The organism is Clostridium thermarum, assembly GCF_006351925.1.
GTDB lineage: Bacteria > Bacillota > Clostridia > Clostridiales > Clostridiaceae > Clostridium_AU > Clostridium_AU thermarum.
This window is the reverse complement of record NZ_CP040924.1, coordinates 1,107,573-1,195,000: the sequence shown is the minus strand read 5'-3', so window position 1 is coordinate 1,195,000 and position 87,428 is coordinate 1,107,573. Positions and strand designations below refer to the sequence as shown.

The following is an 87,428-nucleotide window of genomic DNA, read 5'->3' as shown; positions in this document are numbered from 1 at the left end:
ATTCCCACGGCAAATATTGCTCCACCGACCACAAGTCTTATGATTTCTTTTTTGTTGACACCTTCTTCTTCCTCTTCGTTATTTTCGTTTATTTTGGTCTTGGAGTTATTCTCCTCAAAAATGACCTTTACATCTGGCTCTATTTTCTTTACTATGCCTTCAATCTTCTCATTTAACTCAGAGCGGTTGACTTTCGGACTTATTTCCAGTGTTAGTTTCTTCGAAACAAAATCTACTGCAGCAAATTCAACTCCTTCTAGACCGCTTATTTCTTTTTCCATTTTAGCTGCACAATTCGCGCAGCCAAGTCCTTCAAGTATTAATACTTTTTTATTGCTCTTGTTAACGGATTTTTCTTTCACTACCACATCCGGTTCGTGCTTGTGCACTATGGTTTTAACTTGCTGTAATATATTCTTATACTCTTGCTCTGATTCAATTTCTAAAGTCAATGTCTTGTTCATGAAGTTCATATAGGCTTTGACTCCATTTAATTTATTAACCTCATCTTCAATTTTAGCTGCACAATTTGCGCAATCTAAACCTTCTAAAATTACTTCCTTCTTTAACATTACTGACCCTCCTTTACTTACTTTCTTCTGAAATATGAATTAATCCCTGGTCAAATATTTGCTTTACATGTTCATCTTCAAGAGAGTAGAATACAATCTTTCCTTCTCTTCTGCTCTTTACTAGTTCAGCCTGCTTTAAGACTCTTAGCTGATGTGAAATTGCTGATTGGGTCATATTTAATAAGAATGCAATATCGCAAACGCACATCTCTGATTCATCTAATGCCCAGAGTATCTTAATTCTTGTTGAATCTCCAAAAACTTTAAATAGTTCTGCTAGATCATATAGAGTTTCTTCTTGAGGCATTTTTTCTCGCACTTTATTTACAATTTCCTCATGTATTACATCACAGTCGCATCTTTCAATTGGTTGAATTTTTTTTGCCATATTTATATCACCTCTTTATCATTCAATTGAACACTTGAATAAGCTTTCATATATATTATAAACCTCAATTCTCCGTTTGTCAATAAAAACATATGAGTAATTGTTCAAGTGTGTTTATCTTTTAGCTTTACGGTCAAGACCGCCACCTCTAAGCGCAGCGTAGGTGGGTTTTAATCAGGTGGAGTAGACTCTCCATCTGATTCCCCGATGTTTCAGCTTGCTGAAACGAGTTCACTTATTAGATTATCCCCAAGTATAAATAGAAAAGAACCGCCCATCAAGAAGTATTTCTCCTCAATCGGCGGTCAAGTTCATTTTAAATTAATACATCAATCTCTACTCCAGACTTAAACTCAACGGTCAGCTTATTATCAAATACCGTAACTTTTTCAATAAGCCGCCTTACCAGTTGCTCATCATATTCCTCCAGCTCATAGGACTGTTCATTCAAGAAGTCTGTCATTTCAGCTATTCGCTGCTTCTTCCTTCACGCTCTGCATTTTTAACCAGCGCATTTTGCTTCTGCTCCCGCAATCGGTAATCCAATTATGTCTCCTGTAGTTATTTATAATAGTATAAGTACTCTTCCCCTACTGGCGGCTATCTTAATACGAGCTTATAGGTTTACTTCTATTTCTAACCCTGACTTAAACTCTACCACTAGCCTGTCATTATATACAGTTGCCTTTTCAATTAGTTTTCTAACCAGTTTATCATCAAATTCCGTAATACCACCGGTTTGCATATTAAGGAAGTCCGTCATCTCAGCGATCCGATCCCGCTTATCTTGACGGAGAGCGTTTCTTGAAAGGGTTTCTTGCCTTAAGTCCCGTAAGCGGTAAATCTCATTGACAATATTATCATATGCTTCCTTTGAATTTGCCAATTGGATCAACTCGGCTTGAAGCTCTTCCAGCCTTTTATCAATATCTGCCGTACTCTCGTCCAAATCCTCGTTTAATACGGTTTCAATATTCTTTTTCAGTATGGCCAGGAAAGAGTTTTTCCCGCTGACGGCTATATTGATAGCTTCTACAATCTTCTCTTTGAGAGTATCTTCAAGTATAGTGGAAGCGGTACAAAACAAACCGGTGTTTTCCAATCTGCTGACGCATCTCCAAACGATGGATTTTTTCCCTCGGTTATTCCAATGAACCCTGCGGAATACTTCATGACACTTGCCGCAGAACACCATTTGGGATAAGGGATGATTATTGCTGTAGTTTCTCTTCTTTCCGTTCTTACTTATATGCACACATCTTCTGCGGACAAGCTCTTCCTGAACCTGCATATAAATTTCACGCGGGATTATGGGCTCATGGCTGTTTTCTACATAGTATTGAGGAACTATGCCGTTATTGGCCACCCTTTTCTTCGATAAAAAATCTACTGTATAGGTTTTCTGCAACAGCGCATCACCGATATATTTTTCATTCCTCAAAATCTTATTGATGGTGCTGGTATGCCATCTGTGATTGCCTGCACCTGTCAGAATTCCGTCAGCTTCCAGACCTCTTGCTATCTGTAGCATACTGGAACCTTCAAGGTATTCTCTGTAAATGCGTTTAACGATCTCTGCTTCTTCAGGTACGATAACTAAATTGCCATCCTTATCCTTTGTATAGCCAAGAAACCGGTTGTGATTAATATGGATTTTTCCTTGCTGATATCGGTACTGAATACCCAGTTTTACATTCTGGCTTAACGATTGGCTTTCTTGCTGCGCCAAAGAAGCCATAATGGTCAGCAGGATTTCCCCTTTGGAATCCAATGTGTTTATATTTTCCTTTTCAAAGTAAACTGGAATATTTTTTTCTTTAAGCTGCCTTATGTACTTTAGGCAGTCCAGCGTATTTCTTGCAAAACGGCTGATAGATTTCGTAATTATCATATCGATTTTGCCCTGCATACATTCTTCTATCATCCGGTTAAACTCTTCACGCTTTTTCGTGTTGGTTCCAGTAATCCCTTCATCCGCAAATATGCCAGCTAACTCCCATTCCGGATTGCTTTTAATGTAGTTTGTGTAGTGCTCAATTTGCGCTTCATAACTGGTTGCCTGCTCCTCGCTGTCCGTAGATACGCGGCAATAGGCTGCTACCCGAAGCTTAGGCAATTCTTCAGCCTTTGCACTATTTCCAATCCGTTTACGAGCAGGGATTACCGTAACATTCCTGATTGCCATCTGAAATCACCTCGCTCTTAATAAGACTATAAGCATACTCTGCCTGCTGAAATGGATCATCATATAGATTATCTGGCATTGAAGCATGAAACCTAAAATTTAGGCATTTCTTTTCATTTCCTTTATGTTCATAAATCCTGCCAAGTGCCTCAGCTCGCCTGCGTCTTTCCAGTTGTACTTCTTCGAATGTATCCCTGCTGATAATGGGCGGATAGAATTTATCCTCTACATACCGTTTATCTGTCAGCATTCTTGCAATAGATGTATGGCAGCGCTTAATACCCGCGTTTTTGGCCGCTTCAGTTAAAGAAAGCCCGGAAAGATAAGCCCCAAACAGCTCCTTTATCTTAACCGCTTCCTTTTCGTTAACAACAGCCTTGCCGTTTTTAATGGCATACCCAAAAGGTATATGGCTCATCATCTCACCATCCTTTCCCTCAGGTTCAATCCGCATTTCATTTTGAAGCCTATTTCCTCCTGCGAAAACACAATGATTTCTTCAATAAAATTCTCAAATATTTCACTATCAAATCTATCAATCTGCTTTTCAGCTTTCATTGCAAATTTAAGAAGTTTCTCAACTTCAACAAGAGCAGTCATGCCCCCATTGATTGCGCGGTTTATGGCTTCTTTTTGTTCTTTTAACAAGGCTGCTTCTTTGCTCAGCTCATTTTTCTGTGTATTAAAAAGAGCGGGTTCCAGGTATCCTTTGGCCATAAGTCCCATAATCACCTGTACCCGCTCTGTATTTTCTTTTATTTTAGTTTCCAGCTCCTGAATCTTAGTTATGTTATCTGAGTAATTTGTTTTCTTTAAGCTTTGCAGCAATGGCCTTAGAATGAACTTATGTCCGAAAATAAGCTTATTCATCATAACAACAAAAGCCTGATGGATCCCATCCTCTCTGACAAATTTCATTGAACAAGCCGAAGCGTCTTTTATATGCTTTGTGCAGCACCAGGCAATGTATTTATGATTACCACTGCCATGAATTCGACGCTTAAAACTGCTGCCACATTCTGCGCATTTGATTTTCCCCGAGAAAGGGTAGCGGTTTTGATATTTACTGCTTCCCTTGATTACGCCTTTTTCTTTACCTCTTTGCTTCAATATTTCTTTGACGGCTTCAAATTCCTCATGGGATATAATGGCTTCATGATGATCCTTTATCATGTATTGATCCTTTTCACCACGATTATAATGCCGCTTAAAATTCTCATCTGTATATGTTTTTTGCAGAAGGACATCCCCGGTATATTTTTCATTGCTAAGGATACCGCGGATAGTGGTCGCTGTCCAATGTGAACCTCTCTTTGTTGGGATTTTATCCAAATTTAACCCATCTGCAATTTTCTGTGTGCCTTTACCAGCCAAAGCCTCGGAAAAAATCCGCTTTATGATTTCAGCCTGTTCTTTATTGATAAATAGCTTTCCATCCACATAATCGTAACCATAGGGAGGATACGAAATTTTGTATGTTCCGTTTTGGAACCTACGTCTGATAGACCACTTACTATTTTCTGCAATGGATAATGACTCGTTTTCTGCAAGACTGCTCAAAATTGTCAGCACCAATTCGCCTTCCATGCGCTGTGTGTTTATATTCTCTTTCTCGAAATAGATGAAAACACCGAGATCGGTAAGTTTTCTCACCATCTCAATACAGTCGGTTGTGTTTCTGGCAAATCTGCTGACCGACTTGGTTATAATAAAGTCAATTTTCATGTTTTCACAATCTGCAAGCAGCCTTAAAAGTTCAGTTCGGTTTTCCTTTTTTGTGCCTGATATGCCTTCGTCATAGTAAATCCCTGCAAATTCCCAATCCGGGTTTGCTTTTATATAGGATTCATAATGGTCTTTTTGTGCTTCCAGGCTTGCCATTTGCTCATCGCTGTCGGTTGAAACCCTGCAATAAGCCGCTACCCTCACCTTTGGCTTGAAAGCTTGGAGAGCATTGTTTCCATCAATCCTCGTTACCTTTCTCACTGTTTTCACCTCCTTTGGGCATGTGACATGTTACCTCTGTGTGCCGCTAATAGCAAGCTAATTAGGCCATAAGCTGTGCGTACATCGGCGAGAAAGTTTTAAGATTTAACTTGTCGATTTTGTCGAATTCTTCCTCTGAAATCAGTCCCGCTTTAAGCATCTTTTGCAGGATTTTATATGCCCGCCAGTAATCAACCTCTCTTTGAATTTCCTCCTGTGTTATCTTTGTATTGTTCGTTTCCTGCGGGTTATATGGTAAATGATTAGCCCCCTCTATCATTCAAGCACCTCCTATAAAAACTTGGGACAGCCGCGATTGGCTGTCCTTTATCGTTATTTAGGCAATTTCAGAACTTGTCCGGGGTAAATAGTATCCGTAGTCAGGCTATTCAGTTTCTTGATCTCCGGATATCTTGTTCCTCTACCGAGTTCTTTTTCTGCTATTCTCCATAAGGTGTCGCCTTTTTGCACTGTATAGGTTCTATTGCTCTTGTTATCTGTAATACTGTTTACTATTACAAGGTTTTCTTTTGCTACCCAAGTGTTTATACCTGCAACCTCTAAACCGCCGGATTTCTTAACCTTTTTGCCAAGTAAAACACACTCTTTGCCGCCTTTTATGACCGGCTTGCCTTTATATAAAGTCTGTGTGACCCTGTGGTAATAGTCATTTTTGACCCACGTTGGAACTTCCACACTGCCGGGGTAGTAATTCTTTACACTGACCTTAAACTCCACCATATCTCCAATTCCAATATCAGTATTGATATCTGTACTGTTCTCCAGCGCTTTTTTTACTGCTTTACGGAAAGTGTCCATATTCTCCCCATGCTTGGGAAACCAGTGCATCACATCAGCATGGTTGCTGGCAATACCGAGCTTATATCCTTCGGAGTGGCAGATGATGTCATTCTCATTAAGACCGTACTTCTTGCAGAGCATAACGCAGAGTTCAACAGCATTCTGCCACGCTTTACGGAAATAATCTTCCTGCTTTGCTGCATCATAACCCACCATTACCGACCCGGATTTATACGAAAACCCAGCAGGCTCACAGATTTCAAAGCCAATATGGGTATTGTTGGCTGCTCCTCCCGCATGCCACCCGCGATGATCCCAAGGCAGGTATTGCCAAACCTCTTTATCGTCTACAAAAGCGTGAACACATACCTGCCTATTTATTTCGCCGGCCTTGTAAGATTTGTTCCAACGGGAAAACCACTCAGCCGCCATTACACCCGGCACAGCCGTCGAATGTGCCATGATTCCTTTAGGCGTGATTTTTCGGCCTGCTGTATAGCAATCGTTTCGCGTCATGTACTTCGTGTACAGCTTCATTTCTTTTCATCCTCCTCATTTGAGTGGCCATGCAGTTGTTCCAATGCGTTCTTCAGCTTTTCAGGAATGGGCAGTCCTATATGTGCTGCATTCTCAAGAATTGAAATTCCCTCGTTACTCAGGTAAAAGAAAATCACCGCTGTCCGGATTGCCCCGCCATTGCCGAGCACCTGGCTGTCGATGATGTGTCCTACTCCTACAAGTACAAAAATAAGCACTTTCTTAAAGATGCCCTTGGCCCCGACTTCACTCGAAAGCTTTCTGTCTACAACGGCACACATCACTCCGGTCACATAGTCAATGGCTACAAAAGCGATGAGTGCGTATAAAAATCCATCCAGCCCTCCAAGAAACCATCCAAGAAATCCGCCAATAGCAGTAAAAACCGCCTGCGCCCAGTTCCATACTGTTTTCATTGTCTTAAACCTCCGTTCAACTTGAGTTTTGCATATAAAAAAGCGCCCTGCCTTAAAGCAAAGCGCTGAAAATTAAAACTTCTAATCTATATTTGCTTCGGAAGCGCCTCCCACAACCGCATATCCTCCTGCCCAAGAGACCAGATGGCTATACCTCGCAGTTTCCATCGATAAGCCGCTTCGTTTGCCCAGTAAACAAGGCTGTCCACATCCTGATAATACAGAATAGAAAAACCATCTGCATCTCCGAGGAAGAGACGGGATATCCAAATATTGATGTCTTTCGGTATAATCTTTACTTCATAGTCATTACCGCAAGAAAGAGCCAAAAGTTGTGAGTGGAAGAAGTCATAATCCATCGAAATGTCCTCACTGCGAGTTATCGATTCCTCCACATCGCTATTTACTGAAAACACCTGAAATTCATCATCCCACGTGACACCAGTGCGAGCAAGCCTGCCAAAGCTGGTTATAGTTCCATCCGGGAGTTCCACATCAAAACGCTCGTATGGTTCATATACCCACGCATCGCCCAGCCGCAGCAGCTCGCATACCGTCCGGTTGTCCGAGCAGTACCCTGCATAACCACTACCACCGATTACATTCACTGTGAAACGCAGGGTTGAAGCTGCACCAGAATATACTCTTACTTTATTGCCGCGTTTTCGCATCTCTATAGTATACATATTCGGATTAGCACGAAGATCGGCATCTACAGTTTTTGAGAAACTGGTGGAATAGCTACCAAGCAAGGAATTACCTTGATAAAGCTCGACTCTTTGCGTGTCATAGTTTAAGCAGCAGAAAATATCCCCAAGGAACACCCCAGCCCGTCCACTGCTATTTTGAGGGAAAGCCAGCCTTGCCCGGATATGGATGTCGGAAAACCCGTCGTATTTCCATGCAAGTTTGCCATATCCCTCGAGCTGGGAATATGGGCGACTTTCTGTGCTGTCTGGCTCTTGCCAAACATCCCATTCGCCGTCCAACACAGTCCAGTAATTTTCAGGCAGGATGTTCCTGTCCCGAAAATCTTCATACCAAATAAGCGTCGAGTCGGGTTTTCTTCGCAACATTTCAAAGGTCAGTTTAAAACCTCGATCCGGCTCAACCATCACACCATTTACATCCTTGAACCGACGAGGAGAGAGCATAAAGCTGGCTTCACCGGCAAAGGGATACTCCGAAAATCCACTGCAAACCCTAAAACCGTAAAACTGGACTCCCGGCACACCACCGCTTATGCTGACAGCATGCGTTCCCTCTTGGAGAAATACACCTTTTGCAAGTGTCAACCAGCAAACTCTTCTCCAGTATGGCCACCATAAACGGTTCTCGCTGAAAGTCTTTGATTCACCATCAAGGGAAACGATAATCGCATTTTTGTCCCAGTAAGGAAAGCAAAGCTGTACTGCAATATCGTAATATCCCGCTTCTCTTATCTCAAAACGGTACTCTGCTGACGCCTGGTCATCTCCAAGTGAGGCCATCTCATCAGTAATAATGACATTTCCTTCGTATTCATCCGGAACTCCGTTCCTGTCAATATAAATGGTTCCGAACTCCGCTTTCGGCTCCTTGCCATAGCTTGTCAAATATCTTCGCCTGTTATAAACCCCTTTTAGCAGCGGATATTCCCAGGATATAGCATCCCACCCTTCCATATAGTCATATACATGAGGAAGAGCCCAAGGTACTTTGTTATAGTCATCCCAGTAAGCCACAATTGGAATAAACGGCTGGGGCGGTGCATCGCCTGTGAAATTGTAAACCCCAGTCATCCAGTATTTTGCCGCATAGTAGGTATTAGACACCCCTCGATAGGTTATTCCAAGGTTTTCAGGTGTATCATGAATCCTCCAGTTCCAGCCATAAGCAGGCAACCCCATGAATATCTTATCGGGTGACATAACGGAAACAGCATAATCATATATGCCCTCAAGCCAGTCACGAGGAGATACTGGGCCGGGAGCAGAGCCCGCCCATGCCATGCCATAGCTCATGATGGCGGCGGTATCGCAATAGTCGTTAAGATCGGCATAAACACACCAGTTTTCACCGCCCACCGAGCCTTGAACGCCGGTCATACCAGGCAGGCAGATGTTGACAAGCTTTGTTGCATCATAAGACTTAACTGTATTGTATATATCCCTAAATAGTGCATTCGCCGCATCCTTGTTTTCATAACCGCCGCCGCGCTCCAGGTCAATATCTACCCCAGCGCACCATGGATACTTGTTCATGATTCGGATGATTTCAGTAAGAAACTTATCCTTTGCACCGTTTTCGTTGTTGCGAAGTGCAGTAAAAATATTGGCTATTCCATGATTCATAATAGTGAGCAGCCACTTAATGTGCGGCCATTTCTGAATATACGGTAGCATGCTGCTGATGCTGGTACCGGTTTCAGTGATTGTGCCTGTTGCGTCAACCTCAAAAGTAAAAATGCCTACCGTATCAAATCGGTCGCCGTAGTCTCTAAGTGCTTCATACATTCGGGCATTTCCCATAAAACTCCACACCATGCAACGTTTGCCTTTTAAGAAATCCCTCACAACCGGTCACCGCCTTCTTGCATCTCCTGAAATTCAAAGAGCACCCGCGCCGATTTTCTCTCTTCCAGCTTCACCATATGTTTGCTATCCCATGCCGCAGAGTATTGATAAAATCCATCCTTACGAGTAGGGCTTCCGTTTTTAAGGCATTGGCGGGTGGAAGCCTTGAGCGCCAGCTCATCGCCTGCATTAACCGGGTCAAGAAACCTTACCTTATGCGCACCTACACCTTGGGATAGTTCAATACTCCCTGCGGCCATATCCTGTATAGGATAAATATAGCAGTCAAGGCCAGCAGAAGTTTTACCCAGGTTGAATAAAATTACAGTCTCCGCTGTTCGCACCACACCGTTATAATGCCGGGGCGGAACTGGCTGCCCGTTTTCCTGCATTTTCGTTAGCATTTTGCTCGTGTGGACGGTATAGCCTGTCAACTGATCTCCATCCTGAAGCTGCAGGTCGGTGAAATAGATTATTCCGGTACAGTCGGAAATCTTGAGTATCACAGTAACGCCCACCACATGTTTATTGCTTTTTAGTTGTATGGTTTCTGCAAATCTTGAAAACTGCATCCATTTCACCTACCCGTCTAATGTCCACTGTATTTCGCATACATGCCCGATCCATCCGGTGGAAACCGAGCCGCCCTGAAGCAATAAGTCTGTAAAGTACACTGTGCCGGTGCAGTCAGTGACGCACAGCCTGATGGTGATAGACTTGACTCTGCTGATACTTTTGGGAGAAATACTGTGTGCGATTTGATTGAAATATGCCATATCACCACCCTCAAATCAGGTCTATAAATCTTGTTTCCGTTGTACCGTCCTCGTATTCAATGACTATCTCAACACCAACTTGGCCGTTTTCGCCCTTTTCAAGGTTTTCGGAAGCAATCTGCGCTGAAAATGTATAGCTTTTACGTGTCGCTGGGTATACCGTCTGTGACAGACTCTTTGTCATACCAGGTACACCAACAGCCTTGAAGGAAGCAGTTCCCGAAACACCATTCTCAGTGTCTACTTCAAAACCGGAATTGACCCAGTAGGCAAAACCATCATCCGCCCTGGAATTGCGCAGATGGTTGAATGGTACCATATCTTTAATTTCCTGACGGTTTACCAACTCTGCTGAGGACAGCGCATCCGCTGCCTTGTCCCACTGTGCTGAAGAATCGCCAAGTTCCCGCAGTTTAGTTGAAAGCTCAATCACTGTTTTCCATGGCTCCTGTAAGTTATACTGCCTTCTCACAACACGTGTCTTTACCAAAAGGCCTAGTTCTTTATCGTCTACTGTAACAATATCACCCAGTTTCCATGCTTCGTGCTCATAACCGGTTAGCGCAGATAAATCCATTGCAGACAGTACATAAGAGACGCGAGGCTTCGAATATTCTGCAAGCCGCATTTTTGCATATTCCAGCATCTGATACGGATTTGTAAACGACGAACAATCAAGCGTCGACACCCTCACTTCACTGGAAAAAGTGTAATCTTCCACGTATTCCTTACCTCCATTAATTGAAGCGAAGGTCAATCCGTCCTTTCCATAAGCATAGAGCCTTGTCACTAATTCACGTGTATCGACTACCCGCTGAATACTTTTCAAATTCTTTCTATATGAAAAAAGCGCTCCGCTATCAGTACCACTAAAAGTCAAAAGGTGTACCTGGCGGTTGGCGCTGTCAAACACCAGATCGCCGCCATAAATATTCTGTACAGTGCGAAGGATGGATAAGGCATTTTTTTCTGTACACTGCCATGTCCGTTTCGTAGTGACAGTAACATTTCCTACTGTCCAGCCTGTACCCAAAAGTGCATATTGCATCGGAACATCTGCAGTATCTGCATTGAATTCTCTAGGTTCTTTTTCCGCACTGAAAGACAGATCGTAAAATACCGCTTCAGCATATACTTGCGTAATAACACGCCCATCTTCGCTTTTATTGTCCGTTAAGGTTCGGATCCGGTAAATGTCATTTACGATTTGCACTTGTTTTTCATTTTCCAGTGTGCTTCTTTTTGGATCATGGAACGGAAGCTTGAATTCCAGCGTATCCGCGCCGTTCACCTCACCAGTGACAATGATATCAAAGGCATTTTCAAGAACAGCTTCCCATGCTCCGTTTTTGTCCAAAATCACAGGACGGGCAAAGCCTAGTTTCTCATAGGGCGCTTTCGGTATATCATGAAGCTGTATTTCCAGAAGTTTTGGTGTCTTCAACGGATCGCTGCTGGTAAGGGTAACACGGAACCTTATATATTGCCGATTTGGCGATTGAAGTTCACCGCTGGTTCCCACAGCCTGCCATGCAGACCATTCTTCAAGATCATCGCTTGTGCTGGTCTCTACTATAGACACTGAAGTAACACCTGCAGTATATTCGCTTGTCACAGCTACACGACCGCTGCCCGATAATGCACATGGAACCGCCCTTGTATAAAGTACGCCACTTGCAGGATACTCGCCATCTGTTGCTTTAAGGGTGACTGCGCCAGGCTCTGCCAAAGCATCTACATCCGAAGCCGCATCCCCACCGTTTGCATGTAAAGACGACTTAAAATATAACAGCAAATCATCAGCTGTAAGCTGTGAGTCCGTTTCCAGAAACCAGTCGTCGAAGCCTCCGGCATAGTAGTAGGTATTTGCATGCATCCCCATAATAATGTTTGCTATACACTCCCGATTCAGCTCTCCCGAAAAGGAACGCACAGGCGACACCCAGGTTGCCCCGTCGCTGCGATCGCATATGATGTTCTGTACCTTTTTGTTGCTTACTTCAATGATGGAGGCGATAAAATACCAGCCGCCGTTTTTCAAGGTAATGGTAGACGTTTCACTCTGGTCGTAGATTAGTGCGCCGGAGGAGTTATACAACATCAGCCTAAGTCTCCCTTGATAAAGTGAAACATAAAAAATTGGCTGACCGGGTCCTTGGCGGGTATTGAATATGGGTATATATGTCTGGCCGACCGAATAGGTGGTAGGATTAATCCAACCTCCTACAACAATCTTTTCGCCCAGATTGCTAAAGAAACTCCCATCATTTTCTGCTATAAGATGGGTCTTTTCAGAAGTCGGATTAACAATATTTTGCCTAAAGTATCTTCCGAATCTTCCAGCAATAAGGTTTGCTGATGTACCTGACCAGCCGGAGATGGTAAAATGTCTGCCATGTCCCGATGAATCCATAAGCTGAAGATTTTCGTCTGGTGTTTTTTCATTAAATCGCCATAAAGCAGACGTCCTTGATGTTACAGGAAACTCACCGGTAAAATCCTCTTGGCTCGTTAGAATTGATTTTATCGCCATATTATCACCTCCATCTGCTTTTTGCCTGTATTTTTAACTCAGTAAAGGTCGCGTTTTCTGCGGCAATCTCAATATGATTAACACCTTTCCTGAGAATTGGAAAATTCAGATCCTGCAGGCTGGGAAGACCATTTCTCAAGGTTCGGCCTGTTTCATCAATAACCTTAGCTGTTACCATGCCGGAGTCGACAATCAGAGTTTCACCTTCAGATAATGAGCCAACAATTAGCAATTCCTCGCCGTTTGTAATAAGCGAAATATAGCTTGATGAGGACGTTGATATCAAACCCTTCAAGAGATAAACCGGATTGGAATCCGCATTTCCTTTAACCCTCTCCAATTCATGCAGACCTGTTTCAGAAAGAACAAATATCTCATCTTCCAACGCGTAAACATACGGGTCGGGACAAACAAACCGAAGTTCAAAGCTGCCCGCTGTCCGCAATATCCGCTCACAGTCAACCGCTTCTGATAAGCGAGCCATGAAATATCGGTCGGGCAAATCATCTAGAACAAGTTGTCTAAGACCGTTTTCCGGATTTAACCATTCAGCAACATTATCAAGAACCGATACAAGATCGGCAAAACTGCGCTGGGGAAGCACACTACAGCTAATTATTATGTTTCGTTCTGATATGTCGCAGCCAAAATCTGCAATACCTGCTTTGCCCGGCACAGTTTCAAATGAATTGCGCAGGGCAGGGGAGACCTGCCATTTGGTAAGTCTTGCTCGTATTTTCATACTTTGCGACGATATTCCATTGTAGATAAATCCCATATGCTTCCCTCCATTACGCTGTTATAAAACGTCCCTGCGCCCTTGAACCTGTCTGCATCAGGTTATATAACTCCTGTGAAATCCTACGTATGTCTTCTTCACCACGAACAATCATCTGCTGCACCACAACAAGCGGCCCAGAAGCTAAACCGCTAAATCCACCTCTTCCACTTACATTAATATCAGGAGATATATTAAAATCTGTCGGCACTGCATTTTGCATATTGTCTGCCACTCTGGCCATAGCCTTGTCAAATCCCTCACCAATACCCAGTGCCATATTGCCGCCAATACCTTCAAAAACAGTGGACGGAGATCTGATTCCAAGAAAATTCTTTACTCCATCAACAATACCGGAAAAGAAACCGGAAACCTTATCCTTAATCCAGCTACCAAGGCTTTTAATACCTTCCCAGATGCCTTTTACAATGTTCTTACCAATCTCAACCACTGAAACAACCGCCTTGCCCAAGCCTTCTATAATAGCCGCAACAATCTGAGGTAAAGACTTTACTAGTTCTGGAATGGCTTTCACAAGCCCGGCAGCAAGCTGTACGATAAGCGTAATTCCCAATTCTATGATTTTCGGCATATTGTTCGTCACAAAGTCAATGATTGTTGTAATTATCCTCGGCAGTGCTTCAATTAGTTCTGGCAATGCATTTAAAAGTCCCTGCGCCAGTCCCTGAATCAATGTAAAAGCAGCTTCAAGGATTTTGTCCATATTATCCAGCAGCCCTTGCACAATGGTGATCACTGCTTGAACCGCTGCTGGAATTAGCTCCGGTAATGCTTCTCCAAGCCCCATTACCAACGCTGTGATTAGCTGTACCGCTGCATCAATGAGTAAAGGCAGGTTATCAATGAGTGCTCCGACAATGGTCATGACCGCATCTACTGCTGCTGGAATCAGCTCCGGCAGCAGGCTCAAGAGAGTTTGAAGCACCTGAGAGAACAATTCAGTTACAGTTTGCAACAGCACGGGAAGCAGATCTTTGACTGCTGAGATAATCGCACCGGTTGCCTCCGGCAGAGCAGCCACTATATTTTCCAAAACCGGTACAATATTTTTAACTACAGCCTGAAAGGCATCCACAAGATTTTGTGTTAGGTTCGTCATATCAGCGTTCGCATTGCCAAGTCCTGCTATAAACGAACTTAGAGAGGCTTGTAAAAGACCAATGGAACCGCTGATGGTCTGGGTAGACTCTCTTGCGAAGTTTCCAGCATACTGTTCGGTTTTTTCAAAAAACATCTGCATGGCGATCTCGGCCTTTTCGGCATTGGTTGCGCTATTCCAGGCAAAATCCAGCCCTTTTGCAAGAGCATAAGCTTCGATGGTAGTGGCGTTCATGGCGACACCCAGATTATCCATCATGGTGAAGTTACCCTTGGCTGCGCCAGCGATGGATTCCATGGCAGTCTGCATGTCAATGCCCATAACCGAAGCCATATCTGCCGCCCGTTGCATGGCCTTCTCGGTAAGTTCCAGACTTTTTTGCTGATCGACACCAGCACCCTGAAACAGTGCGCCCATTTTGTTGGCGGTGGCAAGGTACTCGGATTGGGACAAGCCCAGATTCTTGTAGGCTTCTTCTCCCGTTTTTTGGATACGTGCAGCATATTCGCCAAACACAGCTTCAGAACCGCCAAGGTTCTGCTCAAGCTCACCAAACTGCTCCACGACCTCTTTTCCCAGCTTGATGGCAGCCGCGCCCGCTGCGGTCGCTGCAGCACCCATAGCCGCGCCAACACCTTTAAGAACGCTGCCCAGCTTCTCAAATTTCGAGCTGGATTTTTCGGCATTGTCTCCACTTTCCTTCAATTCGTCCCCAAGCTCGTCTGCACTTTCAGCAGACTGTTCGAGCTCGCGCTCCATTTTGTTCAGTTCGGCTTTTGCATTATTAAGCTGTATTTGCCACGACTGAGTACGTCTGTCGGTTTCTCCGAAAGATGAGGCGGCATTGGCAAGGGCTTTCTCCAAAGTAGCTATTTTTTCTTTCTGCAATTCGATCTCTTTGTTAAGCACCTTGTTTCTTGCAGTAACAGCTTCAACTGACTTATCCTGCTTGTCGAACTGAGATACGACCAGGTTCATTTCGCTACCCAGTACCTTAAAACTTTGATTGATCTCACGAATGGCGTTTTTAAATTCCTTTTCGCCTTCAATCCCGATCTTCAGGCCAAAATTGTCTGCCACATAACCGCCTCCTTTCCTGCAAAATTTTTAAATTCCGTAAGGTATCACATCATCAATGGTAAGCATACGCTTTGGTTTCGCCAGCCCTAAAAACTGCTTATGGCACTCCCATAAATCAAGCAGGTACCCAATAGGCATTAGCCATACTTCATCCTCTGAACGGTTGAGCTGGACAGTGCCGTAATATAAAAGCCGAGTGAACAATTCCTCATCGCTCACTCGGCCGGTGTGTTTTTTAAGTCATCCTCACTTTCAACATTTCTTTTGGTACCCTTGAACATTGCTTCCATGATAGCGTCTTTATATGCTGCCAGTTCCAAAGGAGATGTGAGAAGTTCCACTGTCTCTTCAGTCAGGAGTTCACGCTTATCCTGATTTTTAAGGTTGTGTATCAAAATGCTCTGGTTAGCCAGCAGTGTAATCAGCCATACCACTTCGTCAAGAGCCATCTCGAAGTTCTCGGTTTTCATCAGTTTCGTGCCGAGGTTTTCAAGACCGCCGTACCTTTTTGCAATCTCCTTTGTCGCTTTAGTGGTTAGAATAAGCTGATATTCTTCATCGCCGATTTTGATAATTGCGCTTCTGTCATTATCCTGCATTATTCGCTGCCTCCTCCCACAGCAAATACCGGCTCATAAACTTCCGTATACCAGCCGGTAATAGTTTCAGGCGATACACCGGGATCGTCTTCGCTGACCTCTGCCTTCCAAGGGTGCTTTCCCTGGCCATCTGGTTTGTTACGTCTCATGACTGTCCCTTCAATGGTGGGTGTCGAAAAGGTAATGCTATCACCTTTCGTTTGGAGATTTGTAGCCGGGATTCCGAATTTAACCCTGTAAAGCCAAAAATACCTGTACTTGCCGTTAGCTTTCTTGGCTCTAAAGCCGATTGCCACAGGTGCGCCTCCATCCTCACTGGCAGAAATCAGCACCTTATTGTCATCAAGAGTGGCTCCCGTCAAAACCTCAGCAGCGTCTACTCCGATATCTGCAACACCAAGAGTCAGTGTGCCGCTTTGAAATTCCTTGACCACTTCTGCCGCCCCGTCATCGGCATAAAGTGTCGCCTCTGCCAGCTCCACAGAAAGCTCTGCCGTAATAGCCTTAGCCAGCGGAACAGGCGTGTCGTATGTCTCTTCTCCGTTTTCATTCTCAGTTATTTTGGCATAATATAACCTGTCCAGTCCGATTGTGGCCATGTTTTTCATTCCTCCTTTACTTCATACTCTTTTGCCACATCAATGGCATAGTGGTGATAGCCGGTATCGTCCTCATGGCCTATATACCGCCTGTCGGTAATGGTAAAGCCTGCTTGGAGCAATGTGTTCACTATTTCGTTTTTACGGGCAGTGTAGTTTCCCTTTATAAATAAAGACAACCTTACCTCCTGGGTTTCTACCTGAGGCCGGTTGTCTGCAAAAACCTCAAATGTATCTGTCATCGGAGTAATGACAAGGTACTCATCCGGCGGTACACCGCTAAATACCCCGGTTTCAATGGGGATACCCAAACCATCCAATAACGAGTTTAATTCTGACAATATGCTCATATACGACCCAGCTCCTGTTCCAGTCTTGATTTCATTGCTTCGATGCAGGACTTCCTTGTAGCTGATTTTGCCGGTTTCAAAAAGGGCCTTGGAGGCTGCCCGGACTTGCCATACTCAATAATATTAGCAATCTTCGCATTGCTTACCCCATCCTTCCTTGGTTCAGTAAAGCCGATTTTTATGTTGTGGTTTCCATCCCTGTCCTGTTTGGCAGGAGAGAGTCCCAAAGCATTTACCAATTCACCGGTTGCTCTGGACGGATATTTAGTGCCGCTCCCGATAACTGACTGAAGATTGGACTTCACTTTTGAAAGAACCACTTCCCCGCCTGCTTCCAGCACCTTAGGTATGATTTCGTCTGTTCTTTCTCCAAGTCTGGATAACTTGAGCAAGAACTCTTCCGGCATTTTAACTTCCACCTTAGCCACGTTGCAGCCCCTCCTTTTATGCTTTGCTTGATTTCACCTTTTCCGCAAGCACCTCAATATACATTCCACGTCCTTTTACGTCCTCAACACTGATAATGTTGTACCTGCCATCGCTGCAAACGAGTACAAGATCTGTGGTAACTTCCAGGTTAGGTATCCTACGGAAGCGGAACAGGGCAGACGCCTGCGAAAACGCCGCCCTGTTTGCCCATTTTTCACTGCCATGCCTATCTTCCTTGTATGCCCTTACCGAAGCAAGAATGACATCACCTTTTTCAGTAAAACCCTCACTATCCTTAACCGGCTTGACTGAGATAATGTCCACGAAAGTTTTCATTTTCCCAAGGCCCATATTTACACCTTCCAATCCCGGTCGAGCCGCAGCAATAGATTAACTGTATTCCATACCTGCTGTCCAGCCTGCACACTATCCCCAAAAAAGCCAGCCGTCGAACCATCCCTGCTTTCATAAAAATGACTCGACAGCATAATGACAGCCTGCTCAGTAGTAGGCGGCATGGGGTTTTCAGCATAATATCCTTCCGGCTTTTTCTGGTAACTTTCCGCATAGGCCACTGCGGCTTTGATATACTCTTGTAAAAGTGCGTCATCTTCGCTGTGCTGCAATATGAGGTTTGCTTTAACCTTCTCCAAAAGTTCCATGCCGCAGCACCTCCGTTTTCATTAAGTTGATTTCTGCTGCAGTATCTTGACTGCTTCAGCCAGTACCAGCTTTCCATCTACACGCTGGGTTGCCATGAATCCAACTTGTCCGGTCGCAGCATACAACTCATTAAGCCGCTTAAAAACCCTGCCTTGACGGTCTGCCACCCAGTAATAAGAAAAATCGCCGAATACAATCGTTTTTGCTCCAGCGGCAATGGCAGGCATAAATGCAGAAGTTTTAACTGGACGATTGAGGATAGTATCCGGTGTTCCAGCAGTTACAGAAGGCTGCCAGAGATACTGACCGTTGTTGTCTTTGAGCTTCCTTATAGCTTTAATTGTCGAATCATTCATAATGAATACAGCGTTCCTGCGGTACGGAGACTTTAGGCTGTAGAACAAGTCCATGATCTCGTCAAGGGTAATGGCTGTTGCACTCGCCGCAGTTACTCCTATCTCGCCACCGCCGTTATCTGCCAAGATACCGGTTGGCTTGCCAGATCCGTCACCGATAAAAAATGCTTCCTCCTCTTTTGCTCCGATTCGGCGGGCGAATTCTTTGGCTATATACTGTTCAAGGTTAAATACACTATCGTTTAACAATTCCTCTGACACCTTGATCATAGTAGCCAGCTTATATGCGCCGATGGATACCTGTGCAAAGGAGTCATCGCTTTCGGGAATCTGGCCTTCCTCATCCACCCAGGATGCAGTACCCTTGCTTGCCACCACAGGAATTTTCTTGTCACCGCTGGACGTGGTAATAACATTGGCAATCTGCCTAAAGATATTCTCCTCCTCCAGTGCTTCCACAAGAGTACGCTCAAAGTCGTCGGGAACAAGATATCCACCTTCGGTGTCCTCTCCAATCTGCAGCGCGTTGTGTACGTCATATTTGCGCCTGCCGCGCATCATGTTCCAGAAAGACTGCCTGTACTCATCGCTGGCACGTCCGGTTTTTTCATTGTTGCCAGATATGGAAGTGGGTTTGTCTGTAATAGGAATATTCAACGGTTTTGACAGTTCCAAATCTATGGCAGCCTGACGCTCAAGACGCTCTATTTCTTTGCCCAGCGCAATAACGTCGGCTTCCATTTTTTCATAAGTCGCGGTATCCTCCGGTGAAAGCAGTCCGTCGTTCCCGCGTTTGCTGTCGAGGAAAGCTTTAGCAGCTTCCCATACTTTAGCGCGTTTTTCACGCAGTTCCAGTATTTTGCTCATAATCAAATCCTCCTTAAGGTTTTAATAAAAAAAGCCGCTTTTCAAGCGACTCAATTGGTGTTCCTTTTGGTTTCTCTTTTGGTTTAAGCTTTTGCAGGATGGAATTTGTTACTGCCTGCCTGCTGAAGATCATTCCTCCTGATACTTCAAATTCGGATGGGAATGATTCATCCTCCATAAACAAGATTCCATCGGCAAAGCCAAGTTCCACCGCTTTTCTTGCGTTAAACCAGCTTTCTGCATCCATTAGGTGCGATATTTTTGCCCTGGAAAGCCCGGTTTTCAGCTCATAAGCGTTGATGATGGATTCCTTTATTTCTTCCAGCATTGCGATAGCTTTCTCCATTTCTTCTGTATCACCGATGGCTATTGTCATAGGGTTGTGAATCATCATCATGCTGACTGGTGACATAAAGACGTCACCTCCGGCCATAGCTATGACCGAAGCGGCGCTGGCTGCAATACCGTCAATCTTTACCGTCACTTTGCCTTTGTAATCCATAAGCATGTTGTAAATTTGATTAGCTGCAAATATATCTCCGCCAGGGCTGTTGATCCAGATCGTTATATCACCCTCTCCGGACAACAGCTCTGATTTGAACTGCTTGGGAGTTACTTCGTCTCCCAGCCAGCTTTCTTCAGCTATTGGGCCGTCAATATATAATGTCCGGCTGCCATCATCGTTTTGTATCCAGTTCCAGAAGCGGCGAACCGGTTTTTGTTTTTGTGATTTGTTCAACTTTTGATCCCTCCGTTTCAGCATTGTTTTTACCTGCAAAGGCACCTGCATCGGCAAGCCTGGTCATGTTACCGTTAACAAGATACAGATCTCCGCCCAACTCCGCCGGAATCCGGTTCATGTCCTCAAGCTCGCGGATATCGTTAGCAGACATCCAGCCGTTCTGGCGAGCTACAGCATAACCATTCATGCGGCTTGCATAATCACCGCGCAGAAGGCCATCTACATTGAATTTGACAAAGTATGCCCGCTTCTCTGATGGTAAAAGCAGCGCTTTTTGGAGAGCCTGTTCCCAACGCACCACCCACGGGTCAAGCGTGTATTTAACAAATTCCAGAGATTGCTGTTCGATGTTTGAAAAGCTTGACTTTTCAAGATCTCCAACCATATGGGGAGGTACTCGGAATATCCGAGCGATTTCATTTATCTGAAACTTTCTTGTCTCTAAAAACTGTGCCTGTTCGGGTGGAATGCCGATTGGTTGAAACTTCATTCCCTCTTCCAGAACTGCAATGCGATGAGCATTGGCACTTCCTTGATAAACAGCGTTCCAGCTTTCTCGCACCTTTGCCGGATCCTTTAATACGCCGGGATGTTCCAGAACGCCACCCGGATTTGCTCCGTTGGCAAAAAAGGATGCACCATACTCCTCACAGGCAATAGCCATGCCTATGGCGTTCTTGGCCATAGCAATAGGGGAGTATCCAATCAGCCCGTCAAAACCGAGTCCCGGGATGTGAAGAACCTCCTCACTTCGTAGGTATATAAGGCCTGCTTTTGGATTAACCCTGCTCTCATCGCTGTCGCGCCGATAAGTGTAAAACAGTTCTCCATTTGGAGCCCTGTCTACCGTCATTTTGTTTGGCAAAAGTGGATAAAGCGCCAGCACTCGTCCGGAACCGTCCCTAATAATTTGAGCGTAAGCATTTCCCCATAAAAGAAGATGACTCATCAGTGTTTCTCGAAACACGAATGAAGTCATCTCAGGGTTTGGTTCGTCATGGAGTAAATAATAGAGCGGGTGGGTCAACGCTTTTTCTTTGCCACCGTCTTCTTTATAGCGGTACACATGAAGCGGAAGCCCGGCGATGGCTTCTGCAAGTATCCTTACACAGGCATACACTGCAGTTGTCTGCATAGCAGTCCGCTCATTTACAGTCTTTCCGCTGGATGTGCCGCCGAAGAAAAAGCTATATGCATTACCGAACAGGCTGTTTTTCGGCTTATCCCTTGCTTTGAACAAACGGGAAAATACACTCATATAATCAACAGCCCCCTTTCATCATAAATTGATCCGTTGTGTTCATCCCCGTCATGCCTTAACGCGCGGTCAAGCGCCATAATTAACGCTACCGCACCATCTATTCTCTCGGTGGATTTTTCTTTATCCGGCTTAATGTTTCCGGCGGGATCGGTTTTGACATAGATATTGTCCATCATCCACCGCAGTATTGGATTACCACCATGGGCGATGCGTTCTTCCAATGTCAGCTTCATCAACTCTTTTGTAGGCGGCGACATATCCTTGAAACCCTGACCGAATGGAACAACCGTAAACCCCAAAGCCTCGAGGTTTTGCGTCATCTGAATTGCGCCCCAGCGGTCAAAGGCTATTTCCTTAATGTTATATTTCATTCCGAGTTCCTCAATAAAGGTCTCGATAAAACCGTAATGTACCACGTTACCCTCGGTGGTAAATAAAAAGCCCTGCCTCTCCCAGACATCATAAGGCACATGATCTCTCCGCACACGCTGATCAATATTCTCCTCCGGTATCCAGAAAAAAGGTAGAATCTGATATTTGTCAGATTCATCAAGCGGTGGAAACACTAGCACAAAGGCGGTAATATCGGTAGTAGATGACAGGTCAAGCCCTCCGTAACAGGTTCTGCCGCGCAATTTTTCTGCATCAACAGAAAACGCACACTTATCCCATTTATCCATTGGCATCCAGCGCACCGATTGTTTCACCCACTGATTTAAGCGGAGCTGACGGAATAAATTTTCCTCTGCAGGATTTTGCTTGGCATTTTCACAAGCCACCCTCAATTTTTCGATGTCGACTGTAATGCCCAGTGACGGGTTAACCTTTCTCCATACCTTTTCACTTGTCCAGTCATCGGTATCGGCTGCGCTGTAGATAACAGGGTAGAAAGTCGGATCTATCTTACGCCCTTGAAGAATATCCTCAGCCTTTTGGTGCACTTCCCAGCAGATGGAATTGCGGTCTGTGCCAGCAGTTGTGATCAGGAAAAACAGCGGTTGTTTTCTTGCATCGCCAGATCCGTGAAGCATTACATCATAAAGATCCCTGTTCGGCTGAGCATGAAGTTCATCAAATACCACACCATGGACGTTTAGGCCATGTTTCGTATATGCCTCCGCTGAAAGCACCTGATAAAAACTGCCTAACGGTTTATATACCAGCCGCTTCTGTGACAACATTGGTTTAATTCGAGATTTTAATGCCGGACACTGTTCCACCATATCTACTGCAACGTCGAAAACAATGGATGCCTGCTGACGATCAGACGCACATCCGTAAACCTCGCCGCCATGCTCGAAATCACCGCAGGTAAGATATAAAGCAATTGCCGCTGCAAGTTCGCTCTTACCCTGCTTTTTTGGAATTTCTATATAGGCAGTGTTAAACTGCCTGTATCCATTAGGTTTCAAGATTCCGAATATGTCCCGGACAATCTGTTCCTGCCAGTCAATTAATTCAAAAGGCATTCCATACCATTCACCCTTGGTATGCTTCAGGCAGTTTATAAAAGTAACAGCGGCATCCGCCGCTTCCTTGTCATATCGAGAACCTTCCGCCATAAACTTGGTTGGTTTATATCGTTTTAACTTCCGCAGCTTTGCCGCCTCCTTTCCTAAAATTGAGCAAGAAAAAAGGAACCTCATGGATGAAGTTCCTCTCTAAAGTGGATTTCTATGAAACTTGTTACGTTATAACCGTTATCGTTTGCCTGTTAGGATAAACTCGGCATATTCTTTCTTGTGTCCATTAAGAAATACTACTAATTCATAAAACCCCATTTTATATGCCTCTTCCTGTACTCTTGGCAAGTCAAACATATTACAGGCACCGCTGTCCCGTATGGCCATAATCTGTACCCATGTCCTACACCTCTGACTTCTCTGCCGCTGAAATTGAATCTCTTACCGCTTTATTGAGAAATGAAATATCAAAACCCGCATCTAAATAGCCCTGCCGAATCACCTCGTAATAGTAACGACCCGGTGCTCCCAAAGGTCTACCTTCATTCATGATATACACCATTGCGGGTACCCACTGCCCTTTGAAACGTACCTTAACCGTTTCTTTCCGGTATAGATGCGGATAACCTTCATATCTGTCCAGCGCTTTCTCATCATTAGGCATGATTCTCCAAAGCATTACTGGTACACTTTCACCTTTTTGTTTTTCTATTGTCGCTACTGCGCCGCCATTCCCTCCTCTGAATAACAGCCGGTATCCTGTGAGTTTTGCACTCCCCAGCACTTTTGCCGTTGGGCAGCGGTATGCCATCTGCCTTAAGTTCAGATTGCTTCCGTATGCTAAATATATGGTTCCTTTTTCTTTGCTCATCGTATCATCCTCCTTGTATTTACCAAGGCAGAGGCGGAGAGCCACCCCTGCGCTTGTCTATCTATGCTGCCCGAAACCGCCATGCAGCGTTACCATCAAGGTGTTTGCAAAGATGCTCCCGGCAGTTTTTGAACTCATCACCAATAAGTCCTATGCGGTTGAGATATGTCCGCATGGCAAACTTCTCATTTTCAACCTGTGGTTTCTTGCTGGAAGCGCATTTTTGCGTTAACGCCTGATGGTTTAACGCAAGGGCAAGCACTATGTAGCTTCTAATTTTTCCCGCATGAAGTTCGCTGTTAAAGCCTCGAAGCTCAATTGTCCCATTGCCATTAAAAAAGCTGTGCAGGTTCAAAAAGTGGTATCTGCTATTATGGTAATGGGTGCTTCGGCTTTCGCTGTAACCTTCGTACCAGATGCTCTCAATCGCCGCCATGGTTTTGGGCTTACGCCGATTCATCTTCTCAACCAGTGCCGCATCCATCTTTTTACAAAACCGCATCCTGTCCGGCTCAATCTGCAATGCTTTATAGAAAAGGTCATTCTTGCTGGCGATAATGTTGATAAAATTACGGATGCTTCGCGGTGTGTGGTCTGCACCGTCTATATGGATATGAATTCCACAGCTTGTGTTTGCAAAACCTCCAGCCTTGCGAAGCCTCCTTATCAATTCCTGCAGGGTTTCAATGTCTTCGCGGTATGTCAGTATCGGGCTTACCAACTCGACGCTATATTCCCGGCCAGCCGCCACAATCCTGCCGTTTTCCTTTTTCTGAGTCCGGATGCTCCCGTCGCTCATGAATTTCCATATCCGTCCATCCGGTGCAATAACCTTTTGGGTATCGTAATAATCTCCGCTGGATTCAACCCTCCCTCCAAGAAAAGCTGCTGCAGTTTTTGCCGCTTGTTTTCTTGTAATCCCCGTCAGTTCTACCTCGATTCCAAATCTCGTTGTAAGCATTGCGCTTTCTCCTCGCTTTCTCTGTGTTTTTTGCCCTTTGGCAGTGTACATTAGGCCACTGAAAACACAGGATAGCAAGGCAATTCTGCGTGAGTTTCCACTGGATTTTGAACAATTTTACACATCTTGAATTGTGTACATTTACAGCTTTCTGATCACATCTATACCATAGGCTACACCCAAAGAAGAACCGCAGTCCCAGTTGATATGAACAGTTCCGATATCATCCACGAAAGATACTGTTCCTTGGTCTCCCGGTTTCAGCTTAGAATACGGATCATCCATGCAGATAAGCTCAACACGTGTTCCCGGCGGATACTGCTCTTTAATGCGAAGGACTGTTTCTTTTGAAGGGAAGCCTCTTGCACTCATAGTTCGTCCTCCTCTCCAGGATAATATGCGGCATACTTTGGGTAATCTCTACCATCCGGCATTACCAACACTCCATCAGACCGTCCCCGCTGCTTAACCAGCAGGCAACGCCACACTCCATTCTCATTAACATGACAAAGCCCTTTATTTTCCTCAATGAAAATGCGATCAACACATAGGTCGGCAACGAAGTTATCATAATCAATCTTTGATAGCTCGATAGTTTTTACAACTACAAATCGTTTCCTCGTCTCATACCGATGCGGCACTTTTAAATCCTCTATTCTAAACGGATGCTTGACAAAGAAGGCGGTGCTATGAAAATTATTCATTTTCGTCCACCGCCTTTGCTCTGCCTTTCCGATACGCCCCGTTACCGGACAGCCTTGAAAGTAACACCTTGCGTTCAGTTTTGAAGTTATCACCTATAAACCCCAACCTAAGCAGGAAACAGCGAAAAGCATATTTTTCATTATCTGTTGGTTTTTCTTTTCGTAGTACTCGCTTCTGTAATTTTGCCTGTTCTGCCATCTGCTTTGCCAGCGTTATATAGGTCTGCACTTCATCAGCATTTAAAGTCGCGTTCCAGAAAGGGAAGGAAATCTCATCATTTTCAGCTAAGACTACAAGTTCCCCCTCAATCAACATCGCCTTCTTTATCAATGTCTCTTTGCTGGCCAGCATATTATTTAGGTTTTCAAGGCTAATCGCGCTAAAGCCCTCCAACGAAAGAGTAATTGTCATGGTCCCCTCTGCTGAAAAGCCCTCCACATTCAACGTGTCAATAACTGAACGGATGGTTTTTATTTCATTGAGACTGATTTTCGGTGAGTGAACCACACTGTCCCTGTCAATCGTCCAACTGCCAGCAGATTTTTCGTCTTTAATCTCATACAAAAACTCCGGTGCTCCGGCATAGCGCACCTGGCCTTCCAGGGCTTCAGCTATGACCGAGGCAATGGCTTTTCTCTCCTGACCGACAATCTTCTGTGAAAAGCGAAAGCTGTTATTGCTCATGCCATACACCTCCCCTCAAATAAGCTAAAACATTTTTGATTCCCATAAAAAATCCCACCTTTCCTTTTTGGTGGGGTACATTAACGCTCTGTTTTGAGGGGAAAGCAAGGACATTTTTAATCAATCTGTGTTTCCGCGTAAGGTATTTTTTCACTACCTGTTACCAAGAATACTGAATCTGTGCCAAATTGTGAAACATAGCGCTTTACAATCACATCGCAGTATTTCGAGTCAAGCTCCATCATAAAACAAACCCGCCCGGTCTGCTGTGCCGCAATCATTGTCGTACCAGAACCACCGAACAGGTCAAGAGTTAAATCTCCAATATGGGAACTATTGAGCATTGCCTTTGCTACAAGCGATACCGGCTTCATGGTAGGGTGCTCCTCCGATACTTTAGGACGGGGTATCTCCCAAACATCTGACTGTTTACGGTCTTTAAGCGGGCAAAGGCGTGTTCCATCAAGCCAACCATACCAGATCGGCTCGTACTGGGTATGATAGTCCTTTCTTGATAGTACCAAGCTGTCTTTTTTCCATATAATTGTGCTCGACCAGTGATACCCTGCCTCCCGCATGACGTTCATCAAACTGCCCCATTCCTGAGCACTCATTACCACATAGGTCATGCATCCGGCTTCAGAAACCTCTTTCATGCATTTAAAAGCGCGCAATAAAAAAGCACCGAATTCTTCGGTGCTCATATTGTCATTTAGAATTTGTCTTGGCTTCCAGCTTGGATGCCTGGTATCTGAACCGTAATCAACATTCCAGGGTGGGTCGGTGAAAACAAATCTCGCCTTTTGTCCGTTCATCAGCTTTTGCACATCTGAAAGCATGGTGCTATCACCGCACATCAGACGGTGGCTGCCAAGTACCCATATGTCGCCCTTTTTGGTAACCGGAGTTTTAATCTCTGCAATTGCCTTTTCTGTATCGAAATTATCCTCTTTGACATTAGCGGCTGTTTTATCACGGAACAGCTCATCAATTTCCGCAGCATCAAACCCGGTAAGAGAAACGTCAAAACCATCTTCATTTAAATCCATAAGCAGATCGGTCAAAAGCGGAATATCAAACTCACCACTGATTTTATTCAGCGTGACATTGAGTGCCTTTTCCCGCTGTTCATCCAAATCAAGTACAACACAGTCGATCTCCTTATACCCCAAAGCTGTAAGTACTTTATAACGCTGATGTCCGCCGACAATATTCCCGGTGCGTTTATTCCATATAACCGGCTCTACATATCCAAACTCTTCAATAGACCGACGTAATTTTTCATATTCAGGGTCACCAGGCTTTAAATCTTTCCGCGGATTATATTTAGATGGTTTTAGTTTTTCTGTTGGTATTTTCAGTATATCCATAAATCTTAACCCTCCAGTTTGATGGCTTTTTCACCGGTGAATTCCTCCCAGCGCTTAACAGCTAAATCACAGTAAACAGGGGATAACTCCATTGCGTAGCATTTACGCTCGGTCTGTTCAGCCGCAATTATAGTAGTTCCGCTACCAGAGAACGGCTCAAGCACAATACCGCCTTTGTCGCTGTGCATTTTGATGCACCGCCATGGAAGCTCCACAGGGAACATTGCAGGATGCTCCTTGTTTGCCCGTACAGTGGTCATCTCCCATATCCCAGCATAACCCCATTTCTTGCGTTCTTCCTTTGTAAGCCGTTTCACAAATTTATAACTGTGTCCCGCAAAGGCTGAAAGCCATACATATTCCTGATCGTTATATTCCTCAACTTCTCCTTTATTGCTGAAGGCTGAAATATACTCATACTGCTGAACCGGCTTGTTTGAAACAAGATGATAGGGTCCTACGCCGAAATTTTGCCCTTGCTTCTTCCAAATGCGGATCCAGATAGGGCGGTAACCGTTTTCCAAAAACATGTTCACACTGTAAACACTGGTGGGTTCAATAAACTGAGAGCCGGTGGCATAGAGATCACCTAAGTTCCAGCAGACAATATCTGCATACCTGCACAGGTTTCTAATCACTGGGCGTACTGTCTCGAACCATGGTTCAATCCCGGCCTTTTCATATTCTTTGCCTACCCCATATGGAGGGGAAGTCACTGCCATCTGTGCGTGACACCCTTCCATCAACTTCTCAAAATCCTCATCCTTAGTAGAGTCGCCGCACATCAAGCGATGATTCCCGAGAAGCCAGATATCGCCCCGCTTCGTTACAGGCTCGCGCTGCACAATTTCCTCATGCGCTTTATCTATGTCAAAGCTGTCTTGTATCGCCTCTTTGGAGTACCATCGGTTAAGCAGTTCGTCTATTTCAGAAGCGTCAAACCCTGTAAGCGAAACATCAAATGCACCTGCGTCCAACTCAGCCATCAGTTCAGCCAGTTTATTCTCGTCCCACTCTCCCTGAATCTTATTAAGAGCAAGATTAAGCGCTTTTTCTCTCTGCGGGTCAAGATCCACTACAACGCAGTCTATCTCAGTCTGTCCCAAGTCCAGCAAAACCTTTAAGCGTTGATGCCCGCCTACCACATTACCTGTTTTTTGGTTCCAGATAACAGGCTCCACATAGCCAAATTCCTCTATTGACCGTTTTAGCTTTTCATATTCCTTATCGCCAGGTTTTAAATCCTTGCGCGGGTTGTATGCTGCTGGATTAAGTTTTTCAACAGATATTTTTTGTATGTTCATACTGCATTCTCCTGTTCAATATTTTCTTAAGACCCTTTTTTGCGCCCTCACAATCTCCGTTTATTACTTGTCCCCGCAGAGTCTTAAACTGCTGCTTCGTTAAATGGTCTTTATATTTTCTTAGTTCCCTAAGAAAGATTGAATTTGTTTTATGCATCAGCCACCCCTCCTGGCTGTCAGTAGTTTTTCCATAACATCATCGTGAGGAGTAGCCCCCTTGTATTCGGTAGCACAGTTTTCCCGCACGACTTGATAAATTTGATACCACAGGTTATTGGCCTGTTTCATAAAGCTTTGACTCATAGCCACATAAGGTGACGGGATGGCATTGCCAGTTGTCGGATGCTTAGCAAGAAAGCCAAATTCAGTGATACATTCCTCGCACTGGATCCACCGCGCCACACTCTGGGCATATTGCTCTATAAGCTGCGCAGGGATAAGGTGAACACACCTGCGTTCCTTAAGCCACTGCCATGTTTTTTCGTATATTTCCACCGCCAGTGTTGTTTTTCCATTCTTCTGCTTTGCAGCAAGATAATCCCTCGGTGGCGGCATGCTCTCTCCTTCCAGTTCCGCAGCATCCGTAAACTCCATTACCATGAGCTTTCGTCTGCCGGGGTTTCCTTCCAAAATCTTATCCGCCAGAGGCTTTTTCTTCTGTCCTGCACCGATACGTGCCCCGCCGCGGTTGGTACCGTCCTTTGCCATACACATCACCTCGATTCATGTAAAAATAAACAGGGGATATACCCCGTTTGAAACTGCGATTTTTCGCGCGTGACCCCCCGCCCGTTGCACAAAACCACTTTGCCAGAGATTTTGACCCCCCTACCGTCTTGCCCACCGCTCTCCTTCGCAAGCAGTGATCGACGAGTGACATCTTTTACACAGGCTCATAAGGTTACTGTCTGCATTGGTTCCGCCTTTGGATAAAGGGATGATATGATGTACCTCTTTGGCTGGCGTAAGCCTTCCGTACTTTTGGCACTCCTCGCAAAGCGGATGCTCTGAAATATATCTGTCCCTGATGCGTCCCCATCTCCGGTCATAGCGTTTTCTTGTTTGGGGATCTCGTTCGTATTTGTTGTAATAAGCATCAACTTGTTTTTGATGCATGTCACAGTACCTTCCGTCCGTCAGTTCAGGACAGCGGGGAAAGGAGCAAGGCCTTTTTGGTTTTCTTAGCATCTGGCCACCTCCTTTATTGGTATAAAAAAGCCCTCACAGGTTCATCCCATGAAGGCTTATCCATAACTTTTCACAATACCATTATATTTGGATTTTTATTGGATTTCATCTCATAAAAATCTCATCTGGAATACTAAACAGCACATTTACTTTTCGCCCATGGCATCCTGCCGTTATAATACTTGTCGGAGATATACCGCTGCATATCGGGTGGTAAAGCTGCAAGTAAAATATAAGCTTTTTTTCTGTCTTCCTCTAAATCTTGGGCGCTTTTATAGAAAGAACATTTATCTTGTTGACACTTGTGTACAGTCAGGATATTGCAGCCAATCCTTCCGTTACTACCAAAACAATTATCGTACATCTTTCCTCACTCCCGTTTTATGTCATAAGAAAAAGCCCCGAAGGGCTTATGTGTTTTAATAGCATTTTTTCACGATATCATTATATATGGTATACCTGTGTTTACATCTCATAAAAATCTCACCTTAAATGAAGCTAAAAATATCAGTTTATTTGTTCAAAGATAGCTTTCGAATATACTTCTATATCTCCAGGAGTAAGCATGTTGAATTTTTCTTTCACAGCTACAAAATATTTCCCGATCAATTCTTTGGGTATTACACGATTAGAATGCGCATCCACTGGCAAACCGTCTCTGGTATGCCGCCATGGTTTCTCCAGATGCGTAAACTTCTCTAGCGTTTTTCCGCTATAACAGCAGAAGTTCTTAATAACGCTATCCAATATCGCTTTTTCAGAAGTTGTAAAAACTGATTCATCGAAAGCTTCAACACTCTCAATGGGGTCAAACCGATAAGATGAATACCTGTTATATATATCTCTGTAAACCGGTCCATGAACCCATGCCTCACAATCTTCTTCAAAAAGAAATCGTCCTTCAAAAGCATAATAAAAACCCTGGACATAATATAGTGCCTTTTGTAAAGCTAAAGGAGTTATGTCCTCGCATTTATAAAGCAGATATTGGATAATTGAGTCCAGCTTTGAACCCGTTTTGCTTTCTTCCCCAAGCAGTTCCTGTACCTTCCGCTTACTTTTTTCATATGCCTGCAGAGATTTTAAATTGTCCTTATTTTTCTCCAGCAATTCTTTATAATATGCTGGATCATCATAAATCTTTTGAAGAATATCCGAATACTGTTTTGTAGGCATATCACCTTCACAATATCTCGAAAAAGTCATTTCTCCCCAACCTAAAAGCAATGATAGCGGACGTTTGCCAATATTGTATTTCTGAGGTATTTCTAATATCTTCTCCAGCGAAATAATGCCATTTTTTTGACGGTACGTGGTATACAAAGCCTTTAGATTTTCGTCCTCTATATCCGCTACATAGACTTCGCTCCCACATTCTTTACATACAGCCTTCTTTCCGGTATACTCATATTCTTCGCCTTTAAGTTTACCCTTAATTGTTGCTGTTTCTACCATGTATTCGACATCTCTTCTGCATTCCTCGCAAAATGTCTTATTCCTATTCATAAGGCGGCCTCCTTTCAAACTTTCTGATTGATCATCGGAAAAGATAATCAATCGGCTTGTTTCGCTTATGAAACGATATGACAACCACTCGTTTTCCACTCTCACTATCAATTAGATTAAATTTCGTATATATATCAACTAACTCCTCGATACCATCAAAGTTAAATAACGTAAACTGGGGACAAAAGACATATAAAACCTCATGTTCAAATCCTATTTTTGTATTTTGCAATGAATGGCAAAAATCTTCTGTTTTTATTTTCAGTAAAATCTCCTTTTGCCTTCTGCTGTTTAGGTTATATTCATTTATAAAATCTATGTTTTCTTGTCTATTCTCATTTTTTGATATAATGAATCTGCCCTCTCTAATACAGTCATGTATCATTGCCAAAATCTCATCAATCTGTTCCCAGGTATAATTCTGATTATAGTGCTGATTCATTGCATCACCTCTTTTGTGATACAATGATACTATATTATATGCGTATTGTCAAGATTTATGCATCAATTAGTACATTTTTAATCCGATTGATTTTCTTATTCAAAAGCGTATACTAAAGATAACAGATCCTACGAGCTTATATTAAGCGCAATACAGTAGGCCATAAAAAATACCCACTTAGGTAGATTGCTCTATCTAAGTGGGTTTCCTATTTTAAACTACTTCCCGTATAAAAGCAGTGCCAGATGATTAAGCGCCTTGTCTTTCCTGCGGTACACCTGTGCTCTTTCAAGAAACAGCTTCTCTCCGATGTTTGCTACAGCTTCCGTCTTGCTCACATCATTAACAAAAAATTCTGTCAGTATAAACTGTTCTTCCTCCGACAAGGCTTCCCAAGCAGGCTTGAACCACTCCATATATTCCAATGCCCGCCTGTAACGTTCTTTCAACACATCAATCTCGTCAAGGCAAGCAGCAAGGCGTTCTTCGCCACTTTTGGGATTGTGTTTGCCCGGAACTCCAGTAATCTTTGCACTATGCGGGCTTGTCATACGGGTTTCAACATCATATATATCCTCATCACTGTGCTCAATAATATACTGCATGCTGCTGTAATCTTTCAAAGCTTCAACAGCAGCCGCTTTTTTATCTAAATACTGCCATGCAATCAGCATATCGCACCTCCAAAAAATCAAGATAAAAACCTTGATCTTTGAAGCATTGTGCTTTTCTGCATTGCTTCGCAGTGCTTGTTTCTTTGTTCGTTATTACTTCGTTCCTTGCAGAAGGTTATGCTTTTCCAGAATAACCTTCACCTCATCTACCGAATGGACAATCGCTGCCACGCCTCCGGCATTGAGGATTTTCCTAATAGTAGCTTCCTGCAGTTTTGTTGCCTTTCCTGATGGGGTTTTTACTTCAAAAGCTATAAACCGTCCATTTACACAGGCAATAATGTCCGGTATTCCTGCTGTCCCGTACATACCGCCATGTTCCTTCCAGCAGAAACACCCCGGTACTGTCTTTAAGTACCGCAGGACTTTAGTCACAATACTTTTTTCGGACATACCTGCTCATTCCCCAAAAAATGTTACCTTTTTTCCTCTTGTTACCTCGGAATTTCAAAATTGGTCACCTCTTAAACCCGCTATACAAGCGCATTTTAGGATTTTGTTACCTTGTTACCTCATTTTTGAGTAGGTGTATACACAAATATTTTTATTTTTTTATTCTTTTATTTTCAAAAAAACATGTTTCTCTCGCGCGTATATATAAAGTTGAGGTAACAAAGGTAACATCGGTAACAAGTGGCTATTCATCAGCGTTTCGGGCGTTACCTTTTTGTTACCTTGTTACCTTTTTCGATACTAAAGAGGCTCAATATCTGTGATCTCAAAGCCGCTCACATCGCATCGCTCTTTCAATATCGAAAAATCAAGAGTCCAAGCTTTTTTTATTTCATTCCCGAAACGCATAGTTTTATTGCTCTCCAGAAAAAAGTCACTTTGCCTCAACTGCTTCAGAAACTGGTTATACGGAAGACATTCCCCTGTGATTGCATAGTCGCGCCTGTACTTGGTATAGCGGTCATATACATCGCAGAAACGTATCCCGATAACCTTGCCGCCTTTATCAAAAGTGTAATCTTGGTTTGGAGCTAGTTTCATCCGGGCCATGATTTCCAGCGTCTGTTCTACAATGGTCTTGTTATTGCTGCCGCCATCCAGCAAGTACTCCTGCACACCATTCCGGAGATAACGTGTACATGCCCCTTTGTTAATAGGAAACACTTCAGACCATGTAACATTAAGGAATTCACACAATTTGTTAACTAGGCTCAATCCGGCATAACAGCAGGCAAGGTTATTGACGATACGGGATGGAAACTCATCAGATATCTCCGACTTTGCTTCCTCATACCATTTCTCTACCTCAGCAACCGATACTCTGAGTGCTATATCCAGCAGGCTCCGACCGAAGCTGCCAAGCAGATCAGCTTTTGCACACAACTTATAAAATGCTTGTCTATGGCTGGCCGGTTTTAAGTCCTTCTTACTGAAAAGCAATTCTATGCTCCGTTCTCTGATAGCCGCTTCTTCCGGCGATTCCTCACCAGCTACAATGATGGGTGCCAACAGTTCATAAGTAACAGCACTTTGATCCGCCCGGCCGCGGACACCTTCATGCCCGTCATATGCATCACGAAGATGGTTGTATAAGGCATTTAGCCTTAGCTTGTCTATCTTTGAAGGTTTGAACTCATCCATCAGCTGTGGTATCAGATTCGATGATGCAGATTCTTTCATCAATGTAAATGCGGTAACCTGTGTAGCCGCGCGGATTTTACTACATGAAAATACCGGCAGAATAACCCGCTCCAATGTATTACTCTTTCCGCTGCCCTGTTCTCCGACAAGCAATAAATGCGGAAACTTAATGCCTGATTTTTTAAGATGCGGTTTAATAAAGCATCCGGCTACCCAGGCCATCACTGATACCGTTTTTATGGGTTCGTTATAGCTGAGGATCCACTCTCCAAGTTTGACAAGCTGTTCCTTTGTCAATGGCTCAAAGGTTAGGATATCGGTTGTTATGCTTTTATACTTATCAAGCTGCACGATATCTTCAACAATTTTACCTCCCGCTTCAATGGCACCATCCGTTGAAACATATACCATCCGGCCGCCATGCTCATATATTCCAAGAGCCTTGACCCCTGTTTTTCGTACCCACTCCATTTCGGATATATAACCTTTCAGCAGCTCTAAATCTCCTTCTGATCCAAAATAGCCTAAGGATATTGTCCGGCGGTTCAAGATGTTTTTGAACTTTTGAATATTATTGAAGTCGGTAGTCATAAAGGTCTGGCGGTATATTTCATCGCGGATTGTAATAAGATCGGCAGTCATCTGCGTTTCATCTTCTGATACAATCATCTCCACCGGCTGAATGATAAAGTTTGTTATAGGGTACACACTTTCGCCTCTGGTGCGGTAATACCTGCCCTCATGTTCAAAGATAACCGACTCGCTTTCGCGGCTGTATACGTTCTCTGTAACTTCAATGGCCTTCTCCAGTGTCTCCTGCCCATATGTTGCTCCACTTGCATGATGCACCGTATCCCATTTTTCCCGGAATAACCCGGACTTTCTAAACAGCCTGTCCATCTGCTCTTTGTTTTTATCTGACCAGAAAGCCAGCATACAGCAAAGAGCAAGGTCAGCTTCGGACTGGCTGGGATACCCGGCTTCCTGCCATTTTCCTTCCCATAACAGGTTAAATTCTTTATGGTTTTCGGCTGTCCGGGCTTTCTCCTGAATTTCTTCATCTGTAAGCGGCTCTAACTTAACCCCCTTACGGTCTTTCTTGCTTTTTCCTCTCCGCTTCTTGCTTTTGATATAGTTCTCATGTATCCAGGCCAGTGTTCCGTTATCTTTAGCAATGCTATCAGGTGTTCCGGGCAATTGATCGCCAGTCATTGTGAAGTATCTACTGTGGGCATACATTTCAACACCGGTTTTAGTGTTTTTATTGCCCTTGGCAGGCATCTCCCCTTTATAGAAAATATGAAGTCCGGTTCCTGAAGGACTGATTTCCGTATAGGACGGAAACCGCTCAAGGATAGCCTTGGCGGTATCGTTTAATTCTCCAGTGTTTTTATCGCGGCAGTGATCGATGTCAACTCCTACTAAGCCTCCACCTTTTGCGAATACAAAACCCAATCCGGTATAGAGGTATTGTTCTTTTGCCGCAATCGCATCGTCAAGGGTCGACCAGTCGTTTGGGTTAGTGCTTGAGGCTTTCCTGCCGGTTAATGGGTTATAAGGGATTTTACTGTCTTTTCCGTCCTTTGTGTTGGGTTCCAGACGCCAGCATATCCATTGCTTCCGGTTAGCCAGTTCTTTAGGGAATGAGATGCTCACTTACACTGCACCTCCTCGCATCGTTCATTAAAATACCGGATCGGAATGCTGCGCTGCTTTGCCTTCTCAATTTCAATGGACATTCCTTTAGTAATTTTTCTGCCAAACACCCACACTTCTGAGCACTTTGACATCAGTACCATGCCAAAGAACAAGCCCAAATTTCGCATTTGTTCATCATCGTCGTCCATAAACTGCGGAAACAAGAGGTGCGGAGCAATAGGTATGCAATTCTTGCTCACTGCAAAGCGGCAATATCCCTGAGCCTTACGGACATTACGTTCAGTATCACCAGCATATGGGCTGCATATAAACACCATCGGTCTATAAGGCGCTTTCCTGGCCTCTCGCTCAATCCTAAGCAGTGCTTCATAGGGTGTGGGGTCGTAATATCCTTCCGCGTTAAACTTACTGATACTCATGCTGTTACCCCCTGCCTATGCACTTTTTTGATCACGTTCGATTACAGGCAAAATACCTTTCTTGTTTTTGAGAAGGTCATAAATAAATAACCTTCCTTTTTGTGTCCAATATGTGTGCATTACACTTCTTTCTGCATCAATAGCATGGGTCTTGGATTGCGTGTATCCTTGATCGGCGTACTCCTGATATAAAAGCCAGCAGTTTCCCATTTTGTACTGTACTCCAAGCTCATGAAGCAGCTTATTGAAAGCGCGGCCATACATTCCGTAATCCTTGGCAATCTTACTGATCGGCACAAGGCTCTTATTTTGCAATATGAGATCGTAATAACTCGCCTTGGGCCTTAACTCGCTGATAATCTGTTTATTCTTTGCGTTTTCTATTTCTAAAGCTTTCCGTCTGTCGCGTTCTGCCTTTAGTTCAGAGAAAATCTTGATACCATACTCCGGATTAGAAATCATCTCTTCGATTACTTTATCCGTAGCATAAACTCCATATTTTCTGATCGTGGGCAGCACTTCATCAAAGACCCATCTCTCAAAACGTTCAGCGGTAGGAAGTTTTGATTTAACAATTAATCGGAAAAGATCTCCTTCCGGAATGAATTTAATTTCCTGCTCACCGCCGCTCGTAGGGACTCGGTGTTTCACCGACCCCTTTGTATGTCTGTTAATTGCATCGTAAGGATCTGAGTATCCCAGCATCCTTGCACAATCTGTTGCAGGGAAGTATTCCTTTCCATCAATAACGAGCACTTTAAGTTCGCCAAATTCTGTATTCTTAAAAATCTGTAAATTATTCATAACATCAATCCTCCATTTCTTTCATTTCTCCAAAATTTCTTCCTACCGAGGCCTCTGCCACGATAGGTACATCAAATTCTGGGAAGGGTTGTGTTTCCATACACTTTTTTATAAAGTCAACTGCTTCATACACCTTATCTTCCGGCAATTCAAAAACCAGCTCGTCATGTATCTGTAGTAGAGGTTTCAGCCAGAGCCTTTCGGGAAGTCCACTGATAATGCGCCCACAGGCAAGCTTTAAAATATCTGCCGCTGTACCCTGAATAGGTGTATTTAATGCGCACCGCTCGGCAAACGACTTCTTGCCCCAATCGGATGACCGAATTCCCAGCAAGTATCTTCGTCTGCCCAGCCATGTTTCTGTGTAGCAGCTTGCAGCAGCCCGCTTTTTAACTTTATCCTGCCACCGGGCAAGACCGGGATATCCGGCCTTCAAGTTTTGAATGATGGTCTCACACTCGGACAAAGTTGGGTTTAGGCCAGCTTTAAATTTTAGTGTCCTCTGTAAGCCAGTGGGAAACAGTCCATAAAACACACCAAAATTGCAGTTCTTTGCGATGGTTCTGCGCTCTTTATAATGTGGAGCATTTTTATCTGCTGCCTCCTCAAAAGGAATGCGGTAAATAACAGAGGTAGTCTGCGCATGGATATCACCACCTGTACGGTAAGTTTCCAGCATACGTTTGTCCCTGCAATAAAATGCTCCGACACGCAGTTCTATCTGTGAAAAGTCAAGGGATAAAAGAACCTTTCCGTCCGGTGCAATGATAAATTTCCGTACGCCTATTGGGTCATTGTCTTTCTGCGGACAATTCTGCATATTCGGGTTTCTTGACGCAAATCTGCCTGTCTCTGTCCCCAGCGGCATAAGGTCCGGATGAATCCTGCCTGTATCCTCATCAATAAATCGAAGATAACCGTCTATATAGGTGGATTTGAGTTTTCCCCATTTGCGGTACTCCTGCACCAGATCAAATAAGCGAACAAGCTCAGGTCTGCTAGATTCACACCATTCTTTTAACAGAATCATGGTTTCATCGTCGGCAGCTTCCTGATGTTTTGCGGTCGTTTTCATAACAGGAAGACCGAGATCCATAAAAAGATACTTCTTAAACGCCGAAGTTGAAGCATTTGCCCCTATCTCCACGTTGCCGATAATCCCGGTAATCTCATTCCTGATGCTGACGATCTTTTCCGCGGCTTCCGCTTGTTTCTTCAGCATGGCTGACTTGTCCACCAATATGCCGTTATACTTCATTATCCCGACATACACTGATGTGGGCGATTCCACCTCTTCCACAATGGTTCTGTGTTTAGGTAAAAACCTATCAAACCACTGATTGAAAACATGGTATAGGCGAAGAGTATAATCACTGTCAGCACAAGCGTAGCGGATAGTCTTCTCATCCTGAGGGTTTAATTCATCGAAAAATCGACCGTCAGTAACCGTTGAGAATTCTATCATTTCCGCTTTACACAGCGCGGGTGCAAGCGTCTTAAGTCCGCTGTCAGCAAGGCTTCTGAACTCCCACTTGCTTTTTAATGTAAGTTGTGATGCTGCAATAGTGTCATAACAAGGCTTTTGAAGGACAATACTTCTTGCATAAAGGAACATAGACTCAAAAGCCAGATTATGAGCAACCTTTATTACATCTTTGGATTCGAATAGTAATTTCAGATACTTCCATATTGACGTCTGGTTCTCTGCGTTTCGTCCGCTGCGATGTTTAAGTGGAACATAAATAGCGGTTCCGTCAGATACTGAAAAACTGATCCCTGTAATATCGGCTTTATGAGCATCAAGAGTAGCACTTTTCTCGTTCCTCCATTTATCGCGGGGCGACGTTTCAAAATCGAAAGCAAATAAGGCAATGTTTTTCAGATACTCTTGTATTTCAGATAGTGTATAAACACATTTGTATCCCATGCGGTTCTCCTTTCCGCCCTATCGGAGATAGAAGTTACTCTCCGATAGGGCCTTTGATCACTTAAGCGGCTCAGTAATTTCACCTGATTCAGGGTCTACATTTATTACCTCTTCACTGGCAGGTTCAGTATCATGGCCGACTCGGGTACTGAATGCTTTGACCTGCTCAGAAAGCTTGGATATCAACGCGAATTCGTCAGCGGTCAGATCCCGATCTACAGTAAACTGAGCCTGTGAATAGGTAATACCGCTTGAGTTGGTTGCCTTTTTCAAAGAAAAGCGAGTAACCACGCTGTTTGATTTTTTGCCTTTAGAAAGCAGCCTTTTGATGTAGCGGGAAAACTCTTTCAACGATCCAGTAGGCAAAGAGAGTATTAACGGGAAAATTTCCCCTTCACGCAGTACATATATCCTGCGGCGGTTTTTGCAGGCTTTGCTGCCGTTTTCCCCTGAACCAAACTGATTATATGGACATTTGGCACAGCTTCCTCCGGGGTCTCCTTCGCCGGTTATACCATCAAAGCTTCCGCAATCCGGTGGGTTACTACCTCCGGTATACTTGTCCTTGTAGTATGCATAAAGTGGATGATGATAAAGAATTACCGCTGAGAATTCTTTGACATTATCCGGCTCTCCGGGATTCTCACCAGGCACTTCAAATACTGTGCTGCCTGCGGACGGGATTTTTATACGTTCAAAAGTCAAATCGAGACCATCAAGTTCTGATTCCATTGCCTCGTTTAGATTAAAATCAGCGAGCTGAAGAAAACCTGCATTTTCGCTAATAGTTACGAGTTCATTGCTTTTCATGCTTTTATACCTCCGTAAATATGAATTTGAAATGTAATCTATATCATTGTTCTTTGAAACTTTGATCTTAGAACCGTTATTCCTTGAGCATTGCACTCTGAACTTATTTATCTTGCTGCTTTCCGCACAGTTACTGTTGTCTTTTCGAAGACATTCACAAGGCCTTTCAACCAGTCCGGAAGCTCGTCCCCATTCTCGGCAATCTGTTCTTTAACAAATGCCGACAGAGAGTTTGCATTGACTGTTTCATAGATGAGTTCTCCAAAGCCTTTACTGCGTAGTGCGTCAAACAGTTCCTCCTTCATGCCTGCGGCAGTACTGGCTCTTGTTGTCGTTGAAAGGCAGAACATTGTTCCTGCTCTTGTAAAGTTTTGCGTCTCGCTGCTGATCATCAGCTCAGACAGGTGATATTCAACATCGTCAATCTCCGCATTGATGCTTTTCAGTTCATCTTCCGCGGCCTTCTTCGCCTTGCGCAGCTCCTTAAGGCGGTCAGCAAGTTCAAATATCGCATTATTGCTCACTGCTTTCACCTCCCTCTGGGGCAAAGGGGTTTGCACCTTTGCGGTAGTCGTCTATCAGCATTTTTGCAAGATCTGCTTTATTGCGCAGAACAGTCAGGATTTTTGAGTCTACAGTACCCTTGGCGATAAGGTAGATATATGTGCAGCCGTTCTTCTGCCCAACTCTATGGATCCGGGCTTTTGTCTGCTCAAAATTCGACATGGAATAATCAAGTGAGTAAAATACCATTGTGCTTGCAGCGGTTAGTGTAATACCGAGGCCAGCAGTTGCAATCTGGCCAACAAACACCATGCAGTCAGGATCATATTGAAACCGGTGGACTTGCTCTTGGCGACCCTTAGTCGCACCATAAATACACGCATAGCCAATGTTCTTCTTCTCCAACAGCCTGCATATGGCATGAATTTCAGGGATAAACCTTGCTATGACAACCAGCTTATGTCCTTCTTGAATGCTGCTTTCAAGGATATCTTCAAGAGCATTTAACTTGGCATCACTGACTTGCTCGATTTTCCCGCCGTCATCGCTTCCGATGAATCCGCCGGTTAATTGCGAAAGACGAAGCAAGCGTGTTAGTATGTTTGTAGCTGTTACTTCTCCTGCTGAAAGCTCAGTATAGCTTTGTTTGACAAGCTCCTTATATTTCTTCAAAGTTACAGGCTCAAGCTCAATATGGCGAATGATATCGGTGGTTTCCGGCAAATCCAGACACTCAGCTTTGGTTGCCCGGAACGCAATGCTGTGGATCCTTTTCATCAAATCCTGTTCCATTGATTTTTTCAGCACCGGCGTATGATTGCCATAGCCGACCATGTTGAAATACCGGTTTCGGAAGGCATAGAAGCTATTTCCAAAGATACGAGGATCAAGAAACTTATACTGGCTGAATACATCTATGGCTTTGTTGGTTATAACCGTTCCTGTCAGTAAGAGCCGATACCGGGCAATCAAGCCCAATCGGTGCATTGCTTTTGAAACCGCTGTATTATGAGTTTTAATTTTGTGTCCTTCATCGGCAATGATAAGGTCAGAATTCCAGTTTGCCAGTTCCTTTTCCATTCTCCATGCAGATTCATAGTTGACCACCACTACATGGACACCTTCGCCAGTTAAAAATCTTAGCTGTTGGATTTTCTTTTGAATCATGCCATTAAGGACTATAAGCTGATATGGAAAATCTGCGAACCGTTTAAACTCATCTTCCCACACTCCAAGTATGGAAAGCGGCGCAACAATCAGCACACGTTTTATTCTTCCTGCAGCAAGCAATGCTCCTATAATGGCAATTGAGACAAGAGTTTTCCCGGTGCTGGTCAGCCCATTTCCATCAGGAGCGCTGCACCCCATCCGGAAATGGCAGAAACACCACCACCCTTCAAAAGTCCAAATAGACTGCATATGAAATTGAAAGCACGAACCTGATGCTTGTATGGTCTGCCCTTTATGGGCATTGAAACTATTGGCTGCACTTTTGCATTGTTCATTGAGTCTTGCATCTTATATCCTCCATCCTTCGATTTTGAGGGTTGGCCAACTCTCTGACTCAATGCTACCTAAATTGCAAAAGCCTGTCTGGACATCTAAAGTCCATGTTTTAGGCAAAAAAAATAGCCATTATGCAGAAAGGTTATTTCGCCTTTTCGCATAATGGCTGAGAATCTCATTATAATAGCCTGTTTTTAATTAAAAAAGTTGGACTTCCGAAGTCCAACAATTTTTAACTTATCATTTCTTTATATGCCTTTGCACAAAGAGGAGAAAGTCCCAAGGCTTCCAAAACTTCATTACATTCATATATTGTATGTCCTCTGTACGAATGAATCAGCTTTTTATATGCCAATTGTTGTGGGGTGTTATTGAGAGTATAGCCGGCAAGCCTTAATATCTCTTCACTGTATGTAGGGCTTAGCTCCAATCCGATGCAGATTGCAACAACGGTTTCTAAAGTTGGATTATTAAGTTCGTTGTTTTTTATTCTGTCATATGTTTTTCCTGAAAGCAAAGTCTTTTCTATAAAAACAACCTTATTGTAGCCTTTCCTTTTGATATGTCCGTATACCGCTTGGGAAAATGTCTGGGTTGTACGGCTCAAATGCTGACCTTCTTCGACGAATTCTTCGTGAAACTTCTTTAGCTCTTCTGAACGATTAAATACTTCCATATTATGCTTGTCCGGATTAAATGTCGGCACTCTGTTATAATCCGGTGTAGCTTTACGGAACATTATAGAATCAAGGTATACTACAATGTCCATTTTGGAGGCTTTATTCAACTTTAAATCAAACAGAAGGCAACATTCATCTACATGCAGTTTTGCATAATCTGTAAGATCAAGGCTTCCATTTTCTAATCTTTTAATATACTTGGAGTCATTAATTACGTAATGACCATCAACATAAATAAAATTGCCGCTGTCTATAATCTTTGCGAATTCCGGATTTGCATAGTATTCAAAAAAGGAATCGCTTAGGCTAATGCTGTATGTTTGATTCTTATGTAATGAGTCTGCCTTAAACGAATAATTGCTGATAAAATGGTCATCTACGTAGGTATATACACCTTCAACTTCCTTATATCCAAGGTCAAGCATCCTTATTTTGGCTGCTATCCTTGACACCTGGAAGAAGTCAGCTAATTCATACACGACATTTTCCATTACATTTAACCTGTCGTGAGTACCAAAAAGGAGCTCATTCTTTCTTATTAGCTCCTCGATCTTTTTGATAGTCATTGATTTAGGCATAAGGATTCGTGGTGCAATTCCGTTAGCATGCCATTCCATCCAGTCTTCTGGCGTCCATTGCTGTTTGTATTTAGTTGTTTCGTTTACTCTGCAGCTTATGAGCAAAGCATCGCTGTTATACGTCTTAACTAACTCATGGTATTTTCTATGCTTATACCAGTGGACACATTCATGAATAATGGTATTGTTCATGCACCCTACGTTTCGCATGAAATACACATTGGGATCCACAAGGATTGTTCCCCTTGAAACCTCCAAAGGCTTATATGTTCTTTCATTTCTGTCGTAATACTCTATCGTGCAATCGCCAAAAACTATTTGACCAAATATAGTGAAATGCCTTGTCAGCTGGACTTGCTTTACCTTAAGCCCCATTCTTTTCACTACCTCATCAACGGGGATAGGCATAGGGGTACTTAATGCTTCTGGGCAAAACTCACTTAGAAATCCGGTCGCAACATCATCAAACTGTTCCTTTTCTATAATTGGCACTAAATACTCAGATAGTCGCCCTAATTTGCTCTCTCTGTACTTATTGTATATTGAAACAGACTTGATTTGAAAATTCTGAATTCCGTCATCAAGGTCAGCTTTACAGGAGATACGGAACCATTGTTCTATACCTTCAGTCTCGCGATTCCTTCGTACTGTTTCTGCTATTTCAACTTCTGCGGAAATAATTACATCAAATAAAATACTGTTACCTGGCGAGTCGGTTATGTCTATCATTATGATGTCAAAGTCGGATAATGCCGCTTCATCCGGTGATTGCACACGGTATGAGTTGGATTCAAGCTTATCCGGGTTGTCCTCAATATATTCGGACAACTCGTCAAAGAGTTCATTATAATACATGTTTGCAATAACATCTCTGAACGAGCTGACACTTGCCATAACGTACCTCCCTAATAACATTTCATCATACAGACCAGATATTTCCTTATGTAAATTATAACATAAATTGCGTATAACACAATATTAAATACGCGAACTCAAATTTTTATTGCGTTTTGGTCTATTTTATGGTATTCTATAACGAGCGAGGTGACAATTATGGTCGTAAGCTATAAAAAACTATGGAAACTCTTAATCGATAAAGATATGAAAAAGAAAGATTTAAGAGAAGCGGCTGGTATTAGTACATCTTCTATGGCAAAACTGGGTAAAAACGAAAATGTTACGACCGATGTGCTTGTAAAGATTTGCAAGGCATTAAAGTGTGATATTTCCGATATTATGGAGATTCAGCCAGATGAATAGGTATCAACAGCTTTTACTTAATAGTTAAGCAACAATGACGCTAATTGAATTATTATGAAAAAACTTAAATTAATAAAATTTTAAAAGTGAGGTTATAAAGATGTATAATCAATTTTTTAATACTGTTCTTGAAGTACTAAAATAAGATGATAAAATGTATTCTGATTACTAAGAAGGTAAGTAATTATATATAGATTTCTTTGCTTACTAAATTGGAAAGAGATTGCAGCCCAGAGGTTGTACGAGGCTGTTCCTGCAGAAAAGGATGGAAAAATTATGAGAAAATATATAGGAAAATTAAAATCGTTATCATACCCACAGATGATAGCACTTGGCTACTTTCTGATAATAATTGCCGGGACATTTTTGCTGTCATTGCCGATAGCCAGCCGCAATAATTTATTTCCCGGATTAATTAATGCACTTTTTACAGCAACCTCTGCTACTTGTGTAACAGGGCTTGTTGTTTTTGACACCTATACACAATGGTCGCTATTTGGACAAGTAGTTATTTTACTGCTGATTCAAATAGGTGGCTTAGGGTTTATGACGGTTGTCACAATATTTTCTATTTTTTTAAAAAGAAAAATCGGGCTGAAAGAAAGGGGACTTTTACGTGAAAGTATAAATGCTATGTATATCGGTGGGATTGTACGTCTGACCAAAAGAATATTGCTTGGCACTTTGCTGTTTGAAGGTATTGGTGCAGTATTGCTATCATTGAGGTTTATACCCAAAATGGGCTTGCTGGAAGGTATATATAATGGCATTTTTCACTCGGTTTCAGCTTTTTGCAATGCCGGGTTTGACATTATGGGAAAGTACGGCAAGTATTCATCGCTAACAAATTTCGCCGGGGATGCGGTTGTTAACTTAACAATTATTTCACTCATCATTGTCGGAGGAATAGGGTTCTTTGTATGGGATGATATTGAGAAAAATAAATATCATTTTAGAAAATATCAGCTACATACAAAAATAGTTTTAACGATGACCGCAATTCTTATAGTGTCAGGGACGATATGCTTTTATATTTTTGAAAGAAATAACCTTCTTTATGGGATGACTACAGGAGAGAAAGTTTTAGTCTCTCTCTTTGGCGCAGTTACGCCCAGAACAGCAGGCTTCAATACTGTTGACGTTGCATCATTAACCTCTGCAAGTAAGCTTCTGACTATTGTGTTGATGTTTATAGGCGGCAGTCCCGGATCTACTGCCGGTGGGATCAAGACTACTACTTTGGCAGTTATCATGATTTCGCTGTGGTCAAGCTTGAAAAATAGGAATGGTGATAATATATTTGGCAGGAGACTGGAAGATAATGCACTAAAGAGGTCGTCTGCCGTTGTGACAGTCAATATACTTCTTATACTGAGTGCGGCTTTACTTATTAGTGCTACAAATAAAGCTTTAGGACTTGACGCTGTTTTGTTTGAGGTTACATCTGCAATTGGTACTGTTGGTCTTTCTACGGGAATCACAGGTGGTCTGAATACCTTTGCAAAAATAATTATCATACTATTGATGTATAGCGGCAGAGTCGGAAGTCTTTCTTTTGCTTTGCTGTTTACAGAACATGGAGTGACGTCATCTATACAGAATCCGGTGGAAAAAATAAATATAGGATAGGGGTATTGGTATGAAATCATTTTTAGTTATTGGAATTGGACGTTTTGGGAAACATTTGAGCCGTAAGCTGGTTGAGCTTGGAAATGAAGTCATGATTGTTGATAAAAATGAAGAAAATATAAGAGAACTTTTACCCATCGTGACAAATGCACAAATTGGTGATTGTACGAAAGAAGAAGTACTTCGTTCACTGGGCATTGATAATTATGACGTATGTTTTGTCTGTGTTGAAAATGATTTTCAGAGCAGCCTTGAAATTACCAATCTGCTTAAGGATTTTGGCGCTAAATATGTAATAAGCAAATCCAGTCGCGATATCCAAACAAAATTCTTACTACGTAATGGTGCCGATGAAGTTATAGATCCTGAACGGAATATTGCTGAAAAACTGGCGGTGCGCTGCAGTGCAAACCACGTTTTTGATTATATTGAGCTCACAAATGATATCTCCATCTATGAAATTCCGCCTGCAAAAAGCTGGATTGGGAGAAGTATAAAGGAGATAAATTTCAGAGTAAGATACCATGTAAGTATACTGGCAACAAAAGCTGGGAATGATATTTCACCTTTACCTGTTGCCGATTATATATTCAAGCCCGAGGAACATCTTTTAGTTATAGGACGCCGCAAGGATGTAGAAAAGCTATTAAAACATATAAACTAAAAATATGGTAAAATACTTCTACGAGGTGATAATATGAGCAGTAAATACTATTTACGGATGAAAAACCATCCTTATCTTGTTTTCCTTTGTATTGGCTCAGAACTCCGGATACACTGACAATATCATACTAGCACTACAAAAATTGAATATTTTCATGAGAAAATTAGAGAAATTTTAGGCGAAGAGATGAATCAGGAAATTGAGCGTTTGCAGCAAATAATTGATCAATATGATAAAGAAATAAATCGCCTTAATAGAAAAATTAAAGAAACTGGCTTAGCTAAGGAAATGTCAGAGAGAATACTATCACAGTGTGTTAATGTTCGTGGCATTACATCAAACGAGGAACTTGATAGAATTTTTGATACGGATGCTGAGCGAGAAGATTAAATTATACATCCATCCTGTATCCTCAACCCCCTGTAAAAAAGGGGGTTATCTAATCTGGTAACTCAACTATTAATTTTCGGGACGGTTGATATGTTCCCGCAAACAATAAAAATAAGGGTTTCCTGACATTGCCACATCCAGCAGATCGGCCTCGAGAAAAACTAAATGTCTGGAAACCCTTTATTTACAAGCTTTTCAGTTTTTTATTTCTCAACCTTTGACATCAATGTCACGCACTCCACATGTGATTTTTAGGCTATTTGGGGAACATGTCCAAAATCAACGAAAACGCTTGATTTTAAAGACTTTTTCGTTAGTCAATCCATTTCTTGTTATCTAACCTATCGCTTTGTCTGAGTAGGCTATTTCACTTTTGTACAGAGAACAAAGTGGAATTTATCTTCGTAAATAATTCTCGTAATTACTCAATAGATCATAACAGAATTGTTTCAAGTAAGTCTGGTCAATTTCATTTTCAAAATCTAGGACTTGTTCTGAACCAATTCTATTGACTTTATAAAGATGACCCTTAATGGCAATATGCCCTCTTCCATTACCAACAAAAGATAAATACATATGCTGACCATAAGGTTCTTCAAGTCTTGCTTCACCATGTAAAGTCTCATAGATATGACACAAATCATTGCCAAACTTAGCCAGGCCTTTTATGTCGATATCCATTGTGGTATTCGCAGAAAAACCATCGCTTTTTACCTCAATACTCAGTATTGTATTTGTCGAAAGATTTATATCTGCTTCAAATATCTGCGGTTCAATACACAATGTAAAATTTTCTGATTCAAGAATATGCTTCATAGCTTGTCACCATCAAATTAAATTTTTTTATTTCTTCTTCGAACTATATTTCTTACTCCTGCGATGCTTTCCGTCATCACCTATGACTATATTACTTCGCTTCTTCTTTTCTTCCTGAACCGCTCTGAACTCGCTCTCCGTTATAATCGGCGGATGGCACTCTTTCATCTGATATTTATATTCCTGTGTGGCGGAATCCAAAAGCGTAACCGTACCTGTGTATTTCTCATTTTCAAGCATTTTCTCTATGGAACGCTTGCTCCATGTTCCCTTGCCGCCGGGGGAAGGAATGCCTGCGTCCGATAATTTCTTTATGATACCAAGAACACTGGCTCCATCAAGGTACCATCTGAAAACATCCCGTACCACCTTAGCCTGTTCATCGTTAATTACAAGCTCTCCATCCTTATTCTTTGTGTAGCCGTAAAGCTTTCGTTTATAGAGTCCGGATGTACCGTTTGCCGCTCTCATGGCAAGTCCCATACGGATATTCTCGCTTCGGCTTTCATTTTCAGCCTGAGCCAAGGATTCCATCACTGAAATCATAAGATTGCTGTCGACTTCATCAGTGTCCAGATTCTCTTGTTCAAAAATAATCCTGACACCGGCTGCCTTCAGCTTGTTGATTGCTGATAAAGTCTCTACAGTATCCCTGCCGAATCTGCTAATGCTTTTAGTCAGGACAACGGATATATTGTGAGCTTCGCATTCTCGAAGCAATCGCTCAAATTCACGTCGAGGGATTTCTCCCTTCGCTGATGCAATATCGATAAAAACATCTGCCAGTCGCCATTGGCTTACATTCGCAACCGCTCTCGTTAAGGCAGATATCTGTGCTGCGAGGCTATAAAGCTGTTCTTTTTCATTTGTACTTACCCTGCAATAGATTCCGACTTTCTTTTCCAAGCCGTCATTCCTTGCCGGAATATACCAGATTTTCGAATCCATCAGCCCACCTCCACATCTTTAATTAGCCTAATCATATCACAATTTCGTACTGATGATAAGTAGGCAATTCATGTTTACCAAATGAGTAAAAACGCAATATATTGATTACATGATTTTACAAACCGCTATATATTGCGTGTTATCAATGCTACCGTCTCAACATGTGCCGTGATAGAAAAATGATACTAAATCGCAGAAATATTGGGATTAGACCCCCAAGACCCCCTTTAGATTTAAGAGGGTTGTTTTTATAGAGTGTGGGAGTGGCATTAATACATTCGTTTACACATCCTAAACGTTCTTTACCCTTATTTTAGATGCTCATCAAATCTAATATTGCAGCTTCATCCTTCCAATAAGAACTTATGAATTCAAACTTTTTTAAAGGGAAATTGTTATCAGCTATAAAAACATATGCTGAACCAAAAGGTAATTTATCCTTTGGTAAATTGGTTATGTCATCATAATAAACCTCAAGGCTTGCCATATACATAAATGCCCTTAACACTTCTATATCAGTATTTTCGGTAAGTCCTTCTACAATTATCAATTGTCTATTATCTGAAACATAATGAAGTTTCTTTCTAATTGAATAAGGCATTCCGTCTTTATAAATAATTTCGGATTAACCCCTTCGTTTTGGACAAAACCTAATAAATTCTTGAATTTTCTTAGATTTAGACTCTTATTTGAATATTAGTTTGGTTCTCTCCAAAATGAAGGTCATAAAATTCATTTGGTGCCATAAACCTTAAGCTGGAATGAAGTCTCCTATTATTGTAAAATTCCATGAAGTCGTTTACTGTTTCATATGCTTCTGCATATGTTTGAAATTCATTGATTTTTAAGCAATCATCCTCAAGTATTCTGTGAAATGATTCTATATGTGCATTCTTATTTGGCGTTTTTACAGGTATCCTTTCATGTTCTACTTTAATTTCCTCACAGCATTCGCTAAACTTATAGTTTACAAACTGTGGGCCATTATCAGTTCTTATTACAGGTCTACTAGCTCCTTCCTCAAATAGATTCCTTTTTATCAGGCATTTTCTTAGCAATGCTGCCGCATCTTTAGCCTCGCAGTGTAATCCCATGTGGTAGCCAATAATACTTCTATCAAAAACATCAATTAGGTTTAGCAGGTAGAAAAACTTGTCCTCACCTTGGACATATCCATACTTAATATCCATTTCCCAGAGCTGATTTGAGCCGGTAATAGTTCTGTTTACTGCAATAGTTCTCTTTAGTTTGGGTTTAATCACTCTTTGATCCTTAAGTATGCCAAGCTCTTTACAGAGCCTATAAACCTTCTTCTGGTTAATCTTTAGGTTGTAGTACCTTCTCAAATGATAGGTTATTTTTCGATATCCATAATTAAGAGCATCGCCATCGATGGACTCCATAATAAACTCTTTAATCTGCTCATCGCAGATCTTTTTATATTCGTTGTCTAGGCTATATCCCTTTGGTTTTCCACCTTTAGGTTTAGCCTTCTCCTTACCTTCTACGCTTAAGCTGTAGTAATACGTTGACCTACTAAGCTTAACTGTCTTTAGTACAAAAACAGCGTTAAATCCTTTATCTATATAACTCTTAGCTATTTCTACTTTATCTTTAATTGAGGGTTGGATTTTTTTATTAAATCTTTAAGAATTGCTATTTCTAAATCCTTCTCTCCTAGTAGCTTCTTAAGCTGATCATTCTGTTTTGTTACTTCTGTTAATTCATTTTCTAGTTCTTTTTCTCCCTCAACTAAAGCCTTTCTGCCTGGCTTAACCTTAATTTCATTCCTTTTCTCAGATTCTCTTATCCAAGTAAATATTGTTGATTTTGATATTCCATGTCTCCTTGATACTAATGAAACATTTCCTACCTCTTGTACCTCTCTTAAGATCTCTTCCTTTAATTCTTTGGTATACGTTTTTCCTCTCATAGTTTACCTCCAATCACTTTCTACATTATAATAAATGTATAGGTAATTGTCCAAATCCATTTAGGGGCTTATGAGATTTCAAATTCTCCTTTTATATCATCCGTATTTAAATTCTTACCATCTAACATACAAATTTCTAACTCTTTTTCATTACAATAATCTTTTAATTCTGTTATAATATTATTTTTATTGGTATTAACTTTCAATATAAGCAATCTCTTTTTACCAAATAAAGCATCCATAAACATATGCAGTTCACAAGGTAATTGTGAATGTATATCCTTAATTTCTGCTATATTATTACTCAATTTCATCATCGCTTCTAATAAATTATCTGTTTTAGCATTATCCAATAAAATCATCTCCTATTTCCAATGTATAATTCATAGCAATAAATGTATCGCTATCCGTTGTAACAAGTTCATCAAGGTAATTTTTATCTATTTTTTCTAACACTTTGTTGTATAAATCTGATGCACCTTTACTTTTGCGAATATTATTATCTTTAGTGTTAATAAAAGCTACATTTAAATTTTTATTTGAATTAATATTTCTATAATTCCACACTATAATATTAGCTTCCTCTGCTTGCATTATATCTATATTTTCAATAATTATATTAAGCTCATATTCGATAACCATTCCTAAGTCGTATGGAAAAATGTGATAACTATTTAAACAATAATATAGGCTATAGATTATTCTTAAGGCCTGTTCTTTATCCTTAATAATTATATTATCTTTTCTAATTCCATCCACAAAAGAATTTTCCAAACATATTAAAACACCTTTAAAATACTTGCATTTAATAAATTCTTCTTTTGAACCTACAAAGCATATTTCATAATTATCTTTAACCATATCATTAATCTTATCTCCAATAATTGATTGGATTTTATCTTCGTCATAGTATTCCAGATCAAAAGAAAAATCTAATTCATCACTGGTATTAACTTCTTGTATTTTCTTCGTACTGTATATTTCTATATTGGAAAATTTACTTTTATTTATCCTTTCATTAATAGAGTCATCATCACAATATAGGTGTATTTCTAATATTGATGGTTCAAAACATGCCATTTTATTCACCCTTATAAAAGGATTTATAACTTGTGACAATTGAATTAATAATTCTGTCCATTTCTTTTGAGAAGCTTTCACTATCAAGCATATTTATGACATTATCATTAAATTCTCTTAAAGCATATACTCCTTTACCTTCAGTATAAATGTAATCCAAGTATATCCAAAATGAAGACATTATATCTTTTTTATTATAATTATTCAAATTAAATAAATTCATTAAATTATTTCTATCTTCAGGAGTGATTTGATTTTGACTAAAATTAAAATAAGTACCATCTAAAGTATTTTTCAATTTCAATCCCAAAACAAGAGTTCCATCGTTTCTATTATCACTATTAGAAATCTCAACTACAAAAACTACACTGAATTTTGACCCATTTAAATTAAAATCTTTCATTATATTTATTTCATAGTTAATTAATGTATTTGAATTACTAAAGAATTTTTTTGGCTCAACAATTTTTAAATTTTCATCTGTAATATTTTCAAAGATTAAGCTATTTTGTTCAAATCTCTTTTGAAGTTCCTCGCAAAACTTTTCAACAAATTCTTGTTTCATAATATTTTCTGATTTTTGAAGCTCTTTAAAAGCTTTATAATTTTCTTTTTTCATTAAAATTGAAACCATCTGCTTTTCTACTCCTTCATTATTAATAATCTTATTAACAAGCTCCCTATACTGCTTAAGTGCATCACGTACTTTATATTGAACTGGTGTTTCATCAATACACTTTTGTAACCACTCCAAGATATGTTTTTCAAATGATATTAAATAAGGTTTTCTTTCCATACCTTCTTCACTCTGAGAAGATGGCTCTTTACCATCTAAAGTAAGATAAAATATCTTATAATCCTTTCCTCTTGTTTTTGCATAATCTTCATATCTTTTAAGTTGATGATCTTGATCACCAGCATCTATTTTCATTTCAATAGCAAAAAAACAGTCATCATTGTAAATTACAAAATCTATTCTTCCATCTTCAAAAGGCCATTCTCTTTCTACATACCATTTCTTATATATATCTGCTCCTTTAATACCTAAAACAATATTTAAAAATAATTTTAAATATTTATCTTCCATAAAGTGTCCACTTTGAGAGTTTAATAAAGAATATATCATATTTGAATGGGTAAAAACCTCATCTCTTTCAATTTTTAAAATACTAAAAATATTAAAGTCGCCACCACGATTTTTTTTTGCTTCATAATTGTTTTTAATAATTGTTTTTGCTTCCTGCAATAAATTTTCAGCCGAATTGTTTATATTTCCCATATGTTTTACTCACTCCTCTTTACACATACCATTTTTGTCATGATACATCTGCTATGCTTTTTATAAATACAATAAGAAAGAAGGTATATTCAAATGTTTAATCTATTTATGTTTTTTGTTTTCATTTTTGACGGTTTAATTATTGGTGCACTCACATGTTACTGGCAAGTACTTTTGGAGAAATTTCGGCAAATAATTTTACCGAAGTTTTTCCTTTTTATTTCCTAAAATATTGACTGTCTATGTTCAAGCCTATAACTCTTTCCTGTCATATTAAAAAGTTCACATTTATGCACAAGTCTATCAAGAACTGCTGTTGTTAAAGCATCATCACCTAATAGCTCAGTCCAATCTTCAAAGCCTTTATTAGACGTGATTATTATCGAAGCCTGCTCATGAAGTGCAGATATTAACTGAAAGAACAGATTTGCTTCTTCTTTGTTTATAGGAAGGTATCCTAATTCATCAATTATGACAAGGCTAGAAGATAGTATGCTATTGACTTTACCTTTAATTTTTCTTGATATATCTTGAGTTTTTAGTACATGCATAAGATTATCCATTGAAACAAAACTAACCCTATAGCCGGCCTCAACGGCTTTTAACCCCATTGCGATAGCAAGGTGGGTTTTTCCCACACCTGGAGGCCCTAGGAAGATAAGATTAAACATCCTATCTATCCATTCTAGTTCCAAGAGCCTGTTAATTTGTCTAGGTGTTATAGACTTCTGAAAGTTTAAATCAAAATCTTCTATGCGCTTAATTATAGGAAACCCGGCATTTTTAAGTAGCCTTTCTTGAGCCTTCTTCTCTTTTAGATTTACTTCACTCTTAAGTATATCCAGTAGCAAATCTTGATACGATAAGTCATTAACATCAGCGTTTTCAATTATTGTTGATGCGTTAGCACTTAAATTGTTAAGTTTAAGTGTTTTTGCGCAACCCTTTATCAATTCTAATTTTTCCATTCTCTATTATCCTCCTTCAAAGCCATTGTATACTCACTTATTGCTCTAATTTCTGTCTTTACACCCTTGCACTTTGAAGGGATGGAGGAATTGTTTAAAGTAGGTTTCTTGCTTGAATTTTCACTATTTTTCATACTAAAATGTTCAAGTGTATCCTTAAACATTCCGGCACTCCAGAGCCTTCGGCTTACACAATACTCTATTGCCTTTTTTACAGACTCTTCATCATAATTAGACGCAGCCTTAACTATAACACCTAATTGATCCTTAGCATACCTTGATCTTTCCTTTCTTATATTATCTAGAAGTATCTTGGCACTTTCCGTGCCACCAAGCACTGTGAGTGCTTTAAAGTACATTTCTTCAGTAGTTTTACTTATATATCTTTCCGGATGATCAAGTTTAACCAATTCACCTTTTTTACTGCTTATAACATGATGTGCTATAATCTCTCCGGTTTCTAAATCTACTATATCCAATGAGTTATCTTTAAGTACTAGTTTCACCTGTTTTCCAGGTTCGTAAGTTCCTTTCGGCACTTGATATCTATTTTGTTTATAAAAAACAATATTGTTTTTTCTCACGCTATAGATTAAACTAGTATCATTGGATTTTTTATCAATTGATTGAGGTACTGGTTGTAAGTGTTGTCTCTCCGAAACGAGCACTTCTGCTGGTACCTTTTTCGTTATATCATGTACCTTTCCATTCCCAGTCCTGTCAAGCCATTTCAGGCAATCCTCATTGAAAGAATCTATGTCTACGAACACTCTATGTATAGCAAAGTTATATTTAACAAACTTAACTACTGCTTCTACTTTACCTTTGCTTTCCGGGTCATAGGCTCGACAGAGCCTAGTCTTAAACCGCATTAGATTAATATAGTTTTGAAATTCTTCGGTGTACACAACGTCACCGAAATTTTCATCTACTGCAAGTATTCTATCCTGGTCATAAACTATTTCCTTCGGCATACCTCCAAAATACTCAAATGCTCTATCATGAGCCTCAATGAAAGTTGCCGTAGTAAAAGGCTTATCCAACCAATATACATACTTAAATCTTGAATGAGAGAGTACCATAGCAAAGCAGTAAAGTTTTATCCTCGAGCCGTCAGGCCGATGAAGCCAAGCCTGTCCAAAGTCTACTTGTGCTTGATATCCCATGGGCAATTCTGGTACCTCCATATATTGCCTATCACGTGCTGCCTTCGGCAGGTTAAAGTCTTTTCTTAACTTCTTAACATACCATCTCAGTGTTCTGTCCTTAAAATCTAACTCTCCATAACGTTCTCTTAACCAATCATGGATCTGAGCCGTTGATATATCTCTAAATTCTCTTATCCACGAAAGTATATCACTTTTGTACTTGTCTAATTTCTTTGCTCTGTTCTTTGCCTCCTTCACTAATTCTGCATATTCTTCTGGCTTCATATTCCAGTATTTCGTTACTGTCTTGTAGTTGATATTCATTATTCTCTCTACTTGAGATTTGTTCAATCCTTTCCTTTTAAGTTCTTGTATTTCAGCAAACACTTTCCATCCCTTCATTCTGCATCCCCCTCTGATGAATAACTCTTTTATTCTATCAGAGGTAGGAGTAATATTAAACTATACTGGGAATTATTCTCCCTTTTTGTTTGCCGAAATCTCTCCATTTTATTTTACCATTAACAACTCCATTGAATAAGCTTTTAATAGCGGTTTTTTCATTTCTAAAAGAGATGGATACTCCATTTCAGTAGCACACGGAACTATTACATCTCCAAAACCAATATCCATTTGCAATACTTTTTTAGTACGGTCAAGAAACGCTGTTACCTTTACCCTAACGCCCTCATAATCAGCATCTTCTTTTATCTTTTCTACTGTAAGTGTATTCAAATCAAATTCAATAGCATCATCTTCCTTAATTTCGCATACTGATTTAAAAATTGCTTCCACATTCTCTAAAGAATTATTTAATTGTCTTGCAAGCATATCTATATCCTTAGTAGCTCTAGCCTTTTCCTCCAAGACTATATATAACAGCACTCCACCTTTTAATACAAATTTATCAGCATATTCCGAGATTGATATTGTTTTTAGCAATGATAAAGTACCGAAAGGTACTATTTTTTTCTCACAATGCCCTTCCGCCGGAACTGGAAATAGTGTAGGATAAAAAAGTAAGAGCACCCTCAATATGTCCTAGCTGACATAAATATGAATGAGAGTGCTCCACCTAAGCAAGATGATAATATTATATTTATTCAAGGATGTCAACAGCTATTCTGAAAATATTCATAAATATAAGTATGGATTAGAGTATCTGAGGTTAAAGTGTCCTAAGTGTGGATGTATATTATGTTATTGGGGTTCTTATGAAGTAAATTATGTTGATGATGACTGTGAAAGAAAGCTTCTAATACTCAGAGGAATGTGTAAAAAGTGCGAACAGTCCCACTCAATAAAACCATGGTTCTTACCGGGGAAACATCAATATGCATTACCTTGCAGAGAAGCAGCTGTGCTGGCGCACAGGAACGAGAAGGTAGGACTAAGACGAGCTTTGCGAGCAGGATTTAAGAAGAAAGAAGTGTCCTTAATGAATCTCAAGTACTGGATAGAGACTACAGCTAGGAAGTGCAGCATTTTAATATCTAAGATACTTGCAATAGTACAGAAACACTTCGGAAATGAAGATACCATATCCACTTACGTTAGAGAGATAAAAAGAAATGATAACTTTGAGTCAATTTACAGGCTAAGCAAGTGGTACATAGAATTAATTACCTGTAAAGCTGTTTCTGATTGTCCCGAAAGCTGGTTTAATATAATTAATACAATAAGCAACATAGAATGTACCGGGTTGTATCTTTGAACAAAATCCACATAAATTCGTAACTTTTCCTGTAAAAGGCTATGGCCTAAACTAAAATCAAAGGTTTTTACAAGAAAAAGGAGGACAAAGTTATGGATGATAACAAGAAAATGGAAATTGCACTGTTCCGGTACGGCTTAATCTTTGATCTTGTTAACGACAATTTGAGTAAAGAAGAAAAAACTGCTCATCGCAGGAAAATAATATTATCAGAGCATAAAATTCCCTACTCAACTCGTACCCGGATTGATGAAAGAACACTAAGAAAGTATTGTCAAATGTATCGTGAGGGTGGCTTTGAAGGATTGATGCCAGGATTTAGAGCAGATAAGGACAAAGTTAAGGCTGTTACTGAAGAAAACCTTATTAAGGCGATTCAATATAAGAAGGAAGTACCGGAGCGCAGCGTAAGGCAAATCATTCAAATAATGGAGCTTGAGGGTGTGATAAAAACGGGTGAAATAAAGCAATCAACCCTTTCCAGGTTAATAAAAAAGTACTCTGAAGTTTATGAGTCAGAGATAGTAACTAACAATAAAGTATTCAGGCGCTATACCATGGAAAGAGTTAATCAAACCTGGCAGAGTGATGTTAAATACAGCGTTTATCTTCCGGATCCTAATAACCCGGATCGGATGATTCGGACATACCTAATTGCATTTATTGATGACAAGAGCAGGTACATAACACATGCCCAATTCTACTTTTCTGAAAGCAGCGAATGCCTTGAAGACTGCTTTAAGAAGGCTCTTCTCAAATGTGGAGTGCCGGAACGCTGCTATATGGATAACGGTAAGATATATACAAGCAAGAGGCTGGACGCCATTTGCGCTCAGCTTGGGAGTAAAGTAATTCATTGTGCTCCATATTCGCCCGAGGGAAAGGGAAAAATTGAAAAATTCTTCTGGTACGTTGATAAATCCTTTGAACCTGAAGTGAGAGTATCTAAGGTTAAGACTATAGATGAGTTAAATGTGCTATTTGCAGCGTGGTTAAATAAAAACTATCATGAGAAAATACATTCCGAAATTGAAAAGACTCCAAACGAAGCTTTTGCAGAAGGAGATGGGTATAGAAAATTCATTGCTCCGGAGGAGATTTATAGAATCTTTCTATACAAAGAGGAAAGAAAAGCTAATAAGACAGCTGTTATTAGTGTTTGTGGCAACCAGTATGAAATTGATCCAAGACTTGCACGAAAAACAATTCAAGTAAAATATCATCCTTCAGACCTGACAAAAATTGAAGTATACTACCAAGGTGATAAGTTTGCTGACGCAAAGCCTTTTCAAATAACATTTAGAACCTATGATGAGTATAAATCCGGTGTAGTTGCATCACCACCAGTTATTGTTGAAGGTCAACTGAGCTATTTGGACTTGCTAAAACAAAAACAAGAGCAGGACCTTGTAGACAAGAAAAATAGAATGAGTTTCACTAAACTCTATGGTAAGGAAGGGAGGGCTTAGGATGTATGAATCATACTATGGTTTCAAAAAGACTCCCTTTATGCGAAGCATAGATACTAAAGAGCTCTACCAGCATCAAGACTTTGTAGAAGTCAAACACAGACTTAAATATGCCATGGAGAAAAGAACCTTCGCGGTAATAACCGGCCCTGTCGGTGCCGGCAAAACGACAGTTTTAAGGTGTATTCGTGAAGAGCTAAATAACAATATTTACACTTATATATACATATCCCAATCAGCCCTTACTCCAAAGATATCCTACAATGAGATACTGAAACAACTGAATTTAAACACTGTCTACGCTAAGCCGGAGGCAAAGCTTATGGTGAATAAAGCAGTCCTGTCCATGTTTAATGCAAATAAGATTCCAGTCATTGTAGTGGATGAAGCACATCTTCTAAGTGATGCTATGCTTGAAGAAATAAGATTTCTTATAAATTTCGATATGGATTCAATGTCTCCACTAAGTTTGATACTAGTAGGCCAGCCGGAACTTAGACAAAGGCTTAAGTTAAGAACCCTGGAAGCTATTGCTCAAAGAGTTATGGTAAATTACCACCTTGACGGACTAGACAGGCCTGGTACAGAGGACTACATACTAACTCATCTTAAAGTTGCAGGTTTAGGAACACCATTGTTTACTGATGAAGCTATCAATGAGATATTTCAGTATACTGCAGGGATACCTAGAAAAATAAACAATCTTTGTGAGAAATGCTTGTTGGAAGGATATATACATGAGAAAAAACTTATTGATGATATTTTAGTAAAGAGAGTTATAAAGAACGAGTTTGAATAATATCTATGCTGCCGTTTAGGCAGCATTTTTTTAAAATAAAATTCCGCTAGCGCTTCCAACTTCTCTGTAACAATTGGAAATTCTAACGGAATGATATCGTGGAAAAATTCCGGCACAGTAGTGTGAGAAACAACAAAATATTAATCCATTTTCCGATAATAAACGATATGCAATACGCAGTCTTTTTTCTATAAATGATAGCCACTTTGAATGTCTAAATGTATCGTCCGTCCCAACAAAGTCGTCATTATATACAAAGTCCTTATTTCCAGTATTGTAAGGTGGATCTATATAAATAACATCAATCTTCCCTCTATGTGTCTTTTCTAATAATTTCAAGCTATGAAGATTATCCCCTTCTAAAAGGAAATTGAAATTAGGATTATTTATATCGCCAATAATCTCCTTATCTTTAATTTCTGTGAAAACAGGAATATTTTCACGCATTTGTATATCTACATTCTCTTCATGTTCTTCCCAAACAAGACCGTATTTTTTAGATACTAGTTCATTTTCAATTTCATATATAGCCTTTAAAGCTTCATCATTATCTTTATGTTCCTCTTTTATTATAGTTAAGAAATTAAGCATTCGCTGCCTTTTTTCTTGAGATAGATTAGCCATTGTTAATTCCTCCATCTTTATTTATTTCAAACTCCATAATATCCCCTATATTACAGTTCAAACATTTACAAATTTTATATAGGCTTTCTAAATTTACTGGTTGGCATTTACCAAGCCGAGCTAAAATATTATATGTAATCCCTGCCTTTTCCTTCATTTCTGTCTTATTCATTTTCTTATCAATTAAGAGTTTCCATAATTTATCATAGCTTATAATCATAATCCTCCTCCTTAGTTTTTCGACAAGAAACATACCATTTATTACATTATACAATACTATAAACAAAAATTAAAGAATACCTTATAATATAGTGAGATTTTCTAAGGCAAATTACAAAATCATTTTATGAGCAGTAACTCTTAAACCCAATAAATATTCATATGTTTTAACTATACTCTTATATGTTGGGTCCATTTTATATTGTACCTATATCTTTTTACATGATGACTTACAATTATCAAATCTATACTGTAGCCTTTTAATATTTATTATATAATGAATCACATATTCTAAAATTCATTCAACTCACCCACTTACCTTCTTTTACATCTATCCCACCTACTCAAGCTCCCCAACATCTAACTTGCCTACTCAACTATAAAAATACACTACCCACTAATATGTTCCATCTCAATATAAAAATAAGGATTTCCGAATCAGAAGCACACCATCACAAAACTGATAGTTTTACTTCCAAGCTCTGAAACCCTTTATTTATCAGTGTTTCACACACTATTTCTTTATTTTTTTTGTTATCAATGCTACTGTCTCAACATGTGATAGTTAGACTAAATAAAGCGGCAATATTGATGTCATATTTACTTTTAAAAAAACACCCTTAAAGCTTGTAAAATAGCCATTTCTTTAATATTCCTATTTAAGCCATTACTATTTATAGCTTAAATTTTTGCAATAAGGTTGAGTTGATAATATTGATGTTAACTCAAATTCATATACTTATAACTCTAGGACGCTTTTCCCAATCACTCAACTCCACAGTCCAATACCCTGCCCATTCTCGCATTTCTTTATATTCTGGGGAGTTAGGATTCCTTATAATCTCATGAAAGTCAATAAATCCTGGTACTCCTCCCACATCCTCTGGTGGTGTTTGACCACTTGCCTCTAACAAATATGGTGACTCTTTATCGTACTCATCTATTATATTTATAAGCTGAATTTCGTGTTTCCAGTTGTCTCCCATATCATAGGTATAGATTATATATTTTTGCTCAGACAAAAATTCTGACAGGGTGTGACTTCCCATCAAAATTGCTTCTTCATCATATTCTAAGTCTTCCTCAAAAGGAACAATTCTGGTAATCAGCTTACTCTGATCTGCATCAAAAACAGTAAAGTCATATAGATGATAGTTCCTCCAGTCAAACACTGACTGCAGCACCTTATGTAATTGTTTAAATTGTATATCTGCAGGTACAATAATTTTCCTTACCGCCTTGTATATATCCAAATCAAGTGTAACAAGTAATTCAAAGGCACGGTATCTATAAGCTTGCTTTCCAGTAACCCCACAAAGTGCATTAATCATTTCCTTGTAAGGGTAGAATCCTTCTTTATTAGTACCAGAATAATTCACAATCATTCGATTTGCAGCAACACCTATTGTATCACTAAACATTTTTTCAATGCCATTATATTCATTTGCTACATAAAATGCACATTCTGTTCCCGCTTTTGTTACCCATGATGCTGCCTCTCTGCTACTATTTTGAACGAATTCCACCTCACCTGACAGTCGCATATATTCTTCTACAAGCTCTGGGTTTAAATTCATGGAAAGAAGTGTGTTTGAAATAGCTACCTTCATCATTTCAGCTACATTTTTCAGCGAATTTCTCTTAACTTGATAAATAGCAACAGTAAAGCGTGTTGCATTGTTCACTAAAACAAGCATATCCTCTGTCCTACGATTATCCCAAACTTTAGTCCAGTTTGCTGTCCATGAAAATAGAGGGTTAATAACCTCATTACTAGGTTGTGGATTTATTCCCATGGCAGTTGCCAGTTTTTTTGTTAGTGCAATTTGCATATTTTCTCCTCACTTTCATCAAATTCAAATCCATGTACTCAAATGGCTAATTAAGTGCCTGATAAGATTAATTTTTCTTTTCTTTCTTTATACTATAACGAGTTTCTTTTCTTTTAATTTTCCCTTCAACAACTTCTACATTGCTTCTGCGTCTCATCTCTTCTTGTACCTGCTGAAATTTTTCAAGTTCTATTATTGACTCATGAGCATCCTCCAGCAAATATTTTTCTTGTTCACCATGATTTATTTGCTGTTTATTATTTGGAAATACACCTGTATAAGTTTTGCCTAAAATTACATTTCCTATATATTTTTCATTTGTAAGTATGGTTTGAATTGCACGTTTAGACCACTTATCTTTCCCTTTGAGGATTTGATATTTTTACACTCAAGCTCTTTTATAATTAAGCCTATACTGTATCCACTTAAATATAAGTCAAATATTTTTCTTACAACCTCTGCTTGCGCTTCATCAATTACTAGTTCTCCTTTTTCGTTATGTTTATAGCCATAACACTTTCTAGAATAAAGTTTGGATTTCCCTGATTCAAATCCACGCTTTAATCCCCATTTGATAGCCTCACTTGTTGATTCGCTCTCTGCTTGTGCAATTGCAGTTAATGCAGCTACAAGTACATCATTATCAACTTCACTGGTTCTAATATTTTCTTTATCAAATATCATTTCAATTCCCATACTTCTTAGCTTATTTACTGTTTCAAGTAAATCTACTGTATTTCTAGCTAGGCGACTAATAGACTTAACTAATACAATATCGATGAGATTTTCATAACAATCAAATATCATACTTTGAAATCCAGAACGAAATGTATTACCTCCTGAATCTTTATCTGCATAAACTTTAAATAAACTCCACTTAGAATTGTTTTTTACAATCGTAAGCGTAAAATAGTCCCCACCTATTATTCAGATGGGGACTCTGCTATACTTGTTTTGATTTACAGTATTTAGGTAAGGTAGATGACCAAGGCAATAAAGAATCTAAAACTTCAGAATCATTTATATCAACATTTGGAAACTGCTCAAATAAGTATTTTAAGTATTCAAAAGGATTAAGATCATTTTCCTTTGCAGTTTCAATAATACTATAAGTAACTGCACTTGCCTTTGCTCCCTGCGGAGTATTGGCGAACAGCCAATTTTTTCTCCCAATGACAAATGGCTTTATTGCCCTTTCGGCGCGGTTATTGCTAAGTTCCAGCCTGCCATCTTTGAGTATACTCATCAGTTTATCCTTCTGATTGAATGAGTAATTGACAGCTTTCCCGTAACTTGATTTGGGTAGTGCAAGAGCGTGTTCCTTTTCAATCCATGAGAAATAAGCCTCTAGCATTGGTTTAAGTTTGCTAAGGCGTTCATCATACCGGTCTTCAGATGACAAACTTGATAGTTCTTCCTCAAGCTTAAACATTTCATCAATATATTTGACTCCTTGATAAGCAGAGGTATACATGTAGCTTTCTTTATCAGTCACTGCCTTTAAGGTATCAGTGAAATACCTCCTTGCATGTGCGAAGCACGCTACGAGAGTAACTTCCATGGCACCGCCGGCTTTGGAATCTTTCAAAAGTTTGTCATAACCGTCATAGGCATCAACATGAAGATAACCCTTAAATCCATTTAAGAAGGTTTTGGCATTATCTCCTGCCCTTGATGGCTGATAATCGTATAGAACAATAGGATCATGCCCATTGCCTGTACGGTACATCCACATATAAGACCTTGTTGTGGCCTCACGGCCCGGCTCATTGAGAACTTCTAGTTCTGTTTCGTCCGCATGAGCTACATCATAGTCCGTAAGGTATTTACGTAGACGCAGGTACAAAGGATTCAGCCAATCTTGTGCAGCCCGAATAATCCAGTTAGCCATGTTTTGACGGTTAACTGGTAAACCACGCCGCTTGTATTCTTGTTCCTGCCTATAAAGAGGAGTAGCATCTACATATTTCCTAGTCATGATATATGCTATTATAGAAGGGGATGCTATACTTCCCTTAATGACAGGCTTAGGGGTTGGCGCCGAAATCATTGGGACAGTTATATCTTCCTTTTCACATTTCCGACAGGAATAAATCATGCTGTGGATTTCTTTTACGATAATTTGTGCCGGGATGACCTCCAGCTCTCTGCGGATTTCGGAACGCACCTCATGGAGTTGACCGCCACATTGAGAACAAACCTGTTCTTCAGCTGAGAGCTTATATTCAACTATTTGCTTAGGAAGATCTGAAAGATCTTTTTCACGTTTTCCTTTAAGCTTTTTAGCCTTGGATGAAGATTGTTGTTGCTTTGCACAATCATCTAAATTAGGCTCAGCAGTAAAAGGCTGTCGCTCACTTTCAGCCTCGTTAAATATTGGCATGTTAATCTGACCATCTATATTCTTTTCACTGGATTTACCAAATAGTCTCTGCTTGTTGAGCTTGTATTGCTCTTCATACCATTTTAGTCTAAGCTCAGCCTGCTCCTTTTCAATGCTGAGTTTTATGAAGGCATCCTCTAGCTCTTTACGACTGTAATTCTCTAAGTTAAATGATTTTACTTCTGTTTTACTCATACTTATATTATACACTTTTCATACAAAATTATCAAGAAAAAAAGTCGTAAAAAGCTAGTGTTTTCAACGGTTTTAGAAGTTTTAAAGAGTTGGAAATTATCCACTTTTTGATTGGATTTTTTCGGGTTATCCACAAAAAATCAAATGATTTTTCTCTGCATAATATCACGATGTACTCCCTTTTGGTTAATATCCAGTCCATCTAAAAGCCAGCGGAGCTCCCGCTCCGTTACATGTATAACTTTGTCTTTAGAATTATTAGGCCACTTAAAGCGACCTTTTTCCAAACGGCGATAGTAAAGCCAGAATCCATTCCGCTCCCAATAGAGCAACTTGAGTTTGTCGCGTTTAGCGTTGCAGAATACAAAAAGTGCATCAGAGAATGGATCTAACTTAAAATTCATCTGAACGATGATGGCGAGACCGTCAATAGATTTTCTCATATCAGTACTTCCAGCAGCCAAAAATACATTAGAAGTCTGCTTTAGGTTTAACATAAAGTTAATAGGGATTGGACAACATCTGCAAAGAGTTCTTTATCGAAGTCTTGCGAAACTGAAATTTCAGCCTTACCGACTTTTACAGTAATAGATGTTGTTGTTATAGATAAATTTGTTTTTACTGAAACCCACTGCTGTCTTGGTTCTTCTTTAAACTCTGCTTTGTTGAATTTGTTAATCCAATAGCGTAATTTGTGTATACTCAATTGTTTTTGCTGACACCATACCGGCCCGGTAAGGCCGCTAGATCTATAATCAGCAATGAGCTGCTGCCAATCTTCCATATTTAATTTTGTCAATAAAAACACCTCCGGAATTTTATTCTAGAGGTATTATCTCACAAGATTTATATTCATAAAATGTGTGGACAGTTTGACGCTTACAAGTCCAATGCTCATGGCTATGTAAGAGGTGCAGAATACTACGGAGGTGGCAGGTATGATAGGTGATGAAACAAAACGCAAGCTTCGAGAGTTAAACCTTGATGAACTGGTTGATATATTTAAAATACAGGATGACGATCAACCGCTCTACTCAGCCATGACCTTTGACGAAAGAATTACTTTAGCTATTGATAGTCTCTATCAGGATAAAAACAATAAGCGCTCAATACGTCTAATAAAGCAAGCCAAATTCAGATTTACTGATGCAGATGTAAACTCAATTTACTATGCGGATAGGGGGCTTGATAAAAATCAAATTATTGAGCTTTCAACCTGCCAATACATGCGTAACAACTTTAGCCTTGTGCTTAATGGCTTCACAGGCTCTGGTAAGACTTTTCTAGCTTGCGCATTGGGCAAAGCTGCATGCAGACAGTTATATCGAGTACGCTATATAAGATTGCCAGAGCTTCTGGAGCTTCGTGCTGAGGCAACTTTACAAGGCAAAGGGATCAGTAAGCTAGTAAGCAAATTTTCTAACTACAACCTCTTGATTCTGGATGAATGGCTCCTTCAAGAATTATCCGATGATGATGTCAGATTCATTTTTGAACTTACTGAGAAGCGCTATGATTGTCACTCCACCTTGTTTTGCACTCAGTACAAAGTGTCAGATTGGCATACTCGCTTAGGGGGCGGGACCATGGCTGATGCTATTCTAGACCGGATCGTACATAAATCTATTCGTATTGATACTGGGAACATGAACATGAGGGAACATTTCTCCACCAAATAAATTAAGTTATACAGGCACCGCCTTCAGGCGGTGCTTATAAGTGAATAGATGGTTTCTTTACTGTGAATCGATAGTTTTGAAAATATGAACCTACGGTTCTAATGGAGCGTAATAATCACTTAAATCTTTATTTCTCATAGCAACTCCTCCTTGACCGTTCAATTTTTTATGTTATATAATTACTATATATTCATTATAATTGATAACTATGTTATCATTCAATAGATAACATTACCGATTGTTAACAGTTTAAAAAAGTAAATTTGCGTTTAATCCTTGATAACATTACGCAGAAAGAAGGAACTATGATATGGCATTTACTATAGAATTTGATGATGCTAGACTTACCGAAAGAATATATGATCCATATAAAGGTGTAGATGAAACCGATACCCTTGGTATGTCTTTTGTTGATTTTTTTTCATTAGGAAAGGATTTATCTAAGAGGAATCATATTTATTTTAACTTGTTAGATGACCCTGATATGTATATAAATGATGACTCTTTTGTTTACGTGCGCATAAAAGAATTTATTGATATTTGTATAAAAGACTCTTCACTTTATACCATAGAGAATCTTATGTTTTTCTTGCACATGCAAGGTCTATCCATACCTCAGCATCATCTTAAATACTATTTTGACCAAGATATGATAATTGAAGATTTAGTTAATCCTTATATGGAAATGTCCCCTATGGAAAGAGCTATTAGAGGCTTTGTTAAGTGCACTAAAACCAAAAATGCCATCACCAGTGTTTATACCTGTGACAGCATTGAAGACATATGCATTGCTACGCTTTATCATTTAATAAAACTTAAAACCACTATAAAGATATGTACTAACTGCGGTAAATACTTTGTACCACTGCACCGATCCGATGCAGTTTACTGTGATAGGACTAGTCCATTTAATCCTGCTAAAACCTGTAAAGAGGATGGTTCTCAAAGAACTTATGAAGAGAAATTAAAAATGAATGAAGCAGAAAAGCTTAGACGTAGTGTCTATCAAACTCTACAAATGCGTATTAGAAGAAACCCTGAGGATGAAAATCACAAGGACTATTTTGAAAAATGGAAAAAGGATGTAACTAGATGGAAGAAAGATATTAAAAGTGGGAAGAAAACCACTGAAGAGTTTGTCCAGTGGCTTAAATGGAGTAAGAAGAAATGAATTTGTAAACTTCACTTTAACTGTAAAAATAGAGAGATTCTTTAACAATTCTCTCTATTTTTATTAATCATTAATATTTAATTTTCTTTCACTATTTCCATCTACCTTCTTGTAAGTTCCATGTTAAGGAAAACTCTTTATTTTCAATAATTGAATCATAAATTGGCTTTAAAAATTTTACCAGTCTATCTATAACCTCAAAAAACTCTAATTCTTCCTTAGACGAAATTCGCTTTTTAAATGCCTTCCATTGCTGTTTCTTTTCCTTAGATTCTCTAAAGTCACTTGTAAATATTGTAGGAATTAATTGCAACGGTGTTTTCCTATGTTTAAAAGTAGTTTGAATTGCTTCTTTAAGTACTTTACCTTCAAAATTATATTTTTGTGATAAAATACAAATATCATAGAAATCCTTCATCCTACTATTGGCTTCTGCTAAATATACCATTGCTTCAAATTTTTCAGCGATTACAGACTCCATTGAATAAGCTTTTAATAGCGGTTTTTTCATTTCTAAAAGAGATGGATACTCCATTTCAGTAGCACACGGAACTATTACATCTCCAAAACCAATATCCATTTGCAATACTTTTTTAGTACGGTCAAGAAACGCTGTTACCTTTACCCTAACGCCCTCATAATCAGCATCTTCTTTTATCTTTTCTACTGTAAGTGTATTCAAATCAAATTCAATAGCATCATCTTCCTTAATTTCACACACAGATTTAAAAATTGCTTCCACATTCTCTAGGGAATTATTTAATTGTCTTGCAAGCATATCTATATCCTTAGTAGCTCTAGCTTTTTCCTCCAAGACTATATATAACAGCACTCCACCTTTTAATACAAATTTATCAGCATATTCCGAGATTGATATCCTGTATAATAACCTTTCAATTAAATACAAAGTAAGAAGATAATCAAAGGACTTTCCCTCTTTTACTGCTATATTCTTTAATTTAGCCTTTATACTATCAGAATTCATTACAAAAGCACCTCCACATATGGTTTTATATATTTTTTAACTCGAAGCTTTGTTGCATATTCAAAAAGGAGCTGCAAATTTTTATTTTTTCTAAGCATATAATTTTTTATAACTTCTAATGCCACATCATTTCCAACTCTTGAAGAATATTTAAAGAAATCACATACCGTCCTTTCTGCATTATAAACCCTAACCTTCATATGCTCCATAACATGCTCCTCTATTCCTAAATCTAAATTATCATTTGAGGTAAAAAAAAGGTCTACAGGTGGGTAATCTGGAAGCTTAGGTTTAAGCATTCTAGATGCAATGGTAACATTAATGTCCGTAGGATTAACTGTAGTCATTTCATGTATTACTGCTGCTGAAAACATGCTAATAACTCCAGTTGGTATTATTGACTGCACTATTTCAAAATCATTTAAATCATCAAATCCAGAGTTCCAGCAATAGTATCCTGTTTTTATTTTTATCACATAACCTTTATCTATAAGTTCTTTAATATCTCTACTGCACACTTTATTTTCTCTTAATATTGCAGCCTTAACAATTGGTCCATATTTATCAAATAGAGTTTTAATATTATTAATTCTTTCACTGGTCATCTTTTCACCACCAAAACATAGATTTAATATTTTGTATCTATTTTTTTATACATATAGTATATCCATATTCTATATAAATATCAATGAAGTTATAGAATTTAATTTTGTAATAGTCTTTATACCTTCTAAAGAAAACTTAAGCCATTTCGCAAATATCCAATTCCTCCTAATTTAGCGAATTTGTATAACCCCCTAACCCTAAAATCCCCTCAAATCCTTAGTCTACGGAAACATAAAACACACATGAAAAAAAGGGGCAAATTGCCCCAAGCCTTTGATTTCAAGCTATTTCTTCTCTATCTTCACGACACACTCCACGTGTGCCGTGTGAGGGAACATATCAACGGGCTGCACTTCAACGGTCTTGTATCCCAGGGTTTCAAAAATTGCTAGGTCTCTTGCTAGTGTAGCAGGATCACAGGACACATATACAACTCTCTTTGGGCCCATTTTAGCTATTGCTTGTATGAGACTTTTTTCACAGCCCTTCCTAGGTGGGTCTACCACCACTACATCCGCTTTCTTGCCTTGAGAAATTAGTTCCGGTATCACTTTTTCAGCCTCTCCAACAAAAAACTCCGCATTTTCAATTCCGTTTAAAACCGCATTTTGTCTTGCATTTATAATAGCGGCTTCGATAATTTCCACTCCATAAACTTTTCTAGCCTTCTGAGATAAAAATAGGGAAATTGTTCCGGTTCCGCAATATGCATCAAAGACAACCTCATTGCCGGTGAGCTGAGCATACTCTAAAGTCTTGCCATATAGTACTTCTGTCTGAACCGGATTTACCTGAAAGAAGGACAAGGGTGAGATGTTAAACTTGAAGGGTCCTATGTAATCCGTTATTATATCGCTGCCCCACAGAGTAATATTCTCCAGACCTAAAACTACATTGGTTTTCTTAGTATTAATATTTTGTATTATGCTCTTAACATCCGGTATGTTTTGAACAATAAGATTTATAAATTCCTCTTTATGCGGAAACTTAGCTGTATTAGTTACCAAAACTACCATAGCTTCACCGCTTTTAAAACCTTTTCTGATCATGACATGTCTAACGATACCACATCCAGACTCTTCATCATAAGCTTGTATATTATATTCTTTCATCCAGCTTCTGGTTAACCGTACAACTTCATCACCAACTTGATGCTGTATGTAGCACTGCTGTAAATTTATAATTTCATGGCTTCGTGCAGCATAAAAACCTATTGCTGGTTCTGTTTCCCCTCTTCCCACCGGAAGCTGAACCTTGTTTCTGTATCTTAAGGGATTATCCATCCCCAATGTAGGATGAATTACAACATCTTTTAGCTTGCCAATTCTCTCTAGACAGTCTGTCACCCTATTTTTCTTAAATCTGAGCTGTTCTTCATAGCTCATGTGCTGAAGCTGACAGCCGCCGCACCTTTTATAAATGGGACAGACCGGTTCAACTCTTTCTTTAGATGGCTCCAGTATCTCTATTAGCTTACCGTATCCATGATTCCTAGACACCTTTACTAATCGGATCTTTACCTTTTCACCCTTCAAGGCTCCAGGTACAAATATGGGGAATCCTTCTGGCTTTGCAACTCCTTCCCCCTCATATCCTTCTGAAATAATATCAACTATAAGTTCCTGATTTTTTTTAAAATCTAACATTTAAATTACCTCTTCCCCCTGTTTATATGTAAACTCTGGGCTATCCAGTATTATGTCTTAAGCTGTTATTGCTTGTGTATTATACATAATATTTTGATATAATTCAATAGCCATAAGTAATTCAAAATTAAAAATTCAGCGCATTAAAACGCTGAATAAATAAATGCCGTTATTAACCTTTGTTTGATTGGATTTACGGAGTGAAGGTTTCACAATAAGTACCGTCACTGGAGTTGGCATGGGCTCCCATGATAAGCACTCTGTCCGCTTCGCACTTCCTATCATTGTTAAAACGACATCTTACTGCATTACAGGCTACTTCCGGATACATGTGAATGCCATCATTGTTAAACAACTGTCTTATCTCTCCTGGTATATTCATATTTGTCAGGTGCATCAATGCATTTTTTATGCCTTTTTCCGCAAAAGTTTCACATTGAGTGCCTGTACTGGCTTGTGCACTCAATCCATTTACTAATATTTTATTGGCAGAGCATAATCCACTAAGATTATGTACACAATTTACTGCACTGCAGGATAAGCTGCCATTCATACTATCCCCTCCGGTAAATTAATCTGATTATATTTTGTGGATTAATATGTTTTTTATTCATACATCTATATTTATATATAAATCATGCAAGGACATGCCACAATATAGTTTATATTACTACATGTAATTATATTGACATTTTTGAGATTATGTATTAATATATTAATTAAAATACTTTGATTATCAAAGTATTTTAATAATTAGAAATGAGGTATAAACCATGGAAATAAAACCATTGATTCTTGGAAATATCAAAGCTTCCATACCTATCATTCAAGGTGGAATGGGTATAGGAGTTTCTTTATCCGGCCTGGCTTCTGCAGTTGCATCCTGTGGTGGTATAGGTATTATTTCAGCGGCACAACCGGGCTATAACGAACCTGATTTCGAAAAAAACTCTCTTGCCGCCAACATAAGAGCCTTAAAAAGCCATATAGTGAAGGCTCTAAAAAAAGCCAGTGATGGGATTATTGGAGTTAATATTATGTGTGCCATGAGGAATTATGAACTGCTGGTTAAAGCCTCCATTGAAGCCGGTGCCCAAATGATAATTTCCGGAGCAGGACTCCCCACAAATCTCCCTGAACTCTGTAAAGGCAGTGATATCAAGATAGCTCCTATAGTTTCTTCAAAGAAGGCCGCCTCACTCATTCTTCGGTTGTGGGAAAGAAATTACGGAGTTACCGCTGATGCTGTGGTGGTAGAAGGACCAGAAGCAGGAGGTCATCTTGGTTTTAAGGAAGCTGACCTGCCAGAAGCTAGTAGAGATTACTTTGAAACAGAGTTGGTTGAAATTATAGATACGGTAAAAACCTATGAGGAAAAGTTTAATAAGTCTATTCCGGTAATTGCTGCAGGAGGTATTTATACCGGTCAAGACATTGCTAAATTACTGAAGCTTGGTGCCAGCGGTGTACAAATGGCTACCAGGTTTGTAGCTACTCATGAATGTGACGCCCATATAAACTATAAAAACGCCTACATACACTCCACTGAGGAGGACATAGTAATAGTTAAAAGTCCTGTGGGCATGCCCGGCAGAGCCATAAAAAATGCCTTTGTGGAAAGGACCTTCTTGGGGAATATCAAGGTTGATAAATGTTATGGATGCATACACAAGTGCAATCCGGTAATTACCCCATATTGCATATCCCGCGCACTTATCAATGCAGTTCAGGGCGATGTTGACAATGGGCTTATTTTCTGCGGCAGTAAAGCCCATAAGGTCGATAAAATAGTAAGTGTCAAAGAATTGATGGCTGAACTGGTGAATCAAATCAAAGAGGCTTGATAATTAATAGTGCAAAAAATCGAGTCCAAAAAACTCTTTCAGTTTATGGACTCATTTTTTATTATGTCAATTATTCAGTTTTTCAGTGCTTACATGCAATATTAAAGTTTAGTAAAATTCATGGTATGATTTTAAGTAAAAATGGTATGATTTTAAGTAAAAAAAGTGCACCGGATGGTGCAAAAATGAATCAGTTGCCTATATTTTTCCATTGTAATATTATTTCCAGTATATTTAAATAATATTCATCTTTTAAATTATAAGAAGATATATACCACAAATCCAATAATTATTAAGGATATAAAATTATAAATATGAAATTTAGTTAAATAAGCTTTACTGTTATTAAAGCTTTTTACATATAGCTTATAAGCTATTACGCTGGCAAGGGAAGCTATTAAAGTTCCCATGCCTCCCACATTTACCCCCAACATTATTGGACGCCATGAACTGGTAAAACCAGACAAAAGCACTGCTGCAGGCACATTGCTGATAAATTGACTTATAATTATAGAACTTAAATAGGAAGCAGAGTCACCGCTTAACAGTCGCTCAGCCGCATGCCTGATTGGCTCAATGGAAGAAATATTTCCTACTATTATAAAAAAAGTAACAAAGGTTAATAGGAGATAATAGTCTACCTTTACAAAAAGGCTCCTGTCTGCAAGTAATGTTACTAAAATAGTAATGATAAGCATTATCCTATAGTCAATTATTCTAAATACCGACAGAAATATGCAAATGAACAGTGCTATAAAAAGACACAACTTTTTCTTGTCTTTAATTTCTATTTCTTCAAGATTATATCGCAGCTTGTCCTTTTTCATAAAAAAATTAATTACGACCAAAGCAATTATTCCAATGCCGGCTACTAGGGCCCCAGCTTTCAAAAACTCAAGGGTATCCACATTAAAGCAGGAGTAAATAAATAAGTTCTGTGGATTTCCAATGGGCGTCAAACTACTGCCAAGATTAGCAGCCAAAGTTTGAACAACTATTATCTCAAGGGGATTGATGTCACTTCTCTTTCCAATGATTATAGTTAGTGGCACTAGGGTAATCAGTGCAACATCATTAGTTAGCAGCATGGATGCAGCAAAGGTAACAGCTGTAAGCACATAGGCTACAGTCCTTCTATTACTACATTTTTTTAAAATGGCTACGGCAATCTTATCCAAGAGTTTTAACTGTTGAAAGGCACTAACTACTATAATCAGGTTAAACAAGGATATAACCACTTTAAAATCGATATATTCTAATTTAGGAGTATTCACAAAGCAGGTTAATACTGCGATTATTACTGATACTACAAATACAGTTTCCTTCTTAAATAAGTTTATAAATTGCTTCTTTAAATATATAATATATTCCTTCATATTTCCTCCTAAGACATGGCTAAAAGCGGCATTTAAAGCCGCTTTTATGGTCTGTTATATTATATTAGCCTTGCCTGAGAATACTATGCCTCTTGCTACGTCCATTGTTATAAAGCTTCCAGTCTTTAAGATTTCCATAGCTCCTGCTGCTCCAGTGATGAGTGGTATTTCTCTTCCAATACACTCAATGATTATATCGGAGGAAACACTTCCTTCAACAATGATACCACCAAGCTTGTCAAAGACTTCAATATAATCCTTGCTAAGTTCTCTAACAACCATTATACTGCCAACTTCAGTCTTTTCAAGAGCCTCTTGTGCACTTTCTACTAAGCTCACAGTTCCTGAACCAGGTCTGGTGCCTTCCCCTTTTCCTTTAAGCAGTATGTCGCCAACAATGTGAACTTTCATCATGTTGGTGGAACCCACATAGTTTACAGGAATACCTGCAGCAATAACTACCAGGTCGCCCTTCTTAACAAGTCCAGTTTCTAGGGCTATGTCTGCTGATTTATTTATAAGCTCATCTGTAGTTTCAACCTTTTCTGCCACAACAGGATATACACCCCAGATAACTGCTAAATTCTTAGCTACTTGTTCATATGGAGTTACAGCAATAATTGGACACTCCGGTCTGTACTTTGAAACAATCTTTGCAGAATGACCGCTTTGTGTTGCAGTTATAATCGCAGAAGCATTTAACTCCATTGCAGTGTTGCAGGTAGCCAAGCTGATTGCATTAGGTACGTTAGGAATGTGTGCTTTTCTTTTTTTCTTTAAGGATGCTTCATAATTTAACTGGCTTTCTGCTTCCTCTGCTATTCTTGACATTGTCCTAACTGCCTCTAATGGATATTTTCCATTTGCAGTTTCTCCACTTAGCATTATACAATCAGTTCCATCAAAAATTGCATTAGCTACGTCTGAAGCCTCAGCTCTTGTTGGTCTTGGATTCCTGATCATAGAGTCTAACATCTGTGTTGCTGTGATAACAGGCTTTCCTACATAGTTACATTTTTCGATTATCATCTTTTGAACAAGTGGTACCTGCTCAATTGGAATTTCTACACCTAGGTCTCCTCTAGCAACCATTATGCCATCGGAGAATTTAAGTATTTCATCTAAATTATTTACACCTTCCTGATTCTCAATTTTTGAGAAAATAAGCACATGCTCTCCACCATTTTCATTTAATACTTTTCTGATGGCGAGTACGTCAGATGCCTTTCTCACGAAGGATGCAGCTATTATATTCACACCTATTTCAATACCGAATTTTAAATCCGCAATATCCTTTTCTGTGATTGCAGGAAGGTTGATTGATACACCAGGAACATTTACTCCCTTGTGACTGCCAACCATACCAGTATTCTTTACGATACAATGTATGTTGGTCCCAACAACCTTTTCAACTTCCAACCCAACCAGGCCGTCATCGATTAATATCATATTGCCAGGAACAACATCCTGATATAAGTTCTTATAGGAAACTGAACACTGAGTTTCATCTCCGGATATGTCCTCGCCGCAAACTATGGTGAAACTGCTGCCTTCTTTAAGTTCAAGCTTTCCTGCAGCAAATTTTCCGGTTCTGATTTCAGGTCCCTTGGTATCAAGTATTATTGATACCGGTTTATTTAATTCTTTACTTAATTCTTTAACGAGCTTAATTCTTCCGCCATGTTCTTCATGATCGCCATGGGAAAAATTATGTCTTGAAGCATTCATGCCTGCTTCAAATAGTTTTTTTAAGGTTTCTCTATCTTCACTGGCAGGACCAATGGTGCAAATTATTTTAGTCTTTCTCATACTTAACTCTCCTTAGAACAATAAATTTTAGTAGGATAAGCATTTTGCTATTTCATATAGGTTAGTGTCAAACTTTCTAGGAAGGGCTAATGCTTCGTCTATATCATCATCAATTATAACTCCGCCTCTAATTCCTACAACTCTAGAAGATTTACCCTCGATTAAAAGTTCAACTGCTCTGGCGCCCAATCTTGAAGCAAGTATTCTGTCAAATGCAGTTGGACTTCCACCTCTTTGTATGTGACCTAATATAGTAGCTCTTGTCTCGATTCCAGTAACTTCTTCCACATGCTTAGCAAGCTTTTGTGCTCCACCAACCCCTTCTGCCAAAAGTATTAGATTATGAAGCTTTCCGTTTCTCTTGCCTTCAAGTATTGTCTTACAAAGTTCATCAACATCCATGCCCATTTCAGGAACTATGATGCTTTCTGCACCACCGGCCAGACCTGCAAATAAGGCAATATCACCACAGTTTCTTCCCATAACTTCCACAATACTAACTCTTTCGTGGGAGCTTGATGTATCTCTTAGTTTATTTATTGCATCTAATACAGTATTTAACGCAGTATCGAAGCCAAGAGTGTAATCAGTATAAGATAAGTCATTATCTATAGTTCCTGGGATACCCACAGTTTTTACACCAAGCTTAGATAATAGCTTGGCACCTGTAAAGGAACCGTCACCGCCAATAACAACAAGGCCATCGATACCAAAAACTTTCAGCACATTTACAGCTCTTTCTCTGCCAGCTTCAGTCTTAAACTCTTCGCATCTTGCGGTCTTTAAGATGGTACCACCCTTTTGAATTATATCTGACACAGAATTTCGGTTCATCTCAAAGATTTCCCCATTGATTAAACCATTGTAACCTCTTTCAACACCCATTACCCTTAAGCCCTTACTAAGGCCCATTCTAACTACTGCTCTGATGGCAGCATTCATTCCTGGTGCATCTCCGCCGCTTGTCAAAATAGCTATTGTTTTCATATTAACTCCTCCTGTTCCCCGTGGGACAAAACTCGTCCCACCATGGTCAAATACGTTACATTGATAATAGCTTTGAGCATATTTTTAATAACTATCACTATTGTCCCAACATAATATTACTACAAAAATATTTATCACGCAACTATAGTATTACCTGCAGAAATAAAAAATAAAACGAAAAAAGTCTAAATTCATGAAAATACGTTGGAAATGATCAAATATCGAGGAGTAATAGCGGGACAAATAAGGGGACGGTTCACAAGAATTATATATATTTTCTAAAAAAGTATATAAACCTTGTGAACCGTCTCCTTTAACAGCAAAAACCTCAGAGTCAAGCGGATCGACTCTGAGGTTTTTTACTTTCTTGTTCTTTATTGATGATTGGAAAAACTAAACTACTTTTACGTTCTCTTCTCCAAACTCACTCTTTAAAAATTCTACTACACCAGATTCAGTATTAACCCAAAATTCTTTATCCATTCTGTAATTCTTTCTTTCCTTTCGGATAAACAGATATACCGGTGTATTTCCCTTATACCTGTGTAGAGCAAGTTTTAAATTATTTATGATTCCACGGGCTGTCTTATCATCTTCAATTGCAATATACAACTTAGAGGTATTAATGTTTATTAACGGCTGTATATCCTCGCAAAGAATTTTTGGCCCTTCATCTTCTCTTATACTTACCCTACCTTTTACAAGGATAAGGGCATCTTCAGTAATGAGGCTAGATACCTTTTCCATAACTTTGGGGAATACAACAACTTCGATGCTTCCATAAATATCTTCAAGGGTTATAAAGGCCATCCTATCATTATTCCTAGTAAACTTTCTGCTTACAGAAGTGATTATACCACCAATCATAATTTTCTTACCGTCATAGATTTTTTCGTTTTCCTTTATGGATACATCGTAGCTTGAAGCATCCATTCCAGTCGTTAATTCATCCTCTAAAGTTGTTTGTTGAGCAGCTGCTTCAAGGATATCAATGGTTCTTGTATCGGTATGGAGCTTGAGAGCTTCTTGGTATTCTTCAACAGGATGGCCTGATATATACATACCTGTGATCTCTTTTTCCATGGCCAGCAAGTGTCGCTTTTCAAACTCTTTAATGTTTGGATACTTGATCTCAGCCTCTAAATTGACTCCACCTAAGCTTGTAGCACCTAAGTCTCCAAAGAGACTTACCTGTCCATCAATGTTCCTCTTCTTCTCGCTGCCTAGTCCATCTAATATTTTTTCATAAACCGAAAGCATTTGTGAACGGTAAACTTTGAAACAATCAAAGGCTCCAGACTTTATAAGGCTTTCGATAACTCTTTTATTAATTACTGATAAATCTATTTTATTACAAAAATCGTATAGTGAAGTGAATTTACCCTTTTGCTCTCTGCTGCTAACGATGCTCTCTACCACATGAATGCCGGCATTTTTTATTGCAGCAAGACCAAACAGTATTGTTTTCTCATCCTTGACCGTGAATTTAGCATAGCTTTCATTTATATTAGGTGACTTTACCTGTATTCCCTGACTTTCAGCAAACCTTATATAAAATACAACCTTATCTGTTACTCCCATAACACTGTTTAGCATTGCTGCTATGTATTCTGCAGGGTAATATCTCATCAGATAACCTGTCTGATATGCCACCACAGCATAGGCAGCAGCATGGGACTTGTTAAAGGCGTAGGAAGCAAAATCCATCATTTGATCGAAGATCTTGTTTGCTACCTCTTCACTAATGCCATTTCTAATACATCCAGGCACCTCAACATTGCCATTTTCATCAACTATTCCATAGATAAAGTTCTTTCTCTCTTCCTCCATTACCTTGTGCTTTTTCTTTGACATAGCACGTCTAACAAGGTCACTTCGGCCCATAGAGTATCCTGCAAGCTTTCTTACTATCTCCATAACCTGTTCTTGATAAACCATAACGCCATAGGTAACACTTAAGATGCTTTCAAGTTCCGGAGTCAAGTAAGTTACCTTCTCTGGAAAGTTCTTATTTTCAATATATCTTGGAATTTCAGCCATAGGGCCTGGTCTGTACAAACTTATTCCCGCTATTATGTCCTCCAGGGAATCCGGTTTCAGCTCCTTCATAAAGTTAGTCATCCCGGCAGATTCCAATTGGAAGACCCCAACAGTCTTACCTTCACCTATCATTTTATAGACTTCATGATCATCAAAGCCAATTTGGTCTAAATCTATATCAATACCTCTTATATCCTTGACCATCTTTATGGCATCACGCATAACTGTAAGGGTTCTCAAGCCTAAGAAGTCCATTTTGAGTAGTCCAAGCTCCTCTAAAGTCCCCATAGGGAATTGAGTTACTATCATATCTTCGTTCCTTTGCAGCGGAACAAAACTTACTAATGGCTGTGATGCTATAACTACTCCTGCCGCATGAGTTGATGAGTGCCTAGGCAAGCCCTCAAGAGACCTGCTGATATCTATAAGCTCCCTTACTCTTTCTTCTTCATCATAAATTGCTTTTAACTCCGGATTTAAGAACAATGCTTTATCAATAGTTATACCAAGCATAGTGGGAATCATCTTAGCAATTTTATCAACCTCAGCATAAGAATAATTCATAGCTCTTCCAACATCTCTGATACAAGCTCTGGCAGCCATGGTACCAAAGGTAATTATTTGTGAAACATTATTTTCGCCATATTTATCTACCACGTAGTCAATTACCTTCTGTCTTCCTTCATAACAAAAATCCGAATCTATATCCGGCATACTCACTCTTTCAGGATTCAAAAAACGCTCAAAAAGCAAGCTGTATTTTATGGGATCGATCTTTGTAATTCCAAGGGTGTAGGCTACAATTGATCCTGCAGCGCTACCTCTTCCGGGGCCTGTTGGTATGCCATTCTCGTTAGCATATCTTATAAAGTCCCAAACTATCAAGAAATAGTCAACATATCCCATCTGATTTATTATATTTAACTCATAGTTTAGTCTGTATGTGAGTTCTTTGGCATCTAGATTCTCTTCTGATATTTTCATTACAGAAGCATAAATCTCTTCTTGCGATAGATCCCTTATAGGTTCAAAAACCTTGTACCTATCTACTAAGCCTTTGAAACAGGTATCCCTCAGATATTCGAAAGCATCATATCCTTCTGGTAGTGGGAATTTGGGCAGCTTTGACTTATGGAATTCATAATCAAATTTACATTTCTCTGCAATTTTGACGGTATTGTTCAAGGCCTCAGGCACATAAGAAAACAAGCCATACATTTCCTCAGGGGACTTCAAGTAGAACTGATCCGATGGATACCTCATTCTGTTTTCTTCGTCCACAGTCTTGCCTGTCTGAATGCAGAGGAGTACATCATGGGCCCGATAGTCTTCCTTTCTTATATAATGGACATCATTAGTAGCAATCAATGGCACCCCAATTTCTTTTGAAAGCTTGATAATTTCTCCATTTACCTTCATTTGCTCCTGCATACCGTGGTATTGAAGCTCCAAATAAAAGTCCTCTTTAAATACTGACTTATAGAATAATGCAGCATCCTTAGCCTTAGCATAATTGCCCTCCAGCATATGAGCTTGAACTTCACCGCCTAGACACGCACTAAGTGCGATAAGTCCCTCGCTGTGCTGCTTTAGGTATTCATGATCAACTCTCGGTTTATAATAAAATCCCTCTATGGAAGCGGTAGATACAATCTTCATCAAATTATTATAACCAACCTCATTTTTTACCAGTAAAACAAGATGGTATGTTTCATTTTCTTTGTCCATATGCTTAATCTTCATAGATTTTGGCACAATATATATTTCGCATCCTATTATTGGATGTATTCCTTCTTCTACAGCAGCTTTATAAAAGTCCACGCAACCATACATAACTCCGTGATCTGTAATTGCCAGGCTTTTCATGCCTAGCTCTTTAGCTCTTTTTACAAGCTGCTTCATTTTACCTGAACCATCCAGCAAACTGTATTCTGTATGTACATGAAGATGAACGAAATCAATATTTTTCTTATCCTGTTCTTTATAAGGCTCCATATCAATATTATCCAAATTATCTTCTATATCGAAAGTTTCATCTATATTCTCCACATAATCACCTCTTTGCCTTATTATCTTTTTATTATTGACAAAATTCATCTTTTTAGTTACCCCTTTATTATATACCATCATGGTGAACTAGGTAAGAGGGGACGGTTCACAATTCATATAGTAATTTTAGATTTTCTTATATTGAACTGATTTTATAATCAAAAAGCTGTCAATAATTTAGCTATAATAATTAATAGATATGAGCATAATTAAATAAAAAATAGAACAACAAAAGTTAAATTATTACAATTTTTACTAAGCGTAGCTTAAATATCTAAAATGGAACTTAAGTTGAAATGAAAGAAACAAAAAAGGGTAGACTATCCCCTTGGTAAAATTGATGCTTAAAAATTTTGATATAACTTAGTTTAAGCTGTCCTTTTTAATCCCGATAGGGATTTGTATTTATCAACACAGCCAGATTTTATAGCAGCAATTGCAATAGTTAAAAGACAAATATGTCCGATTGTATTTAAATTAGTAACAGAGTTAATATTTCTAACATAAGCTTGCTCGGTATTTAGATTCTTCCATCTAGAATTGTATCTTTCAGATTCAGTTCTAAGGCTGTATATTTTCTTAAAAAATATAGAATCACGATTTATAGAGGATCTATAATCAGTGCCAATGCTTATGTATTTTACACAACCTCTGTTCTTCTTACCGTTAAAGAATTTTTCGTGTTTACATGGACATAAAGAATCATCTTTAGAAGTCCTAAAAGGACAGCAAAATTTTTGTTTAATATATGAATCAAAATATTGTTTGCCATCTTTATGCATTGCTAATCCGGCATCGCATATTACATTGCCTGTTGATGTTAAGTTTTTAGGTTTTGAACCACGTTTATTTAATGCAATGAAGGCATGGCCTTTAAGGCTATTACGAATAAAATCATGATTTTGCTTTGAGTCATAAGCTTTATCAGCAATAATATAACTACCTTTTAGTGGAAACCACTCATTGGTATCAGAAAGTATTTCTGTAAAGTTAGAAATTTCATTAACATCAGCGGTTGTAGTAAATTCAGCAATTGGGAGACCGGAGATAGCATCACAAATAACATGATTTTTATATCCCCAGTAAAATTCACATTTTTTCTTTGAATTATTGGGTTTATCTTCGAAAACTTGAACATTCATAGAGTTATTAGCAGTATGAACACCTAATTTACAATCTTTATCAGAAGAAGGATGATTATTTTTAGAAAATTTGTTATTTGCGAAGCATTTAGGATTATTAAATTTAGTATTAGCCTTAACAGGAGTGGCATCAACTGATATAAAGTTGTTGTCAATAAAACCAAGTTCTTTAAGAATATTAACTTGGTGTTTCATGACTTCTTTAAGATAAGAATTAGATAAATTTTTTATAAATCTCTGAAAAACCGAGTATGAAGGTAAAGGTTTAAAAATATTGAAACCGCAAAGCTGAGCAATTATTAGATTATTTTCTAGAAAATCTTTAAGGTCAGTAATTTGGGCAAATTTTTCACATTTCATGACAATGAAAGCTCTAAAAAGAGCATGACGTGAAAACCCAGTAGGACCATATTTTGAAGGTACCCTATCGGGTAATGAAGATAAATCAAGATTATCGAAGATTTTTGTATAAAAATTGATAAGCTTTTGAGAAGTAAAAAGTTCAATTATGTTAAAGATTTCTTGACGTTGGTACATAGAGATTTCCTCCTTATTGTTTTTATATTATGTGTGGTTATATAGTATAATTCGACAAAAAGTGAGGAAATCCTATGACATATATTTGAGTGATAAAAAAAAATTAGCCCTTACGGGCTAGTAATATCAAGGCATTAGAATTATGCTCAAGGCTATAATAATTAATATTAGAGAGGTGACAAATATGCCAAGAACAGCAAGAAAAAAGTTCCCAGGTGCAATCCTTCATGTTATGGTTAGATCGATTAGCGAGGTTTCTCTTTTTAGGGATAACAAGGATAGGGAAAAGTATCTCGAACTCATTAAAAAGTACAAAGACTTGTATATGTTTAATGTTTATGGTTATTGCCTCATGACAACCCACGCTCACATGATTATTGATTGCTGCGGTTCCGATATAAGTAAGATCGTGAAATCAATAAATCAAAGTTATGTTCAATATTATAATAAGCGCTATGGTAGACATGGCCATTTATTTCAAGATAGATTTAAAAGCAAGATAGTAGATAATGATAATTATTTGATTGCTTTATCAGCGTATATTCATAATAATCCTAAAGATATCAAGCTTTACAAAAATGATGTCTCAAAGTATCCTTATTCAAGTTTGGCAATATATTTAGGTATAAAGAAAGACCATCACAATATTCTTAATACAAGCTTTATCCTTCAACATTTCAGCTGCGATATTATAAAATCAAGGAAAACTTATGTTGAAATTATGAAAAAAGCTTATAATAATATGAATTCAATTGAATTAGCAAAGGAAGTTGAGTTTGTATCTGAGAAGTCTGAATATAGAAGTGCTAGAGGTTTTATTTTAAGAGAAACACAGCCTGAAGATATAAAAGAATTTATATCTTCTTATTTAGGGTGCGATGTAAATCTTCACCTAAAATATAGCCATAAAAATAATGAGTTAAAATCCTTATTCATTGTTATCGCAAGGAGTTTTTCTAACTTATCACTTACAGATATTTGCTTAATGCTTGGTAATATCACCCTATCCAATGCTTGGCGGCTCTCCCAAAGGGGTTCATTACTTATACAAACTGTTCCGCAGTATAAAAATATTATTCAGGATTTTATTAGGCAAAAAATTCCTGTAAATCCTTAATCTAATACTTTTTAAAGCTGATTTTTGATAATTTTGTTGCTTAAATTGGATTTTGAAATTTTTGTAGTTAATGAGTTTCATTAATTGGATAAAAAAGATGGACAACTCTTATGTCATGCAGACTGAAGTTGAATTGAATCAAAGGGGACGGTTCACAAGAATTATTCATTTTGATTAATTCTTGTGAACCGTCCCCTTTAAATTTAAATAAATTTAAATTTTAAATTTTATTTTAGTAGTCAACAGCTGATGATCCTTTCAGCATTGGCCTTAATTTTTTCAATACTTCATTGACATGGTATGGATGTACTTGATATTCCTGCATATCTTCTAAGGAATCAAATCTTGTAATCAAAGCAATATCATAGGATCTTTCTGTATGTAGAACATCTACTCCCACTTCTATATACTTTAGTTGTGGAATCTTACCTTCCATTTGCTCAAGTATGTTCTTGGCACGTTCCAAATTTTCTTTACTAGGATCATTTAACTTGAAAAATACTATGTGCGTAAACATTTAAATATCCTCCTCTGAATAAGACTTAGTCCTAAGTTAATCAAACCTTGTGAACCGTCCCCCACTATCTTTTTATCTTTTTATTACTCTGGCGGAGAGCATGGCTTTTGCTATGTGCTCCTTCTCAGAATCGTACATATCCACTTCAACCTTGCAAAAGTTTCTGCCGATATCGATTACGTTTGTATATATATGTATAAAGCTGTCTACCTGTACTGGTTTCATGAAGTAGGTCATCATGCTGTCCACTGATACATTGATGTTGTTTTTCTGTCTAAGCGTTGATAAGCCTACCGTGGAAAGCAGCATGTTCAGCGCACTCCAGGAAGCTGTTCCGATAGTATCTAGCATCTGAGGAATTATATTACCGCAGAAATGTGCTACTCCATTTTCCATCTCATAGCTGAAACTCTTTAATATTAGGTCTTCTAAAGTGTCACTTACCTGAGGCTGTCTCGAAACGTATTGCAGCGCCTTGATAACATCTCTTCGGGTGATTATGCCCACCAGCTTCTTGCCGTCCACAACCGGTGAAATTTCTATGCCTTCCCAAGCCATAACGTGGGCAGCATATGCCACAGTTGTCTTCGGAGTCACAGTAATAGGAGTTTTGCTCATTATTTTTCCCACAGGATCATCCGGTGAGCAGTCGATCGGTAGGTCCTTTAAGGTTACTACTCCCACAACCTTGTTGTCATCACCAACAACAGGATATCTCTCATGTTTTGTTTCATTCATGAGCTCCTTCCACTGCCTTATAGTGGTGCTGGCTTTAAGACTGATTGGATTTGGTATCATGATATCCTCTACCAAAATTATGTCCTTTTTGATCAGGCTTTCAGATATTGCCCTATTTATCATAGTAGCTATTGTAAAGGTATCATAACTGGAAGATATTATTGGAAGACATTTTTCATTTGCAAGCTTTTTAATTCTATCATTACAGGTAAATCCACCACTGATTAAAACTGCTGATTCATTGTTAAGGGCTAATTCCTGCGCTTCTTCTCTGTTTCCCACTATCAGTAAACATCCTGGCGAAATATATCTCTGCATTGCATCAATGGTCATAGCACCAATGACAAACTTATTAAGAGTCTTATGGATGCCTTCCTTTCCTCCTAAAATAGTACCTTCAACTATGTTAACCACTTCTGCGAAAGTTAATGCTTCAATGCTCTTCTTTTCAACCTTTTCTATTCTAACGGTACCAACCCTTGGTATGGTGGATACTATTCCAAGGGTTTCACAATCTTTTATGGCTCTGTAGGCTGTTCCTTCACTTACCCCTAGGGCTGAGGCAACGCCTCTTACAGAAATTTTATGACCAACCTCAAGGGACAAAATATGCTTGATTATCTCCTCGTGCTTAGACATACTTTCGCACCTACCTTTCTTCCCTTCTCAATTCATCAGCAATTTTTTCAATTCTTCTCAGTCTGTGATTTACTCCTGACTTTCCTACAGGAGGATCCAGCATTTCGCCTAATTCCTTCAAAGATTCGTCAGGGTAGTTTAACCTCAGCTCCGCAATTTCCCTTAAGTTCTTGGGTAATCTGTTGAGTCCAATCTCCTTTTGGATAAGTTTAATGCTTTCTACCTGCCTTACTGCCGCATTAACTGTTTTGCTTAAGTTAGCCGTTTCACAATTAACAAGCCTGTTTACGTTATTTCTCATTTCCTTCATTATTCTAATATTTTCAAGTTCCAAAAGGGACTTGTGAGCTCCTATAATGTTAAGTAGGTCAACTATCTGTTCACCTTCCTTGAGATACACAATATAGCTGCTCTTTCTTTGAATTACCTTAGATGAAAGTCCGTAAACATTGATTAACTTACTTAGGGCTTCAGCATATTCTAAATCATGGGTAACAAACTCAAGATGATAAGTCTTCTCAGGGTTACTTATACTGCCGCCGCCTAAAAAGGCCCCTCTTATATAAGCTCGTCTTGTTTCATCAGAATCAACAATACTTTCTCTTATGCCGTAATCGAAAGTAATCAAACTATCATCATCGGCAAGGATACCTACTTCTTTCAAAATTGATCTGACACCCATTTCTTCTCCGATAACTACCATATAAATATTGTTCTTCTTTAGAGAATTACTCTTTTTTACCATTAACCTAGTATTTATATTAAAGTAATTCTTAAGCATCTTAAAGACCAATCTGGCAATTCCTGCATTTTCCGTGGTTATCCTAAAATTTATTTGCCTGTTAGCTGTAAAGGAAATCGTACCACTGACTTTCATTATTCCTGATAACACAGCAATTGCCTCTTTTTTACTTAAATCCGTAAGTCTGCAAACTTCTTCTTTAACTTTTGATGAAAATGACATAGTACCTACTCCCTAATCTTTTTATTGTCTTTTAATCTTTCTGATAGATAGAAATATTCAATGATCTTCTTTCTATCGAAGAATAATTTTTTCTCCATAATTGTCTCAATGAGAATCGCTGCCAGTTTTTCAGAATCATGTCTTATATATCCATTTCTGACCTTGATTAGGTCCCCCTCAATGATTCCAACTCCAAGCTTTTTCAGCTTATTATTATCAGTTACCACCAACTGAGAACCTTCTGATTTGTACTTTTCCTCTAACTCAGCATCAATTTGCCCTGAATTTACTATAATATAGTCTAGTATATCTTCTTTCGAATGCTTATAAATTGCATTAATATGTTCTGCAACATCATACCCATCAGTTTCACCGGGCTGAGTCATTATATTACAAATATATATCTTTAAGCCATCCGCTTTGCTAACCTCATCTGCTATGTCCTTAACAAGCAGATTAGGTATTACACTGGTATATAAGCTTCCCGGTCCCAAGATAATTGCATCTGCCTCTCTGATAGCTTTTATAGCTTCATCCAAAGGCTTTGCATCCTCTGGATCAATAAAAATGCGATCGATAGAAGTCCCCTGAGCTAAAGCTACTTCAGGTATTAAGGATTCTCCTTGTACTATATTTCCATTTTTAAACTTGGCCTTTAAAACCATATTCTCCAAAGTAACTGGCAGAACCTTGCCGGTCACCGCCAAAACTGAGCTCATCTTCTGCACCGCTTCTTCGAAATTTGAAGAAATTCCATCCATGGCTGCAAGAAACAAATTACCAAAGCTTTGATTCTTAAGTCTTCCATCTTTGAATCTGTATTGCAGAAGCTCCTCCATCAAGGGTTCAGTATCTGCAAGAGCCAATATGCAGTTTCGGATATCACCAGGAGGTAGTATGCCCAAATCCTCTCTTAAATCTCCAGAACCACCACCATCGTCAGCAACAGTAACGATAGCAGTTATGTTTGAAGTGTAATATTTAAGTCCTC

At 39.4% G+C, this 87,428-nt stretch carries 92 protein-coding genes and 1 pseudogene (2 of these 93 cut by a window edge); 11 read left to right on the top strand and 82 right to left on the bottom strand.

From position 1 onward, the window contains the following. From FHY60_RS05185 to FHY60_RS04935, 50 genes and pseudogenes are all read right to left on the bottom strand, one after another. Positions 1–572: pseudogene (locus FHY60_RS05185) on the bottom strand (heavy metal translocating P-type ATPase) (it extends 1,787 nt beyond the left edge of the window). Positions 573–585: 13 nt separating this feature from the next. Then, positions 586–960, bottom strand: a complete 375-nt coding sequence (locus tag FHY60_RS05180; protein WP_005584884.1) for an ArsR/SmtB family transcription factor — start codon at positions 958–960, stop codon at positions 586–588. 316 nt (positions 961–1,276) lie between these two features. Then, positions 1,277–1,423, bottom strand: a complete 147-nt coding sequence (locus FHY60_RS17820) for a hypothetical protein (RefSeq protein ID WP_028306869.1) — start codon at positions 1,421–1,423, stop codon at positions 1,277–1,279. Positions 1,424–1,576: 153 nt separating this feature from the next. Further along, complete coding sequence (locus FHY60_RS05170; protein ID WP_013782344.1) at positions 1,577–3,145, bottom strand: recombinase family protein; 1,569 nt, start codon at positions 3,143–3,145, stop codon at positions 1,577–1,579. Further along, positions 3,108–3,599: a recombinase gene (locus FHY60_RS05165; RefSeq protein ID WP_083809929.1), complete on the bottom strand. Its 492-nt coding sequence runs from the start codon at positions 3,597–3,599 to the stop codon at positions 3,108–3,110. Before FHY60_RS05165 ends, FHY60_RS05170 begins: the two co-directional genes overlap by 38 nt. Beyond that, positions 3,563–5,131, bottom strand: a complete 1,569-nt coding sequence (locus FHY60_RS05160) for a recombinase family protein (protein WP_013782346.1) — start codon at positions 5,129–5,131, stop codon at positions 3,563–3,565. The genes FHY60_RS05165 and FHY60_RS05160 overlap by 37 nt, the downstream gene beginning before the upstream one ends. Positions 5,132–5,192: 61 nt before the next feature. Beyond that, entirely contained in the window at positions 5,193–5,411 is a 219-nt protein-coding gene (locus FHY60_RS05155) for an SHOCT domain-containing protein (RefSeq protein WP_013782347.1), read from the bottom strand. A gap of 53 nt (positions 5,412–5,464) precedes the next feature. Next, the gene (locus FHY60_RS05150) at positions 5,465–6,448 is read right to left on the bottom strand and encodes an N-acetylmuramoyl-L-alanine amidase (RefSeq protein ID WP_279230468.1); all 984 of its coding nucleotides are present in this window, start codon (positions 6,446–6,448) and stop codon (positions 5,465–5,467) included. A 17-nt stretch (positions 6,449–6,465) separates the two neighbouring features. Next, complete coding sequence (locus tag FHY60_RS05145; protein WP_004400092.1) at positions 6,466–6,885, bottom strand: phage holin family protein; 420 nt, start codon at positions 6,883–6,885, stop codon at positions 6,466–6,468. 86 nt (positions 6,886–6,971) lie between these two features. Continuing rightward, the gene (locus FHY60_RS05140; RefSeq protein WP_013782349.1) at positions 6,972–9,440 is read right to left on the bottom strand and encodes a glycosyl hydrolase family 18 protein; all 2,469 of its coding nucleotides are present in this window, start codon (positions 9,438–9,440) and stop codon (positions 6,972–6,974) included. Further along, positions 9,437–10,012, bottom strand: coding sequence for a hypothetical protein (locus FHY60_RS05135; protein ID WP_003868535.1), 576 nt, complete (start codon positions 10,010–10,012; stop codon positions 9,437–9,439). Before FHY60_RS05135 ends, FHY60_RS05140 begins: the two co-directional genes overlap by 4 nt. Before the next feature lie 214 nt (positions 10,013–10,226). Next, positions 10,227–12,749 (bottom strand): phage tail spike protein, encoded by a 2,523-nt coding sequence (locus FHY60_RS05125; RefSeq protein ID WP_013782350.1) that lies wholly within the window; start codon positions 12,747–12,749, stop codon positions 10,227–10,229. A gap of 4 nt (positions 12,750–12,753) precedes the next feature. Next, complete coding sequence (locus tag FHY60_RS05120; protein ID WP_013782351.1) at positions 12,754–13,527, bottom strand: distal tail protein Dit; 774 nt, start codon at positions 13,525–13,527, stop codon at positions 12,754–12,756. A gap of 13 nt (positions 13,528–13,540) precedes the next feature. Continuing rightward, positions 13,541–15,727, bottom strand: coding sequence for a phage tail protein (locus FHY60_RS05115; protein ID WP_013782352.1), 2,187 nt, complete (start codon positions 15,725–15,727; stop codon positions 13,541–13,543). Positions 15,728–15,754: 27 nt separating this feature from the next. Further along, positions 15,755–15,946 carry a hypothetical protein gene (locus FHY60_RS18245; RefSeq protein ID WP_003520671.1) on the bottom strand — a complete coding sequence of 64 codons (192 nt, stop codon included), beginning with the start codon at positions 15,944–15,946 and terminating at the stop codon, positions 15,755–15,757. Next, positions 15,943–16,326: a hypothetical protein gene (locus tag FHY60_RS05105; protein ID WP_003516030.1), complete on the bottom strand. Its 384-nt coding sequence runs from the start codon at positions 16,324–16,326 to the stop codon at positions 15,943–15,945. The genes FHY60_RS18245 and FHY60_RS05105 overlap by 4 nt, the downstream gene beginning before the upstream one ends. Beyond that, on the bottom strand, positions 16,326–16,925 hold the full coding sequence (locus tag FHY60_RS05100; protein ID WP_013782353.1) for a major tail protein: 600 nt from the start codon (positions 16,923–16,925) through the stop codon (positions 16,326–16,328). Before FHY60_RS05100 ends, FHY60_RS05105 begins: the two co-directional genes overlap by 1 nt. Positions 16,926–16,930: 5 nt before the next feature. Further along, positions 16,931–17,275, bottom strand: a complete 345-nt coding sequence (locus FHY60_RS05095) for a hypothetical protein (RefSeq protein WP_003516028.1) — start codon at positions 17,273–17,275, stop codon at positions 16,931–16,933. Next, positions 17,272–17,703, bottom strand: a complete 432-nt coding sequence (locus FHY60_RS05090; protein WP_074665367.1) for an HK97 gp10 family phage protein — start codon at positions 17,701–17,703, stop codon at positions 17,272–17,274. The genes FHY60_RS05095 and FHY60_RS05090 overlap by 4 nt, the downstream gene beginning before the upstream one ends. A 16-nt stretch (positions 17,704–17,719) precedes the next feature. Beyond that, positions 17,720–18,055, bottom strand: a complete 336-nt coding sequence (locus tag FHY60_RS05085; RefSeq protein WP_028992640.1) for a head-tail adaptor protein — start codon at positions 18,053–18,055, stop codon at positions 17,720–17,722. Between the two features lie 2 nt (positions 18,056–18,057). Further along, positions 18,058–18,366, bottom strand: coding sequence for a head-tail connector protein (locus FHY60_RS05080; protein WP_004400079.1), 309 nt, complete (start codon positions 18,364–18,366; stop codon positions 18,058–18,060). A 21-nt stretch (positions 18,367–18,387) separates the two neighbouring features. Beyond that, positions 18,388–19,590 carry a phage major capsid protein gene (locus FHY60_RS05075; protein WP_028992638.1) on the bottom strand — a complete coding sequence of 401 codons (1,203 nt, stop codon included), beginning with the start codon at positions 19,588–19,590 and terminating at the stop codon, positions 18,388–18,390. Between the two features lie 13 nt (positions 19,591–19,603). Next, entirely contained in the window at positions 19,604–20,329 is a 726-nt protein-coding gene (locus FHY60_RS05070; RefSeq protein ID WP_013782357.1) for a head maturation protease, ClpP-related, read from the bottom strand. Continuing rightward, a complete protein-coding gene (locus FHY60_RS05065; protein ID WP_013782358.1) occupies positions 20,268–21,590 on the bottom strand; it encodes a phage portal protein in 1,323 nt (440 codons plus the stop codon). The genes FHY60_RS05070 and FHY60_RS05065 overlap by 62 nt, the downstream gene beginning before the upstream one ends. Beyond that, positions 21,587–23,191 (bottom strand): terminase large subunit, encoded by a 1,605-nt coding sequence (locus FHY60_RS05060; RefSeq protein WP_479723580.1) that lies wholly within the window; start codon positions 23,189–23,191, stop codon positions 21,587–21,589. Before FHY60_RS05060 ends, FHY60_RS05065 begins: the two co-directional genes overlap by 4 nt. Positions 23,192–23,293: 102 nt before the next feature. Further along, on the bottom strand, positions 23,294–23,443 hold the full coding sequence (locus FHY60_RS05055; RefSeq protein WP_093751262.1) for a DUF5049 domain-containing protein: 150 nt from the start codon (positions 23,441–23,443) through the stop codon (positions 23,294–23,296). Positions 23,444–23,459: 16 nt separating this feature from the next. Continuing rightward, positions 23,460–23,927 (bottom strand): gamma-glutamylcyclotransferase family protein, encoded by a 468-nt coding sequence (locus tag FHY60_RS05050; protein ID WP_023062547.1) that lies wholly within the window; start codon positions 23,925–23,927, stop codon positions 23,460–23,462. Between the two features lie 61 nt (positions 23,928–23,988). After that, a complete protein-coding gene (locus FHY60_RS05045; RefSeq protein WP_139903977.1) occupies positions 23,989–24,888 on the bottom strand; it encodes an amidoligase family protein in 900 nt (299 codons plus the stop codon). 141 nt (positions 24,889–25,029) lie between these two features. Beyond that, positions 25,030–25,260, bottom strand: a complete 231-nt coding sequence (locus tag FHY60_RS05040) for a DUF4314 domain-containing protein (protein WP_013782362.1) — start codon at positions 25,258–25,260, stop codon at positions 25,030–25,032. Beyond that, positions 25,257–25,529: a DUF6329 domain-containing protein gene (locus FHY60_RS05035; protein ID WP_243122229.1), complete on the bottom strand. Its 273-nt coding sequence runs from the start codon at positions 25,527–25,529 to the stop codon at positions 25,257–25,259. The genes FHY60_RS05040 and FHY60_RS05035 overlap by 4 nt, the downstream gene beginning before the upstream one ends. 55 nt (positions 25,530–25,584) lie before the next feature. Further along, positions 25,585–26,277: a virulence factor gene (locus FHY60_RS05030; RefSeq protein ID WP_013782364.1), complete on the bottom strand. Its 693-nt coding sequence runs from the start codon at positions 26,275–26,277 to the stop codon at positions 25,585–25,587. A gap of 116 nt (positions 26,278–26,393) precedes the next feature. Beyond that, entirely contained in the window at positions 26,394–27,647 is a 1,254-nt protein-coding gene (locus FHY60_RS05025; protein ID WP_139903976.1) for a site-specific DNA-methyltransferase, read from the bottom strand. Positions 27,648–27,652: 5 nt separating this feature from the next. Further along, the gene (locus tag FHY60_RS05020; RefSeq protein WP_139903975.1) at positions 27,653–28,951 is read right to left on the bottom strand and encodes a site-specific DNA-methyltransferase; all 1,299 of its coding nucleotides are present in this window, start codon (positions 28,949–28,951) and stop codon (positions 27,653–27,655) included. Then, complete coding sequence (locus FHY60_RS05015) at positions 28,926–29,108, bottom strand: hypothetical protein (protein WP_015051383.1); 183 nt, start codon at positions 29,106–29,108, stop codon at positions 28,926–28,928. The genes FHY60_RS05020 and FHY60_RS05015 overlap by 26 nt, the downstream gene beginning before the upstream one ends. Next, positions 29,108–29,659, bottom strand: coding sequence for a P27 family phage terminase small subunit (locus FHY60_RS05010; RefSeq protein ID WP_003515999.1), 552 nt, complete (start codon positions 29,657–29,659; stop codon positions 29,108–29,110). Before FHY60_RS05010 ends, FHY60_RS05015 begins: the two co-directional genes overlap by 1 nt. 120 nt (positions 29,660–29,779) lie before the next feature. Further along, the gene (locus FHY60_RS05005) at positions 29,780–30,067 is read right to left on the bottom strand and encodes an HNH endonuclease (protein WP_479723579.1); all 288 of its coding nucleotides are present in this window, start codon (positions 30,065–30,067) and stop codon (positions 29,780–29,782) included. 205 nt (positions 30,068–30,272) lie between these two features. Further along, entirely contained in the window at positions 30,273–30,503 is a 231-nt protein-coding gene (locus FHY60_RS05000) for a hypothetical protein (protein ID WP_139903973.1), read from the bottom strand. Between the two features lie 143 nt (positions 30,504–30,646). After that, the gene (locus FHY60_RS04995) at positions 30,647–31,645 is read right to left on the bottom strand and encodes a type II TA system antitoxin MqsA family protein (RefSeq protein WP_139903972.1); all 999 of its coding nucleotides are present in this window, start codon (positions 31,643–31,645) and stop codon (positions 30,647–30,649) included. 31 nt (positions 31,646–31,676) lie between these two features. After that, a complete protein-coding gene (locus FHY60_RS04990) occupies positions 31,677–32,087 on the bottom strand; it encodes a hypothetical protein (protein WP_139903971.1) in 411 nt (136 codons plus the stop codon). Positions 32,088–32,305: 218 nt separating this feature from the next. Further along, positions 32,306–32,761 carry a hypothetical protein gene (locus tag FHY60_RS04985; RefSeq protein ID WP_139903970.1) on the bottom strand — a complete coding sequence of 152 codons (456 nt, stop codon included), beginning with the start codon at positions 32,759–32,761 and terminating at the stop codon, positions 32,306–32,308. Positions 32,762–32,854: 93 nt separating this feature from the next. Beyond that, on the bottom strand, positions 32,855–33,154 hold the full coding sequence (locus FHY60_RS04980; RefSeq protein ID WP_139903969.1) for a VRR-NUC domain-containing protein: 300 nt from the start codon (positions 33,152–33,154) through the stop codon (positions 32,855–32,857). A gap of 300 nt (positions 33,155–33,454) precedes the next feature. Continuing rightward, positions 33,455–36,010, bottom strand: coding sequence for a phage NrS-1 polymerase family protein (locus tag FHY60_RS04975; RefSeq protein WP_139903968.1), 2,556 nt, complete (start codon positions 36,008–36,010; stop codon positions 33,455–33,457). After that, positions 36,007–36,432: a DUF7768 domain-containing protein gene (locus FHY60_RS04970; RefSeq protein ID WP_139903967.1), complete on the bottom strand. Its 426-nt coding sequence runs from the start codon at positions 36,430–36,432 to the stop codon at positions 36,007–36,009. The genes FHY60_RS04975 and FHY60_RS04970 overlap by 4 nt, the downstream gene beginning before the upstream one ends. Before the next feature lie 15 nt (positions 36,433–36,447). After that, complete coding sequence (locus tag FHY60_RS04965; protein WP_139903966.1) at positions 36,448–37,236, bottom strand: phage antirepressor; 789 nt, start codon at positions 37,234–37,236, stop codon at positions 36,448–36,450. A gap of 4 nt (positions 37,237–37,240) precedes the next feature. Continuing rightward, entirely contained in the window at positions 37,241–39,163 is a 1,923-nt protein-coding gene (locus FHY60_RS04960) for a bifunctional 3'-5' exonuclease/DNA polymerase (RefSeq protein WP_139903965.1), read from the bottom strand. A 57-nt stretch (positions 39,164–39,220) separates the two neighbouring features. Beyond that, a complete protein-coding gene (locus FHY60_RS04955; protein WP_139903964.1) occupies positions 39,221–39,973 on the bottom strand; it encodes a hypothetical protein in 753 nt (250 codons plus the stop codon). A 107-nt stretch (positions 39,974–40,080) separates the two neighbouring features. Beyond that, complete coding sequence (locus FHY60_RS04950) at positions 40,081–40,497, bottom strand: gp33 family protein (protein WP_479723576.1); 417 nt, start codon at positions 40,495–40,497, stop codon at positions 40,081–40,083. Continuing rightward, complete coding sequence (locus FHY60_RS04945; RefSeq protein ID WP_243122228.1) at positions 40,487–41,767, bottom strand: DEAD/DEAH box helicase; 1,281 nt, start codon at positions 41,765–41,767, stop codon at positions 40,487–40,489. Before FHY60_RS04945 ends, FHY60_RS04950 begins: the two co-directional genes overlap by 11 nt. Before the next feature lie 44 nt (positions 41,768–41,811). Further along, positions 41,812–41,994, bottom strand: a complete 183-nt coding sequence (locus FHY60_RS04940) for a hypothetical protein (protein WP_139903961.1) — start codon at positions 41,992–41,994, stop codon at positions 41,812–41,814. Positions 41,995–42,215: 221 nt separating this feature from the next. Next, the gene (locus FHY60_RS04935) at positions 42,216–44,135 is read right to left on the bottom strand and encodes an ImmA/IrrE family metallo-endopeptidase (RefSeq protein ID WP_139903960.1); all 1,920 of its coding nucleotides are present in this window, start codon (positions 44,133–44,135) and stop codon (positions 42,216–42,218) included. Positions 44,136–44,294: 159 nt separating this feature from the next. Between FHY60_RS04935 and FHY60_RS04930 the strand changes: the two genes are divergently transcribed. The 4 genes from FHY60_RS04930 (at position 44,295) to FHY60_RS04915 (ending at position 47,184) form a co-directional block, all read left to right on the top strand. Continuing rightward, the gene (locus FHY60_RS04930; protein ID WP_139903959.1) at positions 44,295–44,501 is read left to right on the top strand and encodes a helix-turn-helix domain-containing protein; all 207 of its coding nucleotides are present in this window, start codon (positions 44,295–44,297) and stop codon (positions 44,499–44,501) included. 276 nt (positions 44,502–44,777) lie between these two features. Next, positions 44,778–46,130, top strand: a complete 1,353-nt coding sequence (locus FHY60_RS04925; RefSeq protein WP_139903958.1) for a TrkH family potassium uptake protein — start codon at positions 44,778–44,780, stop codon at positions 46,128–46,130. A 10-nt stretch (positions 46,131–46,140) separates the two neighbouring features. Beyond that, positions 46,141–46,794: a potassium channel family protein gene (locus FHY60_RS04920; RefSeq protein WP_011838176.1), complete on the top strand. Its 654-nt coding sequence runs from the start codon at positions 46,141–46,143 to the stop codon at positions 46,792–46,794. 186 nt (positions 46,795–46,980) lie between these two features. Continuing rightward, positions 46,981–47,184 (top strand): hypothetical protein, encoded by a 204-nt coding sequence (locus FHY60_RS04915; RefSeq protein WP_038289589.1) that lies wholly within the window; start codon positions 46,981–46,983, stop codon positions 47,182–47,184. A 396-nt stretch (positions 47,185–47,580) separates the two neighbouring features. Here FHY60_RS04915 and FHY60_RS04910 read toward each other — a convergent pair whose 3' ends face one another. From FHY60_RS04910 to FHY60_RS04860, 11 genes are all read right to left on the bottom strand, one after another. After that, positions 47,581–47,967 (bottom strand): WapI family immunity protein, encoded by a 387-nt coding sequence (locus FHY60_RS04910; RefSeq protein WP_180375475.1) that lies wholly within the window; start codon positions 47,965–47,967, stop codon positions 47,581–47,583. Between the two features lie 60 nt (positions 47,968–48,027). Then, on the bottom strand, positions 48,028–48,948 hold the full coding sequence (locus FHY60_RS04905; protein ID WP_139903956.1) for a recombinase family protein: 921 nt from the start codon (positions 48,946–48,948) through the stop codon (positions 48,028–48,030). Between the two features lie 313 nt (positions 48,949–49,261). Further along, positions 49,262–49,549 (bottom strand): hypothetical protein, encoded by a 288-nt coding sequence (locus FHY60_RS04900; protein ID WP_139903955.1) that lies wholly within the window; start codon positions 49,547–49,549, stop codon positions 49,262–49,264. A gap of 76 nt (positions 49,550–49,625) precedes the next feature. Further along, entirely contained in the window at positions 49,626–50,534 is a 909-nt protein-coding gene (locus tag FHY60_RS04895) for an IS3 family transposase (RefSeq protein ID WP_243122267.1), read from the bottom strand. Positions 50,535–50,551: 17 nt separating this feature from the next. Continuing rightward, on the bottom strand, positions 50,552–50,881 hold the full coding sequence (locus tag FHY60_RS04890) for a transposase (RefSeq protein ID WP_139903953.1): 330 nt from the start codon (positions 50,879–50,881) through the stop codon (positions 50,552–50,554). Between the two features lie 68 nt (positions 50,882–50,949). Further along, positions 50,950–51,234 carry a hypothetical protein gene (locus FHY60_RS04885; protein WP_139903952.1) on the bottom strand — a complete coding sequence of 95 codons (285 nt, stop codon included), beginning with the start codon at positions 51,232–51,234 and terminating at the stop codon, positions 50,950–50,952. Continuing rightward, a complete protein-coding gene (locus FHY60_RS04880) occupies positions 51,227–51,961 on the bottom strand; it encodes a hypothetical protein (RefSeq protein WP_139903951.1) in 735 nt (244 codons plus the stop codon). Before FHY60_RS04880 ends, FHY60_RS04885 begins: the two co-directional genes overlap by 8 nt. A 1-nt stretch (position 51,962) precedes the next feature. Beyond that, positions 51,963–53,240, bottom strand: coding sequence for a PDDEXK-like family protein (locus tag FHY60_RS04875; RefSeq protein ID WP_139903950.1), 1,278 nt, complete (start codon positions 53,238–53,240; stop codon positions 51,963–51,965). A 224-nt stretch (positions 53,241–53,464) separates the two neighbouring features. Next, on the bottom strand, positions 53,465–54,208 hold the full coding sequence (gene istB, locus FHY60_RS04870; protein WP_139903949.1) for an IS21-like element helper ATPase IstB: 744 nt from the start codon (positions 54,206–54,208) through the stop codon (positions 53,465–53,467). Continuing rightward, the gene (istA, locus tag FHY60_RS04865) at positions 54,196–55,758 is read right to left on the bottom strand and encodes an IS21 family transposase (RefSeq protein ID WP_243122227.1); all 1,563 of its coding nucleotides are present in this window, start codon (positions 55,756–55,758) and stop codon (positions 54,196–54,198) included. The genes istB and istA overlap by 13 nt, the downstream gene beginning before the upstream one ends. 108 nt (positions 55,759–55,866) lie before the next feature. Further along, positions 55,867–56,298 carry a nucleotidyl transferase AbiEii/AbiGii toxin family protein gene (locus FHY60_RS04860; RefSeq protein ID WP_180375474.1) on the bottom strand — a complete coding sequence of 144 codons (432 nt, stop codon included), beginning with the start codon at positions 56,296–56,298 and terminating at the stop codon, positions 55,867–55,869. Positions 56,299–56,440: 142 nt separating this feature from the next. Between FHY60_RS04860 and FHY60_RS04855 the strand changes: the two genes are divergently transcribed. The 3 genes from FHY60_RS04855 (at position 56,441) to FHY60_RS04845 (ending at position 59,338) form a co-directional block, all read left to right on the top strand. Continuing rightward, positions 56,441–57,070, top strand: a complete 630-nt coding sequence (locus FHY60_RS04855) for a hypothetical protein (RefSeq protein ID WP_139903947.1) — start codon at positions 56,441–56,443, stop codon at positions 57,068–57,070. Positions 57,071–57,162: 92 nt separating this feature from the next. Then, on the top strand, positions 57,163–58,539 hold the full coding sequence (locus FHY60_RS04850; RefSeq protein WP_139903946.1) for a DDE-type integrase/transposase/recombinase: 1,377 nt from the start codon (positions 57,163–57,165) through the stop codon (positions 58,537–58,539). 1 nt (position 58,540) lies between these two features. Continuing rightward, complete coding sequence (locus FHY60_RS04845; RefSeq protein ID WP_139903945.1) at positions 58,541–59,338, top strand: ExeA family protein; 798 nt, start codon at positions 58,541–58,543, stop codon at positions 59,336–59,338. Positions 59,339–59,368: 30 nt separating this feature from the next. On the opposite strand, the gene FHY60_RS04840 is transcribed toward FHY60_RS04845, so the two are convergent. The 8 genes from FHY60_RS04840 to tnpA all read right to left on the bottom strand — a co-directional run bounded on the left by FHY60_RS04840 (position 59,369) and on the right by tnpA (position 65,390). After that, a complete protein-coding gene (locus FHY60_RS04840) occupies positions 59,369–59,962 on the bottom strand; it encodes a DNA methyltransferase (protein ID WP_139903944.1) in 594 nt (197 codons plus the stop codon). Next, entirely contained in the window at positions 59,955–60,182 is a 228-nt protein-coding gene (locus tag FHY60_RS04835; protein ID WP_139903943.1) for a helix-turn-helix domain-containing protein, read from the bottom strand. Before FHY60_RS04835 ends, FHY60_RS04840 begins: the two co-directional genes overlap by 8 nt. Positions 60,183–60,912: 730 nt before the next feature. Next, positions 60,913–62,013, bottom strand: a complete 1,101-nt coding sequence (locus tag FHY60_RS04830; RefSeq protein ID WP_139903942.1) for a plasmid pRiA4b ORF-3 family protein — start codon at positions 62,011–62,013, stop codon at positions 60,913–60,915. Positions 62,014–62,080: 67 nt separating this feature from the next. Beyond that, positions 62,081–62,320 carry a recombinase family protein gene (locus tag FHY60_RS18450; protein ID WP_279230467.1) on the bottom strand — a complete coding sequence of 80 codons (240 nt, stop codon included), beginning with the start codon at positions 62,318–62,320 and terminating at the stop codon, positions 62,081–62,083. Further along, positions 62,317–62,910, bottom strand: a complete 594-nt coding sequence (locus FHY60_RS18240) for a recombinase family protein (protein WP_243154691.1) — start codon at positions 62,908–62,910, stop codon at positions 62,317–62,319. Before FHY60_RS18240 ends, FHY60_RS18450 begins: the two co-directional genes overlap by 4 nt. Positions 62,911–62,956: 46 nt before the next feature. Continuing rightward, positions 62,957–64,591, bottom strand: a complete 1,635-nt coding sequence (gene tnpC / locus FHY60_RS04820) for an IS66 family transposase (protein WP_139903941.1) — start codon at positions 64,589–64,591, stop codon at positions 62,957–62,959. A gap of 140 nt (positions 64,592–64,731) precedes the next feature. Beyond that, complete coding sequence (tnpB, locus tag FHY60_RS04815) at positions 64,732–65,088, bottom strand: IS66 family insertion sequence element accessory protein TnpB (protein WP_139902289.1); 357 nt, start codon at positions 65,086–65,088, stop codon at positions 64,732–64,734. Beyond that, positions 65,082–65,390, bottom strand: a complete 309-nt coding sequence (gene tnpA / locus FHY60_RS04810; protein ID WP_139902291.1) for an IS66 family insertion sequence element accessory protein TnpA — start codon at positions 65,388–65,390, stop codon at positions 65,082–65,084. Before tnpA ends, tnpB begins: the two co-directional genes overlap by 7 nt. 139 nt (positions 65,391–65,529) lie before the next feature. Between tnpA and FHY60_RS04805 the strand changes: the two genes are divergently transcribed. Next, a complete protein-coding gene (locus tag FHY60_RS04805; RefSeq protein WP_139903940.1) occupies positions 65,530–66,270 on the top strand; it encodes an ATP-binding protein in 741 nt (246 codons plus the stop codon). Positions 66,271–66,580: 310 nt separating this feature from the next. Continuing rightward, a complete protein-coding gene (locus FHY60_RS04800) occupies positions 66,581–67,441 on the top strand; it encodes a DUF6076 domain-containing protein (protein WP_139903939.1) in 861 nt (286 codons plus the stop codon). 91 nt (positions 67,442–67,532) lie between these two features. On the opposite strand, the gene FHY60_RS04795 is transcribed toward FHY60_RS04800, so the two are convergent. The 4 genes from FHY60_RS04795 to FHY60_RS04780 form a co-directional block, all read right to left on the bottom strand. Next, positions 67,533–68,426, bottom strand: coding sequence for a nucleotidyl transferase AbiEii/AbiGii toxin family protein (locus FHY60_RS04795; protein WP_139903937.1), 894 nt, complete (start codon positions 68,424–68,426; stop codon positions 67,533–67,535). Continuing rightward, positions 68,426–69,031, bottom strand: a complete 606-nt coding sequence (locus FHY60_RS04790; protein WP_139903936.1) for a type IV toxin-antitoxin system AbiEi family antitoxin domain-containing protein — start codon at positions 69,029–69,031, stop codon at positions 68,426–68,428. The genes FHY60_RS04795 and FHY60_RS04790 overlap by 1 nt, the downstream gene beginning before the upstream one ends. Before the next feature lie 285 nt (positions 69,032–69,316). After that, on the bottom strand, positions 69,317–70,678 hold the full coding sequence (gene rlmD, locus FHY60_RS04785; RefSeq protein WP_139903933.1) for a 23S rRNA (uracil(1939)-C(5))-methyltransferase RlmD: 1,362 nt from the start codon (positions 70,676–70,678) through the stop codon (positions 69,317–69,319). A 193-nt stretch (positions 70,679–70,871) separates the two neighbouring features. Further along, positions 70,872–71,231: a DUF1540 domain-containing protein gene (locus tag FHY60_RS04780; RefSeq protein WP_139903932.1), complete on the bottom strand. Its 360-nt coding sequence runs from the start codon at positions 71,229–71,231 to the stop codon at positions 70,872–70,874. Positions 71,232–71,451: 220 nt separating this feature from the next. Between FHY60_RS04780 and FHY60_RS04775 the strand changes: the two genes are divergently transcribed. Beyond that, positions 71,452–72,522 carry an NAD(P)H-dependent flavin oxidoreductase gene (locus FHY60_RS04775; RefSeq protein WP_139903929.1) on the top strand — a complete coding sequence of 357 codons (1,071 nt, stop codon included), beginning with the start codon at positions 71,452–71,454 and terminating at the stop codon, positions 72,520–72,522. Between the two features lie 257 nt (positions 72,523–72,779). Here the strand turns inward: FHY60_RS04775 and FHY60_RS04770 are convergent, their stop codons facing one another. The 5 genes from FHY60_RS04770 to FHY60_RS04750 all read right to left on the bottom strand — a co-directional run bounded on the left by FHY60_RS04770 (position 72,780) and on the right by FHY60_RS04750 (position 82,462). Then, positions 72,780–73,898: an SLC13 family permease gene (locus tag FHY60_RS04770; protein WP_139903927.1), complete on the bottom strand. Its 1,119-nt coding sequence runs from the start codon at positions 73,896–73,898 to the stop codon at positions 72,780–72,782. A 54-nt stretch (positions 73,899–73,952) separates the two neighbouring features. Further along, positions 73,953–75,707 (bottom strand): pyruvate kinase, encoded by a 1,755-nt coding sequence (gene pyk, locus FHY60_RS04765; RefSeq protein ID WP_139903925.1) that lies wholly within the window; start codon positions 75,705–75,707, stop codon positions 73,953–73,955. A 27-nt stretch (positions 75,708–75,734) separates the two neighbouring features. Continuing rightward, positions 75,735–76,694, bottom strand: a complete 960-nt coding sequence (gene pfkA, locus FHY60_RS04760) for a 6-phosphofructokinase (protein WP_139903923.1) — start codon at positions 76,692–76,694, stop codon at positions 75,735–75,737. Positions 76,695–77,087: 393 nt separating this feature from the next. After that, positions 77,088–80,729, bottom strand: coding sequence for a DNA polymerase III subunit alpha (locus FHY60_RS04755; protein WP_139906289.1), 3,642 nt, complete (start codon positions 80,727–80,729; stop codon positions 77,088–77,090). Positions 80,730–81,151: 422 nt separating this feature from the next. Beyond that, positions 81,152–82,462, bottom strand: a complete 1,311-nt coding sequence (locus tag FHY60_RS04750; RefSeq protein WP_139903921.1) for a transposase — start codon at positions 82,460–82,462, stop codon at positions 81,152–81,154. A gap of 184 nt (positions 82,463–82,646) precedes the next feature. On the opposite strand from FHY60_RS04750, the gene FHY60_RS04745 reads away from it, so the two are divergent. Then, positions 82,647–83,579, top strand: a complete 933-nt coding sequence (locus FHY60_RS04745; RefSeq protein ID WP_163216135.1) for a transposase — start codon at positions 82,647–82,649, stop codon at positions 83,577–83,579. A gap of 232 nt (positions 83,580–83,811) precedes the next feature. Here the strand turns inward: FHY60_RS04745 and FHY60_RS04740 are convergent, their stop codons facing one another. The 4 genes from FHY60_RS04740 to FHY60_RS04725 all read right to left on the bottom strand — a co-directional run. Continuing rightward, positions 83,812–84,096, bottom strand: coding sequence for a Dabb family protein (locus FHY60_RS04740; RefSeq protein WP_139903918.1), 285 nt, complete (start codon positions 84,094–84,096; stop codon positions 83,812–83,814). A gap of 72 nt (positions 84,097–84,168) precedes the next feature. Further along, positions 84,169–85,473 (bottom strand): DRTGG domain-containing protein, encoded by a 1,305-nt coding sequence (locus FHY60_RS04735; RefSeq protein WP_139903916.1) that lies wholly within the window; start codon positions 85,471–85,473, stop codon positions 84,169–84,171. A gap of 10 nt (positions 85,474–85,483) precedes the next feature. Further along, on the bottom strand, positions 85,484–86,437 hold the full coding sequence (gene whiA / locus FHY60_RS04730) for a DNA-binding protein WhiA (RefSeq protein ID WP_139903914.1): 954 nt from the start codon (positions 86,435–86,437) through the stop codon (positions 85,484–85,486). A gap of 5 nt (positions 86,438–86,442) precedes the next feature. Then, positions 86,443–87,428, bottom strand: partial view of a gluconeogenesis factor YvcK family protein gene (locus FHY60_RS04725; protein WP_139903913.1) — the 3' portion only. It continues 352 nt past the right edge of the window; 986 of the gene's 1,338 nt are visible here — the last part of the coding sequence; its start codon lies off the right edge, out of view — the gene reads right to left on this strand; it ends in the stop codon at positions 86,443–86,445.

Coding starts and splice junctions, on each gene's coding strand:
- FHY60_RS05180 (WP_005584884.1), bottom strand. CDS start 960: ATGGCAAAAAAAATTCAACCAATTGAAAGATGCGACTGTGATGTAATA.
- FHY60_RS17820 (WP_028306869.1), bottom strand. CDS start 1,423: ATGACAGACTTCTTGAATGAACAGTCCTATGAGCTGGAGGAATATGAT.
- FHY60_RS05170 (WP_013782344.1), bottom strand. CDS start 3,145: ATGGCAATCAGGAATGTTACGGTAATCCCTGCTCGTAAACGGATTGGA.
- FHY60_RS05165 (WP_083809929.1), bottom strand. CDS start 3,599: ATGCGGATTGAACCTGAGGGAAAGGATGGTGAGATGATGAGCCATATA.
- FHY60_RS05155 (WP_013782347.1), bottom strand. CDS start 5,411: ATGATAGAGGGGGCTAATCATTTACCATATAACCCGCAGGAAACGAAC.
- FHY60_RS05150 (WP_279230468.1), bottom strand. CDS start 6,448: ATGACGCGAAACGATTGCTATACAGCAGGCCGAAAAATCACGCCTAAA.
- FHY60_RS05145 (WP_004400092.1), bottom strand. CDS start 6,885: ATGAAAACAGTATGGAACTGGGCGCAGGCGGTTTTTACTGCTATTGGC.
- FHY60_RS05135 (WP_003868535.1), bottom strand. CDS start 10,012: ATGCAGTTTTCAAGATTTGCAGAAACCATACAACTAAAAAGCAATAAA.
- FHY60_RS05125 (WP_013782350.1), bottom strand. CDS start 12,749: ATGGCGATAAAATCAATTCTAACGAGCCAAGAGGATTTTACCGGTGAG.
- FHY60_RS05120 (WP_013782351.1), bottom strand. CDS start 13,527: ATGGGATTTATCTACAATGGAATATCGTCGCAAAGTATGAAAATACGA.
- FHY60_RS05105 (WP_003516030.1), bottom strand. CDS start 16,326: ATGCAGGATAATGACAGAAGCGCAATTATCAAAATCGGCGATGAAGAA.
- FHY60_RS05100 (WP_013782353.1), bottom strand. CDS start 16,925: ATGGCCACAATCGGACTGGACAGGTTATATTATGCCAAAATAACTGAG.
- FHY60_RS05095 (WP_003516028.1), bottom strand. CDS start 17,275: ATGAGCATATTGTCAGAATTAAACTCGTTATTGGATGGTTTGGGTATC.
- FHY60_RS05085 (WP_028992640.1), bottom strand. CDS start 18,055: ATGGGCCTTGGGAAAATGAAAACTTTCGTGGACATTATCTCAGTCAAG.
- FHY60_RS05080 (WP_004400079.1), bottom strand. CDS start 18,366: ATGGAACTTTTGGAGAAGGTTAAAGCAAACCTCATATTGCAGCACAGC.
- FHY60_RS05075 (WP_028992638.1), bottom strand. CDS start 19,590: ATGAGCAAAATACTGGAACTGCGTGAAAAACGCGCTAAAGTATGGGAA.
- FHY60_RS05065 (WP_013782358.1), bottom strand. CDS start 21,590: ATGAGTGTATTTTCCCGTTTGTTCAAAGCAAGGGATAAGCCGAAAAAC.
- FHY60_RS05055 (WP_093751262.1), bottom strand. CDS start 23,443: ATGGCCATACGGGACAGCGGTGCCTGTAATATGTTTGACTTGCCAAGA.
- FHY60_RS05050 (WP_023062547.1), bottom strand. CDS start 23,927: ATGAGCAAAGAAAAAGGAACCATATATTTAGCATACGGAAGCAATCTG.
- FHY60_RS05045 (WP_139903977.1), bottom strand. CDS start 24,888: ATGCTTACAACGAGATTTGGAATCGAGGTAGAACTGACGGGGATTACA.
- FHY60_RS05040 (WP_013782362.1), bottom strand. CDS start 25,260: ATGAGTGCAAGAGGCTTCCCTTCAAAAGAAACAGTCCTTCGCATTAAA.
- FHY60_RS05030 (WP_013782364.1), bottom strand. CDS start 26,277: ATGAGCAATAACAGCTTTCGCTTTTCACAGAAGATTGTCGGTCAGGAG.
- FHY60_RS05025 (WP_139903976.1), bottom strand. CDS start 27,647: ATGGATATACTGAAAATACCAACAGAAAAACTAAAACCATCTAAATAT.
- FHY60_RS05020 (WP_139903975.1), bottom strand. CDS start 28,951: ATGAACATACAAAAAATATCTGTTGAAAAACTTAATCCAGCAGCATAC.
- FHY60_RS05015 (WP_015051383.1), bottom strand. CDS start 29,108: ATGCATAAAACAAATTCAATCTTTCTTAGGGAACTAAGAAAATATAAA.
- FHY60_RS05010 (WP_003515999.1), bottom strand. CDS start 29,659: ATGGCAAAGGACGGTACCAACCGCGGCGGGGCACGTATCGGTGCAGGA.
- FHY60_RS05005 (WP_479723579.1), bottom strand. CDS start 30,067: ATGCATCAAAAACAAGTTGATGCTTATTACAACAAATACGAACGAGAT.
- FHY60_RS05000 (WP_139903973.1), bottom strand. CDS start 30,503: ATGTACGATAATTGTTTTGGTAGTAACGGAAGGATTGGCTGCAATATC.
- FHY60_RS04995 (WP_139903972.1), bottom strand. CDS start 31,645: ATGAATAGGAATAAGACATTTTGCGAGGAATGCAGAAGAGATGTCGAA.
- FHY60_RS04990 (WP_139903971.1), bottom strand. CDS start 32,087: ATGAATCAGCACTATAATCAGAATTATACCTGGGAACAGATTGATGAG.
- FHY60_RS04985 (WP_139903970.1), bottom strand. CDS start 32,761: ATGCTGATTGCATGGCAGTATTTAGATAAAAAAGCGGCTGCTGTTGAA.
- FHY60_RS04980 (WP_139903969.1), bottom strand. CDS start 33,154: ATGTCCGAAAAAAGTATTGTGACTAAAGTCCTGCGGTACTTAAAGACA.
- FHY60_RS04970 (WP_139903967.1), bottom strand. CDS start 36,432: ATGAGTATCAGTAAGTTTAACGCGGAAGGATATTACGACCCCACACCC.
- FHY60_RS04965 (WP_139903966.1), bottom strand. CDS start 37,236: ATGAATAATTTACAGATTTTTAAGAATACAGAATTTGGCGAACTTAAA.
- FHY60_RS04960 (WP_139903965.1), bottom strand. CDS start 39,163: ATGGGATACAAATGTGTTTATACACTATCTGAAATACAAGAGTATCTG.
- FHY60_RS04955 (WP_139903964.1), bottom strand. CDS start 39,973: ATGAAAAGCAATGAACTCGTAACTATTAGCGAAAATGCAGGTTTTCTT.
- FHY60_RS04940 (WP_139903961.1), bottom strand. CDS start 41,994: ATGCAAGACTCAATGAACAATGCAAAAGTGCAGCCAATAGTTTCAATG.
- FHY60_RS04935 (WP_139903960.1), bottom strand. CDS start 44,135: ATGGCAAGTGTCAGCTCGTTCAGAGATGTTATTGCAAACATGTATTAT.
- FHY60_RS04930 (WP_139903959.1), top strand. CDS start 44,295: ATGGTCGTAAGCTATAAAAAACTATGGAAACTCTTAATCGATAAAGAT.
- FHY60_RS04925 (WP_139903958.1), top strand. CDS start 44,778: ATGAGAAAATATATAGGAAAATTAAAATCGTTATCATACCCACAGATG.
- FHY60_RS04920 (WP_011838176.1), top strand. CDS start 46,141: ATGAAATCATTTTTAGTTATTGGAATTGGACGTTTTGGGAAACATTTG.
- FHY60_RS04915 (WP_038289589.1), top strand. CDS start 46,981: ATGAATCAGGAAATTGAGCGTTTGCAGCAAATAATTGATCAATATGAT.
- FHY60_RS04905 (WP_139903956.1), bottom strand. CDS start 48,948: ATGGATTCGAAAATCTGGTATATTCCGGCAAGGAATGACGGCTTGGAA.
- FHY60_RS04900 (WP_139903955.1), bottom strand. CDS start 49,549: ATGCCTTATTCAATTAGAAAGAAACTTCATTATGTTTCAGATAATAGA.
- FHY60_RS04890 (WP_139903953.1), bottom strand. CDS start 50,881: ATGAGAGGAAAAACGTATACCAAAGAATTAAAGGAAGAGATCTTAAGA.
- FHY60_RS04880 (WP_139903951.1), bottom strand. CDS start 51,961: ATGGCATGTTTTGAACCATCAATATTAGAAATACACCTATATTGTGAT.
- FHY60_RS04875 (WP_139903950.1), bottom strand. CDS start 53,240: ATGGGAAATATAAACAATTCGGCTGAAAATTTATTGCAGGAAGCAAAA.
- istB (WP_139903949.1), bottom strand. CDS start 54,208: ATGGAAAAATTAGAATTGATAAAGGGTTGCGCAAAAACACTTAAACTT.
- istA (WP_243122227.1), bottom strand. CDS start 55,758: ATGAAGGGATGGAAAGTGTTTGCTGAAATACAAGAACTTAAAAGGAAA.
- FHY60_RS04855 (WP_139903947.1), top strand. CDS start 56,441: ATGATAATATTATATTTATTCAAGGATGTCAACAGCTATTCTGAAAAT.
- FHY60_RS04850 (WP_139903946.1), top strand. CDS start 57,163: ATGGATGATAACAAGAAAATGGAAATTGCACTGTTCCGGTACGGCTTA.
- FHY60_RS04845 (WP_139903945.1), top strand. CDS start 58,541: ATGTATGAATCATACTATGGTTTCAAAAAGACTCCCTTTATGCGAAGC.
- FHY60_RS04840 (WP_139903944.1), bottom strand. CDS start 59,962: ATGGCTAATCTATCTCAAGAAAAAAGGCAGCGAATGCTTAATTTCTTA.
- FHY60_RS04835 (WP_139903943.1), bottom strand. CDS start 60,182: ATGATTATAAGCTATGATAAATTATGGAAACTCTTAATTGATAAGAAA.
- FHY60_RS04830 (WP_139903942.1), bottom strand. CDS start 62,013: ATGCAAATTGCACTAACAAAAAAACTGGCAACTGCCATGGGAATAAAT.
- tnpC (WP_139903941.1), bottom strand. CDS start 64,591: ATGAGTAAAACAGAAGTAAAATCATTTAACTTAGAGAATTACAGTCGT.
- tnpB (WP_139902289.1), bottom strand. CDS start 65,088: ATGTTAAACCTAAAGCAGACTTCTAATGTATTTTTGGCTGCTGGAAGT.
- FHY60_RS04805 (WP_139903940.1), top strand. CDS start 65,530: ATGATAGGTGATGAAACAAAACGCAAGCTTCGAGAGTTAAACCTTGAT.
- FHY60_RS04800 (WP_139903939.1), top strand. CDS start 66,581: ATGGCATTTACTATAGAATTTGATGATGCTAGACTTACCGAAAGAATA.
- FHY60_RS04795 (WP_139903937.1), bottom strand. CDS start 68,426: ATGAATTCTGATAGTATAAAGGCTAAATTAAAGAATATAGCAGTAAAA.
- FHY60_RS04790 (WP_139903936.1), bottom strand. CDS start 69,031: ATGACCAGTGAAAGAATTAATAATATTAAAACTCTATTTGATAAATAT.
- rlmD (WP_139903933.1), bottom strand. CDS start 70,678: ATGTTAGATTTTAAAAAAAATCAGGAACTTATAGTTGATATTATTTCA.
- FHY60_RS04780 (WP_139903932.1), bottom strand. CDS start 71,231: ATGAATGGCAGCTTATCCTGCAGTGCAGTAAATTGTGTACATAATCTT.
- FHY60_RS04775 (WP_139903929.1), top strand. CDS start 71,452: ATGGAAATAAAACCATTGATTCTTGGAAATATCAAAGCTTCCATACCT.
- FHY60_RS04770 (WP_139903927.1), bottom strand. CDS start 73,898: ATGAAGGAATATATTATATATTTAAAGAAGCAATTTATAAACTTATTT.
- pyk (WP_139903925.1), bottom strand. CDS start 75,707: ATGAGAAAGACTAAAATAATTTGCACCATTGGTCCTGCCAGTGAAGAT.
- pfkA (WP_139903923.1), bottom strand. CDS start 76,694: ATGAAAACAATAGCTATTTTGACAAGCGGCGGAGATGCACCAGGAATG.
- FHY60_RS04755 (WP_139906289.1), bottom strand. CDS start 80,729: ATGGAGCCTTATAAAGAACAGGATAAGAAAAATATTGATTTCGTTCAT.
- FHY60_RS04750 (WP_139903921.1), bottom strand. CDS start 82,462: ATGTACCAACGTCAAGAAATCTTTAACATAATTGAACTTTTTACTTCT.
- FHY60_RS04745 (WP_163216135.1), top strand. CDS start 82,647: ATGCCAAGAACAGCAAGAAAAAAGTTCCCAGGTGCAATCCTTCATGTT.
- FHY60_RS04740 (WP_139903918.1), bottom strand. CDS start 84,096: ATGTTTACGCACATAGTATTTTTCAAGTTAAATGATCCTAGTAAAGAA.
- FHY60_RS04735 (WP_139903916.1), bottom strand. CDS start 85,473: ATGTCTAAGCACGAGGAGATAATCAAGCATATTTTGTCCCTTGAGGTT.
- whiA (WP_139903914.1), bottom strand. CDS start 86,437: ATGTCATTTTCATCAAAAGTTAAAGAAGAAGTTTGCAGACTTACGGAT.